Origin of the sequence: Methylobacterium litchii, assembly GCF_038442315.1 — a bacterium.
In the GTDB taxonomy this organism is placed as follows: Bacteria; Pseudomonadota; Alphaproteobacteria; order Rhizobiales; family Beijerinckiaceae; genus Methylobacterium; species Methylobacterium litchii.
In genome coordinates this window covers 224027-331716 of the sequence record NZ_JBBXMY010000004.1, presented here as the reverse complement: position 1 = coordinate 331716, position 107690 = coordinate 224027, and the positions used below count along the sequence as shown (strand labels likewise).

Genomic DNA, 107690 nt, shown 5'->3' with positions numbered 1-107690 from the left:
CCCAGTGAGCTATCAGGCGCCGCGAATCATCGCCGGATCCTTCACGACGATCCAGTCCTCTACGACGAGGGCGTCGAGGCCTGTCGTGTAGAACATGAGGATCGCGTCCTCCGCCGTGTGCAGGATCGGCTTGCCCATCACGTTGAAGCTCGTGTTGAGCAGCACCGGCACGCCGGTCAGGTCGTGGAACGCCGCGATGAGGGCGGCGTAGGCGGGGTTGCGCTGGGCGGTGACGGTCTGAAGCCGGCCGGTGCCGTCCTCGTGGACGACTGCGGGCACCTTGTTCCGTACGCTGTCCTTCCAGACCAGCGTGCGCTCCATGTAGGGGCTGTCGGCGAAGTCCTCGAACCAGTCCGGGCCGGCCTCGGCGAGGATCGACGGGGCGAAGGGGCGGAAGGCCTCGCGGTACTTCACCTTGGCGTTCAGGGCGTCCTTGGCGCCGGCCGGGCGCGGATCGGCCAGGATCGAGCGGTTGCCGAGGGAGCGGGGGCCGAACTCGGCCTGCCCCTGCACCCATCCGACGAGGCCCCCGGCGGCCAGGATGCGCGCGGCCTCACGGGTCACGGCGCCGTGGCCGAGGCGGCGGGCGCGGGGCTCCTGCTCGGCGAGGCGTTCCATCGGCGTGGTCGAGACACGGGCGCCGAGATAGGGCGTCAGCGGCCGGGACTCCTCCGGTGGGCCGGACCAGTCGGGATGGTCCTCCTGGTAGGCCAGCCATGCCGCGCCGACGGCATTGCCGTCGTCGGCCGGGGCCGAGGGGACATGCAGCCGGGTGAAGGGCGAGCGGCCGAGCACGCGGCCGTTATACGAGGAGTTCAGGCCGCAGCCCCCCGCGATCACGAGGTTTTCGGACGGGGCGAGGGCATGGGCCTCGGCGACGAGGACGTCCATGAGAGTGCCGAACAGGTCCTGTCCGCAGCGGGCGAGGTCGGCCCAGCCGTTCTCGAGGGCATCGGCGGGGCGGCGGGCCAGGAGTTCGGCGGCGACGTCGCGGATCGTGTCCGCATCCGCGAAGCGCAGGCGCGTGCCCTCCACCCGGTAGAGGCGGGCGAGGATGGCGGCGAGGTCCGGATCGGGGCGGCCATAGGGGGCGAGCCCCATGATCTTCCATTCCTCGCCCTTCACCTGATCGAACCCGGCGAGGTCGGTGATGAGGCCGTAGAGGAAGCCTAGCGATCCGCGCCCGCGATGGCGTTTCACTTCTTCGATCTGCCCGTCCTTGAGCCGGTGGATCGCGGAGGCGCCGGTCTCGCCCATGCCGTCGACGGTCACGGAGGTGGCTTCCGCGAAGGGGCTGCCCCACAGGCCGTAGGCGGCGTGGCAGAGATGGTGCGGATAGCGCCGCTGGCCGACGACCCGCGCGCGGGGCGGGCTGCCGCCGGTGCGCACGTCCTGGGTGAGGGCGAGGAGCGTGCCGAGACCCGCGCGCGCTTGCGCGAGATGGAGGTCGGCGATGAAGACCCGCTCGGCCTGTTCGGGCACGAAGGACGCGTTGAGATCGATCGGATGCGCGGCCAACGTCGGCAGGTCGAAGGTGCCGGCATGGGCCTGCCCCTTCAGGAAACCGCTGAACTGCTCGCCCCAGGACGAGGCGACGACGATCTCCGAGCCCGGCGGGACGAACTCCCGCAGCAGCGGCGCGATGATCGCCGGGGCGTCGGGCTCGCAATTCGGCGCCCGCTTGTATTGCAGGAAGCGCTCCGTCGCCTCGGCGAAGAGCAGCGTGCCGTCCGGCCCCACAAGGGCGAGGGCCGGATCGTGGAAGGTGGTCGCGAGACCGAGATAGAACTGCATCCGCGCGGGGTTAGCCCGCGCCGTCCCTGCGATCAACGGCCGAGGGCGGCGCGGATCAGGGCGAGGCCGTCCGGGCTCGACCATTCGGCCCCGCCCTTCATCACCCCGATGGTGCAGCCGGCGCCGTCGATCAGCAAGGTCGTGGGCAGGCCCGCCGAATCGGCGTGGCGCTGGACGGCGGGCAGGACGCGCCCACCGGGATCGGCGTAGAAGGGCAGGTGGGTGATGCCCGCCTGTTTCAGCCATTCCGCCGGCTTGTCGAGGTTGCGCGTGTCGACGTTGATCGCCACCACGTCGAAATCCTTGCCGCCCATCTGCGCCTGGAGCCGGTCGAGGGCCGGCATCTCGGCCTTGCAGGGGGCGCACCACGTCGCCCACAGATTCACCAAGAGCAGCCGGCCCTTCATGGCGGCAAGGGTCGTCTCGGTGCCGTCCGGGCCCTTGAACGTCAGGTCGGGGGCGGGCTTCGATTGCTTCGGCGCCTGCATGCCGGCGACGTCCCCCTTGGCGGCGGTCTCGATGCGGGTGAGGGCAGGCGCGGAGCCGGCACAGGGGCCGGAGGCCATTCCCCCGTTGCCGCCCATGAGACCGCTCCCGTATAGGGCAAGCCCGGCAAGGCCGAGCGCCGCGAGGCCGGCGCCCGCGATGAAACCTCTGCGGACGGGCATCAGGCTTGCCTCTTGGAACTGGCGCGGCGCGGAAGGATCGACATGAGCAACCGGATGTGGGGCGGGCGCTTCGCGAGCGGCCCCGCCGAGATCATGGAGGAGATCAACGCCTCCATCGGGTTCGACAAGCGTCTCGCGCCCCAGGATATCCGCGGCTCGCTGGCGCATGTGGCGATGCTGGGCAAGGCGGGGATCCTGCCTGCGGAGGATGTGGCGGCGATCGAGGCCGGGCTCAAGAGCGTCCGTGACGAGATCGAAGCCGGCAGCTTCGTGTTCAAGCGCGAGCTCGAGGACATCCACATGTCCGTCGAGAGCCGGCTGACCGAGATCGTCGGGCCGGGCGCCGGGCGCCTGCACACGGCGCGCTCGCGCAACGATCAGGTCGCCACCGACATGAAATTGTGGGTGCGCGACACCCTCGATTCCCTGGATGCCCAGGCCGCCGACCTGCAGCGGGCGCTGGCCGAGAAGGCGCTGGTCCATGCCGGCACGGTGATGCCGGGTTTCACGCACCTGCAATCCGCCCAGCCGGTGACGTTCGGGCACCATTGCCTCGCCTATGTCGAGATGCTGGCCCGCGACCGGGGCCGGTTCCGCGACGCGCGGGCGCGGCTCAACGAATGCCCCCTCGGCGCGGCGGCGCTGGCGGGCACCTCGTTCCCCATCGACCGGCACGCCACGGCGGCGGCGCTGGGCTTCGACCGCCCAACGGCGAACTCACTGGATTCCGTGGCCGACCGCGATTTCGCCCTCGAAGCGCTCTCTGCGGCCTCGATCTGCGCGGTCCACCTGTCGCGCTTCGCCGAGGAACTGGTCGTGTGGACCTCGGCCCAGTTCGGCTTCGTGAAGCTGTCGGACGGCTACACGACCGGCTCCTCGATCATGCCGCAGAAGCGCAATCCGGATGCGGCCGAATTGGTCCGCGCCAAGGCGGGGCGGATCGTGGGCGCGCTTACCGGCCTGCTCATCGTGATGAAGGGTCTGCCGCTCGCCTATTCGAAGGACATGCAGGAGGACAAGGAAGGCACGTTCGACGCCCTTCAGGCCCTCTCGCTCTGCCTTGCGGCCATGACCGGCATGGTGCGGGACCTGGAGCCGGTGGCCCAGGTGCTCGCCAAGGCGGCGGGCTCCGGCTTCAGCACCGCCACCGATCTCGCCGACTGGCTCGTGCGCGAACTCGGCATGCCGTTCCGGCAGGCTCACCACGTCACCGGGCGTCTCGTCGGCGCGGCCGCCGCGAAGGGTGTCGGTCTCGAAGACCTCTCCCTCACCGAGATGCAGGAGGCCGAGCCGAAGATCACCGAGGCGATCTATGCGGTGCTCGGCGTCGAGAATTCGGTGGCGAGCCGCACCAGCTATGGCGGCACGGCACCGGACAACGTCCGCACCCAGGCGCAGGCCTGGCTCGGCCGTCTCGACGAATCCTCACGCTGAGATGATGCGGCGCAACCAGCGATGCGGTGGTGCGTTCACTGTCTAGCTAGGTGCGCCGCGTTATGGGGGGTCAGCGCGCGACGGGAGAGACCGCACAGCATGTCGATCGAGAGCTGGATGACGCCCGAAGAGGTTGCCGATCTCGCCGCCCATGCGAGCGCCGTCATCGACGCCGCTCTGGTGGGCACCGATCTGTCGCGGGAGGTCTTCTGGGCCGCCGTCCGCAAGGGCTACAACACCCCCTACAACGATCCGCCGAAGCGCCGGGCCCTACCCAATGCCGTGCCGGCTCCGGTCACGGTGCAGATGGAGGCGGATAGCGAGCCGTCGCCGGCCCTCGTCGCCCCGGCCATCGCCGCCGCCGAAATTCGCGCGGTTTGAAACGGCCCACGGCTGATCAGCCCACGGCGCTCGTCGCCGGCCGCCTTGCTGTTGTCCCGAGCCGGGTTCATTAATCGATCCCTAACGGCACAGCTCGTTTCGGCTCGCGCCCGCAGGGAATGAATATGGTCCGCGTCTCCCATCTGATTCCGGTCGGCCTCGTCGCTCTGCTCGCCTGTGCCGCACCGCCGGATTCGATGGCAAACCGCCTGTTCGGCGTGTCACCGGCCGCGGCGCAGGATGCGGAGGCCCCGGCCGAGGCGGCGCCGAGCCGGCGCTCCCGCCATTCCTCGCGCCGGAGCAGCCGGAAGTCCGAGACGAGCCAAGTGACCCCGCCGGGCATGCAGCAGGCGGTGCCGGTGGCGATCTTCGGGGATTGGAACGTCTTCGTGAACGGCGAGGCACGCAGCCGGATCTGCTACGCCATCGCGCAGCCGCAGACCCGTTCGCCCAAGACCCTGAAGCGCGACAGCGCCTACCTGTTCGTCACGGTGCGCAAGGCCGAGAACGTGCCCAACGAGGTGGCCGTGATGCTGGGCTTCCCGCCCAAGCCCGCCGCCGCGCAGGTCAAGGCCGGCTCCGCGGCGGCGCCGACCGATCCGAGCCTGAGCCTCGGAGCCTCCCGTTACGGGCTCGTTGTCAAGGACGGCAACGCTTGGTTGCAGAACCCGACGGATGAGACGCGGGTGGTGAGCGAGATGAGCGGCCGCGCCCCGAAGCTGACCATCAAGACCACCTCGATGCGCGGCAATCCGACCAGCGACGAATACGAGTTGGCCGGCTTCGCGGACGCGATCAAGCGCGCCCGCGAGGAATGCGCCAAGTAGAGCGCGCGACCCCCGTCGCGCCCTAGACGGCGACGGCGCGCGGGGTCTTCCGCGCGCCCGGTCGCGTCAGATCGCGGACGGCGCGGGCCGCCTGCTCCGGGCTGCGGAACAGCATGCCGTCGAGGCCGTCGAAATTCCGCGAGGCCGAGAAGAACCGCACGCCGCGATCCTCGGGCACCGCGATGCCGGCCGCGACTTCCCCCACTTCGATCACCCGCGCGAGGGCGGGGCCCGGTTCGAAGGGCAGAGGCGGCGGTTCGCCTGAGGGGAGGGGAGTGTCTGTGTGATTCACGGGCGTGACGAGCGAGAGGGATGTGGGCATCGGACGAGCGACTCCCTGGGCCGGCGCAAAAGCCGTGCCTGATTGCGGTGACGGGCCGGTGACTTCCGAGACGATCGGAGCGGGCGGCTAGCGTCGACAGCGCGGGTGGAGCTGGTGCGGGGACCGATGCGACATGAGCATGACAGTCACGATGTCCTCCAGATCGAAGGACCGCGAGGTAGAGGTGAGCCCTCGCAGTGCTTTAGCGTTTGGTGACGCGGCGCAAGCGACGCTAATCAAATCACCGCGGCCGCCCTTTGCAAGGCTGGCGACAACATGATGCCCCCACGAACATCAGACGTCAACGGAATTGTCTTCCGTTTTCGCGGGCGAGCTCAGTGGAATTATGACAATGCCAGCCTGTTGCGCAGCAACGCAACTCTGAAGTGCATTCCTAATCTGTGATGACTTTGGAGAGGTTCAAATAATCGGAGAACACCGTTTCAGCCCCGGCGCGCAGGAGATCGGTCCCTGCCCGGTCGTGGTTCCAATGCCCGCCGCCGGTGAAGCCGACGACCCGCATCCCGGCCGCCACGGCCGCCGTCACGCCGGGCACGCTGTCCTCGATGACGAGGCAGGAGGCCGGCGCTTCGCCCATTTGCTCGGCGGCGAACAGGAACAGGTCCGGGAAAGGCTTCCCACGCGCGACCTGCGTGGAGGAGAAGACGTGGCCGGAGAAGAGATCCAGCAGGCCGGTCAGGGTGAGGGAATGGCGCAGCCGCACCGGATCGCTGCTCGACGCGACGCAGACCGGCAGGTCGAGGCCCCGGATCGCCGCCGCGACGCCGGGCATTGCCTTCAACTCCCGGTCGAAGGTGGCAAGGGTCTCGGCCTTCACGGCATCGACGAAGCCCTCGGGGGCGGAGATGCCGTAATCGCGCTCGATATGCCCCATGATCGAGACCATGGAGGTGCCCGCGAAGCGGTTGCGCACCGTCTCGAGGTCGATGGGCACGCCGATGCGGTTGAGGCCGGCGGTGAGGGTGGCGAGGCTCAGCGGCTCGCTGTCCACGAGGACGCCGTCGCAATCGAAGATCACGAGGGCGGGTGTCGCGCCTGCCATTCCGAGCCCTCGTCCCCCGCACGCGGAGGGATGCCTCCGAAGCGGGGCTGTGGCACGGGGCCCGGCGGCAGGCAACCGCTTGCACCGGCCCGCCGCAGCCCGTAGGCGGAATGCCGCGCCGCCCCGGCGCGGTTCGATGACCCGGTGATGCTCCGTTTCCTCGCCCGCCTGCTCGGTCTCGTCTTGATGGCCGGCGGCTTCGTCGCCCTGGTCTATGACGGCGCCCGCTCCATCGCGAATAACGGCCCGCGCCTCACCTCCGTGTCGGACGTGATCACCACCCTGTTCAAGGACAGGGCGGGGGCGCTGCAGACGGGGGTGGAGGGCGCGGCACCCTGGCTGTGGCACGTGCTCGGGCTGCCGCTCACCCTCGCGCCGGCCTCCCTGGTCGGGCTCGTCCTCGGGGCGTTCCTGCTGTGGCTCGGCCAGCCCGGCCGCGAGCCGATCGGCTTCCTGACGCGGCCCTGAAGCGTCGGCTCAGCGCCGATCGAGCCGCGCCTCGGCGTCGGCGAGGCGGCTCTTTAGATCATCGATCTCGGCCTGCATCCGGTGATGCTCCGAGACGTCGAGCTGCGAGGCGAAGAAGTAGACGACCTTGCCGTCCTCGTCGCGCACCGGGCCGACATAGAGGGCGTTGTGGAAGGTCGAGCCGTCCTTGCGGTAGTTCAGGATGTCGACCTTGATGTCGGTCTCGTCGCGGATGGCGCCGCGAAGCCGCGCGACGACCTCGGGATCGGTGTCCGGGCCCTGCAGGAAGCGGCAATTGCGCCCCGTCACCTCAAGGCGGCTGTAGCCGGTGAGCTTGAGGAACGCCTCGTTGGCGAACACGATGGGGTTGTCGAACTGCCGGGGGTCGGTGACGATCATCGGCATGCGCGTGGCCCGCACCGCCGCCGCGAAGGGGTCGCCCAGTTGCGCCTCGCTCTCCAAGCTTCCGAGAAGATGGGTGGTGGCCTGCTCCGTTCCCACCTGTCTCGTCTCCCTGCCCGGCCCCGTGTCGCCGAGTACAACCAGAAATACCCGTCCGTGGTCTAGTCCCTCGGAATAGGTTTCCCGCTGCGGCGAAGAGATGCCTTCGCTTTCGCGGCGAACGGGGCGATCCCATATTTGGGAACGGTCCGAACAATCACGCGGGGCGAGCGATGTTCCTTTTCCGCAAGAAGGTCGAGATGCCGAATGCGGCCGACGCCCTGCCGGGCCGTCCGACCCCGCTGCACACGGCCGAGCGCCACTTCGTGAACGGCAACCCGCTGAAGGGCCCCTATCCCGAGGGCATCGAGACCGTCGTGCTCGGCCTGGGCTGCTTCTGGGGTGCCGAGCGGCGCTTCTGGCAGGTGCCGGAGGGCGTGTTCGTGACGGCGGTGGGCTATGCCGGGGGCTATACGCCGAACCCGACCTACGAGGAGGTCTGCACCGGCCGCACCGGCCACAACGAGGTGGTGCTGGTCGCCTTCGATCCGGCCGTGCTGCCCCTCGACGCGCTGCTGCGGATCTTCTTCGAGAGCCACAACCCGACGCAGGGGATGCGCCAGGGCAACGATGTCGGCACGCAGTACCGCTCCGGCATCTACACGAACGGGCCGGAGCAGGCCCGCATCGCGAAGGGCGTCCGGTCGGCCTATGCCGAGGCGCTGCGCGCGCGCCGGTATGCCGACGTGACCACCGAGATCGTCCCCCTCGGCCCGTTCTACTTCGCCGAAGAGTACCATCAGCAATATCTGGCCAAGAACCCAGGCGGCTATTGCGGCCTCGGCGGCACGGGCGTCAGCTGCCCCGTGGGCGTCGACGTTCCAGCCTGACCCTCAGCCGGCCGGCGCCTTCGCCACCGGCTTCAGGAGACCCGTCGCGCTCGCCACCGGGACGCCCTCTGCGTCCCGGATCTCGGCTTCGCAGAACAGGATCGAGCGCCCGCCGCGCGTCACGCGTCCCACGGCCTCCAACGTGCCCCGGCCGGGGTTGAGGAAGCGCGTCTGCATGTCGAGGGTCACGACTGGGCAGCCGGCGGTGAGGCGGGCGGCGGTGCCCATGGCCACGTCAAGCAAGGTGCAGACGATCCCGCCATGGGCGATACCCAGGTTGTTGCTATGCTCCGGGCGCATGACAAGCCTGAGGCGGGTGCGTCCCTCCGTGACGTCCAATGCTTCTATTCCGCAGAACCGCACGAATGGAATCTGCGCTCCGAAGATGGTCTCGGGATCCCATTCCGTCATTTTGAGGCCTCTTCTCCGCGCGTTCGCGGCGCGCCGACGGTTCGATGCTCGCAACGGTCGTACAGTGCAGGCATACCAGATACGGCAAGTTTAGACCGATGAATGTCGAAACCCGTACTACTCACGTCGTAACCCTTCAAAACGAGACGCGCCTGGAAGCCGAAGCGCTAACGCGTCTCAGGCTGCTTCGTGCAGGAAGTTCCGTTTCGGACGACTGCGCTTGAGGCCTTTGCGAATAATCATGACAGATTTCTCTGTGACTGACGAAAATTGTGTTCTCGTGTCTCTTGATTTTGGCGCACAAACGTTAGAACCGTCGCTGAAGCCCCAAGGAGAGGGAATCAACGATGGACGATACGGCAGCAGTCCCCTACGAGAGCTTGATCGAGCAAGCTTCGGATATCGTGTCCGCTTATGTCTCGAATAATTCGGTCCCGGTCGGGGAACTGCCAGCGCTTCTCGCCGGCGTGCATGAAGCGTTGCTCAAGTTGGCGTCTCCCGCCCCGGCTGCGCCGGAAGTCGCGGACAAGCCGACCCCCGCGCAGGTGCGCAAGTCGATCACGCCGGATGCGCTGATTTCATTCATCGACGGCAAGCCGTACAAGACGCTCAAGCGTCACCTCTCGCGCAATGGTCTGACCATCGAGCAGTACCGCGAGCGTTACGGCCTGCCGCGCGATTACCCGTCCACCGCCGCGAGCTATTCGGCGCAGCGGTCGGAGCTCGCCCGCAGCCTCGGCCTCGGCCAGCAGCGCCGCAAGTCGTCGGCCTCGGCCGCCGCCGAGGAGCCGGCCGCGCAGGACGAGCCGGCCGAGAAGCCGAAGCGCGCCCCCCGCGCCCGCAAGACGAAGGAGCCGGCCTAACTCGCCGCCGGCCTTCCTGCGGGAAGGCCCTCCGAGATGGGGGCGCGAGCCCCCGTCCTCACCGGGATGATGCCGACTTGAAAGGTGCCGGCCCTCGGGGGCCAGGCACCTTTTGTGTCTCAGCGGGAATTACCGCCGCTCCCACCGCCGCCGCTGCCGTTCGGCACCGCGAGTTCCGGCCGCCCGGCATTGCCGCCCGCCGCCGAGTTCGACGTGTAGGTCTCCGCGCCCGTGGCGCCCCGGGGGATCGTCACGTTCACCGCCCCGCCCGTGTTGTTGCGGTCGATGATCGCGAAGCCGCCGGGAGGCAGCGGGGCGACGCCCGGCGGAAGGGGCTGGGCCAGGACGGCGCCCGTCGCCATCGGCAGGACGGCGAGGGCCGCCGCCATGGAAATGCCGGTCTTCGTCATTCTCGACTCCTCGAAGTGTCTATCCTGAGACATGGGTGCAGGCCGTCTGCCGTGGAAGGGCGGCGGATGCGCCGCTATCTCCCCGTCAAGACCGGACGATCCGGTCCCGTTTCCCGGAGACCGGATTGGGCCAACGTTACGGGCTGGAAATCCGCGCCGCATCCCCCGCCGACGCGCCGGGTCTCACGGCGCTGATGGCGGATCTCGGCGCCCCCGCCGACCCCGCCGCCCTCGCGGGGCGGGTCGAGGCGCTGAACAGGGCGGGCGGAAGTGCGCTCATCGCCGTGGAATGGGGCCCGCCGAGCGGGATCGTCGCCCTGCAGGTGGTGCACGACCTCGCGGCGGCCCGGCCGGCCGGGCTGATCGCGACCCTGGCCGTCGTCCCCGATGCGCGGCGCCGGGGCATCGGGCGGCTGCTCGTGAAGGCGGTCTCGCGCTCGGCCCGCCTCGCGGGATGCGACCGACTGCTCCTCGTGCCCGATGCCGGGGCGGCGGGGCTCGCGGCGTTCGCGGCGGCGACCGGTTTCCTGCCGGAGGGCGGCCTGCTCGTCCGGCCGCTGCTGCGGCGCGGGCCGCAGGCCGAGTGAACGGTCCCAGGGTGGAGCATATCGGAAAAGGCGCAGCTTAAAGGTCGATTCACGCCGCTGGCTTAGGTTCAGCTAACGGTACTCGTGCGTAAACCGGTCCCTGATGCCTGCATCTGATGCGCTGCCGGACCTTTCCGGGCTCCTCGAACTGTCGAGGATCGAACAGCTCGATCTCAAACCCGTCATCCTGCGCGTGCAGACGGACCTCTACTTGCGCGCGCCCCGCCGGGACCGGGCGGTGCGCGAAACTTTTACCTCCCTGGCCTGTGGATTGATTCCGACCGTCGATCAGGACACCCTCCACGTCGTCGCCGAGAAGCTCGCCACCCATCCCGAGACGCCCCGGGCCGTTCTGGAGGCCCTGGCGGCGCGGGGCATCATCGCCCCCCCGGCCGCCGCCGACGCGGACACGGCCGAAGACGCTCCCATGCCGGCCATGCTCACGGCCCGGCTCGCCTCGCTCCCGTCGCTCCGCCGCGAGGCGATCGAGGACCTGTCGCGCGACGGTCGGCCCGAGGTCGATCTCGCCCTCGCCCTCAACCGGGAGATCACCCTGGGGGGCGAGCCCCTTCGCCGGGTGGCCAGCCGGGCTCGCCGCGATGCCGATCTCGCCCGTGTCCTCCTCGCCCGGCCGGATCTCGCGGCGGGGGACCTCGCACCGCTCTATCTCCATGCCGATCCGGCGACGCGCGAGGCCATCGTCCGCGCGGTCGAGGCGGTTGCGGGGCTGAGGCCTTGTCCGCCCGTGCCGCGCGGCCTCGGCGCGGCGCTGACCGCGCTGTCCACCGACCGGGACGTGCCGACCTTCGTCGAGACGCTGGCAGCCTCCCTCGGCCTGCCCACCGACTTCGTGACCGAGGCCGACGAGCCCGATGCCCGCTACGACCTGCTGACCCTGGCCATGCGCGCGGCCGGTCTGCACGAGGACGAGGCGGTCTACGTGTTCCTGACGCTCAACCAGGGCGTGGCGCGCTCGGCGGAGCGGGTGACGGCGCTTGTGGCGGTGTTCCGCTCCCTCGGCCGCGCGGCGGCCCGCGATCTGCTGGCCACGCTCCTCGACCGGCCCCTGGCCGAACGCACGCCCGACCTCCACCGGCCCTATCACGGCCCGGAAGCCTCGTTCCGCCACGGCACCGAGCGCGCGGCGCCTTCGCGCGCAGCCCCGCCCGTGCGCAACCGCCTCGACGGCAGCCGCTAGATCGGTCCCGGATCGCCCGGTATTCTACCGCTCCACGCCACGCCAGGCGGGGCTGCGGTCGGCTTCGTTGAGGGTGTCGCGGGATGCGGCGGGCTCCTCGGCCCCGGCCCGGCGGCTCAGTTCGGCGATCAGCCCCTTCGCCAGGACATCGCGCACCACCCGCTCGCGGGTCTCCGGCGGCACGAGGGCCGTCACGTCCGGGGCCGCCGCCTTCGCGGAGGGGAGGATGGCGAGCTTGCGCGCCTCCTCCGCCGGATCGGCGCCGCCACGCAGCAGCGCGAGATAGGACAGCGCCCCGACGACCAGGACGACGCGCAGGACGAACAACATGGGGCGCCCCTTCGTGAATGCGGAGCGGACGATTGGCTCGGTTCGGTGAAGCCGGCGTCAACCCTCGCCGCCAATCCTGCGAAATGGTGAACGTATTCCCCGGGGATCTCGGTTACTTCGTGGAAAGCATCTCTGGCAGTCGCGAAAGTTCCGCAACACTCGTTTAAGGGGGGTCTGAGAGCTTATCCGTGTCGTTCGAAGTCGAACAGGAAGCGTCTCGGGTGTCTGACAAGCACCTTGGCGCCGCGGGTGTGAGTCTTGACCATCCATAAAGTCCTGACCAGCCTGTTCGACGAGCGCCTCGCCGGTCTCGTTCACCGCTCCGCGAGTGAGGATTCCGGCATGCGGCACCGGCACGAGCGGTTCCTCGTTTCCCGCCTCGCCACCGGTCTCGTCACCATGGCGGCGCTGCCTCCCTATCTGCTGTGGCGGGGCGTACCCTCGGCGATCGAGGCCGCCGCCTTCGCGAGCCTGCTCCTGCCGGTCCTGGCCGCCGTGCTCCTGTCGCGCACCGGCTCCCTCTGGATCGCCCACGCCGTGTCCTCGGCGGGGCTCACCGGCCTCGTCGTCTGCCTCGCCATGATCACCGGCGGCCCGGCCTCGCCCGCCGCCGTGTGGCTCGCGGTCATCCCCCTCGAAGCCCTGGTCTCCGGCTCCTGGCGCGCCACCGTGGCCGCGACGGTCCTCGCCGCCCTCGGCGTCGGGGCCGTGCTGATCGGCTCGCTGTGGCTCGGCTCCGACCCGGTCATCGCGCTGCCCGTGAACATCGCCCTACCGGTCTTCGCCCTGGCCGCCCTCGGCCATGTCGCGGCCCAGGCCGTCGAACACCTGCGCAACGAGGGCGCGTGGCGCGAGCGCCTGCGCAGCAACGAGGCCCGCGACCGCCTGCTCCTCTCGGCCATCGACGACCTCGTGACCTGGCACGATTGCAACGGCCGGGTGATCGAGGCCTCCGCCTCGGCGATCAAGCTCGTGGGCAGCGACGCGGCGACCCTGCGGGGCCACGGCCTCCTGAAGCGCGTCCACGTCGCCGACCGTCCCGCCCTGCTGAGCGCGCTGAGCGATGTCGCGGCCACCGGCCGCCCGGCGACGCTGGCCGTGCGCCTGCATGTCGATCCGGCTGCCCGCCGTGCCGACCGGGCGGATCTGATCCATGTGGAAATGCGTGCCCACTGCATCGCCGATGCGGGGCTGGCCGGCGAGATGACGGTGGTCGCCGTCACCCGCGACATGACCGAGCATCACCGCCACGCCCAGGAACTGGAGGCGGCGCGCACGGCCGCCGAACTCGCCGACGCCGTGAAGGGCCGCTTCCTCGCCAACGTCACCCACGAGCTGCGCACGCCGCTCAACGCCATCATCGGCTTCTCCGAGGTGCTTTCGGGGGCGGGCGGCATCACGATCGGACCCGATCAGTCGCAGGAATATGCCGGCGTGATCGAGCAATCGGGCCGCCACCTCCTCGACGTGGTCAACACGCTCCTCGACATGAGCCGGATCCAGAGCGGTAACTTCGACTACAAGCCGGATCTGATGGACGCGTCCGAACTGGTTCTGTCCTGCTGCAACCTGATGAAGCTGAAGGCCGGCGAGGGCGCGGTGCAGCTCATCGCCAACCCGGCCGGGCCGCAGGAGATCGTGGCCGATCCCCGCGCCTGCCGTCAGGTGCTCATCAACCTCATCTCCAACGCCCTGAAATACACGGGCGCGGGGGGCACGGTGGCGGTCAGCCTGAACCGTGCGGTGGACGGGCTCGAGATCACCGTCGCGGATACGGGCGTCGGCATCGCCGCCGATGACCTGCCGCGCCTCGGCACCCCGTTCTTCCAGGCGGGCACCAGTGGCTATGCCCGCAGCCACGAGGGCACCGGCCTCGGACTCTCGGTTGTACAGGGTCTCGTTGGCCTGCACGGCGGCACGATCCGCATCGAGAGCGCGCCGGGCCTCGGAACCATCGTGACGGTGACACTTCCTTATGCCGGTTGCGATCAGGATGCGCCGGGCGGTCCCGCGCCGATCTTCACCGCCGTCCGCGGTGCGGCGCAGGCAAAGTCCAAGGTTGTAAGGCTCCCCCTCGGCCTGTTCGACCCCGAGCCGATCTCCGGCGCGGTGGCGGCGTCCGATCTCACTGCTTCGGTGCCGTTCCGGCGGGCCGGCTGAGGAGAGCCTGGAAGGAGATTCGATGGCTGGCTATCGCGAGATCACCGTCGCGAGCGAGGGGCGCCAACGGCGTCCGGCGCGGGCCGCTCAGAGACCGATGCCGTCCCTGCGGAACGGGGGCTGGAAGGCCGTCGCGGCCGAAATGCTGCGCTTCGGCTTCGCCGAGGGCAAGGTCTTGTGCCGCGAGCGGCCGGGGGCGGTCTTCGGCGCGGTGATCGCGCTCGGCGCCGCCGGCTTCATCTGCGTCAACGCCCTCGATTCGCAGAAGGGCCGCCACCCGGCGCCGATCCTGCCGCAGGTGCCCGCCAAGGTCGCCGCGAAGGTGCCCGCGCCCGCGCCCGTCGCCGCCCCCGTCCAGCGGGACGCCGCGAAGGAAGCGCCCAAGGAGACGGCGAAGACGGCCGCCGGGGATTCCATCGGCGACCTGATCCGCGCCGAGGACACGACCGCCTCGGTCAACCCGCGCCAGAAGCCCGCGCCCACGCCCGCGAAGGCCGAGGCGCCGGCCGCCGACGTGGCGGTCACCCGCGCCCAGCGCGCCCTTTCGAAGCTCGGCTACGGGCCGATCAAGGCCGACGGCGCCATGGGGCCCGCCACCAAGGCGGCCATCGAGAAGTTCGAGCGCGACCGCAAGCTGCCGGTGACGGGCGAAGCGGCCGGGCGCACGCTGAAGGCCCTCGAAGCCGGGGCCGCGAAGGGGTAGGCCTGCGCCATGCCCCGTCTGCGCTCCGATTTCTGGGTCTCCGCGCATCTGCGCCGGCTCAACGATCTCACCATTCCCGCCGTGCTCCGGCGTCGCGGCGCGGCGGAGGCGGGGGCGATCTTCGTGAAGGTGGATCGCCTCGACGGCACCGCAGACCTCTACGGCCCGGCGCCCCAGGCGCTGATGGCCGAGCCCGACGATCTCGGCGAGAGGCGCTTCACCCCCGTGCTCGCGGGCGCCACGCCCCTCGATGTGGAGGAACGGCTCACCCGCGAGATTCGCTTCGATTCCGATCTGTGGATCGTGGAAATCGATGACCGCGCGGGTCGGCACTTCCTCGACATCGCCGAGTGAGGGGACCCGGACGGCGATGCGTCCCTATCCCCACAAGTCGGGGTCGGGCGGGAAGATGGTGCTGCCCTCGTAGCGAAGCGGCGGCTCCCGGTCTCGGGCCAGCAGCAATGGCCCGTCGAGGTCGATGAACGCGGCGCCCCCGGTCAGCAGCGTGGCCGGCGCCATGCCGAGCGACGTGCCCAGCATGCAGCCAACCATCACGGTCAGCCCCCGCGCCCGCGCCTCGTTCGCGAGCATCACCGCCTCGGTGAGGCCGCCGGTCTTGTCGAGCTTGATGTTGATCGCGTCGTAGCGCCCGGCCAGGGCATCGAGCCCGGCGCGGTCGTGCAGGCTCTCGTCGGCGCAGACCGGAACGGGGTGCGGGATGTCCGCCAGCAGAACGTCTTCGCTCGCCGGCAGGGGCTGCTCGATCAGCGCGACCCCCGCCGCGAGGCAGGCCGCGAGGTTGGCCTCGACGTTCGAGGGCCGCCACGCCTCGTTGGCATCCACGATCAGCCGGGAATCCGGGGCACCGGCTCGAACGGCGGCGATCCGCTCCGGGTCGCCGTCGCCGCCGAGCTTCACCTTGAGCAGCGGGCGGGCCGCCGCCTTGCGCGCCGCCTCTCCCATGCTCTCCGGCGTGCCGAGGCTCAGCGTGTAGGCCGTGATGGCCGGCACGGGCGCGGGCAGGCCCAGGATTTCCCAGGCGCGTCGGCCGGATCGCTTCGCCTCCAGGTCGAGGAGGGCGCAATCGAGCGCGTTGCGGGCCGCGCCCGCCGGCATCAGCCGGGCCAGGGCCTCGCGGTCGATGCCACCGGCCAGAACGTCCGCCTGCGCCTCGATGAGCGCCGACACGCTCTCGACGCTCTCGCCGTAGCGGGGATAGGGCACGCACTCGCCCCGGCCCGCATGGGCGCCGTCCTCGATCCGCGCGACCACGACGGCGATCTCGGTGCGGCTTCCGCGCGAGATGGTGAAGGCTCCCGCGATGGGGAACCGCTCGACCGACAGGCTCAGGCGGCGGGCCATGGTCAGGCCTCCGGGAAGTCGGCGACGATCCGGTCCACCAGCGCCTCGACGCCGAAGCGCACCGGGTCGGTGGCGGGCAAGCCGTATTCGGCGGCGAGGCCGTCGAGGAGCGCGCGTGCCTCGTCCTCGGCCAGCGCCTGCGTGTTCACGGCGATGCCCACGGGGCGGATGTCGGGGTTCGTCAGCCGGCCGAGCTGCACGGTGAGGTCGATGACCTCCCGGATCGTCGGCAGCGGGTGCGAGACGCCGCGCATCGTGGTGCGGGTCGGCTCGTGGCAGACGACGAAGGCGTCGGGCTGCGCCCCGTGGAGCAAGCCGAGGCTCACGCCCGCGAAGGACGGGTGGTAGAGCGAGCCCTGGCCCTCGATCAGGTCCCAATGGTGCGGCGCGGTCTCCGGGGAAATCGTCTCGACGGCGCCGGAGATGAAATCCGCCACCACGGCGTCGATGGCGACGCCCTTGCCGGAGATGAACACGCCGGTCTGGCCGGTGGCGCGGAAGTCGGCATCGAGGCCGCGCGCGCGCATGCCCTTCTCGAGCGCCAGCGTCGTGTACTTCTTGCCGACCGAGCAATCGGTGCCGACGGTCAGCAGGCGGCGCCCCGCGCGGCGGGTGCCCTTGCCCGTGGGGAAGGTCTCGTTGCTGTGGCGCACGTCGTGGAGCTTGCTGCCCCGCTTGGTCGCGGCCTCGGCGATGGCCGGCACGGCGCCGAGGCGGACGTGCAGCCCGCTCGCGACGTCGAACCCGGCCTCGATGGCGGCGACGATCTCCTTCACCCAATGGTCCGGCAGGACGCCGCCCGCATTCACGACGCCGACGACCAGGGTGCGGCACCCCTTGGCCAGGGCCTCGGGGAGGGTGAGGTCGGGAATGCCGAGATCGGCCTGGCAGCCCGGCAGGCGCATCTGGCCGATGCACCATTCCGGCCGCCAATCCTTGATGCCGTAGGCGGTCTTGGCCGCCAGCGCGTCGGGCACGTCGCCGAGGAACATCAGGTAGGGCGTGGCGATCTGCATCGGACGGACCTCTCGCTTCGTCCCGTCTATGCGGGATCGGGGCGCCGTCCCGCAAGGCGGAAGCTCGACCGTTTCCGGTGCGACCTCGGCCGATCCGCGTTGCCCCACGTGAAATCCGACACAACCGACCTTCGCTTCGACCGATCATAACCTGTGTGGTGGTCGATGCCCGGCCCACGGCTAGGCGGGACGTCGCCTCTCAAACAAGTCCGCGGCCCTGATGGAAACCCCCCTGTCGCGAAAGCTGAAGAACTTCGTTCCCCTGACAACCGCCGACCGGGACATGCTTGCGGAGGTCCTCGAACCGTCGAGACTGATCGAGCCTCGGGCGGATATTGTGGAGGAGGGAGAAGATCCGCGCGGCGTCAACGTCGTGATGAGCGGCTGGGCCTGCCGTTACAGGCAATTCGAGGATGGCCGCCGGCAGATCATCTCGATCCTGCTGCCGGGGGATTGCTGCGACCCGCACATCTATCTGCTCGACCGGCGCGACCACGCCATCGGCGCCCTGACGCCCGTGGCCATCGCGCGCATTCCGGGCACGGCCATGGTGGAGTTGAAGAGCCGGAACCCGTCCCTCGACCTCGCCTTCCACCGGGAGGAACTGGCCTGCGCCGCGATCCAGCGTGAATGGACGGTGAGTCTCGGGCGCCGCTCCGGTGTCGAGCGTCTCGCGCATCTGTTCTGCGAATTGCACGCGCGGCTCGCCGCCGTCGGCCTCGCGGACGGGACGAACTGCCCGATGCCGCTGACCCAGCCCGACCTCGCCGACGCCCTCGGCCAGACCACGGTCCACATCAACCGGACGTTGCAGGATGTGCGCGCCGCCGGGCTCCTCAGCTTGAAGGGCCGGCGCCTGACCCTGCTCGATCCCGAGGGGCTGCGCCGGCTCGCCAAGTTCGATCCGTCCTACCTGCACCTGAGGTCCGCGCGCGACGCGGCGCGCGGCCTGGAGGCGATCAGGCCCTGAGGGGCGCCTAGAGGACCGGCATCGCGCCGGCCACCGTGATCAGGGCGCCGGAGGTGTAGCTGCTCTCCTCGGCGGCGAGCATCACGTAGGCCGAGGCGAGTTCGGCGGGCTGGCCGGGGCGGCCGAAGGGCACCTGGCTGCCGAAGGACTTCACCGCGTCCTCGCTCATGCCGGCGGGGATGAAGGGCGTCCAGATCGGGCCCGGCAGCACGCCGTTCACGCGGATGCCCTTCTCCGCGAGGAGCTGCGCGAGGCTCAGCACCATGTTGCTCAGCGCGCCCTTGGTGGCGCTGTAGGCCATCAGCGTCGGCATCGGGTGCTTCGAGTTCACCGACGAGGTGAAGATTACCGACGAGCCGGGCTGGAGATGCGCGAGGGCCGCCTTGGTAACGTAGAACGAGCCGAACACGTTGGTCTTGAAGTGGTCCTCGAAGATGTGGTCCTCGATCTCTTCCAGGCTTTTGCCGGGCTGCTGGAAGGCGCCGTTGTTCACGACGATGTCGAGCCGGCCGAACGCCTCGGCGGTCTTGGACACGATCTCCTTCGCGTAGCTCGCCTGCTTCAGGTCGCCGGGCAGGAGCAGCGCCTTGCGGCCCGCCTTCTCGATCCACTGGCCGACGGCCTTGGCATCCGACTGCTCGTCGGGGAGGTAGGAGATGGCGACGTCGGCGCCCTCGCGGGCATAGGCGATGGCCACCGCGCGGCCGATGCCGGAATCGCCGCCGGTGATCAGCGCGACCTTTCCGGTGAGCTTGCCGGAGCCCTTGTAGCTCTCCTCGCCGTGGTCCGGCTCGGGGCTCATCTTGCCGGTCTTGCCGGGGAAGCTCTGCGGCTGGCCCTCGAAGGGCGGACGGGGGTACTTGTGAAGCGGATCGGTCATGGGGTGTCCTTCTCCAGGCGCCCTGCGCCAGTTACCCCGCCAACAGGACGCAGTTCGCTCACGTTCCACGCCCGTCCCGTGGCGATGGGACGCGAACAGGAGGCCCGACCATGCAAGCCGACCTGACCGGACGCCGCGTCGCCTGCTTCGGTGAATGCATGCTCGAACTGCGCACGCGGCCCGATGGGCTGCTCTCGCGGGGCTTCGGCGGCGACACGCTCAACACGGCCCTCTACCTCGCTCGGCTAGGGGCGCCGGTCGATTACGTCACCGCCCTCGGCGACGACGATTTCAGCACGGAGATGCTGCGCGCCTGGGAGGGCGAGGGCATCGGCACAAGCCCTGTCCGCCGCATTCCCGGCAGCCTGCCGGGGCTCTACGTCATCGAGACCGACCCGGAGGGCGAGCGGCGCTTCCTCTACTGGCGCGACGCGGCGCCCGTGCGCCGGCTGTTCGACCCGCCCCATCACGCGGCGACGGAGGCGGCGCTCGCCGGGGCGGGGCTCGTCTACCTCTCCGGGATCAGCCTGTCGCTCTTCGCCGGGCCAGCGCGGCAGGCGCTGTTCGCCGCCCTGGAACGGGCCCGCGCGGGCGGAGCGCGGATCGCCTTCGACACGAATTTCCGGCCGCGCGGCTGGCCGGATCGCGCGCTGGCGCGGGACGCCTACGACCGCATGGCCGGGCTCAGCGACGTGGTGCTCGCCGGCTGCGAGGATTGGGCCGCGCTCGCGGGGGACGGCTCACCCGACGCGGTGCTGGCCTGGCTCGACGGGGCCGGCGTCCCGGAGGCGGTGGTGAAGCTCGCCGAGCCGGGCTGCCTCGTGCGCAGTGATGGCCCCGCCGAGGCGGTGCCGGTGCCGGAGCGGGTGTCGCCCGTCGATACCACCGCCGCCGGAGACAGCTTCGCCGCCGGCTACCTCGCCGCCCGCCTCCGGGGGGAGGCCCCGGCCGCCGCCGCGCGGGCCGGGCACCGGCTCGCCGCCGTGGTCATCACCCATCCCGGCGCGATCATCCCGCGCGAGGCGATGCCGAGCTGAAGTCCGCTCACAACCTTCGTCCAAACCCCCCACCTCATCCTGAGGTGCCCGCGCCAGCGGGCCTCGAAGGAGGGCTCCAGATGGCTCCGCGCTCCCTGAAGCCCTCCTTCGAGGCGGCTTCGCCGCACCTCAGGATGAGGCGGAGGGGGGCAATCGCCGCTTGGTTGTCAGGGCGCCTTCAGCACCGCACGGCAGGCGGCGGGCAGGGCGGCCATGGTCATCGGCGGCTTGGGCTTCGGCTTGGTCTTCGGCGGCTTCGGGTGGAGCACCGCGTCGGAGAACCAGTAGCCGAGGTCGCCGCAGCCGTCGCCGGAGGGCGGCGGGTCCTGCGATTGGCAATCGCCCTGGCCTGCCGGGCAGCTCAGGCGGATATGATAGTGATAATTGTGCCCGTACATCGGGCGCACCTTCGACAGCCAGCGCCCCCCGCCGGATTCCCGGCACAGGGCCTTCTTGATCGCCGCGTTGACGAAGATGCGCTCCACCTCCGGCTGCTCGGCGGTGAGCTTGATCAGTTGCAGGTGGTTCGGCGTCCAGACATCCGGGTCGATGTCGAGGCGGTCGCTGCGGACCATGTCCGTGGCGGAGGTCTCCTCGCGCTCGGCGCGGCTCATCCGGTGGTCGGGCATCGGCGTCAGCCACACGTCGGCGTCGATGCCGATCTGGTGCGAGGCGTGGCCGGTGATCATCGGCCCGCCGCGCGGCTGCGCCATGTCGCCCACGAGAAGGCCAGGCCAGCCGACCCGCGTCGCCTTCTCGGACAGGCGCTCGAGGAAATCGACCATCACCGGCAGCCCGTACATCCGGTTGCGGGAGGGGCGCATGACCTGCCAGTGCGGCCCGTCGAGGGCCAGGGCTTCGCCCCCGGAGAAGCAGCCCTTGGCGTAGAAGCCGTAGATGTGCGGCGACCCCGAACTCGGGCGGGTGACGCGGCCGAACAGGGCCTTGGCCGGGGTCGAGGGATCTTCCGGATTGGCCAGCGGCGGCAGGGGCTTCGGGTTCACGCTCCCCCTGTCCTGGGCATGCGCCGCGCCGGTCAGGGCCAGGGCGGCGAAGGTCGTGAGGCAGGCGAGGCGCGGAAGCGTCATGCGGGCGTCGGTCCGGGAGGCGCAGAGAAACGCTGCAGCCTCGCCGAAGGCCGCGGCGTTTTTCGGGCAGGATCGGGGGGCGTCAGCCCTTCGACGGACCGCACCAGCCCGGGAGGTAGCCGGCCTCCTTCGACTTGGCGAGGGAGAGCGCCTTCTCCAAAGCGGCCGAGAAGTCGTCCTCGACCCGCTTCTCCTTGATGTTCCGGCGAAGGTAGTCCGCCCACAGGAACTCGCTGAACGGCGTCGTGTCCTTGGCGAAGCCGCCGGCCCGGCGCAACTCGCCCGCGAGGCTGCGGAACGGGTCGTCCTTCAGGTCGGACATGGCTTTCGGGATGTCCGCGAAGTCCCGGCGGATGCCCTCATGGTCGTAGGGGTGCACCCAGGACTTGTGATCGCACACGGTCCAGAAGGCGTCCTTGTCGAGGTGGTGCAGGTCGGCGACGACCGTCACCAGCACGTCTTTCACGCCCTCCTCGTGCAGGGCGCGCGAGAGGTGGTGGTGATCGATGACGTAGTGCCGCTTCTTCGGGCCGAGCAGGGTCGGGATCATGTGCGCGCCGAGGAAGGCGGCTTTCTTCTCCGCGTCGTATTCCTGCCAGCGCCGCCGCTTCTCGGCGACCTCCCGCAGGCCCACGGTCATCTGCGTCGGGCGCAGTTCGCTGATCGGGACGGGGTTCAGGAGCGGTTCGCGGTTGGCCATGGGCGCCTCTCGGGAGGTTGCGTCGTGATCACGCAGGTAGATCACGCGGGCGACGCGAGCCACGGCCGGGCGGCTCCCTCACGGGGCAGGGGGGATCACGATGTGCGGAGGAGCCCCTTCCGCGCGGCGTAGAGGACATGGACCCGGATCGCGGAGGAGAGGTTCTGCTCCCCGCGTTCGCCGTCGATGGCGCCGATCAGCGCCTGGACCGAGCGCCCTTCGCCCGCGGCGAGGGCGGTGAGGGCCTGCCAGAACGGATCTTCGAGGGACACGCTGGTGCGGTGGCCGGCGATCATCACCGACCGTTTGACGATCCCGCTCAACGGATCGGCCTAGTCCTTGGCCCCGTCCTCCGGCTCTTCGAGGCGGTGGCCCTCGTGCCGGGTCTCTTCCAGCGCCTTGCGCTTCTGCTGGAGGGTCTTCGTCTTCTTCGGGGTGCCGAAGGCGATGCGGTTCGTCTCCGCCTGCGCGTCGGCCTCGGCGCGGGCGCGGGCCTTGCGGACCTGACGAAGGTTGATGACCTCACCCATCCCGCGAACCCTCCCTGTCCGTCATTGGGGCCGGCGCAAGAACCGCGCCGGCCCGTCCCGGTCTTACTCGGCGCTCGGCGCCAGCATGGTCTCCGGCCTCACGACGCGCTCGAACTCTTCCTCGGTCACGTAGCCGAGGCGGAGCGCTTCTTCCTTCAGGGTCGTGCCGTTCTTGTGCGCCGTCTTGGCGATGGTCGCCGCCTTGTCGTAGCCGATGGAGGGGGCGAGCGCTGTGACCAGCATGAGCGACCGGCTCATCAGGTCGGCGATCTTGTCCTCGTTGGCCTTGATGCCGACGACGCAATTGTCGGTGAAGCTCACCGCCGCGTCCGCCAGCAGACGCACCGATTGCAGCACGGCGTTGGCGATCACCGGCTTGAACACGTTGAGCTCGAAATTGCCCTGCGAGCCGGCGAAGCTCACCGTGGTGGCGTTGCCGATCACCTGCGCGCAGACCATCGTCAGCGCCTCGCACTGGGTCGGGTTCACCTTGCCCGGCATGATCGAGGAGCCCGGCTCGTTCTCCGGCAGGGAGAGTTCGCCGAGGCCCGAGCGCGGGCCGGAGCCGAGCAGGCGGATATCCTGCGCGATCTTGAACAGGCCGGCGGCGAGCGCCGACAGCGCGCCCTGCGTGAAGACCAGGGCATCGTGGGTGGCCAGCGCCTCGAACTTGTTCTGCGCCGAGGTGAAGGGCAGGCCGGTCAGTTCCGCGACCTTCGCCGCGAAGCGGTCGGCGAATTCGGGGTGGGCGTTGAGGCCCGTGCCCACCGCCGTGCCGCCCTGCGCCAGGGCGAGCACGCCCGGCAGGGTCGCGGCGACGCGGGCGCCGCCGAGGGCCACCTGGGTGGCGTAGCCGGAGAATTCCTGGCCCAGCGAGACCGGGGTCGCATCCTGCAGGTGGGTGCGGCCGATCTTCACGATGCTCTCGAACGCCTTCGCCTTGGCGTCGAGGGCTTCATGGAGGTGCGTGAGGGCGGGCATCAGCCGGCCCTCGATCTCCCGCGCCACGGCGATGTGCATCGCGGTGGGGAAGGTGTCGTTCGAGGACTGGCCCCGGTTGCAATGGTCGTTGGGGTGGATCGGGCTCTTGCCGCCGCGCTGGCCGCCCATCGACTCGTTGGCGAGGCTCGCGATCACCTCGTTGGCGTTCATGTTCGATTGCGTGCCCGAGCCGGTCTGCCAGACCACCAGGGGAAATTCGTCGTCGTGCTCGCCGGCCACGACGGTGGCGGAGGCGGCGGCGATGGCGTCGGCGAGCTTCGGCTCCAGGACGCCGAGATCCTTGTTCACCAGCGCGGCGGCCTGCTTCACGAGGCCGAGCGCGTGGACCAGCGGCGCGGGCATGTGCTCCGTGCCGATCTTGAAGTTCTGGATCGAGCGCTGGGTCTGCGCGCCCCAGTAGCGATGGGCCGGAACCTCGATCGGGCCGAAGGTATCGGATTCGGTGCGGGTCGCGGTTTCGGTGGGCGACATCGTGGCCTCTACGTCTGGTGCACTGCGGTGCCTACTTAACGGAGGCGGGGCCTGAGCGCGATGCCGCATGGTTGGGGCTGCCCGACATCCATGCCGCTCTGTCCACCGTTAACGGTCGGGCGGCGACGGCCACCACGAGCCCGGGAGCGACGAGCCTGTCCACCGACCTATCCGATCCCGTCCAGGGACACGCCGCCGCGACTCGCTTCCGCCCGCCGGTCCCGCCGCGGCTGACGCAGCCGCTCGGCCTCCTCGACTTCCTCAAGGCCGCCCGGCGTAACCCGATCACCACCTGGGCGGATGCCCATTTCCGCCTGCCCGTGGTGGCGGCCGAGGGCGTGATGGGGCGCATCACCGTGGTGAGCGAGCCGTCGCTGATCCGGCAGGTGCTGATCGACAACGCCGAACGCTACCGCAAGGACGACCTCCAGCGCCGCGTGCTGGCGCCTGGCCTCGGCAACGGGCTCCTCAGCGCCGAAGGCGACGAGTGGCGGCTGCAGCGGCGGACCCTCGCGCCGATTTTTTCCGCGCGGACCGTGCGCAGCTTCGAGGCCGCGATGAACGCGGCCGGCGCCCGCATCGCCAAGCGCCTGCGCCGCCGCGACGGGATGCGCGTCGACGTCGCGCTGGAGATGACCCGCGCCACCCTCGACGTGCTGGAACGGACGATCTTCACGCAAGGGTTGCCCGGCGATCCCGATGCGCTGGGCTGGGCGATCACCCGCTTCCTCGAAGCCGTCGGGCCCATCGACCCCCTCGATGTGTTCGGCATGCCGGACTTCATCCCGCGCATCGGCCGGCTGCGGGCACGTCCCGCCGGGCGGTACTTTGCGGAAATCGTGGATGAACTCATCACGCGGCGTCGCACGCTGATGGAGACCGCCGAGGCGCCGCAGGATCTGCTGACCCTCCTCCTCGCCGCGCAGGATCCCGAGACCGGCAACGGCCTCACGGACCTCGCGGTGCGGGCGAACATCGCCACCTTCATCGCCGCCGGCCACGAGACGACCGCCAACGCGCTGACCTGGGCGCTCTACTGCCTGTCGCAGGACGCGGCTGCGCAGGAGCAGGTGGAGGCGGAAATCGATGCGGCAGGCGAGGGGGATTTCGCCCTCGACGCGCTCCCCTTCACGCGGGCTGTCGTGGAGGAGGGGATGCGCCTGTTCCCGCCGGTGCCCTTCCTCAGCCGTCAGGCCGTGGAGCCGGATCGGTTCGGGCGGATCAAGGTACCCAAGGGCTCGCTGGTGCTGATCGCACCGTGGGTGCTGCATCGCCACCACCTGCTCTGGGACGAGCCGGACGCCTTCATGCCGGAGCGGTTCATGCCCGGTCGGCGGGAGCAGATCGCGCGCTTCACCTATCTGCCCTTCGGAGCGGGTCCGCGAGTCTGCATCGGGCAGAGCTTCTCGGTGCAGGAGGCAACGATCCTCCTCGCCCACGTCCTCCGCGTCGTCCGCTTCCGCCTGCCGCCGGACCACCCGCCGGTGACGCCCCTGCACAGGGTCACGCTCCGGCCGGAGCACGGGTTGCGGATGGATGCCGAGGTGAGGGGGTGAACCGGGCGGCCCGCGCCTAGTCGGCCTTGTGCAACCGCGCGGCCTCGTCGTAGCGCCGGGTGTTCCGGTCGTAGACGCGCGACGCGATGAACGCGCCACCGAGGCCCAGCACCGAAAGCCCGAAGGCAATGGCGGTGATCTGAAGCGCATAGTCCAAGGGCATGCCGCTCACTCCTCTGGACGGAGCAGTCGGAGGACTGCCTGCGCGACAAAATGTAGGCACAACGCCGGTAGAAGCAAAGCCCATCCGCCGCCGGACAGCACTTCGAAATGGCCCTGGGTGATCGGGCCGACAAAGGCTGTGCCGAATGTGACGATGGACAACGAATTGAAGAGCGTTGCCGCCAGCTTCAATCCTTCGTTGTATCGCTTGGCCCGGAACTTCCGCTCACCGGATGTGAGCGGAGCCGGCTCAACCATGGCGCCTTGGGGCGGTCATCAGCTCTTCTTGCGGAAGGCGTCGAGGCTGACGACCTCGGCCGTGCCTTCCTCGCCGTCCTTCTTGGCAGCGGGGCGGGGGGCCTTGTCGTCGGTTTTGCCGCCCTGGGCAGCGGCCGGCAGCACGGTCGGGACGCCCGACGCGCCGATGGTCGCGAGGCCGGTGCCGGTCTTCGGCTTGACCTCGCCCGGCTCGGACGCCGCGCCACGCGGGCCGTTCTTAGCCACCGGCGCCTCGGGCTCGGCCGGCAGGTCGTTGCCGACCTCGCCGAGGTCGAACTTCAGGCCGAACTGCACGGAAGGGTCGAAGAAGCCGGAGAGCGCGTCGAACGGCACCAACAGCCGCTCCGGCACGCCGGAGAAGGACAGCCCGACCTCGAACGCGTGCTCGGTGACGTTCAGATCCCAGAACTGGTGCTGCAGGACGATCGTCATGTCCTGCGGATACTTGTCCCGCAGGGCCTGCGAGATGCGCACGCCCGGCGCTTCGGTGCGGAACGAGACGTAGAAGTGGTGCTCGCCCATCAGCCCGTTCTGGGCGGCATCCGAGAGCACCTTGCGGACGACGCCGCGCAGGGCGTCCTGCACCAGCAGGTCGTAGCGAATCAGGTCGTCTGCCATTCTGCGTTCGCTTTGCCCGACCCGTCCGCTGCCTTTACGCCCTCGTCGATCCACCATCGCCGCCACCGAAGCCCGATCCGTTTGTCCGCGGCCTTGCGGCCATCGGTCCTGGGCTTGGAGGGAGGCGCCGGGTACCACCCCCGGGTCCGATAGGTTTATTTCGAAGAACGTTTATCGCCATGGCCGGCCTTGCGACCGGCAAAACGAATATAGAGGGGATCGGCCCGGTTTTGAAGCCCGATCACGCCGCAACCGTGCCGGAGGCGATGGGCGATCCGGTGAGTGTGGCCGCCGACGCGCCCCCGCGCGATCGGACGGGCGCGCATGGGCTCGGGCCGACCCTCCTGGCCCTCGGCCGGATGGTCGCCTTCGGCATCGTCTGCCTCGGTGTCGCGAGCCTCGCCGCCCTCGGGATCGTGCGGGTGGGGTTCGACCTCTGGTACGGGATCGATCCGTTCCTGCCGATGGCCCGGCGGCCGTTCGTCGGGGTGGTGCAACTCGCCCACCGGGCCTTCGCCGTCGATGTGCTGCGGCAAGTGCTCCTCGCCTCCATGGTGATCGCCTGGGCGTGGTGGCGTGATCGCAGCGGCTGGCGCCGCCGCCTCGCCCTCGACCGGGAGAAGCCGAACGGCCTGCGGCCGGTGGTCCTGCTCAGCATCCTGCTGTTCTGGCCGGTCCTGCACATCGCCTGGGTGACGGGCACGGCCGAGCTGATGGGCGGCGGGTTCGGGCGGGGCCTGCGCCTCTCGCCCTTCATGGACCGGACGGCGGTGGTGGCGTGGCTCGCCTACCTTACGATCCTCGCGCCGCTCGCGGAGGAATTGCTGGTGCGCGGCGAGATGTATCACCTCGTCAACCGCACCCTCGGGGCGGTCTGGGCGGTGAGCGCGACGGCCCTCGTCTTCGCGCTGGCGCACATCTCGTCCTTCGGCCTCGCCCGGCCGATCTCGCTGCTGCCGCTCGCCTTCGCCATCGGCCTGCTGCGCTGGCGCACCGGCCGGCTCTGGCCCGGCATCGCCCTGCACGGATGGTCGAACCTTGCGCTGGTCGTCTACCTGCTCTGGCCGCACTGACCCTGGGGACAGGCCCGAGCCGGGCTTGCCCCCGGCGGCCCGGCGGCGCAGGCTCGTCCGATGGACGCGTATCAGAGCCTGCTCCGAAAACTCCTCGACGAGGGGGTGGCCAAGGAGGACCGCACGGGCACGGGGACCCTTTCGGTCTTCGGGCACCAGATGCGTTTCGACCTGAGCCAGGGCTTCCCGCTCGTCACGACGAAGCGGCTGCATCTGAAGTCCATCGTCCATGAATTGCTGTGGTTCCTCGCGGGCGACACCAACGTCGCCTATCTGCGCGAGAACGGCGTGACGATCTGGGACGAGTGGGCCGACGAGCAGGGCGACCTCGGGCCGGTCTACGGCCGGCAATGGCGCTCCTGGGCGAAGCCGGATGGCGGCAGCGTCGATCAGATCCGCTGGGTGCTGGACGAGATCGCCCGCAACCCGGATTCCCGCCGCCTCGTGGTCTCGGCCTGGAACCCGGCCGATCTCGACCGGATGGCGCTGGCGCCCTGCCATTGCCTGTTCCAGTTCTACGTGGCCGAGGGGCGGCTCTCCTGCCAGCTCTACCAGCGCTCGGCGGACGCCTTCCTCGGCGTGCCGTTCAACATCGCGAGCTATGCCCTGCTGACTCATATGGTCGCGCAGGTCTCGGGGCTGGCCCCCGGCGACTTCGTGCACAGCTTCGGTGACGTGCACCTCTACCGCAACCACCTCGACCAGACCCGCACCCTGCTGGAGCGCGAGCCGAGGCCCCTGCCGCAGCTGCGCCTGAACCCGGCGGTGCGCGACCTCTTCGCCTTCCGCTTCGAGGACATCGCCATTGAGGGCTACGCCCCGCATCCGGCGATTGCCGCGCCGGTCGCGGTCTGACCATGGCCGCACCGACCATCGCCCTCGTCGTCGCGGTCGCCCGCAATGGCGTGATCGGGCGGGACAACGGGCTTGCGTGGCACCTGTCGAGCGATCTCAAGCGGTTCAAGGCGCTCACCATGGGCGCGACGCTGCTCATGGGCCGCCGCACCTGGGACTCCATCGGGCGGCCCTTGCCCGGCCGGCGGACGCTGGTGCTCACGCGCGATCCCGCCTTCCGGGTGGAGGGCGCGGAGACGGTGCATGAGTGGGAGAGCGCCGTCGCGGCGGCGGGGGACCGGCTGATGGTGGTGGGCGGCGCGGAGGTCTACGCACTCGCCCTGCCGCAAGCCGACATCATCCACCTGACGGAGGTCGAGGCCGAGCCCGAGGGCGACGTCCGTTTCCCGGCCTTCGACCGCGCTTCCTACCGCGAGGTGTTCCGCGAAGCGCACCCGGCCGGGCCGAAGGACGATTATCCTTACGCATTTATCGACTTGGCCCGATTGCGCTGAGGCGGCCCGTCGCGGTTGCGCTCGGGGCTTGCCGTGCCCACCTGCCAGCCTTGACAGCGAGGGGGGCGGACCCGCAGGTGCCGTGAGGGGTCCGCCGTCGCCTGCGCCTCTGCGGATGTCGACGGTGCGAATCCCAGGCGATTGGGCGGCACTCGGGATTGAGCCGGCGGTTGCGACCGTTGGCAGGGGGCGCCCAGACGCGGGCGCGGCGGGTGCGGCAGGTCAGGAGACGACGGCCAGGATGCCTTGGAGCAATCAGAATGGCGGTGGCGGTGGTGGCGGCCCGTGGGGGCGCCCCAACGGCAACGGCGGTGGACCCTGGGGCGGGGGCGGGGGCGGTGGCAACACCCCGCCGAACCTTGAGGACCTGTTGAAGCGCGGCCAGGACCGCCTGCGGCGGATTATCCCCGGCGGCGGCGGACCGGGCGGCCCCTCGGGCAGCGGCTCCGGCTTCGGCGGCGGTCGCGGCGCCCTGGTGATCGGCGCGCTCGCCGTGGCCGTGTGGCTCGCCACCGGCTTCTATAAGGTCGAGCCCTATCAGGTCGGCATCGAGACCATCTTCGGCCGCTATGTCGGCTCGACGGGCGAGGGCCTTCGCTACAACTTCCCCTATCCGATCGGCGGCGTCGTGAAGCCGAATGTCGGTCAGGTGAACTCGATCCAGGTCGGCTACCGCACCGGGCCGGGCCAGACGCGCAACCGCGACGTGCCCGACGAGAGCCTGATGCTGACCGGCGACGAGAACATCGTCGATCTCGACTTCGAGGTGCAGTGGCGGGTGAACCCGCTTAAGGCCTCGGACTTCGTGTTCAACATCCAGAACCCCGAAGGCACCATCAAGGCCATCGCCGAGAGCGCCATGCGCGAGGTGATCGGCCGCCGGAACATCCAGGCGATCCTCACCAACGAGCAGGCGAGCATTGCGCAGGAGGTGAAGGAGATGGTCCAGAAGGCGCTGGACGAATACGGCGCGGGCGTGCGCATCGAGGTGGTGCAGCTCGTCTCGGTGAACCCGCCGCCGGAGGTGCGTCCCGCCTTCGTGGACGTGAACGCCGCGCAGCAGGACGCGGACACCGCGCAGAACGAAGCGAAGACCTACGCCAGCCGTGAGGTCCCGCAGGCCCGAGGCAGAGCCTCGCAGATCGTCCAGGCCTCCGAGGCCTACAAGACGAAGGCGACCGCCGACGCCACCGGTCAGGCGGCGCGCTTCAACGAGGTCTACGCCTCGTACAAGCTCTCGCCGGAGATCAGCCGCGAGCGGATCTTCCTGGAGACGATGGAGAAGGTTCTGGGCTCCGTGAACAAGGTGATCATCGATCAGAACGGGTCGCCCGGCTCCGCCTCCACGGCGGCGGGTGTGCTGCCCGTGCTGCCCCTTTCCGAGTTCGGCGCCCGTGGCCCGGCCCAAACGGGAGCCGCCCGATGAACCAGGCACTCCGCACGGGCCTCATCGTCGTCGCGGCGATCGTGGCGATCGGCCTCTACGCATCGGTCTTCGTCGTCGGCCAGATGCAGCAGGCCCTCGTCCTGCAGTTCGGCCGCGTCCGCGCCGTCCTCAACGCTACCGGCGAGGAGAAGCCGGGCCTCTACTTCAAGATCCCGTTCGCCGAGACGGTCGTCACCTTCGACAAGCGGGTGCTCGATCTCGACCTGCCGGTGCAGACGATCCTCACCGCCGACCGGCAGAACCTCGAAGTCGATGCCTTCGCCCGCTACCGGATCCTCGATCCGCTGCGCTTCTACCAGTCGGTGGGCAACATCAACATTGCCAACCAGCGCCTGCAGAGCTTCACCAATTCCAGCCTGCGCAGCGTGCTCGCCCGCTCGACCCGCGACGCCATCGTCAAGAACGAGCGCGGCCAGCTGATGCACAACATCCAGGAAGACGTGAACCGGCAGGCCAGGGCGCTCGGCATCGAGATCGTGGACCTGCGCATGACCCGCGTCGATCTGCCCGCGCAGAACTCGGCCGCCGTCTACCGGCGGATGAAGACCGAGCGCGAGCGGGAGGCGGCCGACATCCGCGCCAACGGCGAGCAGGCGGCGGCGACCATCCGCGCCAAGGCCGACCGCGAGGTGACGGTGATCCTCGCCGAGGCGACGCAGAAGTCCGAACAGCTGCGCGGCCAGGGCGACGCCGACAAGAACCGCATCCTCGCCGACGCCTTCGCCAAGGACCGGGACTTCTTCGCGTTCTACCGCTCGATGCAGGCCTACGAGACGGGGCTGAAGGGTCCCGACACACGCCTCGTCATCAGCCCGAACACGGATTTCTTCCGCTACTTCAGCGATCCGAAGGGCCAAGGCGTGCAAGCGCCGGCGAACGGACGCCCCGGCCAGGATCCGGCCGCCGCGACGGGCTCCACGGCGGGCGCGGCGCGCTGACCCCGACGCTGGACGCTGCGCGTTCGCGGGCTACCTTTGCACGGGCATGACCCGTGACGAACCGCCGGCCGCCATGCAGCGGCCGGCGCCTGAGGGAAACGCTTTGCTGAAGAGGTCCGCCATGAACCCCGTCGAGGCATCCCGTCCGGGGCCGTTCACCCGCCTGCGCCCCGTCGCCACGGCGATCATGCTGGGCGTCACCGTGCTGGGCGCGACCCTGCCGGCGCCGGCCTTCGCCAAGGGACCGGCCTCCCTCGCCGATCTCTCCGAGCAAGTCACCGATGCGGTGGTGAACATCTCGGCCTCGACCACCGTCGAGGCGCGCTCCAGCCGCACCATGCCGCAGCTTCCGCCGGGCACGCCCTTCGAGGACCTGTTCGAGGAGTTCTTCAACAAGCGCGGCGGTCGCGGGGGTGGCGGCGGCGGCAACAGCGAAGAGGCGCCGCGGTCGCGCAAGTCGAACTCGCTGGGCTCGGGCTTCATCATCGACGCCTCGGGCATCGTGGTGACGAACAACCACGTCATCGGCGACGCCAACGACATTCAGGTGATCCTGCACGACGGCACGAAGCTGAAGGCCGAGATCATCGGCAAGGATTCCAAGATCGATCTCGCCGTGCTGCGGGTGAAGCCCACGGCCGACCGCCCGCTCAAGGCGGTGCCCTTCGGCGATTCCGACAAGATGCGGCCGGGCGATTGGGTGATCGCCATCGGCAACCCGTTCGGCCTGGGCGGCTCGGTTTCGGCCGGCATCGTCTCCGCCCGGGGCCGCAACATCGAGTCCGGCCCCTACGACAACTACATTCAGACCGACGCGGCCATCAACAAGGGCAATTCCGGCGGCCCGCTGTTCAACATGGACGGCGAGGTCATCGGCATCAACACCGCGATCCTGTCGCCGACCGGCGGCTCGGTGGGTATCGGCTTCGCCGTCCCGTCGAACACCAGCAAGCAGGTGATCGACCAGTTGCGCGAGTTCGGCGAGGTCCGTCGCGGATGGCTCGGCGTGCGCATCCAGAACGTGGACGACGCCACCGCCGAGGCCTTGGGCCTCAAGGGCGGCGCGCGCGGCGCCCTCGTCGCGGGCGTGGACGAGAAGGGGCCCGCCAAGACCGCCGGGCTCGACGTCGGCGACGTCATCGTGAAGTTCAACGGCACGGCGGTGAAGGCATCCAGCGACCTGCCGCGCATCGTCGCCTCCACCCCGGTCGGCCAGAAGGTCGATGTGGTGGTCGTCCGCAAGGGCGAGGAAGTGACGAAGGCGGTCACGCTTGGCCGCCTGGAGGACAACGAGAAGCCGCAGCAGGCCAACCTCAAGCAGCCCGACGCCGACAACGCCGTCCGTCAGGCGCTGGGCCTCAATCTGTCTTCGCTCACGGACGATCTCCGCAAGCGCTACAACATCAAGGACGGCCAGAAGGGCGTCGTGGTGACCCGCGTCGATCCCAGCTCGAACGCCGCCGACAAGCGCATCCAGCCGGGCGAACTGATCGTGGAGGTCGGCCAGGAGGCCGTCTCGACGCCGGCCGACGTGACCAAGCGCATCGACGCCCTGAAGAAGGACGGCCGCAAGTCCGTGCTCCTGCTGGTCGCCGCCGCGAATGGTGATGTGCGCTTCGTGGCGCTCGGGCTGGACTGAACGAGAACCGATACGCGGATCCCAACCCGCATCTAAGGGTTGTAGTCTTGGTATTGCTCAACCCAATATTGTTAATACTCTCGATCACTGGATATTGCCGGGTGGGATCAGCTAAAAGCGTCGTCTTCGACGCTCTGGCTGATCCCGCGACCCGGCATGGAACTGCTCCGCTATTTCGATGAGACGACGACCCGCGCGGTCCATGCCCGGCGCGAGTACCTGTCGATGATGATCCGGTCGCAGTGCGATTCGGTGGTGCAGTACGGAATCCTGAAGGGGTTCCGCGTGCCGCCCAGCAACTGGGCCGAGATCATTTCCAGCGCCTACATCCTCGGGACCTACGAGGTCTCCATCTGCGCCATCCTCGATCTGCTCCGCAGCCCCCGGAAGGCGCTGGTCGATCTCGGCGGGGCGGATGGGGTGTTCGGCGTGGGGCTGGTGGAAGTCGGCGCCTTCGGCCGAAGCCTCATCTTCGAGCTCGACGCCGACCGACAAAGGGCCCTCGCCGAGATGGCGCAGGCTCACGGCGTCGCGGACAGGATCTCGGTCTTCGGCGAGGCGACGCCCGATTTCCTCGATCGCGTGGAGGCGAGCGGCGTCGCGCTGCCGCAATGCGTCATGCTCTGCGATATCGAGGGGGCGGAGTTCTCGCTGTTCACCGACGCGGTTCTCAGCCGCCTTCAGAACTCCCACGTCATCATCGAACTGCACGATTTCCTGCTCACCGATCCCGCCCGGCGGGACAATGCCATCGCTGAGTTGAGGCAGGCGGCCGAGCGCTATTTCGACGTGTGCGAGGTCAAGGACGGCCTGCGCGACATGCGCAACATCCCGCTCCTGCGGAACTGGTCGGACTGGGATTCGTGGCTGCTCTGCGTCGAGGCGCGCTACCGGATGATGTCGTGGCTCTGGCTTCGCCCCAAGGGTGAGGCGGCGCTGACGGAAGCCGCCGTGGACGAACTCGTCATCGATTACCAGCGGCGGATCTTCGCCGCCTGATCAGCCGACGAATTCGGAAGCCGCGTAGCCCTGGAGATAGAGGAGGGCGGTGAGGTCGGCGTGCTCCACGCGTGCTCGCGCGGCGGCGGCGACGGCCGGCTTGGCGCGGAAGGCGACGCCGAGCCCGGCTTCGCCGAGCATGTCGAGGTCGTTGGCGCCGTCGCCGACGGCCATCGTCTCGGCGGGCGCGAGGCCGAACCGGTCTCGCAACTCCATGAGGGTCGCGCGCTTTTCGGCCTTGCCGACGATCGGGTCCTCGACCGCTCCGGTGAGCTTGCCGTCCGCCACTGCGAGGCGGTTCGCCCGGTGCTCCGCGAACCCGAGCTTGGCCGCGATGGGGCCGGTGAACAGGGTGAAGCCGCCCGATACGAGGCAGGTGTGGGCGCCGTGGGCGGCCATGGTCCGCACCAGAGTGCGGCCGCCGGGCGTGAGGGTCAGGGTGTCGGCGATGAGGCCGTCCACCACGCCGACCGGAATGTCCTTCAGCAGGGCGACGCGCTCGCGCAACGCGGGCTCGAAGGCGATCTCGCCGCGCATCGCCCGTTCGGTGATCGCCGCGACATGGTCCTTGAGGCCGAGCGTCCCGGCGAGTTCATCGATGCATTCCTGATCGATCATGGTCGAATCCATGTCGGCCAGGAACAGGCGCTTGCGGCGGTGGGAATCGGCCGGCAAGACGGCGAGGTCGATGGGTTCGTCGCCGAGCGCCGTGCGCAGGCGCTCCGTGAGCACGGCGGCGTCCGAAGGCGCACCGTCCACCAGGATTTCGGCAGCGACCTCGCGGTGGAGGATGCGGGTGGGATGCTCTGTGGCGAGCACGCGGCGGCTTTCCGCGAGCACCGCATCCGTGATGGCCGGGCGGTCCGGGTTTGCTATCAGGACCGCGACCAGCATGCGGAGGTAAGCCTTGCCGTTGTGGGAAGCCGGGGAGCGCCCGGCGGCGGTTCTCATCGCAGGCCCGACCGCCTCGGGCAAGTCGGCCTTGGCCAGTCGCATCGCCCGCGAGGCCGGCGGTGTCGTCGTCAACACGGATTCGATGCAGGTCTACGCGGACCTGCGCGTCCTGACCGCCCGACCCGACGCGGCCGAGGAGGCGGCCGTCCCGCACCGGCTCTACGGCCATGTGGACGGGGCGACGAACTACTCCCTCGGCCATTTCGCCCGCGATGCGGCGGCCCTGCTCGCGGAGGGCGAGGGCCGGCTGCCCGTCTTCGTCGGCGGCACCGGCCTGTATTTCCGCACCCTCGAACAAGGCTTCTCGGAGCTGCCCCCCGTGCCGGAAGCGATCCGCGCGGAGATCCGCCGGGAGGCGGAGGGGCGCCCCACGGAGGCGCTGCATGAAGACCTCGCCCGGCGCGATCCCGAGGGGGCGGCGCGGCTGCGCCCGAGCGACCGGATGCGGGTGATGCGGGCCTTGGAAATTCTTGCCGCCACCGGCCGCCCCATCGCGAGCTTCTACGGCGACCCCGTACCCGGCCCGCTGGCAGGCCGGCGTCTGGTCAAGCTGTTCCTCGCCCCCGACCGGGCGGTCCTGCGCGAGCGGATCGATGCCCGCTTCCGCACGATGATCGCGTCCGGGGCGCTCGACGAGGTGGTGGCGCTCCGCGCCCGGCGGCTCGATCCGATGCTTCCGGTGATGCGCGCCCACGGCGTGCCGGGCCTGATCGCCCATCTCGACGGCACACTCGGTTTGGACGAGGCCATCGCCAGGGGGCAGGCCGACACCCGGGCCTATGCCAAGCGGCAATTCACGTGGTTCCGCCACCAGATGGGCGAGGCATGGCGCTGGGTCGATCCCGAGGATGCCGCCCGGCCGGACTTCTGCTAGACGAGCCACGTCTTCTCAAAGCCGCAGATCCTGCCCGTGACTTCTCCCGCCTCCTCTGCGGACGAGCCGGCCGCCCTCCCGGGCTGGCGGTTCTCCGTCGCCCCGATGATGGATTGGACCGACCGGCATTGCCGCGCCTTCCACCGGGCGCTGTCGGGCCGGGCGCGGCTCTATACCGAGATGGTCACGACCGGCGCGGTGATCCACGGCGACCGGGAACGGCTGCTCGGCTTCTCGGAGGTCGAGCATCCGGTGGCGGTGCAACTCGGCGGGTCCAACCCGGCCGATCTCGCCGAGTCGGCGCGGATCGCCGAAGGGTTCGGCTACGGCGAGATCAACCTCAATGTCGGCTGCCCGTCCGACCGGGTGCAGGAGGGCCGCTTCGGCGCCTGTCTGATGCGCGAGCCCGCCCTGGTCGGCGCGTGCGTCACCGCCATGAAGGCCGCCGTGCGGGTGCCGGTGACGGTCAAGTGCCGCATCGGCGTCGATGACCAGGATCCCGAAGCCGCCCTCGATGCCCTCGCGGAGGCCGTCGTGGCGGCGGGGGTGGACGGGCTCGTCGTCCATGCCCGCAAGGCGTGGCTCAAGGGCCTGTCGCCGAAGGAGAACCGGGACGTGCCGCCCCTCGATTACGGCCGGGCGGCCCGCCTGAAGCAGGCGCGGCCCGACCTGCCGCTGGCGGTGAACGGGGGCCTGCGCACCATTGCGGAGGTGCAGGTGCGCCTCGCGGAGGTCGATGGCGCCATGGTCGGCCGCGCGGCCTACATGGAGCCCGCCCTGCTGCTACGGGTCGATCCCGATCTCTACGGCGTGCCGGCGCCCGCGCCCGATCCCTTCGCCGCACTGGAGGCGTTCGAGCCCTACGTGGCGGGCGTGCTGCAATCGGGCGAACGGCTTCACGCCGTGACGCGCCACATGCTCGGCCTGTTCAACGGGCGGCCCGGCGCCCGCGCCTTCCGCCGCCACCTCTCGACGCACGGGATGCGGCCCGAGGCGGATCTCGACACCCTGCGCGCGGCCATCGCGCTGGTCTCGCGGGACAGGGGCGATGCGCGGGAAGCCGCCTAGCGACCCTGGGTCATGACCAGCTTGTCGCCGCGCACCTCGTAGCGCGAGAGGCGGTCGAGGAAAGTCTGGCCGAGGAGGTTGCCGGAGAGGGCGCCGGGCCGGGCCACCATGGCGTTCACGTTGCGCTCGGTGATCGACCCGACCGAGAGGGAGTTCAGCTGGATCGGGGCCGCGCTGGTCGGGCCGTTCGCGGTGGAGACGCGGGCGGTGAACTCGTCGGGCCGGGGCGTGAAGCCGAGGGCGGCCGCGTTCTCGGCGGTGAGCACCACGCTGCTCGCGCCCGTGTCGAACAGGAAATCCTGGCTCGCCCCGCCGACCTGGCCCCGCACCCGGAACGTCCCGTCCGAGCGGCGCGTGACCGTGACCGTCCCGCCGGGGCCGTCCACCGCCGCGCCGGGGCGCAGATCGCCCATCACCCGCGCGGAGACGTCCTGAAGGCGGTCGCGGTAGCTGTAGCCGAGGACGAGCGCCGCGCCGATCAAGCCCCAGGCGGCGAGCGCCTGGATGTTGCGGAGCGGCGAGGCCCGGAACTGCCGCCAGAACCCGGCGACGATCAGCGCGAGGATCGTGCCCGTCCAGGCGATGTTGGCGAGCATGTCGGGGGAGAGGCCGCCGCCGAGGGTGTCGGTGCCGTCCGACAGGACGAGGGCGGCGAGGACGAGCCCGAGCGCCCCGAGGCCGAGCCAGATCATGCGCCGGAGGGCTCCGCCAAGGCGGGGTAGGCGGCGCGCAGCCGCGCATCGAGCCCAGCCATGATCGCTTGGCGCTCGGCCTCGCCCATCATCCCCCAGGCGGCGATCTCGGCACGGGTGCGCCCGCAGCCCCGGCACAGGCCGGTCGCGTCATCGAGCACGCAGATCTTGGTGCAGGGGCTGGACGGCTTGGGCGGGCTGGCGGACATGCGAGGGATGTGGTGGGACGAGGGCGGTGCGGTCAAGGCGCCAGGGCCGCGACGAGACCGAGCAGGGCGGCGATCTCGGCGGCCTGCTGGCAGGCGCCGATGACGTCGCCCGTCTGCCCGCCGAGGCGCCGCCGGGCGAGGGCGGTGACGCCATAGGCCGCGAGGCCGCCAAGGACGATCATGGCGGCGACCCCGCCCGGATCGAGCCCCAGGGCGAGGGCGGCAAACGCCAGCGCCAGCCCGACGAGCCCGGCCATCACGAGGCTGGCGCGGCCGGGGCGCCCGGCGGCGGCCGAGAGCCCGTCGTTGCGGGCGGGGGGCAGCAGCACCATCGGTGCCAGCGCCGCCACCCGCGAGAGGGAGGCGGCGAGGACGAGGCCCGTCGCGGCGGGCAGGCCGGTGCGGTCGAGGAGCGTCGCCAGCGCACCGATCCGCAGGGCGAGGGCGAGGAACAGGGCGAGCGCCCCGTAGGAGCCGATGCGGCTGTCGCGCATGATCGTGAGCATCCGCGCCCGGTCGCCGCCCGCGCCGAGCCCATCCGCGAGGTCGGCGAGGCCGTCCTCGTGCAGCCCGCCCGTCGTGACGGCGAGGGTCGCCGCCGCAAGGGTCGCCGAGAGGAACGGCCCCAGCCCCCCGAGCCAGCCGGCCGCCAGGACCAGGGCGGCGGGAAGGGACAGGATCACGCCGGCCAGCGGCAGCATCCGGGGCAGGCGGGTGAAATCCGGAGCGCGGTGGGGGTCCGGCTCGCCCGGCAGTTGCGGTACCGGCAGGCGGGAGTAGAAGCGCAGGCACGCGGCGAGATCGTGCAGGGCCTCGCGCCCTGGCCAATCGGCCTCGCCGCCGGTCTGCCTGTCCATCGAAGCGGTCCCGCATGCCGGGTTCGATGCGCCGGCTCCACCATTCATAGCGGGCGGCGCCGGTTTCGTCCGCCCGGAACGCGGCTACCCACAGGATCGAGGCAGCGATGAGCGGGCCCTTCGACGACATCCGCAACCTCGTCCGCACCATGCCGGGGCCCGATGCCGAGACCGCCGCCATGGTCGCCGCACGCGACGCGGTGCTGACCAAGCCCGCCGGCTCCCTTGGGCGGCTAGAAGATCTCGTCGCATGGCTCGCCGCGTGGCAGGCCAAGGCGCCCCCGAGCTTCGACAGGCCGCTGGTCTGCGTCTTCGCGGGCAGCCACGGGGTGACGAAGAAGGGCGTCTCGGCCTTCCCCGATGCCGTGAACCGCCAGATGCTCGATAATTTCGCCGCCGGGGGCGCGGCCATCAACCAGCTCTGCTCGGCCTACGGGCTCGGCTTCAAGGTGTTCGACCTCGCCCTCGACGTGCCGACCGGCGACATCACCGAGGCCCCGGCGTTGGACGAGCGCGCCTGCGTCGCGACCATGGCCTTCGGCATGGAGGCGGTGGCGGCGGGCACGGATTGCCTCGGCATCGGCGAGATGGGCATCGGCAACACCACCGTGGCGGCGGCGCTCTACGCCGCCCTGCTCGGGGGCGATCCGGCCCATTGGGTCGGGCGCGGCACGGGCGTCGATGGCGCGGGGTTCTCGCGCAAGGTCGCGGCGGTGGAGGCGGCGCTCGCCTGCCATGCCGGGCATCTCGACGATCCGCTCGAGATCCTGCGCCGCCTCGGCGGACGCGAGATCGCGGCCATGGCGGGCGCCATCCTCGCCGCGCGGCTGCAGCACGTGCCGGTGGTCATTGACGGCTACGTCTCGACGGCGGCGGCGGCGGTGCTCCATGCGCTCGACCCGTCCGCCCTCGACCATTGCGTCGCGGGCCATGTCTCGGCCGAGGGCGCCCATGCCGAAGTGCTGGAAAGACTCGGCCTGAAGCCGATCGTCTCGCTCGGGATGCGCCTCGGCGAGGGCTCGGGCGCCGCCGTGGCGATGGGGATCATCAAGGGCGCGCTCGCCTGCCATACGGGCATGGCGACCTTCGCACAGGCGGGTGTTTCGGGGCAGGGCGTGGGTTGATAGACCATGCCCAACCTCGCGGCACGCTCGCCCCTTTGTGAAACGACCCTTCGATGAGAATCACCCAAGCCTTCACCTTCGAGGCGGCGCACCGCCTGCCGAACGTTCCGGCGACCCATCGCTGCCACCGGATGCATGGGCATTCCTACCGGGTCGAGCTGACCGTCGAGGGGCCGGTCGATGAGCGGACGGGCTGGGTGATCGACTTCTACGACATCGAGTCGATCTTTGGCCCGCTGCTGCTGCGCCTCGATCATCATTGCCTGAACGAGATCGAAGGGCTCGAAAACCCCACCGCCGAGAACATTGCGGCCTGGATCTGGCATCGCCTGAGGCCGGACCTGCCGGGCCTCGCGCGGGTGCGGATTAACGAGACGCCGATGTCCTGGGCCGAGTACGATGGCGACTGAGCGCATCGCGGGAGACGACGCGGCCCTCGTCCTGTTCTCCGGCGGCCAGGATTCGGCCACCTGCCTCGCCTGGGCCCTCGACCGTTACACCCGCGTCGAGACACTGGGCTTCGATTACGGTCAGCGCCACCGGATCGAGCTCGATTGCCGGGAGAGCCTGCGCACCGGCCTCGCGGCCATCGACGCCGCCTGGGGGCAACGCCTCGGCGAGGATCATGTGCTCTCCCTCGACGCGCTGGGCGCCGTCTCCGACACGGCGCTCACGCGGGAGACCGAGATCGGCTTCGAGGCGTCGGGCCTGCCGAACACCTTCGTGCCGGGGCGCAACCTCGTCTTCCTCACCTTCGCCGCCGCGCTCGCCTACCGGCGGGGCATCCGGCACATCGTCGCCGGCATGTGCGAGACGGATTATTCCGGCTACCCGGATTGCCGCGACGACACGGTGAAGGCCCTGCAGGTGGCGCTGAATCTCGGCATGGAGCGCCGCTTCGTGCTGCACACCCCGCTGATGTGGATCGACAAGGCGGCGACGTGGCGCCTCGCGCAAGCCCTCGGCGGCGCGAGGCTCACGGACCTCATCGTGGAGGAGAGCCACACCTGCTACCTCGGCGAGCGCGGCGCACGCCACGCCTGGGGCTACGGCTGCGGCCGATGCCCCGCCTGCCAGTTGCGGGCCGAAGGCTACGCGCGCTTCACGGCGACGGCGGGCTAGAACCGGCGGCGAGCCCTCCGACCAGGGCCGCCAGCGTATCCCCGAAGGCGGCCGGGCTCGCGAAGAGCCGTTCCATCAACAGCGCGCCTTCGAGGGTGGCGAGGGTCGCGCGGGCCTGCATCGCGGGGTCGAGGCCGGGGCGCAGGGTCCCGTCGGCCACACCCTCGCGCAGCACCTCCTCCAGCCATGCGAGGTGCTTGCGGAAGAACGCCACGATATCCGCGCGCAGGCGCTCCGGCAGGGCCTCGCCCTCGACGGCCAGCGCCGCGCAGAGGCAGCCGAGCCCCTGCTCGACCCCGCCGAGATAGAGCTTGCCATAGGCCGCGATGCGCCCTGGCCCGTCCGGCACCTCGGCGCGGATCGAGGCCATCGCCTCGGCGTACCGAGCTTCGTAGGCCGCGATCAGTGCGGCGGCGAGGTCGGCCTTGGTCGGGAAATGGTGGTGAATGCTCGCCTTGCGGATGCCCACCGCCGCCGAGAGGTCGGCATAGCTGAACCCGGCATAGCCCCGGCTGCGCACCAGGGTCTCCGCCTCGATCAGCAACTCGGCCCGGGTGTCCCGCATCGCTCTCCTCGGCCCTGCGTCACGATCACGGAAGCATGAGCGCCGCTTGACGTCTATCGAAATCTACCTACTAATTGGTTGGAAAGAAAGACCGGGAGGTTTCGGCATGGCGGCTTCGTCCGTTCATCCGACGAGAAACGGCCTGACGCGGCGGCAATCGCTGTTCGGCGGCCTGTGCCTGTGCTGCCTTGGGACGGCGGGCCTCTCGCCGCGCGCCTACGCCGAATCTTTCACGATGGACGAGGTCGGCCCCGGCATCTTCATCCGCAAGGGCCTCATCGCCGATGCCGATGCGCAGAACCTGGATGCCATCGCCAATATCGGCTTCATCGTCGGCAAGAACGGCGTGCTCGTCACCGAATCCGGCGGGAGTCTCGCGGACGGGCAATGGCTGCGGGGCGAGATCGCCAAGCGCACGGACAAGCCGATCACCCATGTGGTGCTGACCCATGTCCACCCGGATCACGCCTTCGGCGCCGGGGCTTTCACGGTGGACAAGCCGGTCTTCGTCGGCCACGCCAAGCTGAAGGAGGCGCTGGACGCGCGCGGCGAGTTCTACCGCAAGCGCCTCATCGACCTGTTCGGGGAGGAGAAGACCGGGCCGGTCGTCTACCCGACGATGGCGGTGGCGGACACGGCCGAGATCGACCTCGGCGACCGCACACTCGCCTTCACCGCCCACGGCCCGGCGCATACGACGAGCGACCTGTCGATGCGCGATTCCATGAGCGGCCTTTTCTTCCCGGCGGACCTGCTCTTCGTGGAACGAATCCCCTCCCTCGACGGCAGTCTCAAGGGCTGGCTGAAGGAGCTGGAGCGGATCAAGGCGACCGGCGCCGCGCAGGCGGTGCCCGGCCATGGCCCGGTGCGGGTCGAACTGGCTCCGGCGGTGGCGGACCTCACCGCCTATCTCACCGCGCTCCGGGACGAGACCAAGGCGGCCATCGCCAAGGACGTGCCCATCGACAAGGCGGTCGGATCGGTCGCGCAGGGCCAGCGGGACAAGTGGAAGCTGTTCGAGCACTATAACCGCCGCAACGTGACGGTGGCTTACCAGGAACTCGAGTGGGATTGATTCGTCATCAACCGATAAACGTAACAACGGGAGACTACGCCATGCGCCCGACACTCGCCTTCGCCCTCGCTTTCTCCGCCGCGACCCTGTTCGCCCCGCTTGCCCAGGCGGCAGGCGCGTCCGATACCGATCAGGAGCGCAATGCGCGCTGGCAGGAGATCGCCAAGTCGATCTTCGGCGACAAGACAATCGAATCCACCGACACGCTGGTGAAGCTCGAAGCGCCTAAGCGCGCCGAGGACGCGGCCCTCGTGCCGATCACCCTGTCGATGCCCGACCGCGACAAGATCAAGTCGGTCTCGCTCATCATCGACGACAACCCGGCGCCCTACGCCGCCAAGTTCGAGTTCGGCCCGGCCGCCGACACCCGTGAGCTGAAGCTGCGTGTCCGGGTGAACAACTACACGGACATGCACGCCGTGGTGGAGACGCCGGACGGCAAGCTCTACGAGGCGAAGCAGTTCGTGAAAGCCTCCGGCGGCTGCTCGGCGCCCATGGGCATGAGCGACGAAGAGGCCATGAAGGGTATGGGCGACATGCGCATGAAGTTCGCCGAAGCGCAGCCCGGCAAGCCCGTCGAGGCGACGCTGATGATCCGCCACCCGAACTTCTCGGGCATGCAGATGAACCAGGTGACGCGCGATTTCACGCCGGCCCGCTACATCGACAAGCTCACCGTCTCGGCCGGAGACGAGACCGTCTTCACCATGACGGGCGACATCTCCATCGCCTCGAACCCGGTGATCAATTTCGGCTTTAAGCCGGACGGGAAGGCGATCAAGGTCGCGGCGAGCGACAACCAGGGCGGTCACTGGTCGCACAGCTTCAACGCGCCGAGCCCGACGAACTGATGGGGCCTCGCGGCCTGTTTCTGGGGCGGGCGGCGGCGATCACGGCCGCCGCCCTCTGCCTCGCCGCCGCCGAGCCCGCCGACTCGCCGGTGAACGTGCCGGAGCCGCCGGGCCTCTATACCGGTCCGCAGCGGGGCTACACGCCCCCGACCCTGAAGGGCGCCCACGTCGTCGATGGGGCGGCGGTCGCGGAGATGATCGCAGGCCCGGACAAGCCGGTGCTGATCGACGTGGCCCCGCGCGAGCGCAAGCCCGCCAACTTCCCCGAGGGCCGGCTGTGGCTGCCGGTCCACCCGTCGATTCCCGGCGCGGTCTGGCTGCCGAACGCGGGTGCGGCCCCCCTGCCGCCGGAGCGCGAGGCCCTGTTCTTCAGCCGCGTGGAGCAACTGACCGGCGGCGACAAGGGCAAGCCCATCGTGGTCTTCTGCCATGTGGAGTGCTGGGGAAGCTGGAACGCCGGCAAGCGCCTCGTGGACAAGGGCTACACGGCGGTGAACTGGTTCCCGATGGGCGTCGAGGGCTGGCAGGATTTCCACGAGACCCGGAACCTCACCGAGGACCCGGAGTGGAAGCAGGCCACCGGCCCCTGACATCTCCTCCGTTCCGCCGCGACCGGCCCCTGGCTCGCGGCGTCGCCTGTCGTATAAGGCGCCACGCCGGATCCCGGCGGTGAGCGTTGGGGAGCGCGGGATGTCCCAGGTCATCCAATCCCGCCGCCTGCGGGCGGTGGATATCGGCAAGCGCAAGGCCGAGGGGCGCAAGATCGTCTCCCTGACTGCCTATCACGCGCATACCGCCGGTATCGTCGATCCCTTCTGCGACTTCATCCTCGTGGGCGATTCCCTCGGCATGGTGATGCACGGGATGGAATCGACCATCCCCGTCACACTGGAGATGATGATCCTCCAGGCGCAGGCGGTGATGCGCGGGACATCGAAGGCGCTGGTCGTCGTGGACATGCCCTTCGGCTCCTACGAGGCGAGCCGGGAGCAGGCCTTCGTCAACGCCTCCCGCGTGCTCAAGGAGACCGGCGCCGGGGCGATCAAGATGGAGGGCGGCGCTCATTTCGCCGACACGGTGGCTTTCCTCGTGCAGCGCGGCGTGCCGGTGATGGGCCATATCGGCCTCACCCCGCAGGCGGTGAACGTGATGGGCGGCTTCAAGGTGCAGGGCCGCGCGCCCGACGACGAGCGCCGCCTGTTGGAGGATGCCCGCGCCATCTCCGAGGCAGGAGCCTTCGCCATCGTGCTGGAGGGCATCGTGGAGTCCGTGGCGCGGGCCATCGCGACCTCGCCCAAGGTGACGGCGGCGACCATCGGCATCGGCGCCTCCTCCGTCTGCGACGGGCAGATCCTGGTGCTGGAGGACATGCTCGGCCTCTCCGAGCGGACACCGAAATTCGTGCGCCAGTTCGGCTCGTTGCGTGCCCATATCGAGGGCGCGGTGCAGGCCTATGCCGAGGAGGTCCGCGCCGGCACCTTCCCGGGGCGGGACCAGACCTACGGTTAGAGCGACCCGACCCGGCGCGCGGACAGGCGCAGGCCCGGCGCCGGGCGTTCCAGCAGCACCTCCCGGCGGAAGCGCACAAGGCGGGCGGGGCGGCCCGCGGCGCCGCTGGTCAGGCTCTCCGTCTCCTCGACCAGTCCCTGCTGGGCCACGAGGCGGCGGAAATTCTGCTTGTGCAATTGCACGCCCGACAGCGCCTCGACGGTGCGCTGCAATTGCAGCAGCGTGAATTCCGGCGGCATCAGCTCGAACACGACCGGGCGGTATTTAATCTTGCCGCGCAGGCGGCCGATCGCCGTGGCGAGGACCCGGCGATGGTCGAAGGCCATGGGCACGCCGGTCGGGTCGCCGGCCCGGCCCGGCCCCGGATTGCCCCGCGATTCGGGGATCAGCCCCGCCTCGAACAGCAACTCATAGCGTTCGAGCACCCGTTCCTCGTTCCAGGTGCCGCCGTTCATGCCGAAGGTCAGGCCGAGCCGGTCGAGGCGGCGCTGGCGCAGGGCCTTGTCCGGGGTTTCGGCGGCCCAGGCCATGAGCCGGGGCTCGATGGCATCGAGCTGCGCCGGGCGGCCGCGGCGGAAATCCTCGTAGGGCAGGTAGCGGTACCAATTGTGCCACGCGGCCTCGGCGAGGCCGGCGGGGCGCTCCTCCCGCACCAGGGCGAGATAGGCCACCGACAGGGCGTGCGCGGCCGGCGCGTCCTCGCTGCCGGAGCGGTCGCGGTCGCCGAAGGTGTAAAGCTGCTCGACGTAGCCGAGGCGCTGGTTGGTCTGGCGTTCCACCCAGGCTCGCAGGCCCCGTTCCAGGGTGGCGTGCTCCGGTACAAGGGGGCCTGCGGGAAGGCCGTCACCCCGGCAGGTGGCCTGTCCCGGCACGCGAATCGTCAGGGCGCGGGGCTCGCCTTCGTTGGCGGCCACGATCACCGCCACGAGGCCCACGGCCGAGCGGTCGGTCTCCGGTTGCCCGTCGCCCGCGCCCGTCCTTCCGCCCGTCTTCTCCTCGGCGACCGACATGCGCCCGGAATCGTCCCCCGCCTGCCCGAAGCCGCCCCGCGCTATAGGCGCGAGGACGGGCCGTCCGTCAACGCGGCGGGGCGGCACTGGTATACTGCTCATGGGCAGGGCACGAGAATGTCAGTTGGAATTGCCAAATTATCCCTTGCGTATGCGGGAGAATCTGGATTGATTCCAAACTTAAGATGCCGGAACGCACAGCACCAAATCTCTGGTGGCAATTAACCTCCGCACAGCGGGCGATGCTGCGACGTCTGTGGTGTGAAGGGCCTTTGCCGACCCCCGATCCCGGTGAGATGCGCACCGTGCGCTCCCTCGTGCGGCGCGGGCTGCTCCGCACGCGCGACCGCGGGCGCGACCGAGCGTCCGATCCCGGATGCTGGTTTCTGACCGCGCGGGCCATTCGACTTGTGTCGCAGGCGGAAGGGGCGGCGCCGGGCGCCCAGCCGAAGCCGGATGCGGCGCTCGCCGGAGTGCGGCAGAGCGAGGAGGCCTAAGGCCTCCCCGCGCGACGTCAGGCGCCGAGGCCGCCGACGCAGATGTATTTCACCTCGAGGTAATCCTCGATGCCGAGTCGGCCGCCCTCGCGGCCCAGGCCCGATTCTTTCACGCCGCCGAAGGGCGCCACCTCGGTGGTGATGATGCCCTCGTTGACGCCGACCATGCCGTATTCCAGCGCCTCGGAGACCCGGAACATCCGGCCGAGATCGCGGGTGTAGAAGTAGCAGGCGAGGCCGTATTCGGTGTCGTTGGCCATGTGGATCGCCTCGGCCTCGTCCTTGAACCGGAAGAGGGGGGCGAGGGGGCCGAACGTCTCCTCGCGCGCGACTTCCATCGCCGGGGTCGCGTTCACGACGACGGTCGGCTCGAAGAACTGGCCGCCCAGGGCGTGGCGGTGGCCGCCCGCGATGACCTTGCCGCCCTTGTCGAGGGCGTCGCGGATATGGGCCTCGGTCTTCTCGACGGCGGCCATGTCGATGAGCGGGCCCTGGGCCACGCCTTCGTGGGTGCCGTCGCCGACCTTCAGCTTGTTCGCCGCCTCGGCCAGCTTCTCGGCGAAGGCGTCGTAGATGCCGTCCTGCACGAGGAAGCGGTTCGTACAGATGCAGGTCTGGCCGGAATTGCGGAACTTCGCGAGCATGGCGCCCGCCACCGCGCGGTCGAGGTCGGCGTCGTCGAACACGATGAAGGGCGCGTTGCCGCCCAGCTCCATCGAGACCTTCTTCACCGTGCCGGCCGCCTGCTGGAGCAGGATCTTGCCGACCTCGGTGGAGCCGGTGAACGTCACCTTCTTGACCAGCGGGTTGCCGGTCAGCTCGCCGCCGATGGCGCGGGCCGGGCCGGTGAGGATCGAGACCAGCCCGTCCGGGATGCCGGCCATCTGGCAGAGCTTGCCCCAGGCGAGGCCCGAGAGCGGCGTCTGCGAGGCGGGCTTGATGACGATGGGGCAGCCGGCCGCGAGCGCCGGGGCGAGCTTGCGGGCGATCATGGAGGAGGGGAAGTTCCACGGGGTGATCGCCGCCACCACGCCGATCGGCTCCTTGGTGACGAGGATCTTCCGGTCCGCCCAGGGGGAGGGGACGGTCTCACCGTAGACGCGGCGGGCTTCCTCGGCGAACCACAGGACGTAGGCGGCCGACATGCCGACCTCGCCCCGCGATTCGGCGAGGGACTTGCCCTGCTCGGCGGTGAGGATCTGCGCCAGATCCTCCTGATTCTCGGTGATCACGGCGGCGAGCTTGCGCAGGAGCACCGCGCGCTCGTTCGCGGTCTTGGCGCGCCAGGCCGGGTAGGCGGCGTGCGCGGCCTGGATGGCGCGCTTCGTCTCCTCGGCGCCGGCATTCGGCACCCGCGCGATGACCGCGCCGGTGGCCGGATTGGTGACGTCGATCTGGCCCGCGCCGGATTTCGACCATTCCCCGCCGATCAGGCAGGCTTCCACAAGAAGCTCGGGGTTCTTCAGCTTTAACCGATCACCGGTCTCAGGCATCCAACGGTTCCTTGGGCGGCGACGGCTCGGTCTGGGCGCGCGGGGGCACGCTGCGAGCCGTGCTGCGGGCCTGAGCCTCCGCGCGCGTCTCGAACACGTGGGGCGCAAGATCCCGCGATTGCAGGGAGGCGCCGAGCTTGAGCCGCATGAAGGCACTCGTCGTGTACCGCGAGGCCGTGGCGTAGTAGCGGCTTTCCAGATAGGCGATCATCGAGAAGTAGGCTTCGGCCACGGCGGGATCAAGCTCGAAGCCGTCGTAGTTGGCGATCAGGTGGACACGCTTGCCGATCTGTTGGCAGGTCCGCTCGAATTCCCGCCGCACGAGGTCGACATCCTCCACCGTGCGGACCTGGAAGCCCTCGTAATTGGCGAAGAGCGTATTCCGCTCGGCATCGTAGGACATGCGCTCCGACAGGCTCATGCCGAGCAGCCAGTGCTCCAGGCCCATCGCCTCGTCCCGGAACAGGCGCGAATCCATCGGCGCGGGGTCGCGGACGATGGGCGTGAAGTCCATGTGGGCGAGGATATCGCGTTCGATGTCGATACCCGGCGCCACCTCCACCAGCTCCACGCCCTCGGTGGTGCGGCGGAAGACGCAGCGCTCGGTCACGTAGAGCACCGGCTGGCCGCGCTCGGCCGCGTAGGCGCCGGAGAACGTCACCTGCTCCACGGCGCGCACGAATTTTTTGGATCTGCCTTCCTTCAGGATGCGCAGCGTCCCGTCCGTCAGGCCGATGTCGAGCCCTCCCGCCGTGAAGCTGCCGGCGAAGACGAGGCGCTTAGCGTTCTGCGAGATGTTGATGAAGCCACCGGCCCCGGCGAGCTTGGTGCCGAAGCGGCTGACGTTAACGTTGCCCTCCTCGTCCGCCTCGGCGAGGCCGAGGCAGGCGAGGTCGAGGCCGCCGCCGTCGTAGAAATCGAATTGCTGGTTCTGGTGGAGTACGGCGGCCGGGTTCAGCGCCGCGCCGAAATCGAGCCCGCCCTGGGGCAAGCCGCCGATCACGCCGGGCTCGGCGGTGAGCGTCAGGTATTTCAGCACCCGCTCTTCCGCCGCCACCTTGGCGACGCCCTCCGGCACGCCGATGCCAAGGTTCACGACGCCGCCCATCGGCAATTCGAAGGCGCAGCGCCGTGCGATCACCTTGCGGATGTCGAGGGGCAGGGTGCCGATCCGGTCGAGCGGCACACGCTGCCGGCCGGTGAAGGCGTGGTTGTAGGGCGTCGCGTAGGTCTGGTGGTGGTTCTCGGGCTTCGAGAGCACCACGCAATCCACCAGCACGCCCGGTACCGTCACCTCGCGCGGGGCCAGCGACCCGTTCTCGGCGATGCGCTCCACCTGCGCGATGACGAAGCCGCCGGAATTCTTCGCGGCCATGGCGGCGGCGAGGTTGTCGAGCGTCAGCGCCTCGCGCTCCATGGTGACGTTGCCGGCCGGGTCGGCGGTGGTGCCGCGAATGAGCGCGACGTTCACCGGGAAGGTCCGGTAATGCAGCCACGGCTCGCCGTGGAGGTCGATCAGGCTGACGAGGTCTTCCAAGGTCCGGTCGTTCAGCTTGCCGCCGCCCTTCCGTGGATCCACGAAGGTGTGGAGCCCCACCTTGGTGATGTGGCCGGCGGTCTTGGCGGCGATGTCCCGGTAGAGGTGCGAGACCACGCCCAGCGGCAGGTTGTAGGCCTCGATCGTACCCTCGATCGCCATGGCGCCGAGCTTCGGCACGAGGGACCAATGCCCGCCGACGACCCGGCGGATCAGGCCCGGCATGGCGAGGCGGTTGAGGCCGCGATCCTTGCCGTCGCCGGGGGCGGCGGCGAACATCAGGCCGAGGTCGCGGGGGCCCTTGCCCTCGGTGAAGCGCCGGGCGAGCGCCAGGATGAGTTCGTCGGGGGTGCCGATGCCGACGAAGCCGGAGACGGCCACCATGTCGCCGTCCTGCACGATGGCCACGGCCTCGTCGGCGGTGACGATCTTGTTCTTGAGGCCGGTGGGGAGGCGCTGTCCGTCAGCCACGGGCGGCGATCCAATCCGCGATGCCGGAACCCAGGAGCTTCTGCGCCTTGCCGCCGACGAAGACGCCGACATGCCCGCCGGGCAGGCCGAGTTCGGTGTAATCCTCGGTGCCGATCTTGCCGCGCAGGGCCTGCGAGGTCGCGGGCGGGATGATGTGGTCGTCCTGCGCGAACACGTTGAGCACCGGGCAGGTGATGTTCTTCAGCTCCACCTTGCGCCCGCCGAGTTCGAAGTCGCTCTTCACCAGCTTGTTGTCTTGGTAGAGGTCCTTCAGCCATTGCTTGGCCGCCTCGCCGGGATGGTCCGGCCGGTCGGAGATCCATTTCTCCATGCGCAGGAAGTTCAGGAACTTCTTGCGGTCATCGAGGGCTTCGAGCAGGTCGAGGTTGTACTTCGTCATGGTGCGCATGGGCGTCATCATGGAGAAGACCGAGCCCATGAACTCCCCCGGCAGGGAGCCCTGCGCGGCGATCAACTGGTCGATGTCCTCGGCCGAGAGCGAGCGCACCCAGATGTTGATGAAGCCGTGGCCCTTGCGGTTCTCCACGGTGTCGGCGTGGAAATCGACCGGCGTGATCGTCAGCACCATGGCGTTGACGGTCTCGGGGTAGAGCGCCGCGTAGCAGGTGGTGAAGACGCCGCCCTCGCAGATGCCGAGGAGGTTCACCTTTTCGCGGTTCGTCGTGTCGTTGATGAAGGCGACGCATTCGGCGAGGTAGCCGTCGACGTAATCGTCCATGGTGACGAAGCGGTCGGCCCGGCCGGGATTGCCCCAATCGACCACGTAGAGGTCGAGGCCGAGATTGAGCAGGTTGCGGACGAGCGAGCGGTCCTCCTGCAGGTCCGCCATCGTGTAGCGGCCGATCAGCCCGTAAACGATCAGGACCGGCGGCAGACCCCGGCTCTCCGTAAGCGGCCGGTAGCGGTAGAGGCTGACCTTGTCCTGGCTCCAGACGAGGTCCTTCGGAGTCGTGGCGATGCGCACGTCCTCGTCGCGGACGCTGGCGAAGAGCTTGGCGCCCTCGGCCATCTTGCGCCCGAGGGCGCCGACCTCCGCCATCATCTCGGCAGGGGTGAGGTCGAGGGGCGTGGCGGCCGGCATGCCGCGCTCAGTGCCGTCCGTGGTCTTAGCCATGGCTTTCCTCCCGTGTCGCCCCGGCCTTCGCGCGCTTCGTGGCGGCGCGCTTGTCCTTTTTGAGGGAGCGGACCTCCCGGCGAAGCTCGGTGAGGCTGCGGTGGACGTCGTCCAGTTCCGCGCGGCTCGGCTGGCCGTAGAGGTCGCTCATGAAGCCGGCCACGTCCTGCTGCGCGAGGCGCAACTCGGTCGCCGCCTTCAGCATGTCGCGCTGGGAGGCGAGGAAGGCGTCCGAGCGCTGCACATCGAGGAGCACGCCGTTCGCGGTCTCGATCCAGTGCTGCATCATGTCCCGGCCGGTCGGGTAGGTCTCGCCCCGCGCGGCGCGGGCATTGGCCTCGCGGGCGAAGGTGCCCGCGGCCCGCGTCCAGGCGTCGAGCATCACCGCCTGATGCTTGCCCTGCGCCTGCCGCAGGGCGGCGAAGGCCGTGAACAGGGCGGCGAAGCGCTTCTCGGATTGCCACAGGTCGGCGAGTTGCGGCCCCTCGGACATCCGGTTGAGGGTCGCGCTGAAATCGCTTGTGCCGCCGAGCCAAGCCTGGGGATCGAAGATCCGCGCCAGCACGGCGCCCGCCGTGGGGTCGCTGGTGGCGGCCACGCCCTGGAGCGAGGCGGCCAGCGTCTGCGACAGCGAGGTCGCCGCCGACCACGCTTGGGTGAGGGAGGTCTGGGCCTCCGCGAAGGGGTTGAGGTCGCCGGCCGGCGGGAAGGCGCCGAAGCCTGCCGCGTTGTTGCCCATGCCGGGGGGCGTCAGGAAGCCCATCCCCGTGCGGGCCCAGAACTCGCCCATCGCCTTGAACGCGTCGAACTGGTCCATCCTGGCGTGTCCCCCTGCCGGGCCGCACGGCATCGCGCGGCCCGTGTTTCGGTTCGGATCGTCCGGTCAGGCCGCCGGGCGGACCTCGCCGAGCGCCCCGGCGTAGATCGCATAGGCGTCGTCGTAGGTGACTTCCCGCGGGTTGTTCACGAGGAGGCGGGTCTGCTTCATGGCGTCCGTCGCCATGCGCTCCAGATCGCCCTGCTTGACGCCGACTTCGCTCAGCGAGGCCGGCACCTTGCAATCGTGGCAGATCGCCTGGAGGCATTCCACGAAGCGGGCGGCGGCCTCGGCCTCCGGCAGGTCGGCGGCGGCGGGGTCGAGGATCGGCGCCAGTTCCGCGTAGAGCCCCTGCGCGTGGCTGAGGTTGAAGCGCATCACGCCCATCAGCACCAGGGCGTTCGAGAGCCCGTGCGGCACGTGGAAGATCGCCCCCACCGGATAGGCGAGCGCATGGACGGCGGCGACCGGCGCGTTCGCGAAGGCCATGCCGGCCAGCATCGAGCCGAGCAGCATCCCGGAGCGCGCCTCGACGTTCTTTCCGTCCGAGCAGGCGGTGCGGATGTTGGCCGAGAGCAGCGCCAGCGCCTGCTTGGCGAGCTGGTCCGAGATCGGGTTCTTCTTGTTCTTGCTGGTGAAGGCCTCGATGGCATGCACCATCGCGTCGATGCCGGTGGCGGCGGTGACGTGGGCGGGCAGGCCGAGCGTCAGCTCCGGGTCGAGCACCGCCCAGTCGGGCAGGAGCTTCGGGGCCACGACGCCCTTCTTCTCGGTGGTGGGCGTGGTGACGATGGAGATCGGCGTCACCTCCGAGCCCGTGCCGGCGGTGGTCGGCGCGAGGATCAGCGGCAGGCGGTCGCCCTTGGCGAGGCCGACGCCGTAGATGTCCTCCAGCTTGTCGTCCGACTTGGCAAGGTAGGCGACGAGCTTCGCCGTATCGAGCGCCGAGCCGCCGCCGATGGACAGGACGAGGTCCGTGCCGAGGTCTCGCGCGCGGGCGGCGGCGGCCTCGATCACCGTCGAGGGCGGATCGGCCACGACGTCCTCGTAGACGTCGATGGCGATGCCCGCCTTGGCCAGGGCCTCTTCGGCGGAGCGGGTGAGGCCCGCCGCCCGGACGCCCTTGTCGGTGACGAGCATGACGCGCGTGGCGCCGTAGCTCGCCACGATGTCGGGGAGCTTCTTCGAGGCGCCGGCCTCGAACAGGACGTTCGGCGTGGTCTGGAAGGTGAACGGGTTCATGGCGTGCCTGTCCTCCGGCTCACTGGGCCTGCTCGAAGGGCTTCACCTTCGCGCGCAGCTCCTCGACCAGCACGCGGGTGTTCTCCGAGTAATCGATTGGCACGGCCACGAGGTGGACGCCGCCCGCGTTGAACGCCTTGTCGAGGGTCGGCACGAGGTCTTGCACCGATTCGATGCGGTGGCCCTTGGCGCCGTAGGATTCGGCGTACTTCACGAAGTCAGGATTGCGGAACGTCATGCCGTAATCCTCGAAATGATCGACCGCCTGCTTCCAGCGGATCATCCCGTAGGCCGAATCGTCCAGCACCAGCACCACGAGGTTGAGGCCGAGGCGCACCGCGGTCTCCATCTCCTGGCTGTTCATCATGAAGCCGCCGTCGCCGCACACCGCCATCACGCGGCGCTCGGGATACAGCATCGCCGCCATCATCGCGGAGGGCAGGCCCGCGCCCATCGTGGCCAATGCGTTGTCGAGGAGCAGTGTGTTGGCGACGTAGGTGCGGTAGTTCCGGGCGAACCAGATCTTGTACATCCCGTTGTCGAGGCAGACGATTCCGTCCTCGGGGATCACTTGGCGCACGTCGTGGACGAGGCGCTGCGGCGTGACGGGGAAGCGGTCCTCGGTGGCCCGGTCGGAGATGTGGCTGAGGATGTGCTCGCGCAGCGATAGCAGCGCGCCGGCGTTGGGCAGCTTGCCCTCCAGTTCGTCGGCCAGCAGCTTCAGGGTCGGGCCGAGATCGCCTACCACCTCCGCGTCGGGGTAGTACACCTCCTCCACGTTGGCCGGCACGTAGCCGATATGGATGACCTTCTGGTCCTTCTGGCCCATGAAGAAGGGCGGCTTCTCGATCGTGTCGTGGCCGATGGCGATGATCAGGTCGGCCCGGTCGATGGCTTCGTGGACGTAGTCGCGCTCGGAGAGGGCGGCCGTGCCCATGTAGAGCTTGGTGCCGCCCGCGACGGTGCCCTTGCCCATCTGCGTGGTGAAGAACGGGATCTGCGTCCGGTGGACGAAGCCGCCGAGCTCGCCCGTGGCGCGGGGCCGGCTCGCGGCGGCGCCGAGCATGATGAGCGGGCGCTCGGCCTGGAGGATCAGTTCGGCCGCGCGGGCGATGGCCTTCGGGTGAGCGACCGGGATGTCGATCGGGTGCGAGGGCACGAGGCTCGCTTCGGCCTGCTCGGAGGCGATGTCCTCCGGCAGTTCGAGCAGGACCGGGCCGGGCCGCTCCTCCATGGCGACGCGGAAGGCGTCGCGCACGATGGTCGGGATCGAGGAGGCCGAGACGATCTGCCGGGCCATCTTGGTGATCGGCTTCATCGAGCTGATCACGTCCACGATCTGGAACTTGGCCTGCCGCGAGGACAGGATGCCCTTCTGGCCGGTGATGATGATCATCGGCATGGCGCCGAGATGGGCGTAGGCCGCGCCCGTCGAGAAGTTGAGCGCCCCCGGGCCGAGGGTCGAGAGGCACACGCCGGGACGGCCGGTGAGGCGCCCGTGGGTCGCGGCCATGAAGGCGGCGGCCTGCTCGTGGCGCGTCAGCACCAGTTGGATCTTCGAGGTCCGCAGGGCCTCGACCACGTCGAGATTCTCCTCGCCGGGAATGCCGAAGATGCGATCGACACCCTCGTTCTCCAGGGCTGCGACGAGAAGGTCTGATCCTTTGGGCATCGTATTGTCCGCTGAGGTGACGAGGGGGCGGAACGGAAGCGTTCGGCTGAGGCACGGGACCGCCCGTCGCCACGGCGGCCCGCCCACGGGGTTCGTTCGGGACGACGAGATCCGTCCCTTCTCGCCCCGGTTAGAGGATTCCCATACCCGCCCGGTCAAGGCCGGGAGCCGTTCACAAGTCACAGATGACGCCGGTTCTCATTCCAGGGCTGTTGGACTGTCGCCGGCCAGCTGAACCAGCAGGTTTCGCAACCAGCGATGGGCTTGATCCCGGTCGTATGAGGCATGCCAGAGCATGGAGACAGCGACCTCATCGAGAGGAACCGGCACCGGGCTCACGCTGAGCCCCAGCGAGCCGGCAAAGAAGGTCGCGAGCCGCGCGTGCATCGTCGCGATCAGGGGCGCTGCCCGCACGAGGGAGGGCACCACGAGGAAGCGCGGCGTCGTCACGGCGAGTTCGCGTGAGCGCCCGATCAGCGCCAGCGCATCGTCGACCACCCCATGAGCGGTCTCGCGCAAGGAGGTCAGGACGTGGGGGAAGCGGAGGTAATCCTCCAGGCTGATCGGCGCTTCGACCCCGACGAGGTCCGCGTTGAACAGCACCACGTAGCTGTCGCGGTACAGCAGGCGCTGCTTGTGGTGTACTTGCCCCCGCGTGAAGAAGCCGAGGGCGAGGTCGACCCGGTCGGCGTCAAGTTCGTCGAGGATGCGCACCGCCTCCACCGAGCGCAGCAGCAGCCGGATGCCGGGCGCGTGGGTGCGCAGATGCGCCACGAGGCGCGGCCCGAGCAGGATCTCGAGACTGTCCGGCAGGCTGACGATGAAAGTCCGCTCCACGGTCGCCGGATCGAACTGCTCCTCGCGGTGAACCAGGGCCTGGACCCCGCGCAGCACCCCGCGCAGGGGCTCGGCCAGGGCGAGGGCGCGGGGCGTCGGGCGCATCCCGTCCGGCGCGCGGGTCAGCAACTCGTCGTCGAACAGCCGGCGCAGGCGGGCGAGGCTCGCGCTCATGGCCGATTGGCCGATGCCGATCCGCGCGGCGGCCCGCGTCACGCTCCGCTCCTGCAGCAGCGCGTCGAGGGCGACGAGCAGGTTGAGGTCGAGGCGGGCGAGATCGACGTGGTCGATCGCCATCAGCGGGGCGCCCGGTTCCGGCCGGCGCTCCGCATCAGCGGGCCCCGCGTTCGCCGGGCCGCTCCGCCCCCGGCGGCGTGTAGTCGGCGGCGGGTTCGGCCCGCTGCAGGGCGACCTGGGCGGCGTGGAACCACCAGAGCGGCAAGTCGCGGTTCGAGCCCAGGAGGTCCGAGATCCAGCCCTCCTTCGGCATCATGTCGGCCCGGTCGGCGAAGAGTTTCAGCGCCCCCTCGATCCGCTCCCGTTGCGCCCGCTCGCGGATCGCCTCGCGCTCGGCCGCCGCCTGCGCGTCCGCCGCCGCGACGAGGCGCTGGGTGGCGAGGTCGTCGGCATCGAAGGCGAATTGCTGCCAGAAGGCTTCCGCCTCGCGGGCGACGTCCCGTTCCCGTTCCAAGGTCTTCAGCGCGGCCTCGGTCTCGGCGCGGGCCGCGTCGGCCTTGCGGGCGCGCTCCAGCATCCGGTTGTTGGCTTCGAGCAATTCGCGCTCCCGCTCTGCCGCGATCCGCTGGCGGCGAAGGACGCGCAACTCCTCCTCCATCTCGGCGCGCAACTGATCGCCGCGCTCCAGGCCCGCGATGAAGTCCTTCAGCGGCCCGTCGAGCAGGGCTTCGGCGCGGGCGCGATAACGCTCGCGCAGGCCCGGATGCTCGCCGTCAAGCCGGTCTCCCTCCCAATCGGGCGCCCCCGCGAGGCCGCTCCCGTCATGCTCGTAGAGGCGACGGGCGATGGCCTCGCACAGGGGCGACAGACCGGCAGCGGGCGTACTCATGACTCGACTCGCTTGGCTCCGCCGATGGCAACGCCGGTCCCGCGCCATCGATGCAGGATTCGCTCCCCGATGAGGATGCCCTCGCCCGCCTCACGCGGGAAGGGGTTCGCTGGGCTCCGTGTGGTCGAAAAGACGGGGCGCGGGGATCTCGTCATGGGCGCCCAGGCGCGCGATGAGCCGGTCGGCCACCCGCAGGGCGTTGGCGATGATCGTCAGCGTCGGGTTCACCGCCCCGATCGACGGGAAGAAGCTCGCATCCGTCACGTACAGGTTGTCGAGCCCGTGGGCCTTGCAGTCCCGGTCGAGGACGGAGGTCGCCGGATCGGTGCCGAAGCGCAGCGTCCCGGCCTGGTGGGCGGTGCCGCCGATGGGCACGTCCTTGCCAAGATAGAGCGAGCGGTCGAACAGGTGCGGGTGGATGTGGGTCTTGTCGCACAGCTCCTGCAGCTTGCGGCGCAGGCGCTTGTGCGCCTCCGCGTTGGTTTCAGTGAGGTCGAGATGGACCTTGCCGCCCTTGTAGAAGATGCGGTTCTCCGCCTTCGGGATGTCCTCCGTGGTCAGCCAGAAATCGACGGAGTGCTTGGCGATCCAATCGAACGGCTTCTCGGGAAACCATTGCAGGAAGCCCGGCAGACCTTCGCCGTGGACCTGTGCCCCGTCCGACTTGCCGACCATCTGGATATGGCCGAGGGGGAACTCCCAATTGTCCTTCGGGTCCGGGTCGCCGAAGTAGAAGTCGTTGACGCCGAGCGTCTTCTGGAAGCGCGTCGGGTTGGGGATCTTGGAGATCGCCAGCACCGTCGAGTTGTTGTGGCGCATGTAGTTGCGCCCGACCTGCCCCGAGGCGTTGGCGAGCCCGTCCGGATGCTTGTCCGTCGCGGAGCGCAGCATCAGCAGCGCGGAGGAGAGGGCGCCGCAGGCGACGACCACGAGGTCGGCGCTGGCCGCGAAGGGCTTGCCGTCGCGGGTGCCCTCGATGCCGGTCACGCTGTGGCCCGCCGCGTCGGTGACGAGGCGCTCGACATAGGTCCGCGTCGAGAGGGTGAGGTTCGGGCAGTCGCGCAGCGCCGGATCGACGCACATCACCTGCGCGTCCGACTTGCCGTTGGTGGGGCAGGGGAAGCCGTCGAACGACTCGCACTTGATGCAGGGCGAGGTCGAGAGCGGCTGGCCGTCACGCTCCTGAAGGCGCACCCCCACCGGCAGGTGGAACGGGTGATGGCCCTCGCGCTTCAGATCCTCGGAGAGTTGCTCGATGCGCGGCTCGTGGGTGACGGGCGGATGCGCGTAGGGCTTCTTGGCCCAGGGCTCGGTCGGGTCCTCGCCACGCAAGCCGTGGACGTGGAACAGTTCCTCGGCTGCCTGATAATACGGCTCGAACTCGTCGTAGCCGACCGGCCATGCGGGCGAGAGTCCGTCCTGATGGCGGATTTCGCCGAAATCCTTCTCGCGCAGGCGAAACAGGATCGAGCCGTAGAACTTCGAGTTGCCGCCGACATAGTAGTGCAAGCCGGGATGGAAGCTCTTTCCATCCGAGGAATACCACGTCTCCTTGGCCTGATAGTATCCATCGACGATCACCGCCTGGCTGTCCCAGTTGCGCGGCTCCCGGCGCAGGTAGTCCCCGCGCTCCACCAGCAGGATGCGCTTGCCGGTCTGTGCGAGGCGCCAGGCCATCGTCCCACCGCCGGGGCCTGAGCCGATGATGATGACGTCGTAGCGTTCGCCCTGCATCCAAGTCTCCGCTGGATCCGTTCCGCGCAGCCAACGCCCAAGGCGCCGCCTGGATCGGGCGCCCGGTTCAAATTCCCCCGCGACGTGTATCCACAGCAACCAGTGGTTAAGTGCTTTTCCTGACGTCACCTTCAGGTTCGTTTGCGAACGTCCCCGCTCGACCCGGCGCGGAGACGTTCATGCCGATCACCGAACTTATCCTGGCGGCCATCCTGCTCGCGATGGCGGGCGGTATCGCGATGGCGTCCCGCGTCCGGCGCCGCCGGGTGGCGGATAGCGAGGAAGAGAGCCTGCACGACCGCGTCTGGCGGGCGAGCGAGGGCGAGGAACGCTACCGCACCCTCGTGGCCGCGACCACCGATCTCGTCGTGCAGCGGGACCTGCACGGGCGCATCACCTACGCCGACGAGGGCTATGCGCGGCTGTTCGACCGCGCCCCCGCCGACCTCGTCGGCGAGTCGATCGAGCCGCATGTCCTCGACGGGGAAACGGTCTCCGTGCGCGCCGACGGGCTGCGCCGGATCGAGACTCGCATCATCGCCGCCGACGGCCGCGAGCGCTGGTTCGACGTGGTGGAAGTGCCGGTTGCGGACGGCGACGGGCCGATGCAATGGATGCGCGCGGGCCGCGACATCACCGAGCGCGTCGAGGCGGTGAAGGCGCTGGATGCGGCCCTGGCGCGGGCCGAGAGTGCGAGCGTGGCCAAGTCCCGCTTCCTCGCCACCGTCAGCCACGAGATGCGCACGCCGCTGAACGGCATCATCGGCATGACCGATCTGCTGATCGGCACGGGGCTCGACCCCGAGCAGAAGACCTATGTCGATGCGGTGCGGGCGAGCGGCAAGGCGCTCCTCGGGCTGATCGACGGCATCCTCGATTTCTCGCGGATCGAGGCCGGGCGCCTCGATCTCGCCGCCGAGCCCTTCGACGCCGCCGCCGTGGCGGAGGGCGTCGTGGAGCTTCTGGCGCCCCGCGCGCAGGACAAGGGGCTGGAAATCGCCCTCGACGTCGCCGCCGAGGTGCCGCCCTCGCTGATTGGCGATGCCGACCGCTTCCGCCAGATCCTGCTCAACCTCGCCGGCAACGCCATCAAGTTCACCGAGCGCGGCGGCGTCGGCGTCGCCCTGGCCTTCGGCCGCGACGGGCTCGCCGTGACCGTCACCGATACGGGGCCGGGCATCCCGGAGGAGCGCCTGCCGCGCCTGTTCGAGGAATTCGAGCAGGGCGACGAGAAGGGCGCCAACCGCCACGAGGGCACGGGCCTCGGCCTCGCCATCACCCGCCGCCTCGCCACGCGGATGGGCGGGCGCGTCGAGGCGCAATCCCGCGTCGGGATGGGCTCGACCTTCCGCGCCCTGCTGCCGCTGCCAGTCGCGCCGGTCGAGGGCGAGGGGGCGGCGGAGGCGCCGCGCCTCGCCGGGCGGCGCTGCCTGATCGTGGCCGATTCGCCCTTCCAGGCGCCATATCTCGCCAGCGCGCTCGCCCGCCACGGCGGCGCGGCGGTGATCGTGCGCGGCCTGGAGGAAGGGCTCGATGCCCTTTCGGCGGTCGCCTTCGATGCCGTGATCGCCGACCGGGCGTTGGGCGACGCGGCGGTGCGGCGGATCGCCGAGGCCGCCCGCAGCTGCGGCGTGCGCCGCCGCGTCGTGCTGCTCTCGCCCTTCGACCGCCGGGATTTCGGTGCGCCGGCCTCCGCCGGGTTCGACGGCTATCTCATCAAGCCGGTGCGGGCGCGCTCGCTGGTGGAGCAACTGGCGGTCTCGCCGGCCGTCGCCGCGCCGGTGCGGCCGACCCCGCAGCCCGCGCCGGCCTCCGGGAGCCTGCGGGTGCTCCTCGCGGAGGATAACCCGATCAACACGTTGCTCGCGACCCGCGCCCTGGAGCGGCTGGGCTGTCACGTCGTCCACGCGCCCGACGGGGCCGAGGCGGTGGAGCGCTTCAAGGATTCAGGGCCGTTCGACCTCGCCCTCATCGACATCCGCATGCCCCGGCTCGACGGGCACGACGTCGCCCGGCAAATCCGCGCGGCCGAGGCGGAGCAGGGCGGGCATCTGCGGCTCATCGCGCTGACCGCCAACGCCAGCCGCGACGACGAGGCGAAGGCGCATGCGGCCGGGTTCGATGGCTTCCTGCCCAAGCCCCTCGACCTGAAGGCCCTGCCGGACCTCCTCGCCCCGCTTCAGCGCAAGGCGGCGTGAGGGCGGCTCACTCGTTGTCCGACAGGGGGCGGCGCGGCTCCGGCTGCGCCTCCTCCTCGTCGTCCTCGACGGGGACCGCGTAGCGCTCGTTGAACCAGCGGCCGAGATCGACGTCGGCGCAGCGCTGCGAGCAGAACGGGCTGAATTCGGCCACCGCCGGCTTGCGGCAGATCGGGCAGGGCGCGCCTCTCACGCCGCCGCCCCCCAGGCCGCGCGAACGGGATAGCCCTCACCGTCGAGCAGGCTCAGCGTCTCGTAGAGCGGCAGTCCGACCACGGCGCTGTAGGAGCCCACGAGCTTGACCACGAAGGCGCCCGCGATCCCCTGGATTGCGTAGCCGCCGGCCTTGCCGCGCCATTCGCCGGAATCGAGATAGCCCTGGATGTCGCGGCCGGAGAGGCGCTTGAAGCGCACCCGCGTCTCGATCACCCGCTCGCGCCGCCCCTTGGGCGAGAGCAGGCACACTGCCGTGTAGACCCGGTGCTGCCGCCCCGAGAGCAGGCGTAGGCAATCGGCCGCCTCGTCGGGCAATTCAGCCTTGGGCAGCACCCGTCGGCCCACCGCCACCACCGTGTCGGCGGCGAGCAGCCATGTCGGCGTCGCGTCCTGCGCCCCGTGCAGGGCGGCCTCCGCCGCCGCGAGCTTCGAGCGCGCGAGACGGCGGGCGAGATCGCGCGGCGGTTCGGATTTGCGCGGGGTCTCATCGATGTCGGCGGGCAGCAGGGCGTCCGGCTCGATCCCCATCTGCTGCAGCAGCGCGAGCCGGCGCGGCGAGGCCGAGGCGAGGACGAGGCGTGTCGCGCGCGCCGGGGCGCCGGCGGTGTCGGGGGAGGCGTCCATGATGCTCCGGTCCGGCCGGCCCCCGCCATGGCTGTGCCGGGCCGGCCCTTTGCTGCGCGCTTGATAGGGGAAGGCGCCGTTCTTGTGAACCACGCGGACGGAGCGCCGGCTGATCTCGCCCAATGGCCGCGAATGCCTGCCGTTAACCGCGCGTTAACCACGATCGACAACAATCCCCCGTAACGAAGCGGGTTTGAATCCGATGCCCAACGTAGATCCCCGAGTTCTCCGGCCGGTCCTCGTGAACACCACCGGCGTCGCCAGCGCGATGAGCGAGCTGCGCCAGAAGGCCGGCTCCACCGCCGAGATGTGGCGCCTGCTCACCGAGCGCTTCGTGGTCGACCTCGACGCGGTGGCGACCCTGCTGCCGTCCGAGGAGCCCGAGACGCAATGGCTTCCGGCCCGCGCCTGACGCGCTTCGACTGAATTCAACGGTTTTGAGCCGGCTGGCATGACGCATGCTAAGGCGTTTGATGGGTGGAGGGGACGTCCAGGCAACAAGAACGCGGTCGCTCGCACGCCGGAGCATTCCGCGGACCTTTCGAACACTCGAACATGAGGTCCGTCATGCCGGAATTGTTGGCCGTTGCCCTGGTTTGTGCCGGGACGCTGATCGCGCAGGATTGCTCCCGCGACACCGCCCTCGATGTCATCGTTTCCCCCGCCCACTCGCCCATGGAGTGCCTGATGCACGCCCAGGCCATGGCCGCGCAGGCCGGTTTGCCGGGCGGCGGGGACCGCTACCTCAAGGTCGCCTGCGAGCATCGCCGCACCGACCGGGCCGTCGTCGCCCGGCAGGCTTCCTGACGGGGTCCTATAGTCGGCCAAACTGACGGCTTTTTCATCGGAGGCTTGCAGTTTTCTGCCGATGAGGCGCGCTGGGCACCGGGTTTAGAGCGGAGTACGCATTAAAATTGGTGCATCGTTGCCACAGGTGAACCGTTTCGGGAGGGGACTCTCCTAAGGGGGGAGTTGCCGGGGCGGCGGTCGAGGCACATCGTTGGTGGGTCATGCAGATGCATTTGCCCGTAAGGCCTGCGCCTCCGCCTCCTCCCGTCTTCGCCCGCGTGCCGGGCCGCGCACCTGCGAGCTCCCGACCGATGCTGTACGATGCGTTCGATCTGCAAAGCGATCTCGCCGAGCAGATGAGGGGCTGGGGCCGGCTCCTCGATTCCGCCTGGTCGCCTTGGGCGATGTGGGGCGAGCCGATCAACTGGATGTCGGCGGGGGCGCGGATGATGATGCGCACCGGCCTGACCTTCGCGCGGCCCGCCTACGGGATCGAGACCGTTATGGTCGGCAACCGCGAGGTGGCGGTCGCGGAGGAGAAGGTCGAGGTCACGCCCTTCGGCACGCTGCTGCGCTTCCGCAAGGACATCGTGACCGAGCAGCCGAAGGTGCTCGTGGTGGCGCCGCTCTCGGGCCATTTCGCGACGCTGCTCCGCGCCACCGTGCGGACCATGCTGCCCGACCACGACGTCTACATCACCGACTGGCACAACGCCCGCGACGTACCGCTGTCGGACGGGGTGTTCGGCTTCGACGATTACGTCGCCCACCTCGTGGGCTTCCTGCAGACGATGGGCGAGGGCTCGCACATCGTCGCCGTCTGCCAGCCGGCAGTGCAGGCGTTGGCCGCCGCCGCCGTGATGGCCCAGACCAAGGACCCCGCCGCGCCGCGCAGCATGACGCTGATGGCCGGGCCGGTCGATTGTCGGGTGAACCCCACGGGGGTGAACGAACTCGCCACCTCGAAGCCCATCGAGTGGTTCGAGAAGAACCTGATCGCCACCGTCCCGTCCCGCCACAAGGGCGCCGGGCGGAAGGTCTATCCCGGCTTCGTGCAGGTCTCGGCCTTCATGTCGATGAACGCCAAGCGGCACATCCAGGGCCATGCCGACCTGTTCTGGCACTTCGCCAACGGCGAGGTCGACAAGGCGACGGCCATCGAATCCTTCTACGACGAGTATTTCGCCGTCCTCGACCTCGCGGCGGATTTCTACCTGGAGACGGTCAAGACCGTGTTCCAGGATTACACGCTGGCCAAGAACGAGCTGACGTGGCGCGGCGAAGCCATCGACATGCGCGCCGTGCGCAGGACGGCGCTGATGACGGTGGAGGGCGAGCGCGACGACATCTGCGCCCCCGGCCAGACCATGGCGGCGCACGATCTCTGCACCAGCCTGCCCCCCTACATGCGCACCCACCATCTCCAGGCGGGCGTCGGCCATTACGGGGTCTTCGCCGGGCGGAAGTGGGAGAACCAGATCTACCCGCAGGTGCGCAACTTCATCCAGTCGCACGCCTGAACCCGCAGCGCCGATTTGACCCGGCGTCCGGCCGGGGCCACCATGCTAACCTCGGTGGATGGGCGCTGCGGCGCCGGGGCGGAACGGCGGATCGGGCAGCGTGACAAGCAGCCAACGCGGTGACGGAGCGGACGGCCCGCGGACGAAGTCCGGCGAGGCCGCACGGCTCGATCGCCTCGTCGCCCAGGCGAAGGCCGTCGTCCTGTGGGAGGCCGCGTGGCCGATCCTGTGGCGCAGCCTCGGTCTCGTCCTCGCCTTCCTCGCCCTGTCCTGGGCCGGCTTGTGGCTCGACCTTCCGCCGCTGTGGCGGAAGATCGGCCTCGGTCTCTTCGCCCTGGCCTTCGTCGCCACGCTGATCCCCCTCGTCCGCCTGCCGCGCCCCGGCCGCGGCGCCGCGCTCGCCCGGCTCGATCGGGAGGCCGCTGGCCGCGATCCGATCTTCGCCCACGGCCCCGCCTCGGCGGCGGAGGACGTGCTCGCCGTCGGCACGGGCGACGCGGGCAGCCGCGCCCTGTGGGAGTTGCACCGGGCGCGGGCCGCGCGGGCGGTGGCGGCCCTCAGGGTCGGCCGTCCGAAGCCCGGCATGGTCCGGCGCGACCCCTACGCGCTCCGCGCCGGGCTGATCGTGGCCGCCGTCGCCGCCCTGTTCGTCGCGGGGCCGGAATGGCGCCAGCGCCTTACCGCCGCCTTCGACTGGAGCGCTCCGCCGGCCCCCGGCCCGAATTTCCGCGTCGATGCCTGGATCGATCCGCCGCTCTACACGCGGATGCCGCCCCTGCTGATCTCCATCGGCGCGGGCGACCAGCACCTGCGGGCGCCCGTGAACTCGCAACTCATCGTCCGCATCGCGGGCGAGGGGCAGGGCGCGCGCACGAACCTCACTCCCGCGCGGGGCCTCGTGTCCGTGCCGGGGCAGGCCCCGCGCCCGGACCTGCGCGAGAAGCGCTTCCGCGTCACCGGTGCCGCCGACCTGACGCTCGCCACCCCCGCCGGCACCCAGCGCCTGACCATCGACGCGATCCCCGACAACGCCCCCGAGGTCACGCTCGTGGGCGGGCCGGAGGTGAACGGGCGCGGCACGTTCAACCTGACCTACCGCGCCAAGGACGATTACGGCATCGCCTCCGCCGAGGGGCTGGTGCAGCCGCTGAAGCCCGGTCGCTCGCTGGTGCCGCCGCCGCATATCGCGCTGGCGCTGCCCTCCGACCCGAGCGGGCAGGCGGACACGAAGTCCCTGGTGGACCTCACCGACAATCCCTGGGCCGGCGCGCGGGTGCGCTTCCACATCGTCGTGAAGGACGAGGCCGGGCAGGAGGGCACCACCCCCGTCAGCGAGATGACCCTGCCGGGCCGCCCGTTCCGCGATCCCCTCGCGCGCTCCCTCGCCGAGGAGCGCCGCCGCCTCGTCACTGAGCCCGACAGCGGCCGTCCGCGCGTCCAGGCCGGACTCGACGCCCTGCTCATCGCGCCGAACCTGTTCATCCCCCAGCCGGCGATCTTCCTCGGCCTGCGCACGGCGACGAACCGCCTGCGCCGGGCCAGGACCGATGCCGAACTCACGGAGGTCGCCGATCTCCTTTGGGAGATGGCCCTCAAGATCGAGGACGGCGACCTGTCCGATGCCGAGAAGCAGTTGCGGCAGGCCCAGGACCGCCTGAAGGAGGCCATCGACCGGAACGCGCCGGACGACGAGATCAAGCGCCTGACGCAGGACTTGAAGCAGGCCCTCGACAAGTTCCTGAACGAGATGGCCCAGAAGCAGGGCCGTGATCCGAACCAGCAGAGCCAGCAGCAGCAGCGCGGCGATCAGAAGAACGCGAAGTCGGTGACGCCCGAGGATCTCAACAAGATGATCCAGGACATGGCCGATGCCATGCAGCGCGGCGACACGGCCGAGGCGCAGCGCCTGATGGAGCAGCTGCGCAATATCCTGGAAAACCTGCAGACGGCGCAGAAGGGCCAGCAGGGCAACGAGGCCGCCAAGCAGATGCAGAAGCAAATGCGCGACCTCGACCAGATGACCCGCGACCAGCAGGATCTGCGCGACGAGACGTTCAAGGACGGACAGCAGCCGCGCAACGGCCAGCAGCGCCCGTCGAACCGGGGCGAGCAGCAGCAGGGCCAGCGCGGCGGCCAGCAACAGCAGCAGCAGGGCCAACAGGGTCAGCAGGGGCAACAGGGCCAGCAAGGGCAGCAGGGCGGGAAGAAGCAGCAGGGCCAGCAGGGCGGCAGCCCCGGCGACCGGCAGCAGGCCCTGCGCGAGCGCCTTCAGGAGCTCGAACAGCGCATGAAGGAGAACGGCATGCGCGGCGAGCAGGGGCTCGACGATGCCGAGCAGGCCATGCGCGATGCCGAGCAGGCGCTGAAGGACGGCCAGGAAGGCGATGCCGTCGATGCCCAGGGCCGCGCCCTCGACGGGCTCCAGCGCGGGGCCGAGGGCATGGCGCAGCAGATGCAGGAGATGGCCCAGGCCCAGGGCGAAGGCCAGCAGGGCGAGGGCCAGCAGCCGGGTCAGGAGGGCCAGGCCGGCGCCCGCGACGACGATCCCCTCGGCCGCCCGACGCGCGGCAAGGAGATGAGCGACGGCCGCGTCCGCGTGCCGACCGCCGACGAATCCGCCGTCCAGCGTGCCCGCCGGATCATGGAGGAGCTGCGGCGCAAGCTCGGCGACCCGAGCCGGCCACAGGAAGAGCTGGATTACTTCGAGCGGCTGCTGCGGCGGAACTGAGCGTTCAGCCCGTCGCGTAGCCGGCGAGGTGGAGCAGTAGCCCCGCCGCCGCGCAGCCGCCGAGGACGGTGGCGAGCCCCGCGCCGAACCGCAGCGTCGCGACGATGGCGGCGAGCGACAGGACGAGCGCCGCCGGATCGAGGCTCGTCAGGACCGGCAGGTCGAAGGCAAGGCCGGGTACGCGCACGGGCTGTACCTCCCGGAAGATCGTGTGCAGGGAGAACCAGACCGCGAGGTTGAGGATCACCCCCACCACCGCCGCCGTCACGGCGTTCAGCGCCCCGACCACCCGTGGATTTCCGCGCAACGCCTCGGCGAAGGGGGCGGCGAGGAACACGAACAGGAAGCAGGGCACGAACGTCACCCAGGTGGCGAGCAGCCCGCCGAGGATGCCGGATACGAGCGGCGCGAGATCGCCCGGGTTGCGATAGGCCCCGATGAAGGCGACGAACTGCATCACCATGATGAGCGGCCCCGGCGTCGTCTCCGCGAGGCCGAGCCCGTCGAGCATTTCCCGCGCGGAGAGCCAGTGGAAGCTTTCCACCGCCTGCTGTGCCACGTAGGCGAGGGCGGCATAGGCCCCGCCGAAGGTCACGACGGCCATGGTCGAGAAGAAGGTGGCGATTCGCGCGAACACGTCGCCGGAGCCGAGCGCCAGGAGGATCGCCCCCACCGGCACCAGCCACAGGGCGAGGCAGATCGCGGCGATGCGGAAGGCCGCGCGCCGGTCGCGGGTATGGGCGGGCAGCGCATCGCCGAGCAGGCTCGCCGCCTCGGCCGGGGAGGCCGTGCCCGCGAAGGCCGTCGAGCCGGCGCGCGCCGCGACGAAGCCGATCAGCCCCGCGCCCAGCACGATCAGCGGGAAGGGAATGCCGAATAGGAAGAGGCCGAGGAAGGAGGCGGCGGCCAGCGCCCATTGCGCCCGGCTCCGCAAGGCCCGGCGGCCCACCCGCAGCACCGCCTGCAGCACGATGGCCAGCACGGCGGCCTTCAATCCGAAGAACAGGGCGCCGATGGCCGGCACCTGCCCGTAGAGGGCATAGACGATCGACAGCGCCATGATCGACACGGCGCCCGGCAGTACGAACAGCACCCCGGCAATCACCCCGCCGAGCGTCCGGTGCATCAGCCAGCCGAGATAGGTGGCGAGTTGCTGCGCCTCCGGGCCGGGCAGCAGCATGCAGACGTTGAGGGCATGCAGGAAGCGCCCCTCATCGACCCAGCGCCGCTCCTCCACGACGATCCGGTGCATCACCGCGATCTGTCCCGCCGGCCCGCCGAAGGACAGGGCGGCGATCCGCGCCCACACGGAGGTCGCCTCGCGCAGGCTCACTCCGTGGGACGGCGGTTCCGTCATGGGGCGGGCGGCATCCAGGGCGCCTCGGTCTCGACCTTGTCGAGGCAGCATTTCTTGAACTTCTGGCCGGAGCCGCAGGGGCAGGGGTCGTTCCGGCCGACATCCTTGAACGGGTTGCGCTGGGGCTCGCCATAGCCCTCGCGGGTCCATTCGAGGGCGGCGACGGGGTCGTCCAAGTAGCCGTAGAGGTCCGGTGGAAGGCGCTCCCGGTCGTGCGGGTAGCGCTCGGCTTCGCGCAGGGTCTCCTTGAACCAGTCGGCGTCGCTGTGCTCCGGGTCGATCCGCCCGTCCTTGCGCGCCGCCTCGACCCTCGGGGCGAGGTCGCGGAAGCCCAGCGTGGCGATGGCCTCCTCCCAGGCGGTCCAGCCGATATCGCCCTCGATCGACGCCTTGGCATCATCGAAGCGCACCAGCACCCGGTGCAGGGCGTCGCGGTCGATGCGGCCGTCGAGGCACAGGAAGGTGCAGGCGGCGAGGATGGCCTCGCGGATGCCGTCGTCCAGGCTCGAATCGAGGATCAGGCGGAACAGCGGCTCAGCCTGCCCGTCGTAGAGGCTCGCGAGAACCCGCGAGAGCGTCGCCGTCACGGCGTCGCCCAGCACCGCATCGACGAACTCGCTATCCTGCCGCAGGAAGCCGAGCAGCGGCGCCAGGGCGCGCGTGTCCCGCGCCGAGGCCATGAGGTGCAGGCCCCAGAAGACGAGGTTCGCCTGTCCCTGGTCGATCTCCTTGCCCTCGGCCGCCGCGTTCAGGAGCGACAGGGTCGCCTCGGCGATGGCCTCGGGATGCTCCAGCGCCTTGCGCAGGGCCGGCGCCGGCAGGTGGATCGCCGCCGCCAGATCCTCGATGAGCGCGGAGAGCGGCGTCATGCGCGTAGGCTCGCCCCGGTGCGCTTGGCGACCTCCGCGACGATCTTGGCGCTCACCGCCTCGATCTCCGCGTCCGTCAGCGTCTTGTCGGTGGGCTGCAGCCGCACCGCGACGGCGATGGACTTCGACCCCTCGGCCACGCCCGGCCCCTCGTAGAGGTCGAACACCTCGACCCCGGCGATGAGCTTGCGCTCGGCGTTCTGGGCGGCCTTCACGACATCGCCCGCCGGCACGTCGCAGCCCACCACGAAGGCGAAGTCGCGGGTCAGCGGCTGGAACTCCGAGAGGGCGAGGGCCGGCTTCGCCTTGGTCGGCTTGTGCCTGGGCAGGGGCAGGCTATCGAGGATCAGCTCGAAGGCCACGAGGCTGCCCTTCAGGTCGAGGGCCTGCATCGTGCGCGGGTGGACCTCGCCGAACCAGCCGATCTCGGTCTTCGGCCCGAAGCGCAGGGTGCCGGAGCGGCCGGGATGCAGCCAGGCCGGGCCGCCGGCCGTGACCTGCAATCCGCCGGTCGGGATGCCGAGGCTCGCGAGCAGCGCCATGGCGTCGGCCTTCGCGTCGAAGGCATCGACGGTGCGGGTCGCGCCGTCCCAGTGCCGGCCGGCGCCGAGGAGGGCGGCGGTGTTACGCCGGATTCCCGCCGCGCGGGTGGTCTGGCCCTCCGGCTGGTCGTTGGCGAAGCACTGGCCGACCTCGAACAGCGCGGCGTCCGGGTAGCCCCGGTCGGCGTTGCGCTGCGCGGCGCGCAGCAGCCCCGGCACGAGGCTCGGGCGCATGTCCGACAGATCGGACGCGATGGGGTTGGCGAGCTTCAGGTCCGCCCCGCCGCCGCCGAACAGCGTCGCGTCGGCGTGGGGGATGAACGACCACGTCACCGCTTCCATCAGGCCCCGGCTCGCCAGCGCGCGCTTCGCGGTGCGGGTGCGCTTCTGCATGGGCGTGAGCAGCGGGCGGCCGATGCCCGCCGGGCGGGGGAGGGGCTTCGCCTCGATCCGGTCGAGGCCGGCGATGCGGATCACCTCCTCCACGAGGTCGGCCTTGCCCTCGACATCCGGTCGCCAGGACGGCGTGAGCACCTTCACCCGGTCGCCCGTGCCGGAAACGTGGAAGCCCAGGGCCTCCAGCGTCACCTTCATCTCGGGCCGGGGCAGGTCGAGCCCGGCGAGGCGGCGCACCTCGGTCCAGGGGAAGTCGATGATCCGCTCGGTCTCCGGCGGCTCGCCTGTGATGCTCGCCTCGGTGGCGGTGCCGCCGCAGAGGTCGAGGACGAGTTGCGTCGCGAGGTCGAGGCCCGGAACGGTCGAGAGCGGATCGACGCCGCGCTCGAAGCGGTAGCGGGCATCCGTGACGATGCCGAGCCGCCGCCCGCTCTGGGCGATGTTGGCCGGATCCCACAGGGCCGATTCGATCAGCACGTCGGTGGTGGTCTCGTCGCAGCCCGAGGCCTCGCCGCCCATGATGCCGGCGATGGATTCCACGCCGGCCTCGTCGGCGATCACCACGGTGTCGTCGCTGAGAGTGTGCGTCTTGCCGTCGAGGGCGAGCAGCGTCTCCCCCACCTTGGCCCGGCGGATGGTGAGCCCGCCCTTCACCTTGGCGGCGTCGAAGACGTGGAGCGGGCGGCCCCGGTCGAAGGTGATGTAGTTGGTGATGTCCACCAGTGTGTTGATCGGCCGGAGCCCGATGGCCCGGAGCCGAGCCTGCATCCACTCGGGCGAGGGGCCGTTCCGGACGCCGCGTACGAGGCGCAGGGCGAACATCGGGCACAGGCCGGCATCTTCCGGCGCGAAGTCACGGACGACCGACACGGGGCAGGGGCCTTCGCCCCGGATCTGCGTCGCGGTCTCGCGCCTCAGTACGCCGAGCCCCGCGGCCGCGAGGTCGCGGGCGATGCCGTGGATCGAGGTGCAATCCGGCCGGTTGGGGGTGAGGTTGATCTCGATGACCGGGTCGTCCAGCCCCGCGAAGGCGGCGTAGGGCGTGCCGGCGGGGGCCTCGGTCGTCAGGTCGATGATGCCGTCATGGTCCTCGCCGAGGCCGAGTTCGGCGGCCGAGCACAGCATGCCCCGGCTCTCGACGCCGCGGATGTTGCCCACCGACAGGGTGATGTTCTTGCCGGGCACGTAGGTGCCGGGGGGCGCGAACACGGTGCGCATCCCCGCCCGCGCGTTCGGCGCGCCGCAGACCACCTGCACCGGCGCGCCCTCGCCGGTGTCGACCGAGCAGACCCGCAGCCGGTCGGCGTTCGGGTGCTGCTCGGCGGTGAGGACATGGGCGATGACATAGGGCTTCAGCGTCGCCGCCTTGTCCTCGATCCCTTCGACCTCCAGGCCGATGCGGGTCAGGGTCTCGGCGACGGTGTCGAGGGACGCCTCGGTGTCGAGGTGATCCTTGAGCCAGGAGAGGGTGAATTTCATTTCTTGCGGCTCGGGAAGAGGAGATGAACGACGAGGACGCGACGATCCGGGTCATCCAACTCGGTCAGGGCGCTGACGAGGGCTCTGGCCCGCGCGAGGTACTCGGTGACCTCGGCGAGCGAGAACAGATTGCGGCGGGGCGGCGAATAGTCTGCCTTGATTCGGGCTTCCTGCAACTGGACGAACCCGAAGCCGATGGGGCTGAGCACCGGGTTCGACCGAAGGGGAGCCGCGGTGAAGGCGTGCCGCAACGTCCCGTGATCGAGGGTGCGGTACACCCGCTCGAATTCCGGCGTGCCCACGTCCCCGTCGGGAAGGATGCTGCCGGCGCAGAGCGCCAGAAGCTGGTGGAAGGCGGCATAGTAGGCGGAACTCACCGCACGGCGCTTCGCCGCCGAACTGCGGGGGTTCCGTTCGACGAGGTCGGCCGCCTGCCTCAGCATGGAGTCGATCATCGAGGGCATGGTCAGTCGATGTCCTCGCCGACGTCTTGCTCCTCATCGACTTCGTTCTTCAGCAGGATGAAGCGGTCCTCGCCCCGGGCGAACAGTTCGGACTGGAGCACCGGGCCGACCGCCAGCAGCGGGTCGGGCTTCACGTTCGGCCGCCGCCGGTAGTGGGCCACGACGTGAATCACCGGCTCGCCGCCCGAGTCGAGACCGGACCTGACCTCGACGCCCTGGAAGCCGGCGTCGGGCACACGGCTGCGCAGGATGCCGGAGACGACCGTATGCAACTCCTGGTCTGTCATCGTGCCGCTCCGCTCACCCCGTCAGCCCGCCCACGAGGCTCGGCACGTCGAGGGGCCGGAAGCCGTAATGATCCAGCCAGCGGACATCCGCCTCGAAGAACGGGCGCAGGTCGGGCATGCCGTATTTCAGCATGGCGATGCGGTCGAGGCCGACGCCGAAGGCGAAGCCCTGCACGACGTCCGGGTCCAGCCCGCAATTGCGCAGCACGTTCGGGTGGACCATCCCGCAGCCGAGGATTTCCAGCCAGTCGGTGCCCTCGCCGAAGCAGATCTCGCCGCCCTTGCGCGAGCACTGGATGTCTACCTCCGCCGAAGGCTCGGTGAAGGGGAAGAACGAGGGGCGGAAGCGCATCTTGACCTGATCGACCTCGAAGAACGCCTTGCAGAACTCCTCGAGCACCCACTTCAGGGACGCGATGTTGGCCGCCGTGTCGATCACCAGCCCCTCGACCTGATGGAACATCGGCGTGTGGGTTTGGTCCGAGTCGTGCCGGTAGGTGCGGCCGGGGATGATCACCCGGATCGGCGGCTGCTGGCTCCGCATGGTGCGGATCTGGACCGGCGAGGTGTGCGTGCGCAACACCTTGCGCTTGCCATTGGCGTCGGGCGCCAGGAAGAACGTGTCGTGCATCTCCCGCGCCGGATGGCCCGGCGGGAAGTTCAGCGCGGTGAAGTTCAACTCGTCCGTTTCGATGTCGGGTCCTTCGGCGACCGCGAAGCCCATATCGGCGAAGATCGCCGTCACCTCGTCGATCACCTGGCTGATCGGGTGGATGCGGCCGCGCGCCTCCGGCGCCTCCCGGCCCGGCAGGGTGACGTCGATCCGCTCGGAGGCGAGTCGCGCTTCGAGGGCCGCTTCCGCGAGGTCGGTCTTGCGCGCCGTCAGGGCGGTGGCGACCCGGTCGCGCAGGCCGTTGATGAGCGGGCCGCGCTCCTTGCGCTCGTCCGGCGTCATCGCGCCGAGCGTCTTCAGGAGTTCGGAGACGCTGCCCTTCTTGCCCAGGGCGGCCACGCGCACGGCGTCGAGGGCGCCCTCGTCGGGGGCGGCGGACACCTGCGCCAGGAGATCGCGTTCGAGGCTGTCGAGATCGGTCATCGCTTCATTCGGATCGCGGGGGCCGTGCCGCCGACGGGTGTGCTTTTGCGCGCCGCTCGCATTCATGCAAGCCGCGCGGCTCCAAAAACGACGAAGGCGCGGCACCCCTCGGGCACCGCGCCTTCCGTCCGGTCAGTGAAGGGTCCGCTCAGGCGGCCTTCTTCTCCGGCTGAGCGGGCATCGCGGCCTTGGCCTTCTCCACCACGGCGGCGAACGCGGCCGGCTCGTGGATGGCGAGTTCCGACAGGGCCTTGCGGTCCACCACGATGCCGGCCAACGCCAGGGCATTGATGAAGCGCGAATAGGTCAGGCCCTGCTCGCGGACGGCGGCGTTGAGGCGCTGGATCCACAGGGCGCGGAACGTGCGCTTCTTATTCTTCCGGTCGCGATAGGCATACTGCATGCCCTTCTCGACCGCCTGCTTGGCGATCCGGATGGTATTCTTGCGCCGGCCGTAATAGCCCTTGGCGGCCTTCAGGACTTTCTTGTGCTTGGCGTGAGAGGTCACGCCGCGTTTGACGCGGGCCATCGGTTATCTCCTGGATTTCGACTAAGACAGTATCGGCTTGTGGGAAGGCTTACCGCGCGTTCGGCAGGAAGTACTTCTTCACGTTGGCGGCATCGCCCTCGAACAGGGTCGTCGTGCCGCGCAGGTTGCGGATCTGCTTCGTCGTCCGCTTGATCATCCCGTGGCGCTTGCCGGCCTGGGCGTACATCACCTTGCCGGTGCCGGTGATCTTGAAGCGCTTCTTGGCGCCCGATTTGGTCTTCAGCTTGGGCATTTGGCTCTCCTGTTGCGCGAAACGCCAGCGCGGCCCGCGAGGACCGGGTTGGGTTTGCGCGATGATGCTTCTGGTGGAGCAGCATGAACCGCCACGGCAGCCCTTGATCGGCCGGGCGGTTCGACGCGGGGCGGCTTATGGCAGAAACCGCCCGTTCCGGCAACGCCTTCGTGGCGGCGCGCGAAATGCAAGCCGGTTTCTCGGGCAGGAGGGATGCCGGGGAAAGCGGGGAAGGGGCGGTTCGCGGGGGTCACGCAGCCGTGACGCACAGGGCTCAGGAACCATAACCTTGGCTTTCTGTTTCATTCATGTCCCGCTCAGGCCGATCTCGCTAGACCCCGCTCAAAGTCGGTCACCAAGGAGACACTTCGTGCGCATTGCTCAGATTGCTCCGCTCTCGGAGGCGGTCCCTCCGAAGTTCTACGGCGGCACGGAGCGTGTCGTCAGCTGGATCACGGAAGAACTGGTCCGCCAGGGCCATGACGTGACCCTGTTCGCGAGCGGCGATTCGGAGACATCGGCGAAGCTCGCGGCCTGCACTCCCGAGGGTTTGCGCCTGCTCGGCTACCGCGACCATACCGCGAGCCACCTCGCGATGCTGCATCAGGTGCATCGCCGGGCGCACGAGTTCGACGTGCTGCATTTCCACATCGATCTGCTGCAGTATCCGATGTTCGAGGACATGAACCACAAGTGCATCACCACGATGCACGGTCGTCTCGACGTGCCGGACTTCATGCCGGTCTACCGCACCTTCACGGGCATGCCCCTGGTGTCGATCTCCGACAACCAGCGCCTGCCGATGCCGCCGAACGTGAACTGGCTCTCCACGATCCATCACGGCCTGCCGGCGCAAAACTGCCCCTACTACCCCGAGGCGAAGGGCGGCTACCTCGCCTTCCTCGGCCGCATCTCCCCCGAGAAGCGCCCCGACCGCGCCATCGAGATGGCGATCCGCTCGGGCACGCCTCTGAAGATCGCCGCCAAGGTCGATAAGGCGGACCAGGATTACTGGGACGAGGTGATCGAGCCCATGATTCACCACCCGCTGGTGGAGTTCATCGGTGAGATCAACGAGGAGCAGAAGAAGGACTTCCTCGGCAACGCCCTGGCGCTCGCCTTCCCGATCGACTGGCCGGAGCCCTTCGGCCTCGTGATGATCGAGGCGATGTCGGCCGGCACGCCGGTGATCGCCTTCCGCAACGGCTCCGTGCCGGAGGTCATCGCCGACGGCGTGAGCGGTGTGCTCTGCGATTCGATGGACGATGCCGTCGCCGCCGTGGCGAAGGTGAAGGCCATGAGCCGCGCGGGCGTGCGCCGCCATTTCGAGGGCGGCTTCACCGCCGAGCGCATGGTGCAGAAGTACGTCGCGGCCTACGAGGAGCTTCTCTCCCGTTCCGCCGAGGTGATCCGCCTGCCGAAGGCCACGTTCAAGACGGTGCCGAGCGACGTGAACGGGTCCTCGCGCCCGGCCATGCCGGCGGCGGCCTTCCCGGCCTGAGGGCGCGAATTCGGGCGGCATCGGGCTTGCGAGGGACCGGTCGCCCGTCCTAGCGTCGCGAAAGCGACTCATCCGACTGCTTGAGACAGGGCCGCCGCATCGAGGCCGATGCGGCGGCCCTCTCGATTCCGCGACACCCCGGAGAAGCCTGCATGGCGGCAAAGACAGACCTCGCGACGGAAACCCCGTTCGGCCACGGCTTTCAGGATGCGGACGAGGTTCTGCCGACCTATCACATCGAGGCGCAGACCTCCCTGGTCGAGCGCCCGCTGCGGTCGCTGAAGTTCGGCGAGGCTTTCGGCGTCCTCGATTCCTACGGCGACATCGGCGTGCAGCCCGGCCCCGAGGGCTTGTACTTCCAGGATACCCGCTACCTCTCCCGCCTGGAGGTGAAGATCGAGGGTCAGCGGCCCCTGATGCTCTCCTCCGTCATGCAGGACGACAACGGCGCGCTCAGCGTCGACATGACGACGCCGGACATCCGCCTCGACGCCCATGACGAGACCTCGATCCCCCGCGAGACGGTGGCGATCGAGCGCACCAAGTTCCTGTTCCGGGGCGCCTGCTACGACCGGATCGGCTTGCGCTCCTACGACACCAAGCACCGTCGTCTGCGCGTGAGCGTGACGTTCGACGCCGATTACCGCGACCTGTTCGAGGTGCGCGGCACCGACCGCAAGGAGCGCGGCAAGCGCGGCGTGCTGGTCGCGACCCCCACCGAGGTGCAGTTCCGCTATGTCGGCCTCGACGACGTGGTGCGCACCACGAGCCTGCATTTCGGGCCGAAGCCCGCCTCGCTGGAGCCCGGCAAGGCCGAGTTCGAGATCTCGCTCTCGCCCGGCGCGCAGACCTCCATCTTCATCCGCGTGGTGTTCGAATCGCACCGCGCCTTCACCAAGCCGCCAACCGAGACGATGATCGGCGAGGATGCCGCCGCGCGCCTGACGCAGGTGGCCAATGGCGGCGGCTCGCCCAAGCACCCGAAAAGCCTCGGCGAGGGCACGATCTTCGCCCGCGCCTACCGCGATTCCCGTCGCGACCTGCGGGCGCTGACCGCCGGCATCACCACGATCATCTCCTCGAACGACCAGTTCAACGAGGGGCTCTGCCGCGCCACCGCCGACCTCTACATGCTGGCGAGCCGCACGCCGGAGGGCATCTACCCCTTCGCCGGCATCCCCTGGTACTCCACGGTGTTCGGCCGTGACGGCATCATCACCGCGATGATGGCCTTATGGATCGATCCGAAATTCGGCCGGGGCGTCCTGCGCTACCTCGCCGCCACGCAGGCGAAGGTGGTCGATCCGGCCGCCGACGCGCAGCCCGGCAAGGTGCTGCACGAGACCCGTCGCGGCGAGATGGCGATGCTCGGGGAGGTGCCGTTCCGGCACTATTACGGCACCATCGACGGCACGCCGCTCTTCGTGATGCTGGCCTGGGAATACTACCTCGTCTCGGGCGACCTGCAGACGATCCGGGACATCTGGCCTGCGCTCGAACTCGCTCTCGAATGGATGAACAAGTACGGCGACCGCGACGGCGACGGCTTCGTGGAATACGCCCGCGACACCGACAAGGGCCTGGAGAACCAGGGCTGGAAGGACAGCCACGATTCGATCTTCCACGCGGACGGCCATCTCGCGAAGGGGCCGATCGCGCTGTGCGAGGTGCAGGGCTACGTCTACGCCGCCAAGAACGGCATGGGGCAGCTCGCCGGCCTGCTCGGCCACGACGACATGGCCGAGCAACTGACGGCCGAGGCCAAGGGCCTGCGCGAAAAGTTCGATCAGGCCTTCTGGAACGAGGAGATCGGCACCTACGCCCTCGCCCTCGACGGCGCGAAGAAGCAATGCGCCGTGCGCTCGTCCAATGCCGGCCACGCCCTGTTCACCGGCATCGCCAAGCCGGAGCGGGCGGCCCGCGTCGCGGAGACCCTGCTCGGCAATGACGGGTTCAACGGCTGGGGCGTGCGCACCATCGCCAAGGGCGAGGCGCGCTACAACCCGATGTCGTACCACAACGGCTCGATCTGGCCGCACGACAACGCGCTGATCGCGATGGGCCTCGCCCGCTACGACCGCAAGGCCGAGGCGGCGCGGATCTTCCAGGGGATGTTCGACACCTCCCTCTACCAGGACCAGAAGCGCCTGCCGGAGCTGTTCTGCGGCTTCATGCGCCGGCCTCAGCGCGGGCCGGTGTCCTATCCGGTGGCGTGCAGCCCGCAGGCCTGGGCGGCGGCGGCGCCGTTCGCCTTCCTCGCGGCCTGCCTCGGCCTCGAACTCGACCACGACCGCAACCGCGTCCTGTTGAAGAACCCGATCCTGCCGGGCTTCCTCGACGGGGTGACGCTGTACAACGTGAAGCTCCGCGATTCGCGGCTCGACCTGCGCTTCCAATCCTACGACGGCGACGTCACCGTGAGCGTGATGCGCCGCCACGGCGACGCGCGGGTGGTGGTGATGAAGTAAGGGAACCCCCGTGTCCGCCTCCGCCCTCGACCTCGCCCAGGCCCTCATCCGCTGCCCCTCCGTCACCCCGGAGGATGCGGGGGCGCTCGGCGTCGTGGCGGGGGCGCTGGCGGAGGCCGGTTTCACGGTGGAGCGGCCGGTCTTCGCGGAAGCGGGCCATCCCGACACGCCGAACCTGTTCGCGCGGATCGGCCGCGAGGGGCCGTGCCTCGCCTTCGCGGGCCACACCGACGTGGTGCCCACGGGCGACAGGCAAGCATGGCGGCACGACCCGTTCGGCGCGGTGATCGAGGGCGGGATGCTCTACGGGCGCGGCGCGGCCGACATGAAGGGCGGCGTCGCCTGCATGATGGCGGCGGCCCTCGCCTTCGTGGAGAAGCGGGGCGGCGCCTTTCCCGGCTCCATCGCCTTCCTCATCACGGGGGACGAGGAGGGGCCCGCCGTGAACGGCACGGTGAAGCTCCTCGATTGGGCGCGGAGGCGGGGCGAGCGCTTCGACCATTGCGTGCTGGGCGAGCCGACCAATCCCGGCACCCTCGGCGAGATGATCAAGATCGGCCGGCGGGGCTCGCTCACGGGCAAGCTCACGGTGCTCGGCCGGCAGGGCCATGTCGCCTATCCGCACAAGGCCGAGAACCCGATCCCCGGCCTGCTGCGCCTGACCACGGCGCTGATCGCCGAACCGCTCGACGGCGGCAGCGCGCATTTCGACGCCTCGAACCTCGAATTCACGACGATCGACGTCGGCAATACGGCGACCAACGTCATTCCGGCGACCGCGCGGGCGGTGTTCAACATCCGCTTCAACGACGACTGGACGGCCGACAGCCTCGGCGCCGAGATCCGCCGCCGCCTCGACAAGGCCGCCGGCAATTCGGTGCGCTACCTCCTCGACCTTCAGCCCTCGAACTCGCCGGCGTTCCTGACCCGGCCGAACGCCTTCGTTGATCTCGTCTCGGAAGCGATCCGCGCCGAGACCGGGCTGACCCCGGTGCTCTCCACCACGGGCGGCACCTCGGATGCGCGCTTCATCAAGGATGTCTGCCCGGTGATCGAGTTCGGCCTCGTCGGCGAGACGATGCATCAGGTGGACGAGTGTGTCGCGGTCGCCGACATCGAGCGGCTGACCGCGATCTACGGCCGGGTGCTCGACGCCTACTTCCCAGCCTCGTAATCGACCCCCACGAAGGTGAGCCCGCAGGCCGGCGCCAGGGGCCCGCAGCGGGTCTTGTCGCCGGTGGCGAGGATGTCGGCCACGTCGTCGGCCGAGAGCCGGCGGCAGCCCGCCAGCATCAACGTGCCGACCATCGCCCGCACCTGATGGTGCAGGAAGGAGCGGGCGCAGGTCTCGATCACGATCTCCCCGTGCTGGCCGATCCATTGCCGGCTCACGTCGAGCTTTTCGAGGGTGCGCACGGGGCTGTTCGCCTGGCACTCGGCGGCGCGGAAGGCTGTGAAGTCGTGCAGGCCGGTGAGCCTCTGGGCGGCCAAGTGCATCAGCTCCGCATCGAGCGGCCAGGGGACGTGCCAGACATGGGCGCGGGTCAGCGCCGCCGGGCTGCGCCGGTTGAGGATGCGGTAGCGGTAATGCCGGCGGATCGCCGAATGCCGCGCATCGAAGGTCTCCGGCACGATCTCGGCCGCGATCACCGCCACCGGACGCGGGCGCAGATGCGCGTTGATCGCGTCGCGCACCGTGTCTGTCCGCCACTCCTTGGCGAGGTCGAGATGGGCGACCTGATGCGTCGCGTGCACGCCCGCGTCGGTGCGGCCCGCGCAGGTGAGGCGGGCTGTCTCACCCGAGAACCGCGTCACCGCCGCCTCGATGGCACCCTGCACGGTCGGGTCGTCGCTCTGCCGCTGCCAGCCGCAGAACGGGCCGCCGTCGTATTCGATGATCAGCTTGTAGCGGGGCATCAGCCGAGGCGCGCGCCCGGTGCCAGACGCGCGCCGCGCACGAACTCGCCGCCGGTGGCGCTGCCGCCCTTGCCGGCCCGGCGCGTTTCGAGAAGCCGCACCGCGCCCGTGCCGCAGGCGATGGTCGCCTCGCCGTCGAGGAGCGTGCCGGGCTCGCCCTTGCCCTGCGCGGGGAGGGCGCGCAGCACCTTCACCCGCTCCGGCCCCTTGCCGAGATCGGCCTCCAGGAAGGCGCCGGGGAAGGGCGACAGGCCGTTGATGTGCGCGGCCACCGTCGCGGCGTCGCGCGACCAGTCGATCCGCGCCTCCTCGTTGGTGATCTTGTGGGCGTAGACCACGCCCTCCTCGGGTTGTGGCGTGAAGGTGAGGCCGGACCCGTCGAGGGCCTTCAGCGCATCGGACATCAGCCCGGCGCCGACCGGCATCAGCGCATCGTGCAACTCGCCCGCCGTCATCTCCACCGTGATCGGAACCCGCGCCTCCAGGGCGACGGGGCCGGTGTCGAGCCCGGCTTCCATCCGCATCACCCCGATGCCGCTCTCGGCATCGCCTGCCATCACCGCCCGCTGGATCGGCGCGGCGCCCCGCCAGCGCGGCAGCAGCGAGCCGTGCAGGTTCAGGCAGCCATGGCGGGGCAGATCGAGGATCGCCTGCGGCAGCAGCATCCCGTAGGCCACCACCACCGCCACGTCGGCGCCATGGTCGGCGAAGGTCTCGGCGGCCTCCGGTGTGCGCAGCGTCGAGGGCGTCAGGACGGGGGCGCCGAGGTTGTCGGCCAGGGCGTGGACGGGGGAGGGGCGCAAGGCCATGCCGCGCCCGGCCCGCGCCGGGGCGCGGGTGTAGACGGCGGCGATGGCGTGCCCGTCCGCCGCGAGCCGCGCCAGGGTCGGCACCGCGAAATCCGGGGTGCCCATGAAGACGACGCGCATGGCGGGATCAGGCCGCGTCGCGCTTGGCGGCCTTCGTGAACTTCTTCATCACCCGGTCGCGCTTCAGCTTCGACAGGTGGTCGATGAACAGCACGCCGTTGAGGTGGTCGATCTCGTGCTGGATGCAGGTGGCGAGCAGGCCATCGGCCGGGATCTCCTGCTCCTTGCCGTCGAGGTCGCGGAACTTCACCCGCACGCGGTCCGGGCGCTCCACCTCGGAATAATATTCCGGGATCGAGAGGCAGCCCTCGTCGTAGACGCGCTTCTCCTCGGACGCCCAGACGATCTCGGGATCGAAGAAGACGCGCGGCTCGCGCACGCCCTCTTCCTTCGAGGTGTCGATGGTGACGACACGCTTGGCCACGCCGATCTGGATCGCGGCCAGCCCAACGCCCGGCGCGTCGTACATGGTCTCCAGCATGTCGGCGACGAGGGTGCGGATCTCGTCGGTGATCGCACCGACCGGCTCGGAGACGAGCTTCAGGCGCGGATCGGGCAGGATGACGAGGGGGCGTATGGTCATGGCGTCTACCGGCGCGGCGCCGGAGGAGGGCGCCCTAATCAGTTGTGGCAATATGGCGGCACCCGAAGGTGGTCAAATACCGCCGGGTCTAGAACAGGGTCCGGCTGCGGATGGCGGCCGAGAGGGTGCCCTCGTCGAGATAGTCGAGTTCGCCGCCCACCGGCACGCCGTGCGCGAGGCGGGTGATCCGGCGGTCGAGATGCCGGATCGCCTCCGTGATGTAATGGGCGGTCGTCTGCCCATCGACGGTGGCGTTCAGCGCCAGGATCACCTCCGTCACCGCCGGGTCGGCCGCCCGCTCCACGAGGCGCGCGATGTTCAGGTGCTCCGGCCGCACCCCGTCGAGGGCGGAGAGCACCCCGCCGAGCACGTGGTAGCGCGCCTTCACCGCCCCGGAGCGTTCCAGCGCCCAGAGGTCCGACACGTCCTCCACCACCACGAGGGTCGTCGGGTCGCGGCCGGGGTCGCGGCAGACGGTGCAGGGGTCGCTCGTATCGACGTTGCCGCAGTTCGAGCAGACGACGATCCGCTCGGAGGCGACCCGCATGGCCTCGGCCAGCGGCGCGAGGAGCGTGTCCCGCTTCTTGATGAGTTGGAGCGCGGCCCGGCGGGCGGAGCGCGGGCCCAACCCCGGCATCCGGCCCAACAACTGGATCAGGCGTTCGATCTCCGGGCCGGCGACGGCTTGAGGCATCGGGTCTCGTGGGTCTCCGGCGGATCGGCATTCCGTCTAGAACGCTCCCGGCCCCAGGGGAAGCGGGTGCGGCGCCAAGAAGCGGATTCGGCAATATCCAGCATGTCGCGATAGACTTCGTGGATTTTGTAATGGTGTTGAAGGGGCTCCCTACGTTCAGGTTACTGGCGAGTTGCTATGCTGATCGCCATGACGTTTGGGCCGCATTGATATAATTGGGCTCAGGCGACGTTGCGAGGCCCCTACGAAGGTCATATTGACGGCAACGCTTCGCCGTCTACGCAACGGAAGAGCCGTGTGACGGCCTTGCCGTCCGCTTGTCAGGGTGCGCCGTGCGCAGGTGCCCGGGAGATTCGCATTTGAACAACATCGGTGATTTCAACGCGGCCCACGGCGCTGAGGCTGCCGGCTTCCGGGAACTGAAGGCGGTTCACTGGAACTTCGAGGCCCCCCGGCTCTACGAGGAGGCGCTGACCCGCAAGGAGGGCCAGCTCGCCCGCGGCGGCGCCTTCGTCGCCACCACCGGCTCGCATACCGGCCGCTCGCCCAAGGACAAGTTCGTGGTGCGGGACGCCTCCACCGAGAACGAGATCTGGTGGGACAACAACGGCGCCATTACGCCGGAGCAGTTCGAGACCCTGCGCCAGGATTTCCTGAAGCACGCCGAGGGCAAGGAACTGTTCGCCCAGGACCTCTACGGCGGCGCCGATCCGGCCCACCGGGTGAAGGCCCGGGTGTTCACCGAGTTCGCGTGGCACTCGCTGTTCATCCGCAACCTGCTGATCCGGCCGGACCATTCCGAGATCGCCGGCTACACCCCCGACCTGACGATCATCGACCTGCCGAGCTTCCAGGCCGACCCGGCCCGGCACGGCTGCCGCTCCAAGACGGTCATCGCCATCGACTTCGCCAAGAAGCTCGTGCTGATCGGCGGCTCGGCCTACGCCGGCGAGATGAAGAAGTCGGTCTTCACCTACCTGAACTACACGCTGCCCAAGCAGGGCGTGATGCCGATGCATTGCTCGGCGAACGCGGCCCTCGACGCGGAGGGCGGTTCGGCGATCTTCTTCGGCCTGTCTGGCACCGGCAAGACCACCCTGTCGAACGATTCGTCCCGCCAATTGCTCGGTGACGACGAGCATGGCTGGTCGAACGAGGGCATCTTCAACTTCGAGGGCGGCTGCTATGCCAAGACGATCCGCCTCTCGCGGAACGCCGAGCCCGAGATCTACGCCACCACCGAGCGCTTCGGCACGGTGATGGAGAACGTCGTCATCGACCCGCTGACCCGCGTGCCGGACTTCGACGACGCCTCGCGCACCGAGAACACCCGCTGTGCCTACCCGCTCGACTTCATCGCCAACGCCAGCAGCACCGGCCGAGCCGGGCATCCGAAGAATATCGTGATGCTGACCTGCGACGCGTTCGGCGTGATGCCGCCGATCGCCAAGCTGACCGGCGCCGAGGCGATGTACCACTTCCTCTCGGGCTACACCGCCAAGGTGGCCGGCACCGAGCGCGGCCTGACCGGCCCCGAGGCGACGTTCTCGACCTGCTTCGGCGCGCCGTTCATGCCCCGCCATCCGAGCACCTACGGCAACCTGCTGCGCGACCTGATCGCCAAGCACAGCGTCGATTGCTGGCTCGTCAACACCGGCTGGACCGGAGGCGGCGTCGGCACCGGCCGCCGCATGCCGATCCGCGTCACCCGCCGCCTGCTGGCCGCTGCCCTCGACGGTTCGCTCTCGAACGCCGAGTTCCGCCGCGACCCGTATTTCGGCTTCGCGGTGCCGGTCTTCGTGCCGGGCGTCGAGCCGCATATCCTGCAGCCGGTGAAGACCTGGGGCAACAAGAGCGCCTTCGTCGAGACGGCGGCCCGCCTCGTGAAGATGTTCGAGGACAACTTCAAGCGCTTCGAGAACCACGTCGACGCGGATGTCCGCGCCGCCGGCCCGAGCGCCCAGGCCATCGCGGCCTAATCCCACAGGCGGCGCCCCACGGGGCGCCGCCGCCCTACAGCGCGTCCAGCGCGGCTTCGAGGTCCGGCACCGCCACCGAGAAGTCGCGCCGGGCGACGACTTCCTCCCGCTCGCTCCACTGGCCGAACAAAGCCGCGTAGGGCTGGCCGCAGACGGCGGCGAGATCCCAGAAGAACGGGTCGCTCCAGCGGCTGTCGGGGGCGATGGTCAGGATCTTCGCGCCCGGCGGGCTGAAGATCGTGTTGGTCATCGCCGCGCCCGCGAGCCCCACCACCACCCGCGCCCTTGCGAAGCGGACGATCTGCTGGCGCGGGCTATGTTTTTCCGGGTCGATCACCTCGAAGCCGCGCCGCTCCATCGCTGCGACGACCTCCGCCCGGTTGACGAGGGTACGTCCCCTGGCCCCGGAGCGATCCACGAACAGGCGCCTGCCATCGTTCCCCGCCCCGATCCGGCGGAAAGCCGCCTCGGCGCGGGCCACGCGCGTGCGCCGCAGGAGCCGAGACCGCACGGCGGCGACGGCCTCCGGCGACTTGCCGTAGGGCTCCTGGCTGCACGGGGTGGCGAAATACAGGCGCGGAAAGCTGTAGACGCGCGTCCGGTCGTAGAAGACGGCCCGCCACTGGTCGTCGCGCCCGAGGGTGAGGGCGATCATCCGCCGCCGCACCTCATCGATCTGCGGATCGTAGCCTGGCAGCAGGATCGTGATGATCCGGCCCGGATGCCGCCGACGCAGCACGAAGAAGCCTTCGAGCCGGGGCAGGTCGTCCACGAGCCAGTGGCCGTAATTGAACGAGCCGACCGAGCCGAGATAGAAATACACGCCGTCGGGGCCGAACTGCTCGTCGACCCTGTCGTGGTCGAGGCCGATCGCCTCGATCATCTTGAGATCGCTGAGGCGGTGCGTCTCGAAGAGCACCCGGAGGGCGCCGCCCTCGCGGTAATGCAGGACGTTGCCGCCGAGGCGGATGTCCGTGGTCTCGCACAGGATCGTCGCCGGGAAGGCCCGGTAGGTCTCGTCCAATTCGCCGTACCAGCGTGCCACCTCCGCGACCCCGGCCGGATCGGGGCCGGCGAGCCTCTTCGGGGCGGGGCGGCGATAGGAATAGGGCGGGAACAGCGTCGCCACCGCGCGGGTGCGCGCGCTGACCCGCCCGCGCATCGCGGCATAGAGCGCCGTGTCGCCCGCGAAGGCGGGCTCAGCCTGCGCCACCGTCTCCGGGCAGGAGAAGACGAGGGCGTCGGATGGCATAGGACGCCTAGAAGGGCAGCTTCATGCCGGGGGGCAGGGGCAGGCCCTTGGTGAGATCGGCCATGCGCTCCTGCATGACATGCTCGGCCTTGCCGCGCGCATCGTTCGAGGCGGCGACGATCAGGTCTTCCAGGATCTCGCGCTCGTCGGCCACCATCAGGGCGGGGTCGATGCTCACCCGGCGCAACTGGCCCTTGGCCGTCATCGTCACGCGGACGGAGCCGCCGCCGGAGGCGCCCTCGACCTCGACGGTGTCGAGTTCGGCCTGCATCCCAGCCATCTTCTCCTGCATGGCCTGAGCCTGCTTCATGATGCCCATCAGGTCGCGCATGCCGGATTCCTTACTCTCGCAATCGTCATGATCGAGCCGACGCCCCTAAAGGTCGTCGCTCTCCGTTTCCTCGACGCGGGCCGCATCGACATCGCCGAGGATTTCCTCCTCGGCTGTGGCGCGGGCGTCTGTGGCCGTCTCCCGCACGTCGACGATCTCGGCCCCCGGGAACCGCGTCAGCGCTTCCCTCACGAATGGGTCGGCGGCGGCGTTCTCCCGCCGCGTCTCGCTCGCCATGCGGCTGTTCTCGGCCAGCGTTGGCGCGCCGTCTTCCTGCGACAGGCTCACGACCCAGCGGCGGCCCGTCCAGGCCGTCAGCGACGCGGAAAGATCGTTGGCGAGGCTCGGCCGACCGCCGGCCGCGAGGCGCAGCTCGATCCGGCCTTCCTCGAAGCGCACGAGGTGCACGTCGCGTTCCAGGGCGGCCTTCATCAGGATGTCCCGCCGGGCGTCGGCCAGGGCGACCACATCCTCGAACCGCGCGAGCCTCGGACCGGCCTCCGCAGCGGGCGCTGGCGTCGGTGCCGGGCGGCGAGCAGCTATGGGCGCGGCCACGGGCGGGGCGTTCACCGCCTGGGCTGGCGGCGGCACGATCCGTTCAGGCACCGGGCGCGGCGTCGACACGACGGCGACCGGCGCCGGCGATGCCGGCGGAAGGGCCTGGCGCGGCTCGCCCTCGCCCCCGGCGGCAGCCTCGTCGCGCAGCCGGCGCAGGGCCTCGTCCGGGGTCGGCAGGTCGGCGGCGTAGGCGAGGCGGACGAGGGCCATCTCGGCGGCGGCGAGCGGCCGGGGTGCGGATTGCACCTCCGGGATCGCCTTGAGCAGGATCTGCCACGCCCGCGACAGCGCCCGCATGGAAAGCTTGCCGGCGAACTCCGCTCCGCGCAGGCGCTCGGTCTCGCTGAGGGTCGGGTCGGCGGCGGCGTCGGGGACGATCTTGAGGCGGGTGACGAGGTGGGTGAAGGCCGCGAGGTCCGCCATCACCACCGCCGGGTCGGCGCCGGAATCGTATTGCGCGCGCAGTTCGGCGAAGGCGGCCGGCACGGCGCCGCGCATCACCGCCTCGAACAGGTCCACGATCCGCGCGCGGTCGGCGAGGCCGAGCATGTCGCGCACGCCCTGCGCCGAAACCGTGCCGGCCCCGTGGGCGATGGCCTGATCGAGGAGCGAGAGCGAATCGCGCACCGAGCCCTCCGCCGCGCGGACGATGGCCGCGAGGGCCTCGTCCTCGACGCCGACCTTCTCGGCCTCGCAGATGCGGGCAAGGTGGGTGCGCAGCACCGGCGCCTCGACCCGGCGCAGGTCGAAGCGCTGGCAGCGCGAGAGGATCGTCACCGGGACCTTGCGGATCTCGGTGGTGGCGAACACGAACTTCGCGTGGGGCGGCGGTTCCTCCAGGGTCTTCAGGAAGGCGTTGAACGCCTTCTCCGAGAGCATGTGGACCTCGTCCACGATGTAGACCTTGTAGCGGGCCGAGACCGGCCCGTAGCGGATGCCGTCGATGATGGCGCGGACGTCGTCGATGCCGGTATGGGAGGCGGCGTCCATCTCCAGCACGTCCATGTGCCGGGATTCCATGATCGCTTGGCAGTGAACGCCGAGTTCCGGCATGTCCACGGTCGGGCCGGTGTCCGGCACGCCCGCGCGGGCGTAGTTCAGGCCGCGGGCCAGGATGCGGGCGGTCGTGGTCTTGCCCACGCCGCGCACGCCGGTCAGCATCCAGGCCTGGGGAATACGCTGGGCCGCGAAGGCGTTGCCCAACGTGCGGACCATGGCCTCCTGGCCGATCAGGTCGCCGAAATGGGTGGGGCGGTACTTGCGCGCCAGGACGCGGTAGGGCGCCGACTGCGAAGTCGGGGCTTTGAGCCCGGGAAGCCCCGGCTCGTCGTCAGGCGTGCCGGTCGGTGCGTCCATGACGTGTCGGTGAGGAGCTTCGCGCCCTGGATCAGGGGTGGGAGGCTGGACAGAGACCCGCTCGGTCTCGTTAGGGCTGCTTCCTTCCGGATCTGACCCGGTTGGCGAGTGAAACGTCCCCCGCCAACCCCCCGCCGGCTATATGGCCGGCTCGCCGCGTGAACGCAAGCCGGGCCGCCTGTCCTCAGAACGCGTTCCGGTAGGCGCGGCGCGACAGCACCGTGAGGATCATGATCTGGATGTCGAGCCAGATCGACCAGTGGTCGATGTAGAACAGGTCGTGCTCCACGCGGCCCGCCATGTCCTGGTCGGTCTGCGTCTCGCCCCGGAAGCCGTTGACCTGCGCCCACCCGGTGATGCCCGGCTTGACGTTGTGGCGGCGGGCATAGAGGGCGATGCGCCGCTCGAAGCTGCGGTCGTGGGCGAGCGCGTGCGGGCGGGGGCCGACGAGGGACATGTCGCCCAGGATGACGTTCAGGAGCTGGGGCAGCTCGTCGAGGTTCGTCCGCCGCAGCAGGGCGCCGATCCGGGTGATGCGGCTGTCGTTGCGAGTGGCCTGGACGAAGGCCGCGTTGCGCTCCGCCTTCATCGAGCGGAACTTGAACACGTCGAAGGGCTGCTGATTGAAGCCGTAGCGGCGCTGGCGGAAGAAGACCGGGCCGGGGCTGTCGAGCTTGATCGCCGCCGCGATCACGGCCAGCAGCGGGAAGAGAGCGAATAGGGCGAGCGAGGCGACGACCACGTCGAAGCAGCGCTTCAACACGATCTCGCCGAGATTGAGCGGGCGGCGGCCGATATTGATGCCGGAGACCTTGCCAACGCGGGCGACCTGCATGTCGGGAAAGCGGTCGAGCACGGTGCCGGGGCGCAGATGCAGGGCGGCGGGCACGCGCAGGAACGCATCGATGCAGCGCTCCACCTCGGCGGCGTCGGCCCAGGGCACGAGGACGAACACGTCGTCCGGCCGCAGGAAGCGCACCACCGAGACGGCGAGGTCGAGGTCTTCCTGAAGCTGCTCGTAGCGCGTGGCGGTGTCGGCCTGCGGATCGGTGCGGCGCAGGTAGCTGGTGCCGACCACGCGCAGGCCCGGCCCGTCGGTGTGGTTGCTGGCGTAGAAGGCATGGATGTCCTCCTCGTAGCCGACGAGGTGGACGCGGCTCACCGTGGGCGAGGCTGGATTGAGGCTGCGGCCGATAAGGTGGCTCATCGCCAGCCGGCTCGCGAAGAGCGTCGGCAGTCCGACGAAGAACACGACGATGGAGACGAGACGCGAATAGTCGGTGGTCGTCTTGGTGAGGAAGCCGATGACCAGCACCACCGCCCAGGCGACAAACCACAAAGAGACCACGCGACGAAGACCGGCGCGCCCCTCGACGAGACGGTCGAGGGCGTATTCGCCGCGCAGGGCGTTCGTGGTCACGATCACGAGACTGAGGAGCGCCGTGAGTTGCAGGCCCCGGGTCTCGGTCGGCCACGCATCGTCGTTGGAGAAGGCGATCCGGTAGGACAGTTCACTCGCCAGCGTCACGCCCGCGATGGCTGCGAGATCCGCCATGGCGGCCGCGACGGAGAGCATCACCCGCATGACGCCACGGCCGCGCTGCGGCAGGAGCGCCGCCCAGACGCGACGGCGTCGTGTCGCCGTGCCCAGCGTGATGGGCTCGTACGATTGTGGGACCCGCTCTTGAAGCATCGGTCTGCCTGTCCCGTACCGGTCGGTCTCTGTGCCGTTTTGAAACGAACGTGGTCTCGGTCACGGCTCCCACCGGGGGTGTGAGCAAGCGCCGAGCCTGCCGCCGTGACACGCCCTGTTCCGGCCCGGTTCGAGGACGTTCACCGCCCTTCCCGGGTTCAGGCTCCCGCGCGCGATGAACTCTCGCGCGATAGGACTTCACTCTGGTCGATGCTTGAAAGCATGTGCGGGGAATAACCGCACCGTAACCGTACGGCAACTCCGCGGAATACTTATTTCACCGCTGGGTTCGATTCTCCTGAATCGTTGAGGGGGGTGGGCCGGCGAGATTGCCGGCCCCGCGAAGTCCGGTGCCCTGCGTCCAATGCAGGTGAGACTATAGATTAAAGCTCTTGAACCGACTCGAATCCCTCGAAGTTCGGATGATCAAGATACAAAGGTCGCGTCGAAGGTGCGCGACTATGTACCTTTCTGAACTGCTCGGAACGGGTCCAGGCCTCGAAATCGGCACGAGACCGCCACACCGTGTGAGATGCATACAAAATATAATCGGGCAATTCGGGGCCCCTAAGCAGATGGAAGTTAACAAATCCTTCCATCTCTCCTAGATGACTGTCGCGATTGCGCCAGACGGCCTCGAATTCGTCGACGGCATCTTTGACGACTTTGAAGCGGTTCATAGCGAGAAACATAAGATGATTTCCTTCGTTCAGGCTGGGAGCTAGGACAAAACTTGGCGACGGCGTGCGTCGTTCCGTAAACGAGTGCTCTGAAGTTGCGATGTATAAAATAGCACAACCGGTGACTTCAATTTACGGATTGGTGCGGAAACGGTCATCTCTGTTCGTGAAACCACAGCGTGCATTGTGCGACTTGCAGAATTGGAAGATTTGGGGTCCTAGTGATTGCGTCGGTGACACGATGCACCGCTCCGGAGCATAAGGGGATGCTTTCCGGTGACGCACCAACGACGGGGTGGGGAAAGTGGACAGAAGTGAGAATAAATTGACGGATCTGCCTTTGAAAGGCAGTCGCCCCTTGGGGAAGGACGCGATGCCGCCGCTGATGCCGAAGCAGACCACGGATGTCGACCGGCTCGTCGGCCTGAGGATCACCGCCCTGCGGAAGGCCCGCGGCCTAAGCCAGACCGCCCTCGGCACCGCCGTCGGCGTGACCTTCCAGCAGGTGCAGAAGTACGAGAAGGGCCAGAACCGCGTCGGCGCCGGGCGCCTGCGTGAGATCGCCCGGCTTCTCGAAGTGCCGGTCTCGGCCTTCTTCGACGACAACACCTCGTCGGACGGACCGCAGGAGGACGTGTTCAGCTTCCTCAACGCCCCGGGTTCGGTGGAATTGCTGCGCGCCTACACGCAGATCGTGGACGACCAGATGCGCCGTGACGTTCTGGCGCTCGTCCGCAGCGCCGCCCGCTTGGCCCATCTGCGCGCCACCGGTGCCGAGGCCGCCGCCCCGCAGTAAGGTCCGGCCGCCCTTTGGGGCGGCGGCTGGGTCAGTCTCCGGCCGCGATCAGGTGGAAGAAGCTTCCACTGACAGGCCCGAGGCGATGACCCGTGAAGCCCAGGTCGACGCCCTCGGCGTCGTTGATGCGGGCGAGGGCGATGCGCTCGTCCGGCGGGTCCGACGTGACGCTGGCATAATGGAACTCGTGCCCGACGAGGTCGGTCCCCGACCGGCCCAGGGCGCAGTCTCCGGCAAGCCGCGCCACGCGGTAGCCGAGATGCAGCTTCCGCCGACGATAGGACGTGGCGACGGGGAGAAGGTCCAGCATCGGATGGACTGCCCCGTCCGCGTCTTCCAGGCTCTCCCCCAGCACCATGTAGCCCCCGCATTCGCCATGGACGGGGCGCGTCCGCGCGAAGGCGCGCATCCCGTCCACGAAGCGTGACGCGGCGGCGATGCGGCCGGCATGGAGTTCCGGGTAACCCCCTGGCAGCCAACAGCAATCGCAATCCTCGGGCGGGGCTTCGTCCGCCAGCGGCGAGAACGGCACCAGAACCGCGCCGGCCTCCCGCCAGCCCGCCTCCATGTGCGGGTAGACGAAGCTGAACGCCTCGTCCTGCGCGATGGCGATCCGCTGCCCCGGCGGCGGTACGAGGGGGCGGCCGCCACCTGTCGGCGCCGTGCCGCTCGCGGCGGCTACGAGGGCATCAAGATCGATCCCGGCCTCGGCCAACCCGGCCAGATGCTCCAGCCGCGCGGCGAGGTCGGCGGTCTCCCCCGCCTGGACGAGCCCGAGATGCCGCTCCGGCAGGACCAGCCCGGCCTCCCGCGACAGGGCGCCGAAGACTTTCAGGCCCGCCCTCTCCATGCCCGCCTCCACGAGACGGCGATGGCGCGGGCTCGCGACCTTGTTCAGGATCACCCCGGCGATGGTCAGGCGCGGATCGTAGAGCGTGCAGCCCAGGGCCACGGCGGCGGCGGACTGGGCCGCGCCCGAGACGTCGATCACCAGAACCACCGGCCAACCGTAGCGCGCGGCGATGTCGGCGTTGGCGCCGGAGCGGTTCTCGGCGGCGCGAACCCCGTCGAACAGGCCCATCGAGCCCTCCGCGAGGACGATGTCGGCCTCGGCCGCCGAGGCGCCGGCCAGGGTATCGAGCAGGGCGGGGGCCATGGCGAAGCTGTCGAGATTGAAGCTCGGCTCCCCCGTGGCAGCCCGGTGGAAGGCCGGATCGATGTAGTCGGGCCCGCATTTGGCGCCCCGGACCCGCATGCCCCGGCGGCGCAGGGCCCGCATTAGGGCCAGCGTGACGGTGGTTTTGCCCGAGCCGGAGCGCGGCGCGGCGATCAGAAGGCCCGGCGCACTCATGCCGAACGGCCTCCCACGGCCCCGTTCGGCCGGAACCGGCGGTCGTAATCGGCGGCGTAAAGCGCGCTTTCGCGGAAGTCCTCGGCCTCTAGAGCCGGCCCGACAAAAATAATTGCGGTCCGCTCAAGATTTGCTGCATGCACAAGTTGTGGGATTGTGCGGAGCTTTCCACGGACCACCAACTCGTCGGGCCACGTCGCGCGGAACACCACGGCCGCCGGGCAATCGGCCCCGTAGAAGGGCGTCAATTCGGCGGCGACCGCGTCAATGACGTGGATCGAGAGGTGGATCGCCAGCGTCGCCCCCGTCGCGGCGAAGGCGGCCAGCCGCTCGCGCTCGGGCATAGCGCTGGCCCGGCCGGAGGTGCGGGTGAGCACCACGGACTGGGCGAGGCCCGGCACGGTGAGTTCCCGGCCGAGCACCGAAGCCGCCGCCGCGAAGGCAGGGACGCCGGGGGTGATCGTGTAGGGGATGCCGAGCCGGTCGAGCCGGCGCAACTGTTCCGCCAGGGCGCTCCAGATCGAGAGATCGCCCGAATGCAGGCGCGCCACGTCGTGGCCCTCCGCGTGGGCGGCCTCGATCTCGGCCATGATGGCGTCGAGGGAGAGCGGCGCCGTGTCGACGATCCGCGCGCCCGGCGGGCACCACGACAGGATCTCCGGGGCGACCAGGGAGCCCGCATGGAGGCAGACCGAGCAGGCGGCGATGCGATCGCGCCCGCGCACGGTGATGAGGTCGGCCGCGCCGGGCCCGGCGCCGATGAAATGGACCGTCATCCTTCAGCCCTCTGGCGGGTTTCCGGCCGGAAGGCCAGTGCGCAGGTGACGCTGCCGCTGGCGATCCTGTCGAGCACGAGGCGCGAGTCCGGCCCGGCGCAGGCGAGGGCCGCCGCCTCGCAGAGGGAGCCGACGCCGCGCAGGGCCTCGATCCGCGCCGAACGGGTCGGCACGCGGGCGTCGCAGGCGAGAAGCGCCTCGGGGGTGAAGCCCTCCGGCACGAGCCCGAAGGCGCTGGCAGCGTCCCGGATCGCCGCATCGCCGGCCCGGTCGTGGGCGGTGGCGATGGCGGCGAGCCGGCCGGGCGCGATGCCGGCCTCCGCCAGCGCGCGTTGGATCAGCGCCGTGATCTCGAAAGCCTCGGCGCCCCGGCGGAAGCCGATGCCGGCGACGATCATCGCGGCTTCGTCCAGGCCCATTGCGTCACCGGCATCGCCGTCCGCCAGCCTTGGAGCCCGCCGACAGCGCTGGCGCGGGCCACCGAGACCCGGCGCAGGCGTCCGCCCCGTGCGGCATAGGCTGCAAGCAGGGCGGCCTCGCCTTCGAGGGTCACGGCGTTGGCGACGAACCGCCCGCCTGGCTTCAATGCCTCCGACGCAAGGTCGATCAGCCCCGGCTCCGACACGCCGCCGCCGACGAACACCGCATCCGGCGACGCCAGCCCGTCGAGGGCGGCCGGCGCCCGCCCGAGCACCACGGCGAGGTCCGGCACGCCGAGGGAGAGGGCGTTGCGGCGGATCCGCTCGGCCCGCTCGGGCCGCGCCTCGATGGCGGTGGCCCGCAGGGATGGCCCGCGCAGCATCCATTCGATGGAGACCGAGCCGGCCCCCCCGCCGACATCCCACAGGTGCTGCCCCGGCTGCGGCCTCAGGGCCGAGAGGGTCAGCGCACGGATCTCGGCCTTGGTGAGCTGGCCGTCATTCTCGAATAAATCGTCATCGAGGCCCGGCGTCAGGGGCAGGCCATCGGCCTCGCCCGAGACCTCGATGGCCAGCGTGTTGAGGGCGGCGATGTCACCGAGGGCGAAGGCGTCGGCGCGGGCGCGGCGGATGCGCTCGCGCGGGCCGCCCATCGCTTCGAGCACCGTCATAGCGCTGGCGCCGAATCCGCGCGCGGTCAGGAGCCCAGCCAGGGCCGAGGCGGTGCCGCCGTCCCAGGCGAGGACGAGGAGCCGCGCCCCCGGCCGCAGATGCGGGACGATCCGCTCCAACGCCCGGCCGTGCAGCGTCACGAGGCCGATTTCGGCGAGAGGCCAGCCGAGCCGGGCGCAGGCAAGGCTGAAGGCGGAGGGCTGCGGGTAGGCGGCGATCTCGTCCGCCGGCACCAGCCGGGCGATCTCGCCGCCGATGCCGTAATGGAACGGGTCGCCCGTCGCGAGGAGGCAGGTCGGCCGTCCGCGCCGGGCGAGGATGCCGGGATAGGCATCGGTGATCGGGCTCGGCCAGATCCGGGTTTCGGCCGTGAGCGGCGCGGCGAGGTCGAGGTGGCGGCGCCCGCCATAGACGATCTCGGCCGAGTCGAGGGCGGCGGCGGCGGCGGGTGAGAGGCCAGCGCGGCCGTCCTCACCGATCCCGACGATCGTCAGCCAGCGGCTCGACACGGGCTCACCGGACGGGGACAAGGCGGCCATGCCCGAATCCCCGACGCGACTCCTGATCCTCGGCGGCACCACGGAGGCGACCGCCCTCGCGCGGGCGCTCGCCGACGATCCGGCCGTCGCGGCCGTGCTGTCGCTCGCCGGCCGCACCAGCGCACCGATGGCGAGCCCGATACCCGTGCGGGTCGGCGGGTTCGGCGGGGCCGAGGGGCTGGCCCGCTTTCTCCGCGAGGAGGGAGTACAGGCGCTGATCGACGCCACCCATCCCTTCGCCGCGCGGATCTCCGCTAACGCGGCCCGCGCCGCCGAACTCGCGCAGGTGCCGTTGCTCGCGATCCGCCGCCCGGCCTGGGAGCGTGAGGCGGGCGATGCCTGGATCGAGGTCGATGACATGGCGGCTGCGGCCGGCGCCCTCGGGCCGGTGCCGCGCGTGGTGTTCCTCACCATCGGCCGGCAGGAGGTGTCCGCCTTCGCCGGGGCGCCTCACCACGCGTATGTCGTGCGCAGCATCGAGCCGGTGGGCGATGCCCTGCCGGTGCCGCGCCTCACCACCATCGCGGCGCGCGGTCCCTTCGACGCCGAGGCCGAAGCCGCGCTGATGCGCGAAGCCGGCATCGAGGTGGTGGTCAGCAAGAATGCCGGCGGCGCGGCGACCCAGGGCAAGATCGTCGCGGCCCGCCGCCTCGGGCTGCCGGTCGTGATGGTGCGCCGGCCCGCCAAGCCGGCGGTGGCGAGCGTGGCGGATGCGGCAGGGGCGCTCGCTTGGCTGCGCAATCACGCCGCCCCCGGCACGCTGCGCAGAGTGTAGACGAAGGGCGCCTTGCCCTCGCGGGGAATCAGCCGCGTGCCGGAAGCGCCGAGGATCACCATCGTCGCCATGTCGGCGGGCGCGGAGGGCGCCTTGGCGAGCGTGGTCACGCGGATCGCCTCGTCCGGCCGGCTGATGGCGCGGGCGAACATCACCGGGGTCTCCGGTGGGCGGATGCCGGCGGCCAGCTCCAGCGCGGCGCCGAGCTGCCAGGGCCGGGCCGACGAGATCGGGTTGTAGAGGGCAATCACGAAATCGGCCCGCAGCACCGCTTCGAGCCGCGCCGTCACGACCGGCCAGGGCTTGAGGTTGTCGGAGAGCGACATCGCGCAGAAATCCCCGCCAAGCGGCGCCCCGAGGCGCGCGGCGGCGGCGAGCATGGCGGTGATGCCGGGCTCGACGGTGATCGCCAGGTCGCGCCAGCTGGGCTCGCCGTGCTCCACCGCCTCGAACACCGCCGAGGCCATGGCGAAGACGCCGGGATCGCCCCCCGACACCACCGCCACGTGCCGGCCGGCGGCGGCGAGGCTCAGGGCATGGCGGGCGCGGTCGACCTCGACGCGGTTGTCGCTGGCATGGCGCACGAGGCCGTCGCGTTCCGGCACGCGGGCGACGTAGGGAAAGTAGCCGATCAGGTCGGTGGCCGCGTCGAGGGCGCGGCGGGCGGACTCCGTCAGGAGCGACGGGTCGCCGGGGCCGAGCCCGACCACCATGACGCTGCCGCTCACGGCCGGCGGCCTTCGCCCGGCACGAGGACCATGGAAAAGTACGGCGCCGAGTCGTCTGCCTTCACCTCGAGGGGGATCACCCGCTCGCCCGCCATGGTCCCGCGCTCGACATAGACCGCGCGGGACAGGAGCCCCGCCTCGGTCAGCGCCGCGCGGACCTTTGGCAGGTGCCGGCCGAGCTTCATCACCACGGCGGCGTCGGTGCCCTTCAGGCGCTCGGTCAGCACCGGCAGCGGCAGGGTCGCGGGCAGCACGGTGAGCACGTCGTCGCCCCAGGTGATCGGCGTGCCGGCCCGCGTCCAGCAGCCGGACATGCCGGTGACGCCGGGGATGACATCCACGGGGAAGCGGTCCTTCAAGCGCCGCCACAGGTGCATGAACGAGCCGTAGAAGAAGGGATCACCCTCCGACAGGATCGCCACGTCGCGGCCCGCATCGAGATGGCCGGCGAGCTTGTCCGACGCCTCGTCGTAGAAGGTCGCGAGGGCGGACACGTAATCCGGGTGCTCCGGGTGAAGCTCGGTCGTGTATGGGTAGGCCAACGCCATCTCGCGGGATGGATCGCTGAAGATCGCGTCGGCGATGCCGCGCGCGTTGCCGCGCTTCCCCTGCTTGCAGAAATGCACGAGGACTGGCGCCCGCTGCAGGATGCGCAGGGCCTTCACGGTGAGCAGGTCCGGGTCGCCCGGCCCCATGCCGACGCCGTAGAGCGTGCCGGTGGCGACCGTGCGTGTCACCTCGTCCGTCTCGCCCTCGAAGGGCCTCAGCCCGTCCATCACTCGACCTCGCTGGCGAGCGCGTTGACGGCCGCCGCCGCCATGGCGCTGCCGCCCCGGCGCCCGTGGACGACGACGAAGGGCACCCGCCCGTCTCGCGCCAGCGCCTCCTTGGACTCCGCCGCGCCCACGAATCCGACCGGGATGCCGATCACCGCGGCGGGCGGCGCGACGCCCTCGTCGAGCAATTCGAGCAGCCGGAACAGGGAGGTCGGCGCGTTGCCGACCGCGACGACGCTGCCGGGCAGGTGCTCGCGCCACAATTCCATCGCCGCCGCCGAGCGGGTGGTGCCCTGGCGCTGGGCCATCTCCGGCACGCGCGGGTCGCGCAGGGTGCAGACGACCCTGTTGTCGGCGGGAAGGCGCGCGCGGGTCACGCCGTCCGCCACCATGTGGACGTCGCACAGGATCGGCGCGCCGTTGGCGAGCGCCCGTGCGCCGGCCTCGGCAAAGCCGTCCGACATCTCGACGTCGGCGGGCAAGTCGGTCATGCCGCAGGCGTGGATCATGCGCACGACGCAGCGCTCGGCCGCCCCCGACCAGCGGGCGAGGTCGGCCTCGGCGCGGATGATCGCGAAGGATTTCGCGTAGATCGCGCCGCCATCGCGGACATACTCGTAACGCGACGTGTCGTGCTGCACGGCGGTCGGGCTCGCGCTCATGCCGGTCTCCGGTTCCTCCCCCCGTCGTTGGTAGCCGACGCGAAGGCGGCGGCAAGCCCGAGAGTTGCCGCCCTTCCTAACCGCTCCAAAGCCGCCTCGATAGGGACTTGCAGTTGGTGTGAATCGCCGGGCGCTCCACCGACGATGATGGCGTAGGCCCCCTCGTGCCCGACGAGGGTCAGGTCGGCCGGGCCGGGTTTCGCGCAGCCCTTGGCGCAGCCCGAGACATGCGCCGAGAGGCCCCGCGCCGCGAGGGGGCGGAACGTCTCCGCCAAGCGGGCGGCATCGAGGAGCGTCGGCGTCGAGCCCGAGGCGCAGGCCGGTGCGCCGGTGCAGGCAGCCACCGCGCGACGCGGATCGTCCGCCGCGACGATGAAGTTGGCGGCGAGGTCGGGGAGGCGGATCTTCTCGGGGCGGGAGGGAAGCAGCACCATGCCGCGCGAGGGCGACAGGCGAATTTCCGCCGCGCCGATATCCTCCGCGACGGCGATCAGCCGTTCGAAGGCGTTGACGGTGCAGCGGCCGAACGGCGCGTCGAGGGCGAGGATGGGCTGGCCGTCATGGGTGGACAGGCCGGGCGCCGGAACCTCCACCGTCATTGCGAGCGGAGCGAAGCAATCCAGCGGCGCCACGTTCGGAGGCGGCCCGCTGCCCTGGATTGCTTCGCTCCGCTCGCAATGACGGAGGGCGTCGGGATTCACATCCCTCATCCGCCGTTGGCCTGTCGCGACGAAGGCGGCGAGCAGGGTGCCGATGGAGGCAGGAGTGTCACTCGAACCGCATTGCCATACGAAAGTCCCCGCAACGATGGCGACCCGACCCGCTACCAGGGGCAGGACGGACAGGTCTGCCTCGTCCATCGCCATGCCGACCGAAACAAGCGTCTTCGGCGGTAAGCCCGGCACGCCGCGCCCGACATCCTCTATGGCCTTCGCCAGCGCCGAAATATCTCCCTCGGCGAGCGGGCTCGTGAGAGTCAAACGCTGCGGGCCGCCATCCCGGCGGGTATCCCCGAGGCCGACGTGATCGAGCAGGGCGGCGAGGGGCGCGGTGGTCGCCTCGGTGACGCCCCGGATCTGAAGATTGGCCCGCGCCGTCAGATCGAGATGGCCGTTGCCGTAGCGGCGCGCGCCCTCGGCCACGGCGCGGGCCTGGGTCAAGCTCAGCACACCCAGCGGTGGGTGGATGCGCGCCAGGAGCCCGTCACCGGTTGGCATCGGGCGGCTGAGACCGGGGCACCAGCCCCGGCGGGCGGTATCGGGCAGGGCGCGGCTCATCCGGCCAGCTCGCCGAGGAGGGCGTCGGCGGGGAGCGCGTTGCGGCGGCTCGTCCAGAGGCCCCGGTCGCGGGCCTCGTCGAACCGGTCGAGGATCGCCCGCGTGGCGGCGGGGTTGGCAGCGCGCAGGCGCTCGAACACGTCCGGGTCGGCGATCCAGGCGGAATAGAGCGCCTCGAACCCGGCATCGGTTACAGCATCACTGCCGGCGGCCAGGACGAACACCGCGTCGAGCCCCTGCGCCAGTTCCTGGGCGCCGCGATAGCCGTGGCGCAACTGCGCCGCGATCCAGCGGGGATCGGCGAGGCGGCCACGGATCAGACGGGCGGAATCCTCCCGCGCGGTGCGGGCCTTCGGGCGCTCCGGCTCGGACACGTCGAGGCTGTAGAGGGCCGGCTTGGCGCCGCTCAGCGTTGCGGCGGCAGCGAACCCGCCCATCGCATCGACGGCGGCATCGCCGTCGAACAGGTCGCGCTCGGCCACGTCGAAGGCGTGGGCATAGGCATCCGCCTGCGCCACCCGCCGGCCGAAGCCGGCATCCGGCCCCTCGCGGTCGCCATAGGCGTAGCCGCTGGCGGCGAGGTAGGCCCGGCCGATGGCGTCGCGCTCCTGCCAGTCGCCGTCGAGGGCGAGGGCGGCGGCCCCCGCGCCGTAGCGGCCCGGCGCCGCGCCATAGACCCGCGCCGCGGCCTCGCCCCGGCGGGCGGCGGCGGCGAGCGGGTTGTCTTCCTCGTCCTCGTCGCGGGCGGCGACGGCGCGCACGGCCCGGTCGAGGAGGGCGAGCGTGTCGGGAAAGGTGTCGCGGAAGGCGCCGGAGACGCGCATGGTCACGTCGATCCGGGGGCGGTCGAGCACGGCGAGCGGCAGCACCTCGAAGCCGGTGACGCGGGTGCTGGCATGGTCCCAGACCGGCCGCACGCCCATCAGCGCCAGGGCGTGCGCCACGTCCTCGCCCCCGGTGCGCAGGGTCGGCGAGGCCCAAAGGTCCATGACGATCCGCGCCGGATAGGCGCCTTCGTCCTGCAGATAGCGCGTCACCACTGCCTGCGCGGCCTTCTCGCCGAGCAGTGTCGCCGCCCGACTCGGGATGGCGCGCGGGTCGAGGGTGGTGAGGTTGCGCCCGGTCGGCATCACGTCGAGCCGCCCGCGCGAGGGCGAGCCGGCCGGTCCGGGGGGCACGAAGCGTCCGGCGAGGGCCGCGAGCAGGCCGGCGCGCTCGCCCGCCGCGCAGGCGCGGACGGGCTCGGGTGCGTCGTCCGGGGCGCGGCCGAAGATGTGCAGCCCGTCCCGGAACGAGGTTTCGCCGAGGTCGCAGAGATGAGCGTCGAGGACGGTCAGCGCCTCCTCCATCGGGGCGCCCTCCGGGATGCCGGCGCCGGCCAGAAGGCCATGCCCCGCGGCTTCCTCCAGGATGGCGGCGGCCAGCAGCTTGGCCCGGCGCGGGTCGAGCACCGTGGCGGCTGAATATTCCTCCACCAGTTCGCGCAGGCGGGCCGTCTCAGGCGGCAGGCCGGCGCGGGCGACGGTCGGGGTCAGGTGGCCGAGCGCGATGCCGCCGAGGCGCCGCTTCACCGGAGCCGCCTCACCGGGATCGTCCACGACGAAGGGATAGACCACCGGCAGCGCGCCGACGCAGAGGGAGGGCCAGCACAGGGGCGAGAGCGCCACCGCCTTGCCCGGCAGCCATTCGGTAGTGCCGTGGGTGCCGAGTTGGACCAGCGCGTCGAAGTGGCGGCGCAGGCCGAGATGGAAGGCGAGGTAGCCGTGCGTCGGCACCCGGTCGGGGTCGTGGTAGCCGGCCTTGCGGTCGGCGTCGCGGCCCCGGTCGGGCTGGAGGAACAGGGCGCAGGTCTCCCCGACGCGGCGGAAGCGGAACGCCCCGTCGCGGCAGAGCGGATCGGCCTCCGGGGAGCCCCAGCTGTCGGAGAGGGCGGTGCGGGCGTCCTCCGGCAGCACGGCGAGCCACGCGGCATACTCGGCGAGGGGGACCGCAAAGGTCGCTTCGCCCTCGGTCAGCGCCGACATCGGGTCGTCGGGCAGCGGCGCGGCGGGATAGCCCGCCTCCGCGAGGTCGGCGACGAGGGCGCGGGCGCTCTCCGGCGTGTCGAGCCCCACGGCGAAGCCGGCCCGTCCGCCTCGTGCGGGATAGTCGGACATCACCACCGCCACCCGCCGTTCGGAGGCGGGGAGGGCGGCGAGGCGCAGCCAGCCGCGCGCCCGCTCCGCGAGGGCCGCGATGCCCTCCGCATGCGGCACGAGCCGGCGCTCGGAGAAGCCTTCGGCCTCGGGGGCTTCCTCCTTGAACGCGATGGGGAAGCCCGAGAGCCGCCCGTCGAATTCCGGCAGGGCGATCTGCATGGCGAGGTCGGAGGCGCCGAGCCCCCGCGACGAGGCCTCCCACGCCGTGCGGGGCGAGCCGACCGTGAAGGCCTGCAATACGGGGCACCCCGCCCGGTCGAGGATGAAGCCGTCATCGTCCCGCGCCGAGAAGGCGGTGGCGGCGATGACGATGTCGGGCCGTCGCGCGGCGAGCGCGGCCTCGACGGCGGCGACCGCCTCCGGGTCCTTCAGGCTCGACACGGCGAGGACCATGACGCCGATCCCACGCTCGCCCAGCGCCAGGGCCAGCGCGTCGAAGGGTGCCGTATCCCCGCCGAGCACGGCCGAGCGGTAGACGAGGAGGAGAGCGAGCGGTTCGCCCGCCATCGGCACCACGCTCCGCCCCGCCGCCAGGGCCACATCCATCGCCACTGGCCCGCAGCCGGTACAGGAGGGGAAGCCCCTCGGCAGCGGCTGCGGCGGGTCCACCGGGCCGCCACCGTCGAGATGGGTCGCGAGGCGGCGGAACAGGCGGCGCAGGTTCTCGGGGCCGCCGGCCCGGAAATAGCCGTCCAGGTCCTCGGCCAAGGCGGCGTCGGTGCTGAAGGCGGCGAGGCGCGGGTCGGGCCGGTCGTCGCCGGGGAGCACGGCGAGCACCACGCCATGTGCCCGCGCGGCCTCGGCACAGCGCTCGACGCCGTAGCGCCAGTAATCGAGCCCGCCGAGGCAGCGGATCACCACCGCGCGGGCGCGGGCGATGACCTTCTCCACGTAGAGATCGACGGAGAGCGGATGCCGCAGCTTGGCGAGCTTCGCGAGCCGCAGGGAGGGCAGGTCCGGCGCGGCGGCATGGGCGCGCGCGAGGCCGGCGAGGTCGCTGTCCGTGAAGGACAGGATCACGAGGTCGCCCGGCTCCTGGCCGAGATCGATTGCCGCCTCACCCTCGTCGAGGGAGACCGTATCGACGCGCAGGAGGTGCATGGCGCCTCCTCGGCTTATCCCGCCAGGGCGCTGGCGACGGCGTTCTGGTCGAAGCCCTTCAGGCCGATCACCACGAGGCGCCCGTCACGGGCCTCGCCCGCGCGCCACGGCCGGTCGAAATGGTGCGACACCCGGCGGCCCACGCCCTGCACCACGAGGCGCATCGGCTTGCCCTCGACTTCCACGAAGCCCTTGATGCGCAGCACGCCCTCGGTCTCGGCCGCCTTCTCGACGCGGGCGGCGAGGTCGCCCGCCGTCACGGCGGCGCGGACGGGCAGCGCCACGGTCTCGAAGTCGTCGTGGTCGTGGTCCTCGCCCTCGCCGTGATGCGAGGGGCGGTTGGCGAGGTCGTCCTCGGCGGCCGCGCCGAGGCCGAGCAGCACGCGCGGGTCGATGACGCCGTTGGCGGTCTCCACCACCTTCACGGCGCGGGGCAGGTGGCCCTGCACCTCGGCCCGCACCTTGGCGAGGCCGTCGGCATCCATCAGGTCGGTCTTGTTGAGCACCACGAGGTCGGCGCAGAGGAGCTGGTCCTCGAACACCTCTTCCAGCGGGTTGTCGTGATCGACGGAGGTGTCGGCCGCGCGCTGGGCCGCCAGCGCCTCCGGGTCCTCGGCGAAGGCGCCGGTCGCGATCGCCGGGCCGTCCACTACCGCCACCACGCCGTCGACGGTCACGCGCGAGCGGATCGCCGGCCATTGGAACGCCTGGACGAGGGGCTTCGGCAGGGCGAGGCCGGAGGTCTCGATCAGGATATGCTCCGGCGGCTCGGCGCGAGAGAGCAGGGTTTCCAGCGCCGGCACGAAATCGTCCGCGACGGTGCAGCAGATGCAGCCGTTCGGAAGCTCCACGATGGACTCCTCGGTGCAGCCCTCGATGCCGCAGGCGGCGAGGAACGAGCGGTCGAAGCCGACATCGCCGAACTCGTTGACGAGGATCGCGAGCTTGCGGCCCTTCGCATTCTCCACGACGTGGCGGACGAGGGTCGTCTTGCCGGCGCCGAGGAAGCCGGTGACGATCGTGCAGGGGATCTTCGCGACGATGGTCATTCGGCGGCCTCGGGGATGGGGGGCAGAGGGGGAAACGGCGGGATGCGGGCGATCACGCCCGAGCGGAATTCCTTCGGGCGCTCCCGCCAGGGGACGATCCCGTCCGGGGTGCCGTCATACGCTTTGAGGCCGTTGAGGATGGTGGTCGCGGCGGCCTCCGCGTCGAGGTCGCCGTAGACGTAGGTCCAGCGGTTGGGCGACGCGACGGCCACCGTGCAGGGCCGCTTGCAGACCGAGAGGCATTCCACCGGCTCGACGCGCAGGCCCTCGGCCCGACGTGCCAATTCGGCATGGAGGCGTGCCCCGGCGCGGGGGCCCTCCGGGTCGTCGCCCTCGCGCTTGCAGGTGGTGCAGACGTAGAGGATCGTGACGGGCTCAGGCATGACGGTGCCTCGCCGAGCCGACATTCTGCCACGCCCAGCCGAAGCCGAGGCCGATCATGGCCCAGAACACCGCGCCGATGGCGAGGGATCGGGCGGCGAACTGCGCCGCGAGGGCGGCCGGCACTTCCGACGCGCTGTCGGGCGGCGGCGGCGCTCCGGCGATGTGGGGTCCGGCGATCAGCACGAGCCCGCCCAGGATGGCGATGAACGAGCGGCGCACGCCGATGAGGTAGAGGCCCATCGCCGTCGCGGCGGCGGTCATCACCCACCACGCCTGACGGGCCAGCAGCGGCGCCGCCTCCTGCCCCGGCAGTTCCGGCGGCAGGCCGAGGGAGGGCGCCAGGGAGACGCTGGCGAAGCCGGCTAGCGCGAAGGCGAGTCCGGTCTGCAGCGTCGGCTCCCGGCCGCAGGCGATCAGCACCGCGCCGAGCATCAGGGCGTAGCCCACGCCGCCGACGAGGGTCGCGAGGCCGGTGAAGGCCATGCGCTGAAAGCCGGGCGCGGGCTGCCACTCCGGCGCCGCATCGGGCGCCGCGTGGTCGTGGCCCGCATGGGCGAGCACGATCGGCAGGGCCGGGGCAAGGAGGGAGGGGGGAAGGGCCTGCGCCGCGCGGCTGGGCTCCCGCTGCTCGTACTTCTCCGCCTCAAGGATGAGGGGCGAGGTCAAGGCGAGTTGCAGCCCCGTGGCGACGACAGCCGCGAGGAAGCCGGCGGCCAGCGCCGCCGACAGAAGGCGAAGGATCATTCCTGGCGCGATCGCGTCAGTGGCAGGGGAAGTTCTGGGCGTGCCGGAAATCGTGCGCCGCGTTGTGGAGCGCGATGGCCGGCGAGAAGCCCGCCATGAACACGAGGCCGAGGCCGAGGAATGCCGCAAGCGCAGCCGCCATCAGGCGCTCGTTGGCGCGGGTGGCGACGGGGGCAAAGGACGAGGACTGCGTCGTGGTCGTCATCTGGGCTCTCCAGCCGCCCCACCGGCGGCGTTGCGAAAAGTCGGGATGACGGCAGGTCTCCTGGCTCGCGGCTCGGCGCGCCCGCCGCCTTCCCGGATCGCTCCGGTGGCTGTTGGCAGGCGCTCGCCGCTTACAGTTGCGGGGGCAGCCGCGGGTTCGGGCAGGCCCTCACCGCGTTCCCTTTTCACCCCTCTCGGGGCACCGTCATCCGACCTGTGTAGACGGACTCCGTGCCCGGCACAACGGCAACCGCTCTCCATTCAATTGGGCGCAACCACGCAATGCCGGGCCGAACGCGCCGGCAGCATCAGGCGTAGCGTGCCACCGGAGACCGGCTCGGGTGCGCCCATCGCGCTCATCTCGGGATGGCGGGCATCGAAACCGTAGCTTGTGAGACGCGAGGCCGGCAGTGGTCGCTCGAGGGCGATCTCCACTATCCGCGTCTCGGCCGCGCGGTTGATCGCCACGAGGTGCAGCCTCGCCCCGTCGGTGCCGGCCCGCACGGTGAGGCCATCGGGCCGCGCGGCCTCGACGGGCAGGGCGTTGTCGGGGAAGCGGCCTTCTCGGCCGTCGTAGTTGCGATAGAGCCGGAAGGCCGTCCCCAGCCAGCCGGCGAGGGACCCCCAATGGGCTGTGAGCAGCACCTCGGGCCGGGCGAACCGCGCGAGGGCGTCGGCCAGGGCGAGGCCGGAGGCGAGTTGCCCCGCGCCGCCGTAATTGTACTCCGTCACGGCGGTGCGGGTGCCGGGGAAGTTCGCCGCCGTCAGCCGTTCGAGGCTCGGCAGCAGCGGCAGGGCGAGGCCGCCCTCGTTCGATACGGGCAGCGCCTGCGAGACCCAGCTCGCCTCGCGAAAACCCGCCTCGGTGAGGGAGCGCGGCGCGTCGAGCAGCGGCCCGGCCAGGGCCGGATCCTGCGTGCGGAACAGGGTGCCCCGCTCGCTGAACGGGTACCAATGGACGTCGAGGGCATCGAGCAGGCGCTTGCCCTCGCGCTCGGAGGCGAGGCGAAAGGCGTCGAGATACGCGGCCAGGAAGCTGCCGTGGTGGCGGTAGGCGTTCCAATCGGGGGCGTTCTGCAGGCTCACCATCCCCGTGGCGCCCCAGCTTGCCGGGCCGATCACCCATGCGTCGGGATCGATGGCCTTGATCGCCCGCGCCGCCTTGATCGACCGGGCGAGCAAATCCGCGATCCGCACGGGCGCCCGCACGATGCGCGGGTGCTGCGTCGCCCAGAGGCCGGGCTCGTTGTCGAGGATGTAGCCGCGGATGCCCGTGGCGCCGGAGGCGGGGCCGTAGCGGGCGACGAGCCGCGCCAGGAGGTGCGGGATGTCCGCGACGCGCGGGTCCACGAGCGCGGAGGCGCCGCGCCGTCCCTCCCACGAGACCGGCACGAAGCGCGGGGAGGGGGCGGCTCGGTCGGCCGGGACGGGGCCGTCCTTGTCGGCCGCGACGAAGCCCGCGAGCGGCAGGGTGACGATGCTTCGCGCGCCCATCGCCAGCGAGGCGCCGTGCATCGCCGCGATCACCGCGCCGGGCACGCCGCGCTCGGCGGGCGGCAGGCCGAGGCTCTGGCTCAGGAAATCGCCGTTCGCCTGCTGCCAATCCTTGCCGGCGTTGCAGGCATTGTTGGTCCAGTTGTAGCTCGTGGCGAAGTTGCCCCCGAAGCGGCGGAGTGTGACGCCGGCCGCCCGGTCGAGTTCCGCCGAGGGCGGGCCGCCGTCGAGGGTGCCGATCTCGCCGGAGCCGTAGATCAGCGGGCTCACCGGCACCGGCTCGGCGCCGTTGCGGACCCGCACGCTCAGCGGCTCGCCCGCGTGGGATGGGCCGGCCCAGATCGTCGCCCCGGCGCCCGCGAGCAGCGCCCGGCGGCTCGGCCTCACGAGACGAGCCCGGACCCGTAGAGCGATCCCCGGAAGCGGGTCATCCAGAACACCTTGCCGAGGCCGCCGCAGGCCGCGATCCCGTGATGGCGCGCGGCGGGCGGGTTGATCGGCTTCAGGAGCAGCGACAGCACCCCGGAGATGATGGTCTGCGCGACGCCGACCAGCATCCACCGCGCCACCTCCAGGCGGCGGCGGGGGGAGGCCATCTCATGCACGAAGGTACGGATCTGGCCGCTGAGGAAGCGGCGGCGGCGGACATAGGCCCAGTCGAGCCGGCGCGGGGGCACCCATTCCGTCACCTCGGCGGCGGCGGCCCAGCCGAAGCGCCGGCCCTCGTGGACGAGGCGCTGGAGGAACAGGCTGTCCTCGCCGCCGATGCTGTTCAGGCGCTCCTCGAACGGCCCGCCCGGGATCGCGCAGACCGAGGCCGCGAAGAGCGAGTTGTTCGTGCCGAGATAGGCGGCGCGGTGGGTGACGTCACCGCCGTCCTCGGCGGTGACGCCCCGCGCGAAATAGGCGGCGAAGGCGCCGATCTCGCGGTCGTCGTCGGCGAGCGCGCTGACGGGGCCGAACACCGCGTCGTAGCCGCCCCGGCGGGCGACCGCGAGGAGCGCCGCCAGCCAATGCGGGCCGCCGGTCTCGTCGTCGTCGATGAAGGCGATCCATTCGCCCCGCGCCGCCGCGACCCCGGCGTTGCGCGCCGTGGCGATGCCGGGCTGGGGCACCGAGACGTAGCGCACCGGCATGGGTGCGCCCTCGGCGAGGCGTTCGATGAGGGTGCGGGCATTGCCGTCGGGGGAGTTGTCCACCACGACGATCTCGGCCCCCGTCTCCGGCGGCAGGCGCTGCGCGAGGATGCATCCCAGGGCGCGCTCGAGCGCCTTATGACGATTCAGGGTGGGGATGACCACGCTGACCGCGACCGGCTCGGTTCCGGGCATACCGTCTCCGATGCTCCCTGCGAAGTTCATTAATAGATAACCGGCGGGTTATAATTTGTACGCCGTTGCGACTTATTCCAGCCGGAAGTAAAGTCGGCATCTGATATCGTGAGATCAATACCGCATTTGCGCGTTAATTTCTCCGACAATGGTAAACGAAATGCTATAGACGGCGGCGGGCGGACAAGAATCGCGTTCGTCGGCTGCGGCTATGTCGCCGATATGTATCGGCAGTGCCTCGATCTGCACGCGAACGGGCTGGATCTGATCGGCGTCTACGACCGCGACCCGGAACGACTCGCGGCCTTCGCGCGCACCTGGGGCGACAGGGCCTACGGGTCGCTCGCCGACCTCCTGGCCGAGCCGGGCGTGGTCGTGGTGAACCTCACCGATCCGGAGAACCACGCCCCCGTCACCCGCGCCTCCATCGCGGCGGGGCGGCACGTCTATTCGGAGAAGCCCCTCGGCCTGACGCTGACCGAGGCGCGCAGCCTGAACGACGCGGCGGCGGCGGCCGGCGTGCGCCTCGCCGCCGCGCCGAGCAACATCCTGGGAGAGCAGGCGCAGACCCTGTGGCGCGCGGTACGCCAGGGCGCGGTCGGGCGGGTGCGGCTCGTCTATGCCGAACTCGACGACGGCATGGTCCACAAGGCCGATTACCGGAACTGGATCAGCCGCAGCGGACGGCGCTGGCCGGCGGAGGGCGAGT

The 107690-nt window shown here is 70.2% G+C and carries 110 protein-coding genes, 2 other RNA genes and 1 riboswitch (1 of these 113 cut by a window edge); of the genes, 42 read left to right on the top strand and 70 right to left on the bottom strand.

Annotated features, from left to right (window positions below):
• Positions 1-12: 12 nt before the first annotated feature.
• A complete protein-coding gene (locus tag AAHF99_RS10995; protein WP_342164321.1) occupies positions 13-1794 on the bottom strand; it encodes a carbamoyltransferase family protein in 1782 nt (593 codons plus the stop codon).
• 32 nt (positions 1795-1826) lie between these two features.
• The gene (gene tlpA / locus AAHF99_RS10990) at positions 1827-2462 is read right to left on the bottom strand and encodes a thiol:disulfide interchange protein TlpA (RefSeq protein WP_342164320.1); all 636 of its coding nucleotides are present in this window, start codon (positions 2460-2462) and stop codon (positions 1827-1829) included.
• 42 nt (positions 2463-2504) lie between these two features.
• Here tlpA and argH point away from each other — a divergent pair, with 42 nt between their 5' ends.
• The 3 genes from argH to AAHF99_RS10975 all read left to right on the top strand — a co-directional run bounded on the left by argH (position 2505) and on the right by AAHF99_RS10975 (position 5104).
• Entirely contained in the window at positions 2505-3896 is a 1392-nt protein-coding gene (gene argH / locus AAHF99_RS10985; protein ID WP_342164319.1) for an argininosuccinate lyase, read from the top strand.
• Between the two features lie 99 nt (positions 3897-3995).
• Positions 3996-4277, top strand: a complete 282-nt coding sequence (locus AAHF99_RS10980) for a hypothetical protein (RefSeq protein ID WP_342164318.1) — start codon at positions 3996-3998, stop codon at positions 4275-4277.
• 125 nt (positions 4278-4402) lie between these two features.
• Positions 4403-5104 carry an invasion associated locus b family protein gene (locus AAHF99_RS10975; RefSeq protein ID WP_342164317.1) on the top strand — a complete coding sequence of 234 codons (702 nt, stop codon included), beginning with the start codon at positions 4403-4405 and terminating at the stop codon, positions 5102-5104.
• A 22-nt stretch (positions 5105-5126) separates the two neighbouring features.
• On the opposite strand, the gene AAHF99_RS10970 is transcribed toward AAHF99_RS10975, so the two are convergent.
• Together AAHF99_RS10970 and AAHF99_RS10965 are read right to left on the bottom strand one after the other, a co-directional pair.
• The gene (locus AAHF99_RS10970; protein ID WP_342164316.1) at positions 5127-5426 is read right to left on the bottom strand and encodes a hypothetical protein; all 300 of its coding nucleotides are present in this window, start codon (positions 5424-5426) and stop codon (positions 5127-5129) included.
• Positions 5427-5820: 394 nt separating this feature from the next.
• Positions 5821-6489, bottom strand: a complete 669-nt coding sequence (locus tag AAHF99_RS10965) for an HAD family hydrolase (protein ID WP_342164314.1) — start codon at positions 6487-6489, stop codon at positions 5821-5823.
• Between the two features lie 147 nt (positions 6490-6636).
• Between AAHF99_RS10965 and AAHF99_RS10960 the strand changes: the two genes are divergently transcribed.
• The gene (locus AAHF99_RS10960; protein WP_243954732.1) at positions 6637-6957 is read left to right on the top strand and encodes a PetM family of cytochrome b6f complex subunit 7; all 321 of its coding nucleotides are present in this window, start codon (positions 6637-6639) and stop codon (positions 6955-6957) included.
• 9 nt (positions 6958-6966) lie between these two features.
• On the opposite strand, the gene AAHF99_RS10955 is transcribed toward AAHF99_RS10960, so the two are convergent.
• Positions 6967-7458 (bottom strand): PAS domain-containing protein, encoded by a 492-nt coding sequence (locus tag AAHF99_RS10955; RefSeq protein WP_412759865.1) that lies wholly within the window; start codon positions 7456-7458, stop codon positions 6967-6969.
• A 173-nt stretch (positions 7459-7631) separates the two neighbouring features.
• Here AAHF99_RS10955 and msrA point away from each other — a divergent pair, with 173 nt between their 5' ends.
• Entirely contained in the window at positions 7632-8288 is a 657-nt protein-coding gene (gene msrA, locus AAHF99_RS10950) for a peptide-methionine (S)-S-oxide reductase MsrA (RefSeq protein ID WP_342164313.1), read from the top strand.
• Positions 8289-8291: 3 nt separating this feature from the next.
• On the opposite strand, the gene AAHF99_RS10945 is transcribed toward msrA, so the two are convergent.
• Positions 8292-8699 carry a PaaI family thioesterase gene (locus AAHF99_RS10945; protein WP_342164312.1) on the bottom strand — a complete coding sequence of 136 codons (408 nt, stop codon included), beginning with the start codon at positions 8697-8699 and terminating at the stop codon, positions 8292-8294.
• 347 nt (positions 8700-9046) lie between these two features.
• On the opposite strand from AAHF99_RS10945, the gene AAHF99_RS10940 reads away from it, so the two are divergent.
• Entirely contained in the window at positions 9047-9562 is a 516-nt protein-coding gene (locus AAHF99_RS10940) for a Ros/MucR family transcriptional regulator (protein WP_342164311.1), read from the top strand.
• 119 nt (positions 9563-9681) lie between these two features.
• Here the strand turns inward: AAHF99_RS10940 and AAHF99_RS10935 are convergent, their stop codons facing one another.
• A complete protein-coding gene (locus AAHF99_RS10935) occupies positions 9682-9972 on the bottom strand; it encodes a hypothetical protein (RefSeq protein WP_342164310.1) in 291 nt (96 codons plus the stop codon).
• A 125-nt stretch (positions 9973-10097) separates the two neighbouring features.
• Here AAHF99_RS10935 and AAHF99_RS10930 point away from each other — a divergent pair, with 125 nt between their 5' ends.
• The gene (locus tag AAHF99_RS10930) at positions 10098-10559 is read left to right on the top strand and encodes a GNAT family N-acetyltransferase (protein WP_342164308.1); all 462 of its coding nucleotides are present in this window, start codon (positions 10098-10100) and stop codon (positions 10557-10559) included.
• Between the two features lie 103 nt (positions 10560-10662).
• On the top strand, positions 10663-11757 hold the full coding sequence (locus AAHF99_RS10925; protein WP_342164307.1) for a hypothetical protein: 1095 nt from the start codon (positions 10663-10665) through the stop codon (positions 11755-11757).
• A gap of 24 nt (positions 11758-11781) precedes the next feature.
• On the opposite strand, the gene AAHF99_RS10920 is transcribed toward AAHF99_RS10925, so the two are convergent.
• Positions 11782-12087, bottom strand: coding sequence for a hypothetical protein (locus AAHF99_RS10920; protein ID WP_342164306.1), 306 nt, complete (start codon positions 12085-12087; stop codon positions 11782-11784).
• Positions 12088-12345: 258 nt separating this feature from the next.
• On the opposite strand from AAHF99_RS10920, the gene AAHF99_RS10915 reads away from it, so the two are divergent.
• From AAHF99_RS10915 to AAHF99_RS10905, 3 genes are read left to right on the top strand one after another with little or no spacing between them, the layout of a single operon-like run.
• A complete protein-coding gene (locus AAHF99_RS10915; protein ID WP_342164305.1) occupies positions 12346-14247 on the top strand; it encodes a PAS domain-containing sensor histidine kinase in 1902 nt (633 codons plus the stop codon).
• Positions 14248-14269: 22 nt separating this feature from the next.
• Complete coding sequence (locus AAHF99_RS10910; protein WP_342164303.1) at positions 14270-14950, top strand: peptidoglycan-binding domain-containing protein; 681 nt, start codon at positions 14270-14272, stop codon at positions 14948-14950.
• 9 nt (positions 14951-14959) lie between these two features.
• Entirely contained in the window at positions 14960-15304 is a 345-nt protein-coding gene (locus AAHF99_RS10905) for a DUF1491 family protein (protein ID WP_342164302.1), read from the top strand.
• A gap of 24 nt (positions 15305-15328) precedes the next feature.
• On the opposite strand, the gene dgcA is transcribed toward AAHF99_RS10905, so the two are convergent.
• Both dgcA and dgcN read right to left on the bottom strand, forming a co-directional pair.
• Positions 15329-16312 (bottom strand): N-acetyl-D-Glu racemase DgcA, encoded by a 984-nt coding sequence (gene dgcA, locus AAHF99_RS10900; protein ID WP_342164301.1) that lies wholly within the window; start codon positions 16310-16312, stop codon positions 15329-15331.
• A 2-nt stretch (positions 16313-16314) separates the two neighbouring features.
• Positions 16315-17328, bottom strand: a complete 1014-nt coding sequence (gene dgcN, locus AAHF99_RS10895) for an N-acetyltransferase DgcN (protein ID WP_342164300.1) — start codon at positions 17326-17328, stop codon at positions 16315-16317.
• Positions 17329-17548: 220 nt separating this feature from the next.
• On the opposite strand from dgcN, the gene AAHF99_RS10890 reads away from it, so the two are divergent.
• Entirely contained in the window at positions 17549-18298 is a 750-nt protein-coding gene (locus tag AAHF99_RS10890; protein WP_412759864.1) for a Crp/Fnr family transcriptional regulator, read from the top strand.
• Positions 18299-18305: 7 nt separating this feature from the next.
• On the opposite strand, the gene AAHF99_RS10885 is transcribed toward AAHF99_RS10890, so the two are convergent.
• Positions 18306-19178: an SDR family oxidoreductase gene (locus tag AAHF99_RS10885; protein WP_342164298.1), complete on the bottom strand. Its 873-nt coding sequence runs from the start codon at positions 19176-19178 to the stop codon at positions 18306-18308.
• 110 nt (positions 19179-19288) lie between these two features.
• On the opposite strand from AAHF99_RS10885, the gene AAHF99_RS10880 reads away from it, so the two are divergent.
• Positions 19289-20215: a sugar kinase gene (locus AAHF99_RS10880; protein WP_342164297.1), complete on the top strand. Its 927-nt coding sequence runs from the start codon at positions 19289-19291 to the stop codon at positions 20213-20215.
• 167 nt (positions 20216-20382) lie between these two features.
• Here AAHF99_RS10880 and mepA read toward each other — a convergent pair whose 3' ends face one another.
• From mepA to fumC, 5 genes are all read right to left on the bottom strand, one after another.
• Positions 20383-21303: a penicillin-insensitive murein endopeptidase gene (mepA, locus tag AAHF99_RS10875; protein WP_342164296.1), complete on the bottom strand. Its 921-nt coding sequence runs from the start codon at positions 21301-21303 to the stop codon at positions 20383-20385.
• Positions 21304-21385: 82 nt separating this feature from the next.
• Positions 21386-22003 (bottom strand): ParB-like protein, encoded by a 618-nt coding sequence (locus AAHF99_RS10870; RefSeq protein ID WP_342164295.1) that lies wholly within the window; start codon positions 22001-22003, stop codon positions 21386-21388.
• A 95-nt stretch (positions 22004-22098) separates the two neighbouring features.
• On the bottom strand, positions 22099-22326 hold the full coding sequence (locus tag AAHF99_RS10865; protein WP_342164293.1) for a ribbon-helix-helix domain-containing protein: 228 nt from the start codon (positions 22324-22326) through the stop codon (positions 22099-22101).
• A 9-nt stretch (positions 22327-22335) separates the two neighbouring features.
• Positions 22336-22533 carry a DUF4169 family protein gene (locus AAHF99_RS10860; RefSeq protein ID WP_342164292.1) on the bottom strand — a complete coding sequence of 66 codons (198 nt, stop codon included), beginning with the start codon at positions 22531-22533 and terminating at the stop codon, positions 22336-22338.
• 63 nt (positions 22534-22596) lie between these two features.
• Positions 22597-24006, bottom strand: coding sequence for a class II fumarate hydratase (gene fumC, locus AAHF99_RS10855; RefSeq protein ID WP_342164291.1), 1410 nt, complete (start codon positions 24004-24006; stop codon positions 22597-22599).
• 155 nt (positions 24007-24161) lie between these two features.
• Here fumC and AAHF99_RS10850 point away from each other — a divergent pair, with 155 nt between their 5' ends.
• Positions 24162-25562, top strand: coding sequence for a cytochrome P450 (locus tag AAHF99_RS10850; RefSeq protein WP_342164343.1), 1401 nt, complete (start codon positions 24162-24164; stop codon positions 25560-25562).
• A 16-nt stretch (positions 25563-25578) separates the two neighbouring features.
• Here AAHF99_RS10850 and AAHF99_RS10845 read toward each other — a convergent pair whose 3' ends face one another.
• From AAHF99_RS10845 to ssrA, 4 genes are all read right to left on the bottom strand, one after another.
• Positions 25579-25725, bottom strand: coding sequence for a hypothetical protein (locus AAHF99_RS10845; protein ID WP_342164289.1), 147 nt, complete (start codon positions 25723-25725; stop codon positions 25579-25581).
• A gap of 5 nt (positions 25726-25730) precedes the next feature.
• Positions 25731-25982, bottom strand: coding sequence for a hypothetical protein (locus tag AAHF99_RS10840; protein ID WP_342164288.1), 252 nt, complete (start codon positions 25980-25982; stop codon positions 25731-25733).
• Positions 25983-26000: 18 nt separating this feature from the next.
• Positions 26001-26621 carry an SspB family protein gene (locus AAHF99_RS10835; protein WP_342164286.1) on the bottom strand — a complete coding sequence of 207 codons (621 nt, stop codon included), beginning with the start codon at positions 26619-26621 and terminating at the stop codon, positions 26001-26003.
• 12 nt (positions 26622-26633) lie between these two features.
• Positions 26634-26821: a transfer-messenger RNA gene (gene ssrA, locus AAHF99_RS10830) on the bottom strand.
• 30 nt (positions 26822-26851) lie between these two features.
• Between ssrA and AAHF99_RS10825 the strand changes: the two genes are divergently transcribed.
• The 7 genes from AAHF99_RS10825 to AAHF99_RS10795 all read left to right on the top strand — a co-directional run bounded on the left by AAHF99_RS10825 (position 26852) and on the right by AAHF99_RS10795 (position 34066).
• Positions 26852-27694, top strand: a complete 843-nt coding sequence (locus AAHF99_RS10825) for a CPBP family intramembrane glutamic endopeptidase (protein WP_342164285.1) — start codon at positions 26852-26854, stop codon at positions 27692-27694.
• A gap of 60 nt (positions 27695-27754) precedes the next feature.
• Complete coding sequence (locus AAHF99_RS10820; RefSeq protein ID WP_342164283.1) at positions 27755-28549, top strand: thymidylate synthase; 795 nt, start codon at positions 27755-27757, stop codon at positions 28547-28549.
• A gap of 2 nt (positions 28550-28551) precedes the next feature.
• Positions 28552-29043: a dihydrofolate reductase gene (locus AAHF99_RS10815; protein ID WP_342164281.1), complete on the top strand. Its 492-nt coding sequence runs from the start codon at positions 28552-28554 to the stop codon at positions 29041-29043.
• 241 nt (positions 29044-29284) lie between these two features.
• Positions 29285-30469 (top strand): FtsH protease activity modulator HflK, encoded by a 1185-nt coding sequence (gene hflK, locus AAHF99_RS10810; protein ID WP_342164280.1) that lies wholly within the window; start codon positions 29285-29287, stop codon positions 30467-30469.
• Entirely contained in the window at positions 30466-31428 is a 963-nt protein-coding gene (gene hflC, locus AAHF99_RS10805; protein WP_342164279.1) for a protease modulator HflC, read from the top strand. The genes hflK and hflC overlap by 4 nt, the downstream gene beginning before the upstream one ends.
• A gap of 121 nt (positions 31429-31549) precedes the next feature.
• Entirely contained in the window at positions 31550-33067 is a 1518-nt protein-coding gene (locus AAHF99_RS10800; protein WP_342164277.1) for a DegQ family serine endoprotease, read from the top strand.
• 156 nt (positions 33068-33223) lie between these two features.
• Positions 33224-34066 carry a hypothetical protein gene (locus tag AAHF99_RS10795; RefSeq protein WP_342164276.1) on the top strand — a complete coding sequence of 281 codons (843 nt, stop codon included), beginning with the start codon at positions 33224-33226 and terminating at the stop codon, positions 34064-34066.
• Here AAHF99_RS10795 and serB read toward each other — a convergent pair whose 3' ends face one another.
• Positions 34067-34960: a phosphoserine phosphatase SerB gene (gene serB / locus AAHF99_RS10790; RefSeq protein WP_342164274.1), complete on the bottom strand. Its 894-nt coding sequence runs from the start codon at positions 34958-34960 to the stop codon at positions 34067-34069.
• 13 nt (positions 34961-34973) lie between these two features.
• Here serB and miaA point away from each other — a divergent pair, with 13 nt between their 5' ends.
• Together miaA and dusA are read left to right on the top strand one after the other, a co-directional pair.
• Positions 34974-35894: a tRNA (adenosine(37)-N6)-dimethylallyltransferase MiaA gene (gene miaA / locus AAHF99_RS10785; RefSeq protein WP_342164273.1), complete on the top strand. Its 921-nt coding sequence runs from the start codon at positions 34974-34976 to the stop codon at positions 35892-35894.
• Between the two features lie 36 nt (positions 35895-35930).
• The gene (gene dusA, locus AAHF99_RS10780) at positions 35931-36962 is read left to right on the top strand and encodes a tRNA dihydrouridine(20/20a) synthase DusA (protein WP_342164271.1); all 1032 of its coding nucleotides are present in this window, start codon (positions 35931-35933) and stop codon (positions 36960-36962) included.
• Here dusA and AAHF99_RS10775 read toward each other — a convergent pair.
• The 3 genes from AAHF99_RS10775 to cobS are packed head-to-tail and all read right to left on the bottom strand — an operon-like array spanning position 36959 to position 38720.
• Complete coding sequence (locus AAHF99_RS10775) at positions 36959-37654, bottom strand: retropepsin-like aspartic protease family protein (RefSeq protein ID WP_342164270.1); 696 nt, start codon at positions 37652-37654, stop codon at positions 36959-36961. The genes dusA and AAHF99_RS10775 overlap by 4 nt on opposite strands.
• Complete coding sequence (locus tag AAHF99_RS10770; protein WP_342164268.1) at positions 37651-37863, bottom strand: DUF1289 domain-containing protein; 213 nt, start codon at positions 37861-37863, stop codon at positions 37651-37653. Before AAHF99_RS10770 ends, AAHF99_RS10775 begins: the two co-directional genes overlap by 4 nt.
• A 32-nt stretch (positions 37864-37895) precedes the next feature.
• Positions 37896-38720 (bottom strand): adenosylcobinamide-GDP ribazoletransferase, encoded by an 825-nt coding sequence (gene cobS, locus AAHF99_RS10765; protein ID WP_342164267.1) that lies wholly within the window; start codon positions 38718-38720, stop codon positions 37896-37898.
• Between the two features lie 107 nt (positions 38721-38827).
• On the opposite strand from cobS, the gene cobT reads away from it, so the two are divergent.
• The 3 genes from cobT to queC are packed head-to-tail and all read left to right on the top strand — an operon-like array spanning position 38828 to position 40966.
• Positions 38828-39844, top strand: coding sequence for a nicotinate-nucleotide--dimethylbenzimidazole phosphoribosyltransferase (gene cobT / locus AAHF99_RS10760; protein ID WP_342164266.1), 1017 nt, complete (start codon positions 38828-38830; stop codon positions 39842-39844).
• Between the two features lie 53 nt (positions 39845-39897).
• Positions 39898-40254 (top strand): 6-carboxytetrahydropterin synthase QueD, encoded by a 357-nt coding sequence (queD, locus tag AAHF99_RS10755; RefSeq protein ID WP_342164265.1) that lies wholly within the window; start codon positions 39898-39900, stop codon positions 40252-40254.
• The gene (queC, locus tag AAHF99_RS10750; RefSeq protein ID WP_342164263.1) at positions 40244-40966 is read left to right on the top strand and encodes a 7-cyano-7-deazaguanine synthase QueC; all 723 of its coding nucleotides are present in this window, start codon (positions 40244-40246) and stop codon (positions 40964-40966) included. Before queD ends, queC begins: the two co-directional genes overlap by 11 nt.
• On the opposite strand, the gene AAHF99_RS10745 is transcribed toward queC, so the two are convergent.
• The gene (locus AAHF99_RS10745; RefSeq protein ID WP_342164262.1) at positions 40947-41531 is read right to left on the bottom strand and encodes a TetR/AcrR family transcriptional regulator; all 585 of its coding nucleotides are present in this window, start codon (positions 41529-41531) and stop codon (positions 40947-40949) included. The two genes, queC and AAHF99_RS10745, sit on opposite strands and share 20 nt — an antisense overlap.
• 106 nt (positions 41532-41637) lie before the next feature.
• On the opposite strand from AAHF99_RS10745, the gene AAHF99_RS10740 reads away from it, so the two are divergent.
• The 4 genes from AAHF99_RS10740 to panB all read left to right on the top strand — a co-directional run bounded on the left by AAHF99_RS10740 (position 41638) and on the right by panB (position 44966).
• Positions 41638-42606, top strand: a complete 969-nt coding sequence (locus tag AAHF99_RS10740; RefSeq protein ID WP_342164260.1) for a quinoprotein relay system zinc metallohydrolase 2 — start codon at positions 41638-41640, stop codon at positions 42604-42606.
• Positions 42607-42647: 41 nt separating this feature from the next.
• Positions 42648-43457 carry a quinoprotein dehydrogenase-associated SoxYZ-like carrier gene (locus tag AAHF99_RS10735; RefSeq protein WP_342164258.1) on the top strand — a complete coding sequence of 270 codons (810 nt, stop codon included), beginning with the start codon at positions 42648-42650 and terminating at the stop codon, positions 43455-43457.
• Complete coding sequence (locus AAHF99_RS10730; protein ID WP_342164256.1) at positions 43457-44047, top strand: rhodanese-like domain-containing protein; 591 nt, start codon at positions 43457-43459, stop codon at positions 44045-44047. The genes AAHF99_RS10735 and AAHF99_RS10730 overlap by 1 nt, the downstream gene beginning before the upstream one ends.
• A 100-nt stretch (positions 44048-44147) precedes the next feature.
• Positions 44148-44966, top strand: a complete 819-nt coding sequence (gene panB, locus AAHF99_RS10725; RefSeq protein WP_342164255.1) for a 3-methyl-2-oxobutanoate hydroxymethyltransferase — start codon at positions 44148-44150, stop codon at positions 44964-44966.
• Here the strand turns inward: panB and AAHF99_RS10720 are convergent.
• The 10 genes from AAHF99_RS10720 to AAHF99_RS10675 all read right to left on the bottom strand — a co-directional run bounded on the left by AAHF99_RS10720 (position 44963) and on the right by AAHF99_RS10675 (position 58477).
• Positions 44963-45976: an NUDIX hydrolase gene (locus tag AAHF99_RS10720; RefSeq protein WP_342164341.1), complete on the bottom strand. Its 1014-nt coding sequence runs from the start codon at positions 45974-45976 to the stop codon at positions 44963-44965. The genes panB and AAHF99_RS10720 overlap by 4 nt on opposite strands.
• 514 nt (positions 45977-46490) lie before the next feature.
• Complete coding sequence (locus tag AAHF99_RS10715; RefSeq protein WP_342164253.1) at positions 46491-47966, bottom strand: NAD-dependent succinate-semialdehyde dehydrogenase; 1476 nt, start codon at positions 47964-47966, stop codon at positions 46491-46493.
• Positions 47959-49887, bottom strand: coding sequence for an acyl CoA:acetate/3-ketoacid CoA transferase (locus AAHF99_RS10710; RefSeq protein WP_412759870.1), 1929 nt, complete (start codon positions 49885-49887; stop codon positions 47959-47961). Before AAHF99_RS10710 ends, AAHF99_RS10715 begins: the two co-directional genes overlap by 8 nt.
• Before the next feature lie 79 nt (positions 49888-49966).
• Positions 49967-51076, bottom strand: coding sequence for a class III poly(R)-hydroxyalkanoic acid synthase subunit PhaC (gene phaC, locus AAHF99_RS10705; RefSeq protein ID WP_412759869.1), 1110 nt, complete (start codon positions 51074-51076; stop codon positions 49967-49969).
• Positions 51077-51101: 25 nt separating this feature from the next.
• Positions 51102-51926: a poly(R)-hydroxyalkanoic acid synthase subunit PhaE gene (locus AAHF99_RS10700; protein WP_342164251.1), complete on the bottom strand. Its 825-nt coding sequence runs from the start codon at positions 51924-51926 to the stop codon at positions 51102-51104.
• A 66-nt stretch (positions 51927-51992) separates the two neighbouring features.
• Positions 51993-53168: an iron-containing alcohol dehydrogenase gene (locus AAHF99_RS10695; protein ID WP_342164249.1), complete on the bottom strand. Its 1176-nt coding sequence runs from the start codon at positions 53166-53168 to the stop codon at positions 51993-51995.
• A 19-nt stretch (positions 53169-53187) separates the two neighbouring features.
• Entirely contained in the window at positions 53188-54840 is a 1653-nt protein-coding gene (locus tag AAHF99_RS10690; protein WP_342164248.1) for an acetolactate synthase large subunit, read from the bottom strand.
• Between the two features lie 198 nt (positions 54841-55038).
• On the bottom strand, positions 55039-55974 hold the full coding sequence (locus AAHF99_RS10685; RefSeq protein ID WP_342164246.1) for a LysR family transcriptional regulator: 936 nt from the start codon (positions 55972-55974) through the stop codon (positions 55039-55041).
• A gap of 34 nt (positions 55975-56008) precedes the next feature.
• Positions 56009-56743 (bottom strand): hypothetical protein, encoded by a 735-nt coding sequence (locus AAHF99_RS10680; protein WP_342164244.1) that lies wholly within the window; start codon positions 56741-56743, stop codon positions 56009-56011.
• Between the two features lie 90 nt (positions 56744-56833).
• Positions 56834-58477: a GMC family oxidoreductase gene (locus AAHF99_RS10675; RefSeq protein ID WP_342164243.1), complete on the bottom strand. Its 1644-nt coding sequence runs from the start codon at positions 58475-58477 to the stop codon at positions 56834-56836.
• A 179-nt stretch (positions 58478-58656) separates the two neighbouring features.
• Between AAHF99_RS10675 and AAHF99_RS10670 the strand changes: the two genes are divergently transcribed.
• Complete coding sequence (locus AAHF99_RS10670) at positions 58657-60675, top strand: PAS domain-containing hybrid sensor histidine kinase/response regulator (protein WP_342164242.1); 2019 nt, start codon at positions 58657-58659, stop codon at positions 60673-60675.
• 7 nt (positions 60676-60682) lie between these two features.
• Here the strand turns inward: AAHF99_RS10670 and AAHF99_RS10665 are convergent, their stop codons facing one another.
• Both AAHF99_RS10665 and AAHF99_RS10660 read right to left on the bottom strand, forming a co-directional pair.
• Positions 60683-60868, bottom strand: a complete 186-nt coding sequence (locus AAHF99_RS10665) for a DNA gyrase inhibitor YacG (protein WP_342164241.1) — start codon at positions 60866-60868, stop codon at positions 60683-60685.
• Positions 60865-61515 carry a Maf-like protein gene (locus AAHF99_RS10660; protein ID WP_342164239.1) on the bottom strand — a complete coding sequence of 217 codons (651 nt, stop codon included), beginning with the start codon at positions 61513-61515 and terminating at the stop codon, positions 60865-60867. Before AAHF99_RS10660 ends, AAHF99_RS10665 begins: the two co-directional genes overlap by 4 nt.
• Before the next feature lie 202 nt (positions 61516-61717).
• On the opposite strand from AAHF99_RS10660, the gene AAHF99_RS10655 reads away from it, so the two are divergent.
• From AAHF99_RS10655 to AAHF99_RS10640, 4 genes are all read left to right on the top strand, one after another.
• Entirely contained in the window at positions 61718-61927 is a 210-nt protein-coding gene (locus AAHF99_RS10655) for a hypothetical protein (RefSeq protein WP_342164238.1), read from the top strand.
• Positions 61928-62082: 155 nt separating this feature from the next.
• Positions 62083-62322: a hypothetical protein gene (locus tag AAHF99_RS10650; RefSeq protein WP_342164237.1), complete on the top strand. Its 240-nt coding sequence runs from the start codon at positions 62083-62085 to the stop codon at positions 62320-62322.
• A 293-nt stretch (positions 62323-62615) separates the two neighbouring features.
• Positions 62616-63824 (top strand): polyhydroxyalkanoate depolymerase, encoded by a 1209-nt coding sequence (locus tag AAHF99_RS10645; protein WP_342164236.1) that lies wholly within the window; start codon positions 62616-62618, stop codon positions 63822-63824.
• 58 nt (positions 63825-63882) lie between these two features.
• Positions 63883-66552, top strand: a complete 2670-nt coding sequence (locus tag AAHF99_RS10640) for a TIGR02302 family protein (protein ID WP_412759863.1) — start codon at positions 63883-63885, stop codon at positions 66550-66552.
• 4 nt (positions 66553-66556) lie between these two features.
• On the opposite strand, the gene chrA is transcribed toward AAHF99_RS10640, so the two are convergent.
• The 8 genes from chrA to rpmI all read right to left on the bottom strand — a co-directional run bounded on the left by chrA (position 66557) and on the right by rpmI (position 73824).
• On the bottom strand, positions 66557-67909 hold the full coding sequence (gene chrA / locus AAHF99_RS10635) for a chromate efflux transporter (RefSeq protein WP_342164234.1): 1353 nt from the start codon (positions 67907-67909) through the stop codon (positions 66557-66559).
• Positions 67906-68778 carry a DUF1186 domain-containing protein gene (locus AAHF99_RS10630; protein ID WP_342164233.1) on the bottom strand — a complete coding sequence of 291 codons (873 nt, stop codon included), beginning with the start codon at positions 68776-68778 and terminating at the stop codon, positions 67906-67908. Before AAHF99_RS10630 ends, chrA begins: the two co-directional genes overlap by 4 nt.
• On the bottom strand, positions 68775-71195 hold the full coding sequence (gene pheT, locus AAHF99_RS10625; RefSeq protein WP_342164232.1) for a phenylalanine--tRNA ligase subunit beta: 2421 nt from the start codon (positions 71193-71195) through the stop codon (positions 68775-68777). The genes AAHF99_RS10630 and pheT overlap by 4 nt, the downstream gene beginning before the upstream one ends.
• Positions 71192-71659 carry a hypothetical protein gene (locus AAHF99_RS10620; RefSeq protein ID WP_342164231.1) on the bottom strand — a complete coding sequence of 156 codons (468 nt, stop codon included), beginning with the start codon at positions 71657-71659 and terminating at the stop codon, positions 71192-71194. The genes pheT and AAHF99_RS10620 overlap by 4 nt, the downstream gene beginning before the upstream one ends.
• Before the next feature lie 2 nt (positions 71660-71661).
• A complete protein-coding gene (locus AAHF99_RS10615; RefSeq protein ID WP_243954848.1) occupies positions 71662-71946 on the bottom strand; it encodes a hypothetical protein in 285 nt (94 codons plus the stop codon).
• 13 nt (positions 71947-71959) lie between these two features.
• Positions 71960-73042, bottom strand: coding sequence for a phenylalanine--tRNA ligase subunit alpha (gene pheS / locus AAHF99_RS10610; protein WP_342164229.1), 1083 nt, complete (start codon positions 73040-73042; stop codon positions 71960-71962).
• 148 nt (positions 73043-73190) lie between these two features.
• Positions 73191-73571: a 50S ribosomal protein L20 gene (gene rplT / locus AAHF99_RS10605; protein WP_342164227.1), complete on the bottom strand. Its 381-nt coding sequence runs from the start codon at positions 73569-73571 to the stop codon at positions 73191-73193.
• 49 nt (positions 73572-73620) lie between these two features.
• Positions 73621-73824: a 50S ribosomal protein L35 gene (rpmI, locus tag AAHF99_RS10600; protein WP_007561407.1), complete on the bottom strand. Its 204-nt coding sequence runs from the start codon at positions 73822-73824 to the stop codon at positions 73621-73623.
• A 370-nt stretch (positions 73825-74194) separates the two neighbouring features.
• On the opposite strand from rpmI, the gene AAHF99_RS10595 reads away from it, so the two are divergent.
• The 3 genes from AAHF99_RS10595 (at position 74195) to dapE (ending at position 78967) form a co-directional block, all read left to right on the top strand.
• Positions 74195-75325 (top strand): glycosyltransferase family 4 protein, encoded by a 1131-nt coding sequence (locus tag AAHF99_RS10595; RefSeq protein ID WP_342164226.1) that lies wholly within the window; start codon positions 74195-74197, stop codon positions 75323-75325.
• 152 nt (positions 75326-75477) lie between these two features.
• Entirely contained in the window at positions 75478-77793 is a 2316-nt protein-coding gene (locus AAHF99_RS10590) for an amylo-alpha-1,6-glucosidase (protein ID WP_342164225.1), read from the top strand.
• Positions 77794-77803: 10 nt separating this feature from the next.
• Complete coding sequence (gene dapE, locus AAHF99_RS10585; protein WP_342164224.1) at positions 77804-78967, top strand: succinyl-diaminopimelate desuccinylase; 1164 nt, start codon at positions 77804-77806, stop codon at positions 78965-78967.
• Here dapE and truA read toward each other — a convergent pair.
• The 4 genes from truA to recR form a co-directional block, all read right to left on the bottom strand.
• A complete protein-coding gene (gene truA / locus AAHF99_RS10580; RefSeq protein WP_342164223.1) occupies positions 78949-79710 on the bottom strand; it encodes a tRNA pseudouridine(38-40) synthase TruA in 762 nt (253 codons plus the stop codon). The genes dapE and truA overlap by 19 nt on opposite strands.
• Positions 79710-80639 (bottom strand): methionyl-tRNA formyltransferase, encoded by a 930-nt coding sequence (gene fmt, locus AAHF99_RS10575; protein ID WP_342164221.1) that lies wholly within the window; start codon positions 80637-80639, stop codon positions 79710-79712. Before fmt ends, truA begins: the two co-directional genes overlap by 1 nt.
• Positions 80640-80646: 7 nt before the next feature.
• Positions 80647-81162 carry a peptide deformylase gene (locus AAHF99_RS10570; protein ID WP_342164220.1) on the bottom strand — a complete coding sequence of 172 codons (516 nt, stop codon included), beginning with the start codon at positions 81160-81162 and terminating at the stop codon, positions 80647-80649.
• Between the two features lie 88 nt (positions 81163-81250).
• Positions 81251-81856: a recombination mediator RecR gene (recR, locus tag AAHF99_RS10565; RefSeq protein WP_342164219.1), complete on the bottom strand. Its 606-nt coding sequence runs from the start codon at positions 81854-81856 to the stop codon at positions 81251-81253.
• A 359-nt stretch (positions 81857-82215) separates the two neighbouring features.
• Here recR and AAHF99_RS10560 point away from each other — a divergent pair, with 359 nt between their 5' ends.
• The gene (locus AAHF99_RS10560) at positions 82216-83835 is read left to right on the top strand and encodes a phosphoenolpyruvate carboxykinase (protein ID WP_243954868.1); all 1620 of its coding nucleotides are present in this window, start codon (positions 82216-82218) and stop codon (positions 83833-83835) included.
• Between the two features lie 34 nt (positions 83836-83869).
• Here AAHF99_RS10560 and AAHF99_RS10555 read toward each other — a convergent pair whose 3' ends face one another.
• The 6 genes from AAHF99_RS10555 to AAHF99_RS10530 form a co-directional block, all read right to left on the bottom strand.
• A complete protein-coding gene (locus AAHF99_RS10555; protein ID WP_342164218.1) occupies positions 83870-85087 on the bottom strand; it encodes a glycosyltransferase family 61 protein in 1218 nt (405 codons plus the stop codon).
• Positions 85088-85094: 7 nt separating this feature from the next.
• Positions 85095-85418, bottom strand: a complete 324-nt coding sequence (locus AAHF99_RS10550) for a YbaB/EbfC family nucleoid-associated protein (protein WP_243954872.1) — start codon at positions 85416-85418, stop codon at positions 85095-85097.
• A 45-nt stretch (positions 85419-85463) separates the two neighbouring features.
• Entirely contained in the window at positions 85464-87332 is a 1869-nt protein-coding gene (locus tag AAHF99_RS10545) for a DNA polymerase III subunit gamma/tau (RefSeq protein ID WP_342164216.1), read from the bottom strand.
• Positions 87333-87367: 35 nt separating this feature from the next.
• Positions 87368-87466: signal recognition particle sRNA small type (ffs, locus tag AAHF99_RS10540), an RNA gene on the bottom strand.
• Positions 87467-87516: 50 nt separating this feature from the next.
• Entirely contained in the window at positions 87517-89025 is a 1509-nt protein-coding gene (locus tag AAHF99_RS10535) for an undecaprenyl-phosphate glucose phosphotransferase (protein ID WP_342164215.1), read from the bottom strand.
• 383 nt (positions 89026-89408) lie between these two features.
• Positions 89409-89717, bottom strand: coding sequence for an antibiotic biosynthesis monooxygenase family protein (locus AAHF99_RS10530; protein WP_342164214.1), 309 nt, complete (start codon positions 89715-89717; stop codon positions 89409-89411).
• 370 nt (positions 89718-90087) lie between these two features.
• Between AAHF99_RS10530 and AAHF99_RS10525 the strand changes: the two genes are divergently transcribed.
• Complete coding sequence (locus tag AAHF99_RS10525) at positions 90088-90501, top strand: helix-turn-helix domain-containing protein (RefSeq protein WP_342164338.1); 414 nt, start codon at positions 90088-90090, stop codon at positions 90499-90501.
• Positions 90502-90532: 31 nt separating this feature from the next.
• Here the strand turns inward: AAHF99_RS10525 and AAHF99_RS10520 are convergent, their stop codons facing one another.
• Genes AAHF99_RS10520 through cbiE form a run of 4 tightly spaced genes read right to left on the bottom strand, consistent with a single transcriptional unit; the run spans position 90533 to position 94258 of the window.
• Entirely contained in the window at positions 90533-91852 is a 1320-nt protein-coding gene (locus AAHF99_RS10520; RefSeq protein WP_342164213.1) for a cobyrinate a,c-diamide synthase, read from the bottom strand.
• On the bottom strand, positions 91849-92628 hold the full coding sequence (gene cobM / locus AAHF99_RS10515) for a precorrin-4 C(11)-methyltransferase (protein ID WP_342164212.1): 780 nt from the start codon (positions 92626-92628) through the stop codon (positions 91849-91851). The genes AAHF99_RS10520 and cobM overlap by 4 nt, the downstream gene beginning before the upstream one ends.
• On the bottom strand, positions 92625-93047 hold the full coding sequence (locus AAHF99_RS10510) for a cobalamin biosynthesis protein (RefSeq protein WP_342164211.1): 423 nt from the start codon (positions 93045-93047) through the stop codon (positions 92625-92627). Before AAHF99_RS10510 ends, cobM begins: the two co-directional genes overlap by 4 nt.
• Complete coding sequence (cbiE, locus tag AAHF99_RS10505; protein WP_342164210.1) at positions 93023-94258, bottom strand: precorrin-6y C5,15-methyltransferase (decarboxylating) subunit CbiE; 1236 nt, start codon at positions 94256-94258, stop codon at positions 93023-93025. Before cbiE ends, AAHF99_RS10510 begins: the two co-directional genes overlap by 25 nt.
• Here cbiE and AAHF99_RS10500 point away from each other — a divergent pair.
• Positions 94257-95033 carry a cobalt-precorrin-6A reductase gene (locus AAHF99_RS10500; RefSeq protein WP_342164208.1) on the top strand — a complete coding sequence of 259 codons (777 nt, stop codon included), beginning with the start codon at positions 94257-94259 and terminating at the stop codon, positions 95031-95033. The two genes, cbiE and AAHF99_RS10500, sit on opposite strands and share 2 nt — an antisense overlap.
• Here the strand turns inward: AAHF99_RS10500 and cobJ are convergent.
• The 11 genes from cobJ to AAHF99_RS10445 form a co-directional block, all read right to left on the bottom strand.
• Positions 95000-95761 (bottom strand): precorrin-3B C(17)-methyltransferase, encoded by a 762-nt coding sequence (gene cobJ, locus AAHF99_RS10495; protein ID WP_342164207.1) that lies wholly within the window; start codon positions 95759-95761, stop codon positions 95000-95002. The two genes, AAHF99_RS10500 and cobJ, sit on opposite strands and share 34 nt — an antisense overlap.
• Positions 95758-96537 carry a precorrin-2 C(20)-methyltransferase gene (locus AAHF99_RS10490; protein WP_342164206.1) on the bottom strand — a complete coding sequence of 260 codons (780 nt, stop codon included), beginning with the start codon at positions 96535-96537 and terminating at the stop codon, positions 95758-95760. The genes cobJ and AAHF99_RS10490 overlap by 4 nt, the downstream gene beginning before the upstream one ends.
• On the bottom strand, positions 96537-97199 hold the full coding sequence (locus tag AAHF99_RS10485; RefSeq protein ID WP_243954894.1) for a precorrin-8X methylmutase: 663 nt from the start codon (positions 97197-97199) through the stop codon (positions 96537-96539). Before AAHF99_RS10485 ends, AAHF99_RS10490 begins: the two co-directional genes overlap by 1 nt.
• A complete protein-coding gene (locus AAHF99_RS10480) occupies positions 97196-98476 on the bottom strand; it encodes a precorrin-3B synthase (protein WP_342164205.1) in 1281 nt (426 codons plus the stop codon). Before AAHF99_RS10480 ends, AAHF99_RS10485 begins: the two co-directional genes overlap by 4 nt.
• Complete coding sequence (gene cobN / locus AAHF99_RS10475) at positions 98473-101775, bottom strand: cobaltochelatase subunit CobN (protein ID WP_342164204.1); 3303 nt, start codon at positions 101773-101775, stop codon at positions 98473-98475. The genes AAHF99_RS10480 and cobN overlap by 4 nt, the downstream gene beginning before the upstream one ends.
• Positions 101776-101789: 14 nt before the next feature.
• Positions 101790-102824, bottom strand: a complete 1035-nt coding sequence (gene cobW / locus AAHF99_RS10470; protein ID WP_342164202.1) for a cobalamin biosynthesis protein CobW — start codon at positions 102822-102824, stop codon at positions 101790-101792.
• The gene (locus AAHF99_RS10465; RefSeq protein WP_342164201.1) at positions 102821-103207 is read right to left on the bottom strand and encodes a DUF1636 domain-containing protein; all 387 of its coding nucleotides are present in this window, start codon (positions 103205-103207) and stop codon (positions 102821-102823) included. Before AAHF99_RS10465 ends, cobW begins: the two co-directional genes overlap by 4 nt.
• Positions 103200-103952: a CbtA family protein gene (locus AAHF99_RS10460; protein WP_342164200.1), complete on the bottom strand. Its 753-nt coding sequence runs from the start codon at positions 103950-103952 to the stop codon at positions 103200-103202. Before AAHF99_RS10460 ends, AAHF99_RS10465 begins: the two co-directional genes overlap by 8 nt.
• Before the next feature lie 16 nt (positions 103953-103968).
• Positions 103969-104157, bottom strand: coding sequence for a CbtB domain-containing protein (locus AAHF99_RS10455; RefSeq protein ID WP_243954908.1), 189 nt, complete (start codon positions 104155-104157; stop codon positions 103969-103971).
• 33 nt (positions 104158-104190) lie between these two features.
• Positions 104191-104378, bottom strand: a riboswitch (cobalamin riboswitch).
• Positions 104379-104417: 39 nt separating this feature from the next.
• Positions 104418-106037, bottom strand: coding sequence for a glycoside hydrolase family 44 protein (locus AAHF99_RS10450; RefSeq protein ID WP_342164199.1), 1620 nt, complete (start codon positions 106035-106037; stop codon positions 104418-104420).
• Positions 106034-106981, bottom strand: a complete 948-nt coding sequence (locus AAHF99_RS10445; RefSeq protein ID WP_342164198.1) for a glycosyltransferase family 2 protein — start codon at positions 106979-106981, stop codon at positions 106034-106036. Before AAHF99_RS10445 ends, AAHF99_RS10450 begins: the two co-directional genes overlap by 4 nt.
• 126 nt (positions 106982-107107) lie before the next feature.
• On the opposite strand from AAHF99_RS10445, the gene AAHF99_RS10440 reads away from it, so the two are divergent.
• Positions 107108-107690, top strand: partial view of a Gfo/Idh/MocA family protein gene (locus AAHF99_RS10440; protein ID WP_342164197.1) — the beginning only. 611 nt of this gene lie beyond the right edge of the window; the window shows 583 of its 1194 coding nt (coding positions 1-583); its start codon is at positions 107108-107110; its stop codon lies off the right edge, out of view.

What these genes read in the sequence shown, in the direction of transcription:
- AAHF99_RS10995 (WP_342164321.1), bottom strand. Translation starts at nt 1,794, where the DNA reads ATGCAGTTCTATCTCGGTCTCGCGACCACCTTCCACGATCCGGCCCTC.
- tlpA (WP_342164320.1), bottom strand. Translation starts at nt 2,462, where the DNA reads ATGCCCGTCCGCAGAGGTTTCATCGCGGGCGCCGGCCTCGCGGCGCTC.
- argH (WP_342164319.1), top strand. Translation starts at nt 2,505, where the DNA reads ATGAGCAACCGGATGTGGGGCGGGCGCTTCGCGAGCGGCCCCGCCGAG.
- AAHF99_RS10980 (WP_342164318.1), top strand. Translation starts at nt 3,996, where the DNA reads ATGTCGATCGAGAGCTGGATGACGCCCGAAGAGGTTGCCGATCTCGCC.
- AAHF99_RS10975 (WP_342164317.1), top strand. Translation starts at nt 4,403, where the DNA reads ATGGTCCGCGTCTCCCATCTGATTCCGGTCGGCCTCGTCGCTCTGCTC.
- AAHF99_RS10970 (WP_342164316.1), bottom strand. Translation starts at nt 5,426, where the DNA reads ATGCCCACATCCCTCTCGCTCGTCACGCCCGTGAATCACACAGACACT.
- AAHF99_RS10965 (WP_342164314.1), bottom strand. Translation starts at nt 6,489, where the DNA reads ATGGCAGGCGCGACACCCGCCCTCGTGATCTTCGATTGCGACGGCGTC.
- AAHF99_RS10960 (WP_243954732.1), top strand. Translation starts at nt 6,637, where the DNA reads ATGCTCCGTTTCCTCGCCCGCCTGCTCGGTCTCGTCTTGATGGCCGGC.
- msrA (WP_342164313.1), top strand. Translation starts at nt 7,632, where the DNA reads ATGTTCCTTTTCCGCAAGAAGGTCGAGATGCCGAATGCGGCCGACGCC.
- AAHF99_RS10945 (WP_342164312.1), bottom strand. Translation starts at nt 8,699, where the DNA reads ATGACGGAATGGGATCCCGAGACCATCTTCGGAGCGCAGATTCCATTC.
- AAHF99_RS10940 (WP_342164311.1), top strand. Translation starts at nt 9,047, where the DNA reads ATGGACGATACGGCAGCAGTCCCCTACGAGAGCTTGATCGAGCAAGCT.
- AAHF99_RS10935 (WP_342164310.1), bottom strand. Translation starts at nt 9,972, where the DNA reads ATGACGAAGACCGGCATTTCCATGGCGGCGGCCCTCGCCGTCCTGCCG.
- AAHF99_RS10925 (WP_342164307.1), top strand. Translation starts at nt 10,663, where the DNA reads ATGCCTGCATCTGATGCGCTGCCGGACCTTTCCGGGCTCCTCGAACTG.
- AAHF99_RS10920 (WP_342164306.1), bottom strand. Translation starts at nt 12,087, where the DNA reads ATGTTGTTCGTCCTGCGCGTCGTCCTGGTCGTCGGGGCGCTGTCCTAT.
- AAHF99_RS10910 (WP_342164303.1), top strand. Translation starts at nt 14,270, where the DNA reads ATGGCTGGCTATCGCGAGATCACCGTCGCGAGCGAGGGGCGCCAACGG.
- AAHF99_RS10905 (WP_342164302.1), top strand. Translation starts at nt 14,960, where the DNA reads ATGCCCCGTCTGCGCTCCGATTTCTGGGTCTCCGCGCATCTGCGCCGG.
- dgcA (WP_342164301.1), bottom strand. Translation starts at nt 16,312, where the DNA reads ATGGCCCGCCGCCTGAGCCTGTCGGTCGAGCGGTTCCCCATCGCGGGA.
- dgcN (WP_342164300.1), bottom strand. Translation starts at nt 17,328, where the DNA reads ATGCAGATCGCCACGCCCTACCTGATGTTCCTCGGCGACGTGCCCGAC.
- AAHF99_RS10890 (WP_412759864.1), top strand. Translation starts at nt 17,549, where the DNA reads ATGGAAACCCCCCTGTCGCGAAAGCTGAAGAACTTCGTTCCCCTGACA.
- AAHF99_RS10885 (WP_342164298.1), bottom strand. Translation starts at nt 19,178, where the DNA reads ATGACCGATCCGCTTCACAAGTACCCCCGTCCGCCCTTCGAGGGCCAG.
- AAHF99_RS10880 (WP_342164297.1), top strand. Translation starts at nt 19,289, where the DNA reads ATGCAAGCCGACCTGACCGGACGCCGCGTCGCCTGCTTCGGTGAATGC.
- mepA (WP_342164296.1), bottom strand. Translation starts at nt 21,303, where the DNA reads ATGACGCTTCCGCGCCTCGCCTGCCTCACGACCTTCGCCGCCCTGGCC.
- AAHF99_RS10870 (WP_342164295.1), bottom strand. Translation starts at nt 22,003, where the DNA reads ATGGCCAACCGCGAACCGCTCCTGAACCCCGTCCCGATCAGCGAACTG.
- AAHF99_RS10860 (WP_342164292.1), bottom strand. Translation starts at nt 22,533, where the DNA reads ATGGGTGAGGTCATCAACCTTCGTCAGGTCCGCAAGGCCCGCGCCCGC.
- fumC (WP_342164291.1), bottom strand. Translation starts at nt 24,006, where the DNA reads ATGTCGCCCACCGAAACCGCGACCCGCACCGAATCCGATACCTTCGGC.
- AAHF99_RS10845 (WP_342164289.1), bottom strand. Translation starts at nt 25,725, where the DNA reads ATGCCCTTGGACTATGCGCTTCAGATCACCGCCATTGCCTTCGGGCTT.
- AAHF99_RS10840 (WP_342164288.1), bottom strand. Translation starts at nt 25,982, where the DNA reads ATGGTTGAGCCGGCTCCGCTCACATCCGGTGAGCGGAAGTTCCGGGCC.
- AAHF99_RS10835 (WP_342164286.1), bottom strand. Translation starts at nt 26,621, where the DNA reads ATGGCAGACGACCTGATTCGCTACGACCTGCTGGTGCAGGACGCCCTG.
- AAHF99_RS10820 (WP_342164283.1), top strand. Translation starts at nt 27,755, where the DNA reads ATGGACGCGTATCAGAGCCTGCTCCGAAAACTCCTCGACGAGGGGGTG.
- AAHF99_RS10815 (WP_342164281.1), top strand. Translation starts at nt 28,552, where the DNA reads ATGGCCGCACCGACCATCGCCCTCGTCGTCGCGGTCGCCCGCAATGGC.
- hflK (WP_342164280.1), top strand. Translation starts at nt 29,285, where the DNA reads ATGCCTTGGAGCAATCAGAATGGCGGTGGCGGTGGTGGCGGCCCGTGG.
- hflC (WP_342164279.1), top strand. Translation starts at nt 30,466, where the DNA reads ATGAACCAGGCACTCCGCACGGGCCTCATCGTCGTCGCGGCGATCGTG.
- AAHF99_RS10800 (WP_342164277.1), top strand. Translation starts at nt 31,550, where the DNA reads ATGAACCCCGTCGAGGCATCCCGTCCGGGGCCGTTCACCCGCCTGCGC.
- AAHF99_RS10795 (WP_342164276.1), top strand. Translation starts at nt 33,224, where the DNA reads ATGGAACTGCTCCGCTATTTCGATGAGACGACGACCCGCGCGGTCCAT.
- serB (WP_342164274.1), bottom strand. Translation starts at nt 34,960, where the DNA reads ATGCTGGTCGCGGTCCTGATAGCAAACCCGGACCGCCCGGCCATCACG.
- AAHF99_RS10775 (WP_342164270.1), bottom strand. Translation starts at nt 37,654, where the DNA reads ATGATCTGGCTCGGCCTCGGGGCGCTCGGGCTCGTCCTCGCCGCCCTC.
- AAHF99_RS10770 (WP_342164268.1), bottom strand. Translation starts at nt 37,863, where the DNA reads ATGTCCGCCAGCCCGCCCAAGCCGTCCAGCCCCTGCACCAAGATCTGC.
- cobS (WP_342164267.1), bottom strand. Translation starts at nt 38,720, where the DNA reads ATGGACAGGCAGACCGGCGGCGAGGCCGATTGGCCAGGGCGCGAGGCC.
- cobT (WP_342164266.1), top strand. Translation starts at nt 38,828, where the DNA reads ATGAGCGGGCCCTTCGACGACATCCGCAACCTCGTCCGCACCATGCCG.
- queD (WP_342164265.1), top strand. Translation starts at nt 39,898, where the DNA reads ATGAGAATCACCCAAGCCTTCACCTTCGAGGCGGCGCACCGCCTGCCG.
- queC (WP_342164263.1), top strand. Translation starts at nt 40,244, where the DNA reads ATGGCGACTGAGCGCATCGCGGGAGACGACGCGGCCCTCGTCCTGTTC.
- AAHF99_RS10745 (WP_342164262.1), bottom strand. Translation starts at nt 41,531, where the DNA reads ATGCGGGACACCCGGGCCGAGTTGCTGATCGAGGCGGAGACCCTGGTG.
- AAHF99_RS10740 (WP_342164260.1), top strand. Translation starts at nt 41,638, where the DNA reads ATGGCGGCTTCGTCCGTTCATCCGACGAGAAACGGCCTGACGCGGCGG.
- AAHF99_RS10735 (WP_342164258.1), top strand. Translation starts at nt 42,648, where the DNA reads ATGCGCCCGACACTCGCCTTCGCCCTCGCTTTCTCCGCCGCGACCCTG.
- AAHF99_RS10730 (WP_342164256.1), top strand. Translation starts at nt 43,457, where the DNA reads ATGGGGCCTCGCGGCCTGTTTCTGGGGCGGGCGGCGGCGATCACGGCC.
- panB (WP_342164255.1), top strand. Translation starts at nt 44,148, where the DNA reads ATGTCCCAGGTCATCCAATCCCGCCGCCTGCGGGCGGTGGATATCGGC.
- AAHF99_RS10720 (WP_342164341.1), bottom strand. Translation starts at nt 45,976, where the DNA reads ATGTCGGTCGCCGAGGAGAAGACGGGCGGAAGGACGGGCGCGGGCGAC.
- AAHF99_RS10715 (WP_342164253.1), bottom strand. Translation starts at nt 47,966, where the DNA reads ATGCCTGAGACCGGTGATCGGTTAAAGCTGAAGAACCCCGAGCTTCTT.
- AAHF99_RS10710 (WP_412759870.1), bottom strand. Translation starts at nt 49,887, where the DNA reads ATGGTGGCCGTCTCCGGCTTCGTCGGCATCGGCACCCCCGACGAACTC.
- phaC (WP_412759869.1), bottom strand. Translation starts at nt 51,076, where the DNA reads ATGCCGGCCGCCACGCCCCTCGACCTCACCCCTGCCGAGATGATGGCG.
- AAHF99_RS10700 (WP_342164251.1), bottom strand. Translation starts at nt 51,926, where the DNA reads ATGGACCAGTTCGACGCGTTCAAGGCGATGGGCGAGTTCTGGGCCCGC.
- AAHF99_RS10695 (WP_342164249.1), bottom strand. Translation starts at nt 53,168, where the DNA reads ATGAACCCGTTCACCTTCCAGACCACGCCGAACGTCCTGTTCGAGGCC.
- AAHF99_RS10690 (WP_342164248.1), bottom strand. Translation starts at nt 54,840, where the DNA reads ATGCCCAAAGGATCAGACCTTCTCGTCGCAGCCCTGGAGAACGAGGGT.
- AAHF99_RS10685 (WP_342164246.1), bottom strand. Translation starts at nt 55,974, where the DNA reads ATGGCGATCGACCACGTCGATCTCGCCCGCCTCGACCTCAACCTGCTC.
- AAHF99_RS10680 (WP_342164244.1), bottom strand. Translation starts at nt 56,743, where the DNA reads ATGAGTACGCCCGCTGCCGGTCTGTCGCCCCTGTGCGAGGCCATCGCC.
- AAHF99_RS10675 (WP_342164243.1), bottom strand. Translation starts at nt 58,477, where the DNA reads ATGCAGGGCGAACGCTACGACGTCATCATCATCGGCTCAGGCCCCGGC.
- AAHF99_RS10670 (WP_342164242.1), top strand. Translation starts at nt 58,657, where the DNA reads ATGCCGATCACCGAACTTATCCTGGCGGCCATCCTGCTCGCGATGGCG.
- AAHF99_RS10660 (WP_342164239.1), bottom strand. Translation starts at nt 61,515, where the DNA reads ATGGACGCCTCCCCCGACACCGCCGGCGCCCCGGCGCGCGCGACACGC.
- AAHF99_RS10655 (WP_342164238.1), top strand. Translation starts at nt 61,718, where the DNA reads ATGCCCAACGTAGATCCCCGAGTTCTCCGGCCGGTCCTCGTGAACACC.
- AAHF99_RS10650 (WP_342164237.1), top strand. Translation starts at nt 62,083, where the DNA reads ATGCCGGAATTGTTGGCCGTTGCCCTGGTTTGTGCCGGGACGCTGATC.
- AAHF99_RS10645 (WP_342164236.1), top strand. Translation starts at nt 62,616, where the DNA reads ATGCTGTACGATGCGTTCGATCTGCAAAGCGATCTCGCCGAGCAGATG.
- AAHF99_RS10640 (WP_412759863.1), top strand. Translation starts at nt 63,883, where the DNA reads ATGGGCGCTGCGGCGCCGGGGCGGAACGGCGGATCGGGCAGCGTGACA.
- chrA (WP_342164234.1), bottom strand. Translation starts at nt 67,909, where the DNA reads ATGACGGAACCGCCGTCCCACGGAGTGAGCCTGCGCGAGGCGACCTCC.
- AAHF99_RS10630 (WP_342164233.1), bottom strand. Translation starts at nt 68,778, where the DNA reads ATGACGCCGCTCTCCGCGCTCATCGAGGATCTGGCGGCGGCGATCCAC.
- pheT (WP_342164232.1), bottom strand. Translation starts at nt 71,195, where the DNA reads ATGAAATTCACCCTCTCCTGGCTCAAGGATCACCTCGACACCGAGGCG.
- AAHF99_RS10620 (WP_342164231.1), bottom strand. Translation starts at nt 71,659, where the DNA reads ATGCCCTCGATGATCGACTCCATGCTGAGGCAGGCGGCCGACCTCGTC.
- AAHF99_RS10615 (WP_243954848.1), bottom strand. Translation starts at nt 71,946, where the DNA reads ATGACAGACCAGGAGTTGCATACGGTCGTCTCCGGCATCCTGCGCAGC.
- pheS (WP_342164229.1), bottom strand. Translation starts at nt 73,042, where the DNA reads ATGACCGATCTCGACAGCCTCGAACGCGATCTCCTGGCGCAGGTGTCC.
- rplT (WP_342164227.1), bottom strand. Translation starts at nt 73,571, where the DNA reads ATGGCCCGCGTCAAACGCGGCGTGACCTCTCACGCCAAGCACAAGAAA.
- rpmI (WP_007561407.1), bottom strand. Translation starts at nt 73,824, where the DNA reads ATGCCCAAGCTGAAGACCAAATCGGGCGCCAAGAAGCGCTTCAAGATC.
- AAHF99_RS10590 (WP_342164225.1), top strand. Translation starts at nt 75,478, where the DNA reads ATGGCGGCAAAGACAGACCTCGCGACGGAAACCCCGTTCGGCCACGGC.
- truA (WP_342164223.1), bottom strand. Translation starts at nt 79,710, where the DNA reads ATGCCCCGCTACAAGCTGATCATCGAATACGACGGCGGCCCGTTCTGC.
- fmt (WP_342164221.1), bottom strand. Translation starts at nt 80,639, where the DNA reads ATGCGCGTCGTCTTCATGGGCACCCCGGATTTCGCGGTGCCGACCCTG.
- AAHF99_RS10570 (WP_342164220.1), bottom strand. Translation starts at nt 81,162, where the DNA reads ATGACCATACGCCCCCTCGTCATCCTGCCCGATCCGCGCCTGAAGCTC.
- recR (WP_342164219.1), bottom strand. Translation starts at nt 81,856, where the DNA reads ATGCCTCAAGCCGTCGCCGGCCCGGAGATCGAACGCCTGATCCAGTTG.
- AAHF99_RS10555 (WP_342164218.1), bottom strand. Translation starts at nt 85,087, where the DNA reads ATGCCATCCGACGCCCTCGTCTTCTCCTGCCCGGAGACGGTGGCGCAG.
- AAHF99_RS10550 (WP_243954872.1), bottom strand. Translation starts at nt 85,418, where the DNA reads ATGCGCGACCTGATGGGCATCATGAAGCAGGCTCAGGCCATGCAGGAG.
- AAHF99_RS10545 (WP_342164216.1), bottom strand. Translation starts at nt 87,332, where the DNA reads ATGGACGCACCGACCGGCACGCCTGACGACGAGCCGGGGCTTCCCGGG.
- AAHF99_RS10535 (WP_342164215.1), bottom strand. Translation starts at nt 89,025, where the DNA reads ATGCTTCAAGAGCGGGTCCCACAATCGTACGAGCCCATCACGCTGGGC.
- AAHF99_RS10530 (WP_342164214.1), bottom strand. Translation starts at nt 89,717, where the DNA reads ATGTTTCTCGCTATGAACCGCTTCAAAGTCGTCAAAGATGCCGTCGAC.
- AAHF99_RS10520 (WP_342164213.1), bottom strand. Translation starts at nt 91,852, where the DNA reads ATGAGTGCGCCGGGCCTTCTGATCGCCGCGCCGCGCTCCGGCTCGGGC.
- cobM (WP_342164212.1), bottom strand. Translation starts at nt 92,628, where the DNA reads ATGACGGTCCATTTCATCGGCGCCGGGCCCGGCGCGGCCGACCTCATC.
- AAHF99_RS10510 (WP_342164211.1), bottom strand. Translation starts at nt 93,047, where the DNA reads ATGGGCCTGGACGAAGCCGCGATGATCGTCGCCGGCATCGGCTTCCGC.
- AAHF99_RS10500 (WP_342164208.1), top strand. Translation starts at nt 94,257, where the DNA reads ATGCCCGAATCCCCGACGCGACTCCTGATCCTCGGCGGCACCACGGAG.
- cbiE (WP_342164210.1), bottom strand. Translation starts at nt 94,258, where the DNA reads ATGGCCGCCTTGTCCCCGTCCGGTGAGCCCGTGTCGAGCCGCTGGCTG.
- AAHF99_RS10490 (WP_342164206.1), bottom strand. Translation starts at nt 96,537, where the DNA reads ATGGACGGGCTGAGGCCCTTCGAGGGCGAGACGGACGAGGTGACACGC.
- AAHF99_RS10485 (WP_243954894.1), bottom strand. Translation starts at nt 97,199, where the DNA reads ATGAGCGCGAGCCCGACCGCCGTGCAGCACGACACGTCGCGTTACGAG.
- AAHF99_RS10480 (WP_342164205.1), bottom strand. Translation starts at nt 98,476, where the DNA reads ATGAGCCGCGCCCTGCCCGATACCGCCCGCCGGGGCTGGTGCCCCGGT.
- cobN (WP_342164204.1), bottom strand. Translation starts at nt 101,775, where the DNA reads ATGCACCTCCTGCGCGTCGATACGGTCTCCCTCGACGAGGGTGAGGCG.
- cobW (WP_342164202.1), bottom strand. Translation starts at nt 102,824, where the DNA reads ATGACCATCGTCGCGAAGATCCCCTGCACGATCGTCACCGGCTTCCTC.
- AAHF99_RS10465 (WP_342164201.1), bottom strand. Translation starts at nt 103,207, where the DNA reads ATGCCTGAGCCCGTCACGATCCTCTACGTCTGCACCACCTGCAAGCGC.
- AAHF99_RS10460 (WP_342164200.1), bottom strand. Translation starts at nt 103,952, where the DNA reads ATGATCCTTCGCCTTCTGTCGGCGGCGCTGGCCGCCGGCTTCCTCGCG.
- AAHF99_RS10455 (WP_243954908.1), bottom strand. Translation starts at nt 104,157, where the DNA reads ATGACGACCACGACGCAGTCCTCGTCCTTTGCCCCCGTCGCCACCCGC.
- AAHF99_RS10445 (WP_342164198.1), bottom strand. Translation starts at nt 106,981, where the DNA reads ATGCCCGGAACCGAGCCGGTCGCGGTCAGCGTGGTCATCCCCACCCTG.